Source organism: Mesorhizobium sp. WSM4850 (assembly GCF_055811735.1).
Window position 1 is genome coordinate 146295 of sequence record NZ_JBVVPV010000001.1, and the last position, 115343, is coordinate 261637.

Genomic DNA, 115343 nt, shown 5'->3' on the forward strand with positions numbered 1-115343 from the left:
CATGCGGCGGATCCAGAGGGCTTCATCGGCGCCTTTGTCGATGGCGAGATGGTGGCCGGTATTTCGGCCGTCGCCTATGGCGACGATTTCGGCTTCATCGGTCTCTACATCTGTCGGCCGGACAGGCGCGGTGAGGGCCATGGCAAGGCGGTCTGGGATGCCGGCATGGCGCGGCTCGGCGACCGTACGGTCGGCCTCGATGGTGTCGTCGAACAGCAGGCCAATTACCGCAGCATGGGTTTTGCGCCGGTCTACCGGACGATCCGCTTCGTCGGCACGCCGAACGCTCCGGCAGCTGCCGACAGCGACATTTGCGTCATAGGCGCGGAACTCATGGCTGACGTTCTGGACTACGACAGCCGGTTCTTTCCCGCTCCGCGGCGATCCTTCCTAAAACACTGGCTGCGCCCGCCGCACATCGCGCTTGCGATCGTCAGGGATGGGGCCATCGCGGGCTACGGCGTCGCGCGCCGCTGCCGGGACGGTTGCAAGATCGGCCCGCTCTTTGCCAATAGCCTGGACGCGGCAAGCCGCCTGTTCGCGGCCCTCGCGCTCATGTCGGGTCCCGAAAACGTCCATCTCGATGTTCCCGAGACCAGTGGCAGTTTTGCAGGTCTGTTGTCGTCCGCCGGTCTTCAACCAGGTTTCGAGACTGCCCGAATGTACAGGGGGCGCGCGCCGCAGCTCATGCAGTCCGGGGTCTTTGCGATAACGACCCTGGAGCTTGGCTGAGGGCAGGCATCAGATTTTTGTGCGCAGTGCCGGCTGCCCACGCAACGGTATTCAATGTTACCTGCGGCGGGGTCAGCTAGCCTGCCTCATCCAGTCGGTCGTGTAGTCATCTCCGAAAGGGATGAAGGCGCCGCCAAGTTTCCGCATGCGCTAAAACGTTCGCACGCCTCGATGTGCAGCGTTCCAGTCGCGCCAACGCATCAATTTGGGATAGAAGCCGGTCGACGGGAGAAATACTCTTCTGAGAGGCGGGAACAATACCGTCGAAGTGCTGTTAGGTCAGCTCCTCTAACGGAGATAGGCCATGTTCTTGCGCGTCGACAAGCTTCAGATCGAATTACCGGCACCGGCCCAACAGGATGTCAATGCCGCTTCAGCGCTCCAGGAGTTGCTTGGCGGAAAATACGGAGAAATGTCCACACTCGGTAACTACCTCTTCCAAAGCTTCAATTTCCGATCGAAGAGCAAGTTGAGGCCGTTCTACAGCCTGGTTGCGGCCATAACCGCCGAAGAGCTTGGCCATGTCGAATTGGTCAGCAACGGGGTGTCGATGCTTGCGAACGGCCCTGATGAACCCGGCGCTGACACGGTAGGTCCGACAGATATCACTGGCGCGCCGTTCGAAATGATGAAGGACGCGAGGCTGGCTGCCGGATTTTTGTCGCATGGTGGTGGCGCCGTGCCGATCGATTCAAACGGCCTGAGCTGGAACAAGGATTTCGTTACAACGACCGGCAACGTCATTTTCGACCTCCTCCACAATTTCCATCTCGAATGCGGAGCCCGCCTTCACAAACTGCGGGTCTACGAAACCTTGTCGGACCCAACCGGACGGGAGGTCTGCGGATATCTGCTGGTAAGGGGATCGGTGCACGCCCATGCCTATGCCCTCGCGCTCAAACAGATAACGGGTGTCGAAATCGAGAAGATGCTTCCGACGCCCAACATTCCGCTGGCCAACATCCCGGAGAGCCAGAAATATCTTGAGGAAGGCTCGCACCGACGCCTTTATACATTCAGCCCCGAAGATTACCGTGAAATAGCCGGCATCTGGGGCAATGGCGAAATGGCCCTCCCGGACGATCCTCCAGGTGAATTGGAGGTGGTCGAGGGAATGCCAGAGGGCGGAAAGATCCAGGAGTTGGTGGGAGAGCCGTCAGCTTTCACACCGGACTACGCGCCTGAGGAAATGTACGAGATTGCTACCAAGCTTTACAAGGCGTCTCGGTAGCGAACCTGGAGCGGTTAGCGAGCTTGTCGAAGCCCGCTAACCTCGCTCATCCAGCCGGTCGCGCGCTCCGGCTAATACAATGGCTTGGCCATGTGCCGGGGTGCCGGCCATTCGGTCGTGATCCCGGGCTGCACCGGCCGCTCGAGATAGGTCGACAGAACCACATAGCTTCGCGTCGAGGTCACGCCGGGCGTTTCGTAAAGACGCGACAGCAGGCCTTCTAGCGCCCTTGTGTCCTCGGTGCGGACCTTGATCAGCATGCATGTGTCGCCGGCCACCGAATGAATCTCCTCGACTTCGGGATGCTCGGAAATCGCCATCAGTTCGGGGGTCTTTCCCCAACCCTTGGTGTCGATGTGGACGAAAGCGAGCAACGGCTTGCCCACCGCCTTGGGATCGATGATTGCCGCGGTGTTGCGGATGGCGCCGCTGCGCCGAAGCCGCTTCACCCGTTCATGCGCGGCCGGCGGCGACAGGCCGACACGATCGCCGAGCTCGGCATAGCTGACCGTGGCGTCGTCGACCAGAACGCCTAATATCTTTCGGTCGGTTGCGTCGACATCGCGGGCAGCAGGCCTGTTCTGCAGAATGCCATCTGTTTCTTCATCCATGGTGAAATTCCTTATTGATACAGAATTTAATACGGCGATTATCGCCATATGTCGAACAGTGATCAAGTCGCAACATTGACGGCAAGGCCGCCTATCCCGGCGCTCGCCTATCTCCTGACCGGATGCATCGCGGTGATCGGCTCGAACTCGCTGGTTCTCGGTCCGATAGCGCCGGCGGTGGCCGCATCGTTTGCGACGAGCGTGCCGGCCGTCATGATCGCGTCCGCTGCGTTCGGGCTTGGAACGTCGGCAAGCGCCCTGTTCCTGGCCCGCCATATCGATCGGCTCGGCGCCCGCCGCATGCTGCAAGGGGCATTGCTGCTGCTGGCGGTCGCGCTTCTCGCCAGCGCCGCCGCGCCGACGGTAACGACGCTGGTTGCAGCCCAGCTTCTCGCCGGCATCGCCGCCGGTATCGCCATGCCGGCAATCTACGCCAGCGCCGCTGCGATCGCGCCGCCTGGCCGCGAAAGTGGAACCATCGGTGTCGTGCTGACCGGATGGACCCTGAGCATGGTCGCCGGCGTCTCATTGTCGGCGGTGCTTGCCGATCTGGTGCATTGGCGCGCCGTTTTCGCAGCGGTTGCGGTGCTTGCGGCGCTCGCGTTGACCGGCCTTACGCTGACGTCGTTGAGCGACGTCAGGAAAAGCGGCCCGGCGCCGACGCCGCTCGGCGCCTTGGCCGTGCCCGGCATCGTGCCGCTCCTGGTCGCCTGCGGCGCCTTCATGACCGCCTTCTACGGCGTCTATGGTTATCTTGGCGATCACCTTCACAATGGCTTGGGACGGCCGGTCAGCGCCAACGGCTTTGCGGCGCTCGCCTATGGCGCCGGCTTCGGCATGGCGGCACTGCTTGACGGCGTGATCGATCGACTTGGCGCGCGACGTGTCATGCCGTTCGCCTATCTCCTCGTCGCGGCCGTCTATGTCGCGCTCGCCGCGGCAGGCAGTAGTTTCCATCTGACCATCGCGATGGTCGCGCTCTGGGGCCTTGCCAATCATTTCGGGCTGAACGTCCTGGTGATGCGCCTCTCGGCGCTCGATCCGGCGCGGAGCGGCACGATCATGGGCTTGAACAGCGCAGTGACCTATCTCGCGGTGTTTGTCGGCACCACCGCCTTCGGTCCGCTTTATTCCAGCTTCGGCTTTGCGGCATCGGCAATGGTCGCCGCGCTGCTCATGCTGGTTGCCGCTGCGGCGGCGGCGTGGCATTCGCCGCGGCCCGTGTAGTCGCGGAGCCACGCGGCGGCAGAGCTTGCGCTCCCGTCCTTTCCTTCGATAAATGCAAATGAAAGTGCCACGCGTCCGGAAGCGCTGCATACCGGTATCCGGCTGTGAGCCTGTCTGGACAAGCGATGAACATTACGCTTGAAACCACCGCCGACCCTTCGCCGAAAGAACTCGCTTTTCTCGGGGAGCGGCTCAGCGCGTTCAACGACAGCGAAGTCGGTCCGGCCAACAGGAAGGTGCTCGCCGTGTTCGTGCGCGACGAGCACCGTGCGGTTGTCGGCGGCATCTCGGGATACACCGCCTGGGGCTGGCTCTATGTGCAGTGGCTGTGGGTTGATGAGCGGCTGCGCGGCCAGCGCATGGCCGGCAGGATGCTGGACGCAGCCGAACAGGAGGCCGTCGCACGCGGCTGTCATGGCGCCTTGATCGACACCTTCAATCCCCGGGCGGCCAAGGCCTATGAGCGTCAGGGATATCGGCCGTTCGGCGTGCTTCCCGATTTTCCCGCCGGTCGCAGCCGCGTCTTCCTGCAGAAGAAACTGCTGGCTTGATCAGCCGGCAAGGCGTCCGCCGCGCATCGGCTGCGGCACACCGGTGGTGGTCGGAAAACTGATCGGCAGGCTCCTGAGCACGCGAACCGCAAGGAAGGCAAAGCACTCCGCCTCGACCGCGTCACCCTTCCAGCCGAGCGCCTCCGCCGGCACCGCTTCGACGCCGGCGCGGCTGGCGAGCATGGCCATGATCGTCGGGTTGTGGCGGCCGCCGCCGCTGACCACCAGACGCTTCGGCCGGTGTGGCAGGAGGTCGAGCGCCTTGCCGACGGCCGCAGCGGTGAAGGCCGTCAGCAGTGCGGCACCATCCTCAGCGTTCATCCCATCCGCCATGGCTGCGCCGAAATCGAACCGGTCAAGCGACTTTGGATAGGGCTTGGCCAGGTAGGGATGCTGCAGGAGCTTGGCCAGCTTGGCTTCGTCGACGGTGCCGGTCCGCGCCAGCGTGCCGTCGCGATCCATGTCGCCAAGCCCCTTCGACTTGATGAAATCGTTCAACGGCGCGTTGGCCGGTCCGGTGTCGAAGGCGACGACATTGTCCTTGCCGTCCCACCAGGTGATGTTGGCGACGCCGCCGAGATTGAGCACCGCCGTGTCGCCGCTGATATCGGCATCGCGCAGCAGCGCGGCGTGATAGGCGGCCGACAGCGGCGCCCCCTGCCCGCCGGCGCGCATGTCGGCCGAACGGAAATCATAGGCGACCTTGGTCCCCAGTATGGCATGCATCAAAGCCCCATCGCCGAGCTGGCGGGTCTGGCCGAGCCGGCGGGTTTGCGGGGCGCGATGCAGCACGGTCTGGCCATGGAAGCCGACGACGCCGATATTGGCCATCGTCAGCCCGTAGCTTTCGACCAGGTCCCTGACGGCTGCTGACTGGGCGCGCGTTAGCGCTTCTTCGGCTTCGCGAAAGATCGCCGGTTCTGGCCCGGAAAAATTCCACGCCCTGGCCTGATCCAGCGTCTCCTCCAGCAGCGTCCGGATCGATCCGGGGTAGGGCGCCAGCGTGTAGGTGCCGAAATCCTCGATCCGCTCGCCGTCGGTTTTGATCAGCGCAACATCGATATTGCCGTCCAGCACCGTGCCGGTCATCAGCCCGACGGCCCAGATTGGTTCGCCACTTTTCGCAATCATCATTTGTTAGGCTCCGTTGGCGCGATCGCCGACCGATGGGCGAATCTCGATAATCCCGCTGTCGAAATGATGTGTCGGATGGATCCGTTTGGTGAGCAAGGTCTCCAATGCCCTGCCTTTGTCGAAGTCGATCCATCCTGGATACTGGTATACTGGTATCCAGACAGCTCACGCCGTCTTTTCGCCGATCGCCTTTCGCAAAAACCCGCCCGCATTGTCGAGCGCCTTGCGCGCCTCTTCGATGCCCATCCCGGTGATTGTCACCAGTATCGCCAGCTTGACGTCTTTGCCGGTCTGGTCGAGCGCCCGTCGCGCCTGCTGCGCTGTGCAGCCGGTGGTCTGCATCACGATCCCGACCGCCCTGGCGACAAGCTTCTTGTTGCTGGGATTGAGGTCGACCATCAGGTTCTGATAGCTCTTGCCGATCCGGATCATGCTGGCTGTCGTAAGCATGTTGAGAACCAGCTTTTGCGCGGTTCCCGACTTCAGCCGGGTCGAGCCGGCGAGAACCTCGGGGCCGACAAGCGGAGAGATGGCGATATCGGCAATGCCGGCAATGACTGACCTGGGATTGCAGGAAAGCGCCACGGTCGTTGCTCCCACCTGCCTTGCATAGGTCAAGCCGCCGATGACGTAGGGTGTGCGGCCGCTGACCGCGATACCGACCACCACATCGTCGGCGGTCAACTTGATGTCCTGCAGTGCCTTGATGCCTTGTTGCGGATCGTCCTCGGCGCCTTCCACAGCCCGCACCAGCGCTTTGGGGCCGCCGGCGATCAGGCCGAGCACCATGCCCTCGGGCACGCCGAATGTTGGCGGACACTCCGAGGCGTCGAGAACCCCCAGCCGGCCGCTCGTGCCGGCGCCCATATAGACAAGCCGCGCGCCTTTTTGAAACGCACCAACGATCCGGTCTACCGCGGCAGCAATTTCCGGAATGACCTTCTCGACGGCGGCCGGAACGCCGCTGTCCTCGTCATGGATCAGGCGCAGAATCTCGATGGTCGGCAGCAGGTCGATATCCATCGTCCTCGGGTTCCGATCCTCGGAAACCAGCCGCTCCAGCTCCGCCATCAACTCCTGTTCGTTCATCCTGCTTTCAAACTTCTTGCCATCGGCAACAAGTAATGTGATGCGGCGCCGGGCGTTGACCAGTACCAGCGACTGGCATTGATAAGCTCGCCAGCCAAACAAATGTTGACAACATCATCTGTTGTTGATCAATGTTCAACATGAATTGCGCGGGCCGGGGTGAGGTGATGGACGACCTTGGAGCACAGCAACAGGCAGTTCTGGATCTCATTGCGGCGAACCCGTTCGCCGGCCAGCAGGATATAGCGACCGCGCTCGGCATTGCCCGCTCGACCGTCGCGGCCCACATCGTGCAGCTCGTCAACAAGGGCTACATTCTTGGCCGCGGCTATGTCTTGCCGGCGTCCAAGCGCATGATCTGCATCGGCGGCGCCGTCCTCGACCGCAAGTACCACGCCAGGAAGGATCTGATCTTCGGGACGTCGAACCCGGTCGACGGCTATCGCAGCTTCGGCGGCGTCGCCCGCAACGTCGCCGAGAACCTTGTCCGCCTCGGCGTCGACGTGAGCTTCGTTTCGATTGTCAGCGACGACGAGACCGGCCGCTCGCTGGTGCGGCACCTGCGCGACCTAGGCGCCGACGTCAGCCAGGTCATCACCACCACGGAGCGGCCGACGGCGGAATATGCGGCGATCCTCGATCTCAACAACGATCTCGTGCTCGGCATCGCCGACATGGAGATCTTCGATCTGTTTTCGCCCTCCTGTCTCGACCGTTTCTGGCCGCATCTGGCTTCAGCGAATTGGGTGTTCATCGACTGCAACCTGCCGGCCGCGACGATCGCGGCGCTGATGTCACGCAAGCAGGGCGCGCGCTTCAAGCTCGCCGTCGACACGGTGTCGTCGCCGAAATCGGCGCGCCTGCCGAAGGACCTGACCGGCATCGACCTTTTATTCACCAACCATGACGAGGCCAATACGATGCTTGGCATCACCGATGCCGACAAGCGGCTGAAGCCGAAAGAGGCAGCGGCGGCGCTGCGCGCGGTCGGCGCCAGCGAGGTGATCGTGACCATGGGCGCGCATGGATTTGCGGTCGCGACCGAAAGCGGCGTGGCAACGATGCGTTCCGTCCCGGCCCGCGCCGTCGACATCACCGGCGCCGGCGACGCGATGATTGCCGGCACCATGTACAAGGTGCTTTCGGGCGATCCCGTGCTCGATGCAGTGCGCACCGGCGCGCTGCTCGCCACGCTGACCACCGAGAGCGAATCCAGCGTCCATCCCGACCTGTCGCCGCGCTTCCTCACCGCCGGCATGTACCGCATTCCCGCCTGAAGCCAGACGACCTGAACGCGAGCCGAACCCTGAAAGCGAAATAACGATGAAACCTTCCCTTCTCCATCTGAACGACGAAGTCGCGGCAGCACTTCGTGAAGGCCGCGCGGTGGTGGCGCTGGAATCGACGATCATCACCCACGGCATGCCGTATCCAGCCAATCTGGAGACTGCCCGCGGCGTCGAGACCGTGGTGCGCGAGAATGGCGCCGTGCCCGCCACCATCGCGGTGGTCGCCGGCAAGATCAAGGTCGGGCTCGACGACCGCGAGCTGGAGCAGCTGGCAGCGGCAAAGGACGTGGTCAAGGCGTCCGGGCGCGACCTCGCCGCCATTATGGTGGGCGGCGGCTCGGCCGGAACCACGGTTTCGGCGACGATGCGGATCGCTGCATTGGCGGGCATCGGTATTTTCGCGACCGGCGGCGTCGGCGGCGTGCATCGCGGCGCCGAAGCCAGTTTCGATATCTCGGCCGACCTGACCGAACTCGGCCAGACCGGCACGACCGTCGTCTGCGCCGGCGTGAAATCGATCCTCGATATTGCAAAAACGCTGGAATATCTGGAGACCCAGCGCGTGCCGGTGATTGCCTACCAGAGCGACGACTTTCCGGCTTTTTATACGCGCTCCAGCGGACTTAAAGCCGATCACCGCCTCGATACGCCGCAGGACATTGCGCAGGCCATGCTGCTGCACGAGCAGATCGGCTCGGGCACAGGCATCCTCGTCGCCAATCCAATTCCGCAACTGGATGCGCTCGATCCAGCCTTCATCGATGGCACGATCGCCGCGGCGGTGGCGGAAGCCGAAGAACGCGGCATCGGTCGCAAGGAACTGACGCCGTTCCTGCTCGCCCGCATCAACGAGCTTTCGCAGGGCCGCAGCCTGAAGGCCAACATCGCGCTGGTCCGCAACAACGCGGCGCTCGCTGCCCGCATTGCCGTGGCGCATGCGATTGAAGGACATTAAATAGCGGAACTGCCGGCCACAATCGCTGACCTGTCCAGCCGCTTTCCAGCCGCGACAGGAGTTCGGCAACCCTCTGGAACATGGGGCTCAGTCGTCCGCCCTGGGCGCCTCGGTCTCGGCGCGAACCAGCTTGATGTCGGCTCCCGCCGCCCAGGCGCCGATATCCTCGCGGCGCAATGCCGCCGCCATCATGTCCGGAAACAGATCCGGCGTGCAGGCGAAGACCGGAATGCCAAGTGCGGCAACCGAACCTGCCATTGCCGGATCATAGCCGGGCCGGCCTTGGTCGGTCAGTGTCAGAAGCACGACGACATTGACGCCGGATCGAACCAGCGCCGCCAGCCGCCGCAGCAATTCCTGGCCATTGCCGCCCTCGTAGAGGTCGGTGACCAGCACCAGATGCGACTTGGTTGGCCGCTCGATACGGTCGGCGCAATAGGCGACGGCCTGGTTGATATCGGTGCCGCCGCCAAGCTGCACGCCGAACAGCACTTCGACGGGATCGCTGAGTTCTTCGGTAAGGTCGACGATGGCCGTATCGAAACAGACGAGCTTGGTGCGCACGACCGGCAGCGAGGCCATCACTGCCGCGAAGATCGAGGCGTAGACGACCGAGCTTGCCATCGAGCCGGACTGGTCGACGCAGAGAACGACTTCGTCAAGGTCGACTAGCCGACGCTGCTTGCGCATGAAACCAACCAGCTTCTCCGGCACGATAGTTTTGTGCTCGGGCTGGTAGTGGCGAAGGCTCGCCGAGATGGTGCGCTGCCAGTCGATATCGCGCGCACGCGGACGTTTGGTGCGCTTCGATCGGTCGAGCGCGCCGCGTATCGCCTCGGCGGTCTTCTGCTCCAGCTTCTGCATCAGCTTGGCGACGATGTCGGCGATGATCGTGCGGGCGATGTCCTTGGTCTTGGCCGGCATGACTGAACGCAGTGAAATCAGGTCGGCGACCAGGTTGACGTCCGCCTCGATCGCCTTGAGGAACTCCGGCTCCATCAGCATCTGCTTCAGGTCCAGCCGTTCGAAAGCGTCCTTCTGGACGATCTGAACGACCTGCGCGGGAAAGAAGGAGCGAATGTCCACCATCCATTGCGCAACGCGCGGTGCCGAGCGGCCAAGCCCGCCACGCCGCTTGCGCGGGTCACTGGCCGCCGCGCTGGCACCATCGCCGTAGAGAGCATCGAGTGCCGCCGAAAGTCGTTTGTCGTCGCTGGAAAGTGCCGCCGACGCCTCGTCATCGGCGCCGATCGCCAGGCGCCAGCGGCGCTCCCCTCCGGCATCTGCAGTGAGTCGGCCGGGCCCGTTCATTTCGCCCTCGTCATCCATTGCCGCTTCCTCCCCTCAGCAATGGTCCAAGCCGTTCCAGGTGTCGGCGCCATGCCTCGCCGCCATCCGGCGTCGGCGTCAGGCCAGCCGGCAAGCGCGCGGCACGGCCGAGAACCGCTTCGATCAGTCGCCGGCGCTCCATGCTGTCCAGATTGGAAAAGACGCGGCGCAGCAACGGCAGGTGCGCGATGAAAGCATCTTCGTCGAGAGATTTGAGCCAGGAATCGACCGCGCTGCGGAGACCTTCGTCATAGATCAGCCGTTGACCCGCTGTGCTGAAGAAGCCCTCGAAGAACCCCGCCGCCTCGGCGACTGGCGTGCCCGGCGACAGGCGTCGCCCGAGCAGCTCGGCTGCGGCTTCGGCGGACAGGCGGCCGGCCTCGTAGAGCAGGTGCGCGGCGCATCCGGCCAATAGCGCCGTCGCCCGCGACCCCTCGAGAACGGCAGCCAGCCCGTTGCGCCATCCGTTCAGCACGTCTTCCCCCGGCTCCACCAGCCTGATCGCCTCATCGGCCTTGCGCATCGCTCTTACCAGCGTCGCGGCGGCCTGCTCATCCAGGTCGCGTGCCGCATAGGGAAGCGCGATCGCACCTTCGACGATCAGCCGCTCCATGAGGCCGGAAAGCCGGTTCGTCTCGGTTTTGCGCGCCTCGCCGTAGCGGATGATGTCGGCGAGCGGCGGCACCGAGGCCAGAATCTCCAGGCATTCGCTGCTGCGCGCCGCGCGCGCCTCCAGGGCCGTGAGACCGGCGGTCGATGCTTCCGACAGGCCTGCCGTGATGGCGCCCTGGACCAGTGCCGCAAGCGTATCGAGGGTTGCTGCGGCTTCGATCATCTGTATCAGGCGGCCGTTGGCAGCCTTTTCGATGGTCGGCCCGTAGATCAGGTTCTCCACCAGGCGAACGGCATATTCCGGCTCCCAGGCCAGGGTCCACCGCTCGCGGAACGTGCCACGGCTGCGACCGGCGTCCGTCAACTTGCCCCAATGCACACCAAGCACGTTCAGCCGATGCAGCAATGTCGAACGAAACAGCCCGCTGTCGCTTCGCAGGTCGACGGATAGTTCCCGCTCCAGCGCTTCAGGTTTCAGCCGCGCCGCCTTCTGGTTGCGCTGCAGATCCTCGATCAACGGCGCCAACGGCGTGTCGGGTGGAATTTGGCCGACGTCCGCACCTAGAAGCAGCTCGGCCTCGACCACGGCCCACAGCAACGCTTCGCCGTTGAACAGAGCCGCAATTGCGGCGTCGCGCAATTCCTCAAACCCGGGTTTCGGCCGCTCGCGAATCGCGGCGAGCGTGCGGGCGAGCCGCTCCGCTTCGATCAGCGAAGCGGTCGAGACCAGGTGACCCTTCACCCGCAGCACCGCTGCAATCATTGCAAGCCACAAGGTTGCTGCATCGCGCCGGCCGCGCGTGCGCCAGAGATGCTTGCACCAGCCGGGTGCGACGACGCCCGCGCCATAGCCGTAGCCCAGCGCCAGACGCGGTCCCGTCCACGGCGCCCATGTCATCGTGCTCTTGCGCCTTGCAATCCCCTTAAGCAGGGCTTGATCGTTTTTCTGCATGTGTGTCGCCTGCAGTGCCGGCACATGCCACGCCCCGCAGACGACGGCGATAGGTCCGTCGAATTCCTTGCGCGCCGCAGCGATTTCGAGCCGCATATGCGCTTCGCGCTGGGCCTCGAACTGCGCGATCGAGCCTTCACCATCCCTCAGCGTTATCATCGCGTCGGAGATGGCGGCGAATATGGGGCCTGGTTCCGGATTCTGCTCGATGATGTCCGACCACCAGCTTTCGCCATCCTCATAGCCGGCGGCGCGGGCCAGCGTGCCTATCGGATCACGCCGATGCGGAGCCACATCATCACGCTTGCTTGACTCCTTCGCATCGTCAGCATCAACTTTTTCCGCGCCGTCGACCGCCGCTTCCGAGAAGCGCGCCGACGACGGCAGGTCGATGAAGCGCAAGGCCGCCTTGTTGTCCACGGCCCAAAGGACCGCCTGATATTCCGGCGAGAACTCGGCGAATGGCCAGAAGCTTGTCGAAGCCGGATCCTCCTCCGGATAACAAAGCAGTGCTACCGGCGGCTGCATCTCCGGGCGGGCCAGCAACGGCAGCAGCGCGGAGGCATCGATAGGCCCCTCGATCAGCACGGCGACCGGCTGCAAATCCTGCAATGCCTGCACAAGGCTGTCGGCGGAACCCGGCCCGTGATGGCGTATGCCGAAATAGGCGACCTCGCTGTGCCCCATGGCGCGTCAGATCGCTGCGTTCAAGGCCGCATAGTAGCCGGCGTAGTCAGGCCGCTTCTTGAGCACTGTTTCCAGATATTCTTCCAGCACTGCCTTGTCCTGGACCGGGTCTTTCACGATCGCCCCGACAAGGCTGGCGGCGAGACCTTCGGCGCCGAGCTTGCCGCTGTCGAACCACGCCGCCTGGCTCAGACCGCCAACCATCGTCGCGATCGCCTCGGCGGTCGACAGCGAGCCCGAGGGCGTCTTCAGCGTCACCTTGCCGTCGGCGGTCGCACCGGACCGCAATTCACGGAAGATGGTCAATACCCGGGCTATCTCCTCGCCGACATTTTTCGGCACCGGCAGGTCGAGCCCGCCGGCCATCTCGTCGACCCGCTTGGAGACGATCGCCACCTCTTCAGCCATGTCTTCCGGCAATGGCAGCACCACGACATTGAAGCGACGCTTGAGTGCCGAGGAGAGTTCATTCACACCCTTGTCCCGATTGTTTGCCGTGGCAATGATGTTGAAGCCGCGCTGGGCATAGATCGATGTGTTCAATTCCGGGATCGGCATCATCTTTTCGGAAAGTACGGTGATCAGCGTGTCCTGCACATCCGAGCCCATGCGCGTCAGTTCCTCGAGCCGGCAGAGCTTGCCGGTCTGCATGGCGCGGTACAGCGGCGTCGGCACCAATGCTTCCTGGCTCGGGCCCTTTGCCAGAAGTTGCGCATAGTTCCAGCCATAGCGGATCTGGTTCTCGTCGGTACCGGCCGTGCACTGCACGATAAGCGTCGAGTCGCCCATGATGGCGGCGGCCAGATGTTCCGACACCCAGGACTTGGCCGTTCCGGGAACGCCGAGCAGCAGCAGTGCGCGGTCGGTGGCGAGCGTTGCCACCGCGGTCTCCATCAGTCGGCGGCGACCGACATATTTTGGCGTTACCGGCGTGCCGTCACCGGCCTTCCCGCCCAGCAGATAAGTCAGCACAGCTTGTGGCGAGAGGCTCCAGCCGGCAGGCTTTTGCCTGTCGTCACCGCGCGCCAGCGCCTGCAATTCAGAGGCATAGGCCTGCTCGACCGGGAGACGGATGGCAGCGTTCATATGAATTCTCCGGATTGATCATGTGTCGGTTCTAGACTGATGTTCGGCCAGCGCCGCGTTGAGACGCAGGACACTGAGTGATGGGGCTGCGGGCGGCATGCCGGCTGCGACGACCTCGTCGATCAATTTTGCTGCCGTGGTCGCCGTGGCAAGGAAGCAGATCGTTTCCAGTATATCGTCGGCGCCTCGGCGCATGGCGTCGTCGGTTCCCGCAACGGCGGAACGCAGCGCCGCAACAGCCGACCCATTCGAAAGATCGTCCCATTCCAGCCAGCCAGCATCAATGCCTTCCGCCAGATTGATCGCGTTGAGGTAATTCGCTTGCTTGAGGATCAGCCGGACGAGGGCTCGTTTTCTGCGACTGTCCAGGCGCGGCGTGAGGTGCAGTACGAACAGCGCTGGCTTGCCGCCATCGGCGACAAGTGCGTCGGCCATATGCGTCACCGCGGCGTCGCTCCCCGAAGCGGCGACCATTCGTGCGATCAGGATGTCGGCATTGTTGTCGGCGCCGAATTGCCAGGCGCCTATGAACTCAGGTTCGGTAGCACTGAACCGCGCGGCCAGGTCGACGAGATTGCAGGTCTCGAACAATTCGGCGCGACGCGTTTCCTGCGCCGGCGATTTCAACTTCGCCGGCGTGTAGATGCTGCGGCGGCGGATGAAGCCGGATTTGCCTTCGCTGATGAAAGCGGCGAGTTCAGCTGCGGGATCACCCGGTCCGCCATCGTCTGAACGGCCGTGCTCTCCCAACCTTGCCAGCAGCCGGCCAGCCAGTTCGCGCACCTTGCCGGACCTGTCGGCGGAGAGGCTTTTAAGGAACGGCGCGTCCTCAGGATTCAGGCCGAAGCGCATGAGTTCGACGAGCGCAAGCCTGACCTCGGCGGGCTCGCCCGACGCCTTGGTCTCGATCAGCAGTCGAGCCGAAGCCGGTTCACTGCGGCGCATGTCTGCCAGCGCGATGCGTCGCGCGGCGGGATAGAACTCATCCCAATTTTCCGACGTCAGTTTCTCTTGCGGGGCATGTCTCTCCCCGTCCACGCTTGCTTGCCAGTCGATCCAGGGGGCGTAGACGTCCGGACTGTTCTGATCCGACGCGACGGGCATCCAGTCCATCGGATGGAGCACAAAGCCGCGGCTGGCGACAAGCGTCACCACGCGCGTCTTGCGTCGCGCGTCGACGGCATGTTTCAGAGCGGCTCTCAACAGCGGCCGCAACCGCTCCGGCAGCATCGGGAGCGCAAGCCTGGGCAGCGGCGGCCGGCGCTTGAGCGTCTTCGGCGCCGCCGGCCGCAGGGCGACGTCGAGCGCTTGTGCTGCGATTGCTAGGAGCCGGCGCTCCTGCTCGTCGGGACTTGCACCGCCGGCGATCGTCTTCCAGGCGGTCGGAGCCAGATCGAAGGTGGCTCCGCCGGTGATCCAGCAATCGCGCATTGTCGCCAGGCCTGTTTGCTCGCCCTCGTTCACGACAGGTCAAGCCTCCCGAATCCGCTTTGAGCCGCCAGAAGGTCAAGCCGGGCGCCATCCCAGAGCGCTGCCGTGGCCGCAAGGTCGAGGCCGAGCAATGTTTGATTGACAGCGCCTGCGATCGGCAAGGCGATCCCTTGCGGATCATCCGCGGCCTGCCACCAGCCTGTGCCGCGGTCATCGACCAGGATCGCACCAGGCGGCAGTATGAGAGGACAATCGGTAATCCAAGGCGCAGCATCCTGATAGGAAGCATGCGTGGCGAGTGGGTCCTTTGCAGCGCCAAAGCTGAAATCAGGCCACGCGCCGGACGTCACTTCACCCATGCGTTCTGCCACCAGTGCGCGCAGCGGCTTGCGTGATGGATAGAAGACCAGCCGGGCATCGAAACGATCGCCCGGCGCAAAAGCGTTGGACCGGCGTCCGGCAGAAGCCGGAAAATAATCAAGCAGCACGGCAAATTGCGGGGTAGCGCACTTCAGATCGAGCAGCCAGGTCGAATGGCTGACGAGACCGTCACGGCGGCTCTCGATCTTCTCGCCCAGAACCTCCCAGAAGCTTTCGACCTGTCTTGCATCCGGATTGGCCAGAACCTGTTCGCGGGTTTCAGAGGTCGATACGAGGCGCTTCAGCTCTGGGTCGTCGGGCGACGCCCGCCATGCCTTGGCCAGCAGCACAAGCTTGCCAAGCTCACGGATCGCCGCATCCGGTTTTTCTTCGCTGCGCAGCGCCATCAGCCGCGAAGGGATCTCGTCGATGCGACCGGCAAGCGCGGTTGCCTTCATGTCGACCAGCCGCGCGGCAATCCGGCGGCAACGGTCGCTGCTGCCGTCGACAAACCCGGAAAGACCAAGCCGCAACTGGTCGGCGATCCATTGATCGAGTTCATCGAGCGCCGCCGACACTGCTTGTCGTGTGTCTTCCGCCCGCTTGCGCTGCGCAGCCTCACGACGCTCCACCGCCGCACCGTCTTCGACGGCGGCGCTGTCGTCCGTCCGTGCAGCCTCATCAATGCTTTTGGCTGCCACACCTTCTATCGGTTGCGCTGGCGGTGGCGTCGTCTTCCTGCGCCGGCCAAGCCAGTCATTCACCCATTCAGGCGAGGATTCAGCGGCTGCAAAACTGGCTGGCGCGGTGGCGGCAATCCACATCAGCGCCAGCGTGTGCTTGCACGGGAATTTTCGCGACGGGCAGGTGCATTTGTAGCCGTGATCGCCGGTGTCGACCACCACCCGATATGGATTGGAGCCGGAGCCCTGGCATTCACCCCAGATGAGCGCCTGGGGCTCATGCTTTTCGAGCCGCGGCCAGTTCGATCGTTTGGTCAGCTTGGAGGCGGCGCTCAGCGACGCCTGATCGGGAGCAAGCGCCTCAATGGTCTTCAAATCGAATTCCAAGCCGCGCCCCTCGTGACTCGAACCAAACACCTGTCGGAAGGATAGATAGCCGTTCGTGAAGAATTATTGTAGCTCTCGCAATGTGAAGATCGATACTTCTCGGCCCCTGTCCTCCTTGCCCGAATTCGCCTGATCCGCAAGCGAGCTCCACCGCCATTCGGCGGGCAGAGCATTTTCAGCAAATCGGCGGTTGGCGTCGGTCAGCCCAGTTATGCGCTCATTGAACGGGAGCAGGCCTTTGCGGCCATGCAACTGGTTCGCTTGGAGCGAGCCGTTCAGCCCTTCAGGTCGACAGGCATGGCATTTCAGACTGGCACCGCCCTGCACGATGGCTGCTTCAGCAGGCCTTTTTTGCCCTCTCAAGGTGATTTGAACGCTGCGACGCTTGACTCCTGCGACACCTTGTGAAAAATTTTGCATCACCTGATAAAAATATCTTAGGGCGGAAATGGTTGGTTTTGGAAACGGCCTCCTGCGCGACGATGAAACCAGTATGGCGACGCGCGCCGCCTGGCTCCATTATGCTGGCGGGCTGACCCAGTCGGAGGTTGCCAAGCGGCTTGGCCTGACCAGCCTCAAGGCGCATCGCCTTATCACCAAGGCCAATCAGGAAGGGCTGGTCAAAGTCTATATCGACGGCGAAGTGTCGGAATGCGTCGCGCTTGAAGACGATTTGTCCAGCCGCTACGGCCTCGATTATTGCGAGGTCGTTCCCGACTTCGATGGCGAGGACTTGCCGCTCAAGGCGCTCGGCATCGCCGGCGCGCAGTTCCTCAAGCGTGAGATCGAACGCGGCGAGGATACGCTGATCGGCGTCGGCCATGGCCGCACGCTCGCCGCCTGCGTCGAATATCTGCCGCGCATATCGGCCGAAAAGACCCGATTCGTCTCATTGCTCGGCGGCCTGACGCGCAAGTTCTCGGCCAATCCGCACGACGTCATTCACCGCCTGGCCGAACGGACCGGCGCCGAAGCCTATGTGATGCCGGTGCCGATGTTCGCCAACACGGTCGAGGATCGAACCGTGCTGCTTGGGCAGAAGGGCATCAGCGAGGTTTTTGATCTCGGCAAGGCCGCCGACCTGCTCATCGCCGGCATCGGCACTGCCGAGCGCGAGGCGTCGCTGGTCGCTACCGGAATGATCGAGAAGGGCGAAATGGAGGAGATCCGACGCAACGGCGGTGTCGGCGAACTGCTCGGCCATTTCTTCGACGATGCTGGAAAGGCGGTCGAGACGACGCTTTCCAACCGCGCGCTGGCGCTGGCGCGCGAAGACATCAGCAATCGCAGGATTGTCGCCGTTGCCGGCGGCAAGGTGAAGGTTCGTGCCATCAAATCGGTGTTGGAGGGCCGCTATCTCAAGGGCCTGGTCACCGATGAGCGGACGGCGCGAAAACTCGTGGAGCAGACGCCGGTCGGGTAGCCGGCAGCCATTCGATTGAAACTACCCTGTGGAGGAGAAGACAAATGCATGAGAAAGAAAAAGACCTGATCGACGCGTTCCTGCGCGGACAAGTCGATCGTCGTGGGCTGATCAAGGGCCTTGGCGCGATGGGCCTTGCCGCCGGCACCGCCGGAACGCTGCTCAACCTGGGGCAGACCCGTGCGCTGGCGGCGGATTTCGACTGGCAGGCGCACAAGGGCAAGACCATCAAGCTCTTGCTCAACAAGCATCCTTACGCGGATGCGATGATCGCCAACCTTGAAAACTTCAAGAAGTTGACCGGCATGGAAGTCGTCTACGACGTCTTCCCGGAGGATGTCTATTTCGACAAGGTCACCGCTGCGCTGTCGGCCAGCTCGCCTGAATACGATGCCTTCATGACCGGCGCCTACATGACCTGGACCTATGGCCCGGCCGGCTGGATCACCGACCTTAACGAGTGGATCAAGGATCCGACCAAGACCAACGTGAACTATGCCTGGGACGACTTCCTGCCCGGTGTCAGGAAGTCCTGTGCCTGGAACGGTCAGCCCGGCGGCGTGCTCGGTTCCGACGACGCCAAGCAGTGGTGCATTCCGTGGGGCTTCGAACAGAACAACATCACCTACAACAAGGGCATGTTCGACAAGGTCGGGGTCAGCGTTCCCGGCAATATGGACGAGATGGTCGCTACGGCGGCCAAGCTCACCAAGGATGTCGGCGGCGGCGTCTACGGCATCGGCGTGCGCGGCTCGCGCTCCTGGGCGACGATCCATCCCGGCTTCCTGTCGGCCTATGCCAACTTTGACCAGAAGGACCTGAACGTCTCGGCTGACGGCAAATTGTCGGCCGCGATGAACACCGCCGAATCCAAGGCCTTCCACAAGCAGTGGGTCCAGATGATCCAGGAGAGCGGCCCCAAGGACTGGTCGACCTACACCTGGTATCAGGTCGGCACCGACCTTGGCGCCGGCGCCTCGGCGATGATCTTCGACGCCGACATCCTCGGCTACTTCATGAACGGCGGCGACAACAAGATGGCCGGCAAGCTCGCCTTCTCTGCCTTCAAGGCCAATCCCGCCGCCAAGGCTCCGACGCCCAACATCTGGATCTGGTCGCTGTCGATGTCCAATTTCTCGAAGGACAAGGACGCCACTTGGTACTTCATGCAATGGGCATCAGGGCCCGAGCATGCACTGTTCGGTGCGACTGAGATGGACTTCGTCAATCCGGTGCGTCAGTCGGTCTGGAACGACCAGATGTTCCGCGAGAAGCTGAACAAGAGCTATCCGGGTTATGTCGAGATGTTCGACGTTTCGGCGCCCGGCGCCAGCATCAAGTTCACCCCGCAGCCGCTGTTCTTCGATCTGACCACCGAATGGGCGGCGACGCTGCAGAAGATGGTGGCCAAGGAAGTGCCGGTCGACGAAGGCCTCGACATGCTGGCCAGCAGCGTCGACGGCCAGCTCAAGGAAGCCGGGCTCGGCTGAGTCCTGGCGGCCGGCCGGCCCGCTGCTGCGGGCCAGCCGGCCATTCCACTGCGAAGCGGCGCCTGGAGCATCGGACCCAAATTCCGATGTTCAAACAACGGCGGTGCCGCCACTCGCCCAACCGGCCGCCTAGCTCCCTGGGCGGCCGGCAGGGCGAAGCAACAGAGATGACGGGTGAGCCACGATGACTACGGCGACAATGCAAAGAAACAGGCCTTCCGGCTTCAGGATCAGCAAGAAAGTGCTGCCCTATGTGCTCAGCCTGCCGGCCTTGCTCGTCTGCATCGGCATCCTGATCCCGTTCTTCACGTCGGTCGTCTACTCGTTCCAGCGCTACCGGCTGAGCCAGCCCTGGGCGCGGCAGTTCAACTGGGGCGACAACTACATCTCGTTTTTCACCGACCCGAGATTCTGGAACACGCTGGAGATATCGCTGCTCTATGCCGGCATCACCGTGCTGCTTGAACTGCTTCTCGGTCTCGGCATCGCCATGCTGCTGCAGAAGCGCTCGACGCTGAACAACTTCATCTCGATCATGCTGTTGATGCCGCTGATGACGGCGCCGGCGCTTGCCGCGCTGATGTGGAAGCTGATGACCAATCCCGGCTTTGGCGTGCTGAGCTACCTCGCCAGCCTGATCGGATTGCAGGATTTCCGCTGGGCTTCGTCGCCGTCGACCGCGCTTTTCACGGTGGTGCTTGTCGATATCTGGGTCTACACGCCCTTCATCATGATCCTGCTGCTTGCCGGCCTGCGCAGCCTGCCGACGCAGCCCTTCGAGGCGGCGGCACTTGACGGCGTGCCGCGGAGTTTTGTGTTCTTCCGCATCACCTTGCCGATGCTGACGCCCTACATCCTGACGGCGACGCTGTTTCGCCTGCTGGATTCCATCCAGCAGTTCGACATCATCTATGCCATGACCCAGGGCGGTCCGGGCGACACGCTGACCGTCTTCCAGGTCGAGGCCTATCTCAATTTCTTCCAGTCGACCAATGTCGGCCGCTCGGCGGCGCTGATGATCATCCTGTGGGCGATCACCTATTTCCTCTCCAACATCTTCATCAAGAACTGGCTGCGGCTGCGCGAACGCGCCCGCGGCCTGGCATAGGAGGCCGGGATGGAACACACCTCGCTTCTCGAACGCATCCTGCGTGGCATAGCCCTGACGTTGGTCGTGATCTTCTTCATGTTCCCGATCGTCTGGATCCTCATGATGTCCTTCCAGACCAACGAGACCATCCTGCGGATTCCGCCGCAGCTTGTCTTCAAGCCGACTCTGGCCAACTACACCGCGCTGATCACCGGCAAGCTGACCACGGCGGCCGGCACACTCGACATCGCCTTCATGCGCAACCTGTGGAATTCGGTATTCCTGTCGGTCACCTCGGTCGCCGTCGCGCTGCTGCTCGGCGTCCCCGCCGCTTACGCCTTTGCCCGGCACAAATTCCGCGGCTCGGAGGACATCGCCTTCACGCTGCTGTCGTTCCGGTTCGCGCCGGCGCTGCTGGTGCTGCTGCCGCTCACCCTCTATTTCCAGAAGCTTGGACTGGCCAACACCTATATCGGGCTGATCTGGGTCTATCAGCTGATCTGCCTGCCGCTGATCCTGTGGATCGTGCGCGGCTATTTCGAGGACATCCCGGCCGATATCGAATACGCCTATCGCATTGCCGGCCATTCCTGGTTCGCCACCTTCCGCAAGATCGCGCTGCCGCTCGCCGGCCCCGGCATCGCGGCTGCCGGCCTGCTCGCCTTCATCTTCGCCTGGAACAATTTCATCTTCGCGCTCGTGCTCGCTTCGGCCGACAAGCAGCCGGTGACGGTCGGCGCGCTCGCCTTCATCACCTCCTCCGGCATCCAGTACGGCCAGATCTCGGCAGCGATCGTGCTGTCGATCACCCCGACGCTGGCGCTCGCCCTTTACGCGCAGCGCTATCTCGTCGAAGGCCTGTCGCTCGGTGCGGTGAAAGGATAGCTCCCGATGGCCAGCCTCGAATTGCGAAATGTCGTCAAGCGCTACAAGAGCCAGACTGTGCTCGACAATCTGTCGTTGAGCGTCGCCGACGGCGAAACCCTGGTCCTGTTCGGACCGTCCGGCGCCGGCAAGACGGTGCTGCTGCGGCTCGTCGCCGGCGTCATCGACCCTGATGAGGGAAAAATCTTCATCGGCGGCGAGGACATGACCGATCTTGACGCCGAGTTCCGCGGCGTCGGCATGGCATTCCAGAATTTCGCGCTGTTTCCGCACATGACCGCCTTCGACAACATCGCCACGCCGCTTCAGGCCAAGCGATCGTCGCAAAGCGCGATGAAGGCGGGTGTCGAGAGCGTCGCCAAGCTGCTGAAGATCGGCCACGTGCTCAGCCACAAGCCACGGGCGCTGTCCAACGGCCAGAAGCAGCGCACCGCGCTCGCCCGCGCTCTGGTCGGCTCGCCGCCGGTGCTGCTGCTCGACGATCCGCTGCGCAACGTCGATGCCAAACTGCGCTTCGAGATGCGGCTCGAACTGCCGAGGCTGCTGGCAGATCGCGGTGCGACCGTCGTCTACGTCACCCAGGACTACAAGGAGGCCATGGCGCTCGGCGATCGCATCGCGGTGATGTCGCAAGGCGTCATCAAGCAGCTCGGCACGCCCGAGCAGATCTATCGCGAGCCGGCCAACATCGAGATCGCGCGGCTGTTCGGCGATCCGACAATCAACCTGCTCGACGTCAAGCCGTCGCGCGATGCCAAGGGCATCTATGTCGGTCTGTCGAATGTCCAGGTCCATTTGACCGGCGCCTATGACGCCACGGTCGGCCGCGATTGCGTGATCGGCTTGCGGCCCGAAGCGCTGCGCTTCGTCGACGAAGGAACACCCGCGGCCATTCCGGTGACCGTCGAGGCGGAGACGCCGCTCAACGAAAAGGTCGTCACGCTGGTGCGCACCGCGCGCGGTCGCGAAATCCTGGTCTCCCGGCCGGCCGGAACAGCGGGTCAAACCGAGGGCAGGGCCCATATCGCCGTCGACGGCAAAAGCGCCCTGCTGTTCGATCGTGCCAGTGGCGACCGTATCGGCTCGAAAAACGTCGTCAATTTGCGCAGCGGAGAAGCGGCATGAGCCAGAGCGCACTCACCATTTCCGGCGTCGACAAATTCTACGGCCCGATCGACCGAGGTGTGCACGCCGTTCAGAATCTGACGATGGAAATCGACAAGGGCGAGATCGTCGCACTGCTCGGCTCGTCCGGCTGCGGCAAAACTTCGACATTGCGCATGATCGCCGGCTTCGAAGAGGTCTCGCGCGGTAGCATTTCGGTTGCCGGCCGCAAGGTGCACACGCTGCCGCCGGTCAAGCGCAATGTGGCGATGGCGTTCGAGGGCTATTCGCTGTATCCGCCGCTGACCGTGCGCGAGAACATGGCGTTCGCGCTGAAGGCGGCCAGGCTGCCGAAAAGTCAGGTCGACGCGAAAGTTGCCAGCATCGCCAAGCTGCTCGAGATCGAGGACATTCTTGAGCGCTATCCGAGTTCCATCTCCGGCGGCCAGCAGCAGCGCGCCAGCCTCGGCCGGGCGCTGATCCGCGAGGCCGACCTGCATCTGCTGGACGAACCGATGGGCCAGCTCGAGCCGCAGCTTCGCGCGGTGCTGCGCGGCCGCATCAAGCACTTCATCAAGGAGCGCGGCTTGACCGCGATCCTGGTCACCCACGACCAGACCGAGGCCAACGCGTTGGCCGACCGGATCGCGGTGATGGAAGGCGGCGTGCTGCAGCAGTTCGATACGCCCGATATGCTCAAGCAGCGGCCGGCCAACCTGTTCACCGGCACGTTCGTCGGCGAGCCCCCGATGAATGTCTTCGAGGCCTATGTCGGCACGGCCGCCGACAAGATCAATCTGCGGCTGCCCGACGGGCTTTCACTCGACTATGACAAGGACGCGTTCAGCGGCTCGGTTCGCGACGAATTGCTCAAACGGCAGCGGGTCGTCATCGGTGTCAGGCCCTATGCGGTTCGCCGTTCGAAGGACGGCGTGCCGGCGACGGTTTCGGCCAACCAATGGCTCGGCGACCAGACCCATATCGCCGCGGATTTCGCCGGCAGCTCGCTGGTCCTGGTCGAACACGACCGGACCCGGCTGGAGCTTGGCGCGCCGATCAACATCAGCATCGATCCGAAAAATCTGCACGTCTTCGATCAGTCCAGCGGCATGGCCATTTCGCACGGCATGGAGCTTGCCTGATGCGGGATGTGCTGATCGGCATCGACGCCGGCACGTCTGTCATCAAATCCGTCGCCTTCGACACGGCGGGCCGGCAGCTCGCGGCCGCGGCAGTGCCGAACCGGTACGAGACCTTGCCGGGCGGCGGCGCCGAGCAGGATCTGGCACGCACCTGGACCGATACCGCGACCACATTGCGCCAGCTTGCCGACAAGGTGCCGGACCTCGCCAGCCGCATCATTGCGATCGCCGTGACCGGGCAGGGCGACGGCACCTGGCTGATCGACAAGGACGGTGAGCCGGTCGCCAAGGGCTGGCTGTGGCTCGACGCGCGCGCTGCCGCCATCGTCGAGGAGATCCGCGCGCGCCCCGATGACCGGCTTCGTTTCGAAAAGACCGGCAGCGGGCTCGCCGCCTGCCAGCAGGGGCCGCAGCTTGCCTTCATGAAGCGCAACGCGCCTGACAGGCTTGCCGGCGCCGCGACAGCGTTCCATTGCAAGGACTGGCTCTATTTCAACCTGACCGGCGAACGCGCCACCGATCCTTCCGAGGGCACCTTCACCTTTGGCGACTTTCGCACCCGCGGCTATTGCGACGAGGTGCTTGAGGTGCTCGGCGTCGCCGACCTCAGGCATCTGCTGCCGCCGATCGTCGACGGCACCAGGCATAGCGCCGGCCTGTCGGCGGCGGCTGCCAAAGCGACCGGGCTGCTTTCCGGTACGCCGGCGGTACTGGCCTATGTCGACGTGGCCTGCACCGCGCTCGGCGCCGGCCTGCTCGACCGCGAGCGCAAGCCTGGCTGCTCGATCATCGGCTCCACCGGCATGCATATGCGGCTTGCTCAGACGCCGGACGAGGTGCTGCTCAACGAGGCCAGGACCGGCTACACGATGACGATGCCGGCGCCCGGCGTCTTTGCGCAGATGCAGTCGAACATGGCAGCGACGCTCAACATCGATTGGATCCTTAGCCTCGCCTCCGGCATACTCGCCTCGCAAGGCATCACCCGCAGCAATGGCGAGATGATCGCGCTGGTCGACGAATGGATATCGTCATCGGAGCCGGCCTCGCTGCTCTATCAGCCCTATGTGTCGGAGGCCGGCGAGCGCGGGCCGTTCGTCGATGCCAATGCCAGGGCCGGTTTCGTCGGCATTTCGTCGCGGCACGGTTATGCCGATATGGTTCGCGCTGTTTTTGAGGGGCTGGCATTCGCGTCGCGCGATTGCTACGCCGCCATGGGGCCGCTGCCGAGCGAAATCCGGCTGACCGGCGGCGCCGCCAGAAGCCCGGCTCTGCGCAAGATCCTCGGCGCTGTCGTCGGCGCCGACATTCGCGCCAGCCAACGCGAGGAAGCCGGTGCGGCGGGCGCCGCGATGATCGCTGCGGTCTGCGTCGGCCAATACAATTCGATGGACGAATGCGTCGGCGAATGGGTCACGCCGCTGCTGGGCGCGGCGGAACCGAGCGACCGAAAACTTGCCGCGATCTATGAGCGGGCGGTTCCGTCCTACACATTGGCGCATGAGGCGCTGCGGCCGGTCTGGCGGTCGATGGCCGCATCCAGGGCAAACTGAGAAGTCGAGCATGCGTAAGAAGATTGCAATCATTGGCGACCGCTTCATGCTTCCCGAGGTCTTTCGCGAGAAAATCGAGAAGGCCTGCGGCGACAATCTCGACATCCGCACCCTTGAGGCGGCCTGGCCCGACGAGCCGATGGAATTCGGCAATGCGGCGCTCGGCCTCGACAAGGTGAAGGAGTATTTTGGCGATCCGGACGAGGTGGTCGATTTCATTGGCGACGCCGAGATCTTCGTCACCCAGCTTGCGCCGCTGTCCGAGACCATGATGCAGCGTCTGCCTGCGCTGAAGCTGGTTGCGGTCTCGCGCGGCGGCCCGATCAACATCGACATGGTTGCCGCCAGGGCCCACGGCATCACCGTCGTCAATGTGCCCGGCCGCAATGCAAGTGCTGTGGCCGAGTTCACCATCGGCGCGATCCTTGCCGAGACGCGGCTGATCCGGGTCGGGCACGAGGCCTTGCGCAAAGGGGAATGGCGCGGCGATCTCTACCGGGCCGACCGTACCGGCCGCGAGCTCAACGAAATGACCGTCGGCGTCATCGGCTACGGCAATATCGGCACCAAGGTTGTCCGCCTGCTGCGCGCCTTCGGCTGCCGCATCCTGGTCACCGATCCCTATGTGCAATTGAGCGCCGAAGACCGCAATGCCGGCGCCGAACTGGTCGCACTCGACGATCTCCTGTCCCGCTCCGACGTGGTGACGCTTCATCCCCGGGTGACCGAAGAGACCCGCAGCCTGATCAACAAGGACACCATCGCCCGGATGAAGCCGGGGGTGATTTTCGTCAACACCGCGCGCGGGCCGCTGGTCGACTACGACGCGCTCTACGATGCGCTGGTCTCTGGCCATATCGGCAGCGCCATGCTGGAGACGTTTGCGGTCGAGCCGGTGCCTGCCGACTGGCCGCTGCTGCAGCTTCCGAATGTCACCTTGACGCCGCATATCGCCGGCGCGTCCGTGCGCACGGTGACCTATGCGGCCGAGCAAGCGGCCGAAGAGGTGCGCCGCTTCATCGTCGGGCTCCCGCCGGTCAACCCGTGCTGAAGGTCGCGGCAGCCATGAAACGCAATCCAGGCATAGAGGATCCGGCGAGATGAGTGGCGCCACTGAAATCGTCGATCTGTTCGTCATCGGCGGTGGCGTCAATGGCGCCGGCATCGCGCGCGACGCAGTCGGCCGCGGGCTTTCCGTCATCCTGTGCGAAAAAGACGATCTTGCCGAAGGCACCAGTTCGCGATCGGGAAAGCTCGTCCATGGCGGCCTGCGCTATCTCGAATACTACGAATTCCGGCTGGTGCGCGAGGCGCTGATCGAACGCGAAGTGCTGCTTGAATCGGCGCCGCATATCATCTGGCCGATGCGCTTCGTGCTGCCGCACAGCCCGGACGACCGGCCGGCCTGGCTGGTCCGGCTCGGCCTGTTCCTCTACGATCATCTTGGCGGCCGCAAGCGGCTGCCGGGCACCCGCACGCTCAACCTGCGCACCGCGCCCGAAGGCGCGCCGATCAAGGATGCGTTCAAGCGCGGTTTCGAATATTCCGATTGCTGGGTCGACGACGCCCGTCTCGTCGTCATCAATGCGCTCGACGCTGCGGAACGGGGAGCCAGGATCTTTACCCGGACCGCCTGCACCGCCGCCCGCCGTGAAAACGGCCTGTGGTCGGTCGAGATGCGCGACAGCCGAACCGGCGTCAGGACCATGGTTCGGGCGCGTGCGCTGATCAACGCCGCCGGTCCCTGGGTCAACGACATCATCAACCGCGTGGCTGGCCAGAACTCCAAGCGGAATGTCCGGCTGGTCAAGGGCAGCCACATCGTCGTGCCGAAATTCTGGGAAGGGCGGCAGGCCTATCTGGTCCAGAACAGCGACAAGCGCGTGATCTTCATCAATCCCTACCAGAACGATCTGGCCCTGATCGGCACCACCGATATTCCCTACGAGGGGCGGCCGGAAGACGTGGCGGCGGATGCCAGCGAGGTCGACTACCTGATCAAGGTGGTCAACCGCTACTTCAAGCGCGAACTTGCCCGCGACGATGTCATCTACTCGTTCTCGGGCGTCAGGCCGCTCTATGACGACAACGCCGACAATCCGAGCGCGGTGACGCGCGACTATATTTTCGAACTCGACGCGTCATCCGGGCAGGCGCCGCTGCTCTCCGTCTTCGGCGGTAAGATCACCACCTTCCGCAAGCTGGCCGAGCATGCGCTGGACCGGATCGCGCCGTTCTTTCCGAAAATGGGCAAGCCGTGGACGTCGAAAGGACATCTGCCGGGCGGCGATATCGCCAACGCCGACTTCGAGCAGTTTCTCGGCGACCTCGGCCGCGAATATCCCTGGATGCCGGCATCGCTGGTCAAGCAGTATGGCCGGCTCTACGGCACCAGGACGCGCGTTCTGGTCGGTGCGTCCAGGTCGCTCACCGAACTGGGCCGGTGCTTCGGCAAGGATTTTTTCGAACGCGAAGCCAGTTATTTGTTCGAGCATGAATGGGCGCTGACCGCTGCCGATATTCTCGAACGGCGCACCAAGCACGGCCTGCATCTGTCCGCCGCGGAAAGAGCCGCCTTCGAGGACTGGTGCGTTGGCCGACTGGTGAGGGCCGGCTGATGACTTTTACGCTTTCCCTCAACACCAATCCGCTGGTCAACCGTTTTGCCGAACCGGACGATCTGATCGACGCGATCGCCTACGACATCGGCATCCGCGACGTGCAGCTCACGCATGAATTCGTCAATCCCGGCTGGCCGGCGGCGACGATCTCGAAATTCGTCCGCCTGTTCCGCACGGCGCTCGACCGCACCGGCGTGCGCGTGACGTCCGGGATGACCGGCCCTTACGGGCGGCTCAACCATTTCGGCCATCCCGACGCCGACGTGCGCCGCTACTACGTCGATTGGTTCAAGACCTTTGCCGACATTTCGGCCGAGCTCGGCGCCAGCGGCATGGGCACGCAGTTCGCGATCTTCACGCACCGGGATTTTGACGATCCCGAGCGTCGCGCGCGGCTTTTCGAGATCGCGCTGGAATGCTGGCGCGACGTCGCCGAGCATGCCAGGGCGGCGGGTTTGACCTACCTTTTCTGGGAGCCGATGTCGGTCGGCCGCGAATTCGGCCATACGATCGAGTGCTGCCGGGCCCTGCACAACGAGATCAAAGCGGCCAGCATGGCCATTCCGTTGAAGATGATGGTCGATATCGACCATGGCGACGTCACCTCGAGCAACCCGGCCGACATCGATCCCTATGCCTGGGCCGAAGCCTTTCCCACGGTATCGCCGATCATCCACATCAAACAGTCGTCGATGAACAAGGGCGGCCATTGGCCGTTCATCGTCGCCTACAACAAGGACGGCCGCATCACGCCGGAAAAGCTTCTGGAGACGGTTCGGCGCGGCGGCGGCGTCGACAACGAGATCTGCCTCGAACTGTCGTTTCGCGAACGCGAGCCGGTCGACCACCAGGTCGTCGCCATGATCCGCGAGTCGGTCGACTACTGGGCGCCGTTTATCGAGACCGGCAGGGCGGCGATTTTGCCGCGAACAGGATAGATGAACAGGAGCCGATGCGGCTCCTGTTCCGAACCAGAATACGTCAGCCGAATTTCGGGTCGAGACTGCCCGACTTGTAGCGCTTGGCCATTTCCGAGACCGGCAGCGGCTTGATCTTGGGGGCGTTGCCGGCGGTGCCGAACTGCTCGAAGCGCTCTTTGCACAGCCTCCTCATGGCGGCCATTGCCGGCGTCAGATATTTGCGCGGGTCGAACTCGCTCGGGTTCTCGGTCAGCACCTTGCGGATCGCGCCGGTCAGCGCCATGCGGTTGTCGGTGTCGATGTTGATCTTGCGCACGCCGTGCTTGATGCCGCGCTGGATCTCCTCGACCGGCACGCCCCATGTCGGCTTCATCTGGCCGCCATACTTGTTGATGATCTCCTGCAGCTCTTCCGGCACCGAGGATGAGCCGTGCATGACCAGGTGCATGTTCGGCAGGCGGCGGTGGATCTCCTCGATCACGTTCATGGCGAGCACCGCGCCGTCCGGCTTGCGCGAGAACTTGTAGGCGCCGTGGCTGGTGCCCATTGCGACGGCCAGCGCATCGACATGCGTGTCCTTGACGAACTGCACCGCCTGCTCCGGATCGGTCAGCAGTTGGTCGTGGCTGACGGTGCCCTCGACGCCGTGGCCGTCTTCCTGTTCGCCGCCCCCCATCTCCAGGGATCCGAGAACGCCGATCTCGCCTTCCACCGACACGCCGCCCCAATGCGCCATGTCGACGACGCGCCGCGTGATGCCGGAATTATAGTCGTAATCGGCCGGCGACTTGCCGTCCTCCTTCAGCGATCCGTCCATCATCACCGAGGTGAAGCCGTGCTGGATCGCGGTCACGCAGGTGGCTTCGTTGTTGCCATGGTCGAGATGCATGCAGACCGGGATATCGGGATGGATCTCGACCAGCGCGTCGATCAGCTTGGCCAGCACGACGTCGTTGGCATAGGCGCGGGCGCCGCGGCTCGCCTGCAGGATGACAGGCGATTTGGTCTCCTCGGCCGCCTCCATGATGGCAAGGCCCTGTTCCATATTGTTCATGTTGAAGGCAGGCACGCCATAGCCGTGTTCGGCGGCATGGTCGAGCAATTGTCTCAATGTGATGCGAGCCACCCAATGGTCTCCCGTATTTGGTTTCAAGCTATGGTTTGCGAGCTGTCCGTTCGTCGTTCAGCCCATTGATGCTTCTGGCCGGATTTCCGGAGAACCGCAACCTTTGGCCATGCCGCCGAGAGCAATTCTTGTTACAAGGCAGCGATCAGAAGCAAGGAATATCCCAAGGAAACATAACACCATCACAAAAAATTTGGCATGCATGCGATTTTATCTGTTATAATGGTTCTAACGCGCCGTTCTGCCACGGCGGACGCGGCGATGCGAATTAAAGGAAACAGGCTGGACGATGAAGAGCGACGGCCGGCGGCAAGGCATCATGGATTTTCTGATGGACACCGGCACGGCCAGTGTCGATGACCTTGCCTCGCGCTTCGGCGTGTCGAAGATGACCGTCCATCGCGACCTCGACGAGCTCGAGGAAAGCGGCTTCCTGCGCAAGATACGCGGCGGCGCCTCGATTCAGCCGAGCGGCCTGTTCGAAAGTGATTTCCGCTACCGTCAGAATCAGGCCGCAGAGGAGAAGCAGCGCCTGGCGGTTGCCGCCGTGGCTGTCATCGAACCGGGCCAGACGGTGATCATCGACGACGGCTCGACGGCGGGCGGCATTGCGCGCCACCTTGCGGATCTGCGCCCGCTGACCGTGATCTCCAACAATCTGGCCGTGATACAGGATCTGGCCGGCGTTGCCGGTATCACCCTGATCGCGCTCGGCGGCCAGTACAGCAAGAAATTCCACGGTTTCTTCGGCCTGCTTGCCGAGGACACGCTGAGATCGTTGCGCGCCGATGTCGCCTTCCTGTCGTCGTCCGCCATCCACGGCGTTTCCGCCTTCCACCAGGACCAGGAAGTGGTCCATACCAAGCGGTTGATGATGGCCGCGGCCGCCCGCAAATATCTGCTGGTCGATCACGGCAAGTTCGGCCGCACCGCCCTGCATTTCCTGACCGATCTCAAGGCGTTCGACGCCGTCTTCACCGGTCGAGAACTGGGACCGCAGATGCGCGAGGCGCTGGATGGCGCCGGCGTTTCGCTGACACTGGTCGAGAAGGACTAGACCATGATCCCGAAAAGTGGGAACCGGTTTTCGGAAAAGATCATGGTCAAAGAAGATAGAGCCCCATCCCGCCTCGCGGGATGGAACAGGCTCTAGAAGGAGGACGCGTGGCTTACTGGGTCGGCACAAGCTGGAAAATGAACAAGACGCTTGCAGAAGCGACTGACTTTGCCAGGGCGCTGGCGGGGTTCGTCCCCGGTTTCGACGACCGTATCCAGCCCTTCGTCATCCCGCCCTTCACGGCGGTCCGCGAGGTCAAGAAAGCGCTGGCATCGACGCGGATCAAGGTCGGTGCCCAGAACATGCACTGGGCCCACGCCGGCGCCTGGACCGGCGAGATCTCGCCGGTGATGCTGACGGACTGCGGGCTCGATCTCGTCGAGCTCGGCCATAGCGAACGGCGCGAGCATTTCGGCGAGACCGACAATACGGTTGGTCTCAAGACCGCAGCGGCGGTGAAGCACGGGTTGGTGCCGCTCATTTGCGTCGGCGAGACATTGGCGCAACGCAACAGCGGCCAGGCCGATGCGGTGCTGGCCTTGCAGGTGCACGGCGCGCTGCAATACCTCGAAGGCCAGGCCAAGGCGGCGACGATCCTGTTTGCTTACGAACCGGTCTGGGCGATCGGCGACAAGGGCATTCCGGCAAGTGCCGACTACGCCGACAGGCAGCAGGCGCTGATCAAGAAGATCGCCGGCGATCTTCTGCCGGCCATGCCGGCGGTGCTTTATGGCGGCAGCGTCAATCCGCAAAATGCCGCCGAGCTGATCGGCCAGCCTCATATCGACGGGCTGTTCATCGGCCGCTCCGCCTGGCAGGCGGAAGGCTATATCGACATCCTCGAACGCGCCTCGGCGGCGATCTAGAGCATGATCCCGAAAAGTGGAATCCGGTTTTTCGGAAAAGATCATGCTCAAACAAAAAGATAGCATGATCCCGAAAAGTGGAATCCGGTTTTTCGGAAAAGATCATGCCCAACAAAAGTTAGAGCCCCATCCCGATGCCATCGGGATGGAACAGGCTCCAGAGCAATCGAACAGGAAAGGACAGAAAAAATGAAAATAGCCATTGGGGCCGACAGCGCCGGCAAGCCGCTGCTCGACGTCATTGCCGCTCACCTGGCCACCAAGCCCGGCCTCTCCGTCAGCGACGTCAGCCAGGCCGGCTACTATGCCGACCTGTCGCAGAAGCTCGCCCAGACCATCCTCGACGGCGAAAACGATCGCGGCATCTTGTTTTGCGGCACCGGCATCGGCGTTTCCATCTCGGCCAACAAGGTGCCCGGCATTCGCGCCGCACTCACCCATGACACCTATTCGGCGGAGCGCGCGGCGAAATCCAACAATGCCCAGATCATCACCATGGGCGCCCGCGTCATCGGCCCGGAACTGGCCAAGTCGATCGTCGATGCCTGGCTCGCATCGGAGTTCGACGAAAACGGGCCATCGGCCGGCAATGTCCAGGCGATCGACAGGCTCGACGCGGCGAAGCTGGGCTAATGCATGTCGCCCAAAAGCATGCCCTCGGGCGTGAACCGAGGGTGCGCAGCGGTTTTGAGATAACGACATGTATAAAACAGGAGCTTAAGCGCGTCGCATTGATGCGATGCGCTTAAGCCAGGCTTTTTCGCATCGCGCCGATAACGGTGACCGCCGACGCCGCGCCGGGGTCGACGTGTCCGAGCGACCGCTCGCCGAGCCGCGACGAGCGGCCCTTCGCGGCGATCATATCCTTGGTCGCCTCGGCGCCCCGTTCGGCTGCTTCGAGGGCGGCTGCCAGGCTTTCGGACAGGGTCTTGCCGGCGGCATGGGCAGCGGCCGCGGCTTGCGCCGCCGGCAGCCAGGCGTCGACCATCGTCTTCTCGCCGATCTCCGCCTTGCCGCGATCCTGGATGCCTTGCGCCATCGCCTGGAACAGGGCGACGACATCGGCGCCCGCCAAGGTCGCCTTGCCCTTGACGGCAGCCGCACCACGCATGAAGGCCGTCGCGTAGAGCGGCCCCGACGAGGCGCCGACGGCGTTGAGGAACGACTTCGCCGCAGTGTTGAGGAGAACAGTCGGCTCGGTTGCCGTGAGCTCCAGCGGCGCCAGCGCATCGCGCACCGCCCCAAAGCCGAGCGCCATGGCGATGCCATGATCGGCGTCGCCGATGACCCCGTCGAGCTGACAGAGCCTGTCCTTGTCGGCTTCGATCGCCACCGCGATCGCATCGAACATTCTTTTCAGATCGGCTGCATCGATGGATGTCATGGATGCACCCTTTCAGCCGGCGCGGAACATGGCGCAGTCGCAAGGATGGTCGAGCATCGTCTGCAATTCGGCGTCGAGATGCATCAGCGTCACCGAGGCGCCGGCCATTTCGAGTGAGGTGCAATAATTGCCGACCCAGGTCGCGTGAACTGACACGCCGATGTCATCGAGCCGCTGCTTGACGCGCCGGTTCATGATGTAGAGCTCCATCAGCGGCGTCGAGCCGAGCGAATTGATGAGCACGGCGACCTTGTCGCCGCGTGCCGGCGCCATCTCGTCGACGATCTTGTCCAGCATCTCGTCGGTGATCTCGTCGGCGGTTTTCAATTTTCCGCGGGCGATGCCCGGCTCGCCATGGATGCCCATGCCGATCTCCATCTCATCCGGTCCGATCTCAAAATTCGGCCGGCGGGTCTGCGGCAGCGAACAGGGCGACAGCGCCACGCCCATGGTGAAGGTGTGATCATTGGCCTTCCTGGCGATACGCTCGCATTCGTCGAATGACAGCATCCGCTCGCAGGCGGCACCAGCGGCCTTGAAGATGAAGAAATTGCCGGCGACACCACGGCGCTTTTGCCTCTGGTCGCGCGGCGCCGATGCCACGTCGTCGGTGGTCAACACGGTGCGCACTTCGATGTCATCCATCGCCGCCATCTCTGCGGCCATGTCGAAGTTCATCACGTCGCCGGCATAGTTGCCATACATGAACAGCACGCCGGCGCCGCCGCTGGCCGCCTTGGCGCATTCAAGGATCGGGTCCGGCGGCGGCGAGGCAAAGACATTGCCGATCGCCGCCGCGTCGGCCAGCCCCTTGCCGACGAAACCGAGGAAGGTCGGCTCGTGGCCGGAGCCGCCGCCGATGACGAGGCCGACCTTGCCCTGGCGAGGTCCATCGCGGGCGATGATCGAGCGTGGGCTGCCCTCCATGCTTTTGAGATGGCGGGGATGCGCGGCCAGAATGCCTTCCAGCATCTCGTCGACAGTGCGGTTGCCGTCGTTGATGATCTTCTTGGTCTGCACCGGCAGCCTCCCGATTTCGGTAATTTCGCAGATAGTACAGCGTGTTACCGGAATTTCCACCCGGGGAGGGAGATTTCACGCGGCAATATGTTCCGGCGCGGCCAGTATCTGCACGCAGGGATTGGCAGCCGCTTTGTCCTTGAGCTTGAAATGCCCGAAGAAGACTTGCCGCGTCAAATGGCGATCACCGGCAAGGCAGGCAGCAGCTTGTCCAGGGTGATGGGAAAGTCACGCACCCGCACGCCGGTCGCGTTGTAGATGGCGTTGGCAACAGCTGCCCCCGCACCGCAGACGCCGAGTTCGCCGATCCCCTTCGCGCCGAATGGATTGGCCTTGTCATCATGTTCCTCGAGGAAGACGACCTCCATCTCCGGGACGTCGCCGTTGATCGGGACGTGATACTCGGCAAGATCGTGATTGACGAAGTGGCCGTAGCGCCGGTCGAGCACCGTCTGTTCCATCAGCGCCGCACCGATTCCCCAGGTCATGCCGCCGATGATTTGCGAGCGCGCGGTCTTGGGGTTGAGGATACGGCCGGCGCCCATCACCGCCAGCATCCGGCGCATGCGGATCTCACCGGTGTCGCAATCGACGGCGACCTCGGCGAAATGCGCGCCATAGGAATGCTGCGAGTAAGCCTTGTATGACGGGGTGGCAGCGCCGGCGGCCACGGAACCCTCGGCCTCGAACCCGTCGGGAGCGATCCGTCGGACGAGGTCGGCCAGGCTTGCCGAACGCTGGCCGAGCCTGACCTCGCCGTCGGCAAAGCTCGCTTCGGTGGCGCCAGCGCCGCGCAACGGCGAGGCTTCGCTCGACCGCGCCGCCTGCAATATCCGTTCCCTAAGGGCGTTGCAGGCGTCGTGCAGCGCCGACCCTGCACTTGCCGCGCCCCAGGACCCGCCGGAGCCGGCAGTACGCGGGAAGCGGCTGTCGCCAAGCTCCACTTTGACGGACGAGATCGGCACGCCGAGGCTGTCCGCGGCGATCTGGGTCAGGATCGTATAGGTGCCGGTCCCGATATCGGTCATGTCGAGCCGCGCCGTCACCCGACCGTCGCCGTCGATCGCAACCCGCGCCGTCGCCGCGCCGATGTAGTTCGGACGGATCGCCGCCGCCATGCCGTAGCCGATGAGCTTGCGGCCCTCTCGGGCGCGGCCCGGCGTCGGGTTTCTTCGCTGCCAACCGAAACGGCGGGCGCCTTCCTCCATGCAGGCGACGAGGTTGCGGGTGGAGAACGGCACGCCGCGCTCGGGATCCTGGGCCGGTTCATTGCGGATTCTGAGTTCGATCGGGTCCAGTCGAGCTGCTCGGCGAGTTCATCCATGGCGCATTCGAAGGCCAGCATGCCGGGGGCTTCGCCGGGCGAGCGCATCCATTCGCCGCGGTTGATATCCAGCGGGACCAGGCGATGGCGGGTGACACGGTTCGGCGCCGCATAGAGCGAGCGGGCAAAAACTGCCGTTTGCTCGCAGTACTCCTCGAAGCCGGACGTTGCCGACCAGACGTCGTGCGCGATCCCGGTGAGCCGCCCGTCGGTGCCCGTGCTGAGACGTACCTGTTGGATCATCTCTGCGCGATGACCGGCATTGGCGAACATCTGTTGTCGCGTCAGCGCGATCTTGACGGGACGCTGCAGGACCTTTGCAGCAAGCGCGGCCAGGATCGTATCGGCATGGGCAATCAGCTTGGAGCCGAAGCCGCCGCCGATGAACGGGCTGATGATGCGCACACGCTCGGGCGGGATGCGAAGCGTGCTGGCGACCCCTGCCCGGAAATTCGCCAAGGTCTGCGCCGATGTATGGATCGTCAGCTCGTTGCCTGACCAGGCGGCGAGCGTCGCATGGGGCTCCATCGGATTGTGATGTTCGAAGGGCGTCCGGTAAGTGGCATCGACCTTGACCGGAGCCGCGGCAAAGGCGCTCTCGAAGTCGCCGATCACGCTGTCGGTCTCGAAGCCGGCATTGGTCCGCTTTGGTGCGTAGGCGTCGGCCACATGTCCCGACAGATTGTAGAGGCCCGCCTCCTCGTCGTAGCGCACTTTGATGAGGCCGGCGGCAGCACGTGCCGCCTCGAACGTCTCCGCAACGACCAGCGCGACGGGCTCGTCGTAATAGCGCACCCGCTCGCTGTTGAGCGCGGGCCGGGCGCGCGTGAAGACCTCCGGCACCGTCGGCGTGACCGCCGGGCCGAAATCCGGCTGGGCCGGCGCATTCCGGTGCGTCATGACGAGCAGCACTGCCGGCGCCCGTTCGGCTTCGGCCGTGTCGATCTCGGCAATGCGCCCCTTGGCGACGGCAGCGCCGAGAATATAGCCAAAGGATGTACCCTCCAGCGTATTCTCGTAGGCGTAGGTGGCATCGCCTCTCACCTTGAGCGGACCATCGATGCGATCGAATGGACGCCCGATGATGCCGCTGCGTGTTTCGCGAGGACGGTTTGAGATCTTCGTCTCTGTCATCATGTCACCTCATGCACTCTCGGCGGCAGCAGCGAGCGTGTGGCGCATCGTCCGTTTCGCCAGCGGGATCTTGAAATCATTGCCGCCATATCCGACGGCTCCGGCGAGCGTGGCTTCGGCCGCGTCGGTAAAGGCGCCGTCGGACGCCGCCGCTCCAGCGAGCATGCGCTCTGCCTCCGTCGCGCGCCAGGGTTTGGCGGCCACGCCGCCCATGGCGATCCGAGCGCTTTGGATACGATCGCCGCTTTTCTCGACGACTGCCGCCACCGATACCAGCGCGAAGGCGTAGGAGGCACGGTCGCGCACCTTGCGGTAAACCTGCCGGCCGGGCGGTGGCGGCGGCAGGGTGACCGCGGCGATCATCTCGCCGTGGTCGAGCACGGTCTCCACATGCGGCGTCGCCTCGGGCAATCGATGGAGATCGCCGATCGGGATCGTGCGGGTCCCGCCGCCGGGCGATATGGTCTCGATCCTGGCGTCGAGCCCCGCCATGGCGACCGCCATGTCGGAGGGATGGACCGCGATGCAGGCCTGGCTGGCGCCGAGCACGGCGTGCATGCGATTGAAGCCCTGCAGCGCCGCGCAGCCCGAACCCGGCTCGCGCTTGTTGCAAGGCATGCTGCGGTCGTAGAAATAGGGGCAGCGCGTGCGCTGCAGGAGATTGCCGCTGGTCGAGGCCTTGTTGCGTATCTGGCCGGATGCTCCCGCCAGCAGCGCTTGCGTGAGCATCGGATAGCGCGATCTCACCCGCGGATCGGCGGCAAGATCGCTGTTGCGGACCTGGGCGCCGACCCGAAGCCCGCCCGCCGCCGTCTCCTCGATCCGATCGAGCGGCAGCCGGCTGATGTCGACGAGATGGGCTGGGCGCTCGATCTCGAGCTTCATCAGGTCGAGCAGGTTGGTGCCGCCGCTGATGAACTTGGCGTCCGGCCGCGCCGCGACCGCGGCGGCTGCCTGCTCGGCACTTGCCGCACGTTCATAAGTGAAGGACTGCATTGCTCACGCCCCCTCTGCCGCGTCGCGGATTGCTGCGACGATGTTCGAATAAGCGGCACAACGGCAGATGTTGCCGCTCATCCGCTCGCGGATCTCGGCATCGGTGAGAGCGACGGAAACCGCAGCCACGTCGGCGCTCGCATGGCTCGGCCAGCCGGCCTTGGCCTCGCCAAGCATAGCGACCGCCGAGCAGATCTGGCCCGGCGTGCAGTAGCCGCACTGGAAGCCGTCGCGGGCGACGAAGGCGGCCTGCACCGGATGCAGCCGGTCGCCCTCGGCCAGACCCTCGACCGTGGTGATCTCGTCGCCTTCATGCATTGCCGCAAGCGTCAGGCAGGAATTGATCCGGCGCCCATCGACCAGCACCGTGCATGCGCCGCACTGGCCGTGGTCGCAGCCTTTCTTCGAGCCGGTGAGGCCGAGATGATTGCGCAGCGCGTCGAGCAGCGTCGTCCGCGGATCGAGTTCGACGGCAAAATCCTTCGCGTTGATCCGCAGGGATATCGGCATCGTCGGCGCAGGCGATGCGGCCGCCGCAACGGCGCCGGCCGGCTCCACGTATACCGGTATACCGGTAGCCAGGAGCACGCCGGTCGCCACGCCGCCCTCCAGAACCGTTCGACGAGTCGGCCCGCTCCTTGTGTCTGTTTTGGCCATGCATGATCTCCCTGTCGCAGTTCTGTCACCCATCGACCTTGGAGGTGGGGAGGCGCGCGGTGGTTTTCTTTCAAGAAACCGGCAGCAATATCAGGATTCCGGAGAAGAATTCACCCGATAGGCCCGAGGCGTCATGCCCCTGAGACGCCGGAATGTCGTGGTGAAGTGGCTCTGGCTTGAAAAGCCGAGCCGAAAGGCAATGCTGCCGATCGACAAGCCCGTTTCGCGCAGCAGTACCTCGGCTCGCCCCACGCGTTCCTCGATCACATAGGCATAGGGTGCAAGCCCGGTCGTCGCCTTGAATCGGCGCGCAAAACTGTCGACGGCCATATCAGCGACGGCTGCCAACTCGCTTAGCGAAATGTCTGCATTCATATGGGCGTCGATGTAAGCCCGAACTCGACCAAGCGCGCGACGGCTGAGACAGCCGTGGCGCACCGACGGGTGTTGCTCCCGGTTCAGGGCGGCCACGCGGAGGCTGACCAGGGCGACCAGATGCTCGATATAGGCAGTGTCCGGCTGGTGGCCGAGTGCCATCTCGTCGCGAAGCGAACTCAGCAGCGTGGCGATCACCACGTCTTTCCTGTTCACCAGGATCGGCAGCTCTCTCAGGCGTTCGCAGCCAGGAAGCCTGATATCGGGATCGATCCACAGGGCTGAGTAGGAGAGGTCTACATCGCGATAGAAGCCGTGCCGCTCGGCGCCTGCGGGGACGAAGGTGAGGGCTCCGGGACGGTCCATTCCGTCGTACAGCGATTTTGCCTCGTGCCGGATAGATGTATGGGAAGTTCCGCCTTCTTCGGTCAGCACGATCAGATGATGAGGGGCTGTCCAGCGCAGTTCCGCCTCGCGGCACGCCCACCGCCGGTTGTCGAAAACGATCGAAGAGCTGGCCCATGACGCGGTTTGCAGGGGCTCCGACTTCTCCTCCTGGCTCCGAACCCGTCCGTCACCAAGCAATGGTCTGAATGACATCGCGGCATCCCGCTGGTTCATTCGCGGAGCCGTGATCCAGCTCCGCTTGAGCGTTTACGCCGCCCCGCCGCTGCGCGTACGGCGCCTTATGTGGGGCAGCTATCGTGTGTTGGTAACCGCGCCGTCGTGAGATCAGGCAAATCCAGCGCGCCTGCTGTCAGCCGCCGAGCCCATCGCGGATGGCGCAGAAATAGCGATCGGTACCGACTTGCCCGCCCTTGAGCGCAATCTCCAGTCCGTCGATCGCCTTGACGCGCGAGTGGGCGACGCAAAGCGGCGAGCCCGGCGAGGCGGGCAGCGGCATCCTGACCGTCAGCGCATCGACGCCCATCTGGCCGAGCGCATGGCTTGACGTATCGCCGCCGGCAATGACCACGCGCTGCAATTTCTGTTCGATCGTCAGCTCGCGAAGAAGTTCGCCGAGGCCGCGGCCAAGCTTGTGGCGGGCGCCTTCCTGCCGATCGATTTCGGCGCCCCGGTCGGCTGCGGGACCGAGGGCGGTGTAGAGGACGACGCTGCGACCGGCTTCGAGGCTGGCACGTCCGCTTGCTGCCGCGCGCGCAATCGCATCGCTGGAGGCCTCGGAAACCAGTTCGACAGGGTCCACCGCGACGCCGTCGAAACCGTCCGTCAAAGCATGCCGGATCTGTCGTTCCGTCGTCGGCGAGCAGCTGCCCGAGACCACTGCGATCCGGTCAGCCGCACCCGGCGGCGAAAAACTGGGCTCGGCACGGACGGTCCGGTTGGCGGCCCATTCGGCCAGCAGCGCATATTCGATGCCCGAAGAGCCGACGACGAATGCGCCCGGCCGGCGAACGCGCCATATCTCCTTGCCGGCAAGCGCCTGACTTTCCAGGCTGGCGACATCCAAAAGCACGATGTTGGTGCCATCGGCGAGCAAGCGATCGAACGCTTCCGAGCGCGATGCCGACTGCAGCGTCGCCAAGTCGACCAGCCCCGAGGTGAGGTCGGTCTGGCGCGACAGATGGATCAGCAGGTCGGATTCATCCATTGGCGTGGTCGGGTGTCGGCTCATCACCGGGTGGCGGTCGATACGGAAATATTTGTCGCGGTAAGCAGCAAACAGATGGCCGAAGGCGGTGTAGCGCTTGAGCTGCGGCGCGCCGACCACCAGCGGCACGTTGTCCTGGCTAAAAACCGAGCGGCCGATCTCGATAGCCCGGCCGATGCTGCCGATCGCCGGGCTGGAATCGAAGGTCGAGCAGACCTTGTAGTGGCAGATCTCGGCGTTCAGGGTCTTCAGCCAGGCGAAGGCGCGGTTGAGGTGCATGTCCATCCACTGCGGCGTCTCGCTTCGGCTGGTGCCGGCCAGGCCGATGGCACGGCAATGCCCGAACTGCGAAAGCATGGCCTCGTCCGGCTGACGCATGAACAGCACGGTCGGCACGCCGCCGAGCTCGAGCGCCTCCATGACGTCGGTCGAGCCGGTGAGATCATCGCCATAATAGCTCAGAAGCAGGCTTTGCATGGCGTCAGGCCGCTTTGCCGTCGCCGAATTTCTCGATCGACCGCGCCAGTTCCGGGTGGCTCAGGGCGAAGTCCGCCAACGGTATGCCATCGACGGCCGCTTGCCAAGCTTGCTGCACGGCGCGTACGCCGGCGCCCGGTCCGTCAGGATGGCTGACGATGCCGCCGCCGCAGAGATAGAGAAGATCGACCGTTCGGCCGGTTCGCCGGTAGGTTTCGGGGGCTTGTCCACCCCATTGGCCGGAGCCGGCGACCGGCAGCGCGCAATCCTCCGGCGAAAAGATCGGCGTGGTCACCGCCTCGAAGGAACTGATGAAGGACCAGTCCGGCTCCCAGTATTTCGAGGCGATGCCGTTGATCTGGAACTGGTCGACGCCGAGCAGCCGCCAGAACTGCTGCCAGACCTTGAAGTCCATGCCCAGACCGGGGTGGCGGGTGAGGATATCCCAGCCGTTGCGGTGGGCATGGAGCACCAGGCTGGAGCGCATTCTCAGGTAAGCCATGCCGCCGAAGCCGACGGAATTGATGTTGACCACGGCGCAATTGCCGCCGGCCTTCGCCACCAGATCATGGTTGCGCATCATCTCGTCCGGGTCGGCGTGCGAGATGCCAAAGGCATACATCACCTTTTTGCCGGTCTTCTGCTCATGGTCGAGGACGAGCGGCATGATCGCCTTCACCCGTTCCGACAGCGGCGAATAGGCCGGGCTCATCAGCTTCTCGTCGTCCTTGATGAAATCGACGCCGGCGTCGATCAGCTCACCGACCATTTCGGCCGTCTCGTGCGGGCGCAGCCCAAGCGCCGGCTTGACGATCGTTCCGATGATCGGGCGATCCCTGACGCCGGTCAGCCTGCGACTGCCGGCGACACCGAATTGCGGACCCGGATGCGCACCCCGGTATTCCTCCGGCAGCTTCATATCGACGACGCGAATGCCGGACAGGCCCTTGATCGAAAAGGCGCCGCCAATGGCGATGGTCATCAATGCCGAAAGATCGGTGCCGATGGCATCAAGCGGAAATGCGATGTCGACATCCGCCCGCTTGAAGGGCCCGTCGCCGGCTTCGGGAAGGGACGGGCGATCGGAGTCCGGCAGAGGCCGTATCGCCAATACGCGCGCCGCCACCCGGGCCTTGAGCTCCTCGGTCTCGCCGGCCAGCGCGACGAAGGTTCCGGTCGACTGGTCGCTGGCGATCTTGGCCGCCAGCGCCTCGATGCTGCCTGGGGTTTCGATGCGATAGGTGAGGGTGATCATAGTCCGAAAAAAGTTCCCTGATCTTCGAAATCTGGTATAATGAGTACATAAGTATTGCAAGCGATATCCTGCTCGGCCGAGCATTCCGAGATTCGTGATGACGATGCTAAACAGAACCGGTCAAGGGAGTGATTCGCGACGATGAACCGTTCGGAGCCGATCGTCCGGCGCAAACTTTCCGACGAAGTGTTTTTGCGACTGAAGCGCTTGATCACCAGCGGCGAATTGCAGCCGGGCGACGACATGCCGTCGGAGCGCGAGCTGATGGAGCGCTTCGCGGTCGGCAGGCCGGCGATCCGCGAGGCGATGCAGGCGTTGAGCAATATGGGCCTTGTCGCGATCTCGCATGGCGAGCGGGCGAAGGTGCTTCAGCTGACCGCCAAGTCGATCATCAAGCAGGTCGACGGCGCCGCCAAGATCATCCTGTCGTCGTCGAAGGACACGCTGGAGCACCTCAAGAATGCGCGCATCTTCTTCGAACGCGGCATGGTCAGGGAAGCCGCCGAAAAGGCCACCGCCGAGGACGTGCAGCGGTTGCGGGCAACCGTTGCCGAACAGCGGAGCTTTCGCGGCGATTCCGAAGCCTTCATATCCGCCGATATGAAGTTTCATACCCAGATCGCGGCGATATCCGGCAACCCGATCTATGTCGCAGTCAGCGAAGCGATGCTTGGCTGGCTGAAGGAGTATCACACCGAGATGCTGATCTGGACCGGCAAGGAAAATTTTACGCTGACCGAGCACGAAGAGATCATCGGCCGCATCGAGCAGAAGGATGCGGACGGCGCCGAGAAGGCGATGATCAAGCACCTCGAGCGCTCGCGCGCGCTCTATGTGATGAATTCCGGCAGCTGATTCACCCGATCCGGGTGATCGCGTAAGGCGTCATCACAAGGCGGCCTCGTTCGAACCCGAAAATATCAACCGTCACTTCGCTCGCCGTCAGGTTCGCCAGCCACATGATGGTCTGGCCCGCGGCAGAACGGCCGGCCAGCGTGAGCACCCGCGTCTCATCGCTCGTCCTCGCCGCCACTTGTCTGAAGCCGGCCAGTTCGCAAAGCCCCTGCACGGCCTGGAAGATCGGCCGGGGTTCACCTTCGCCGACAGGTTCCCCGGATGCCGCCAGCACGCCGAACGGTCCGCTGAAGCTGGACAGCGTGAGCATCTCCAGCCCGGCCGGCGCGACCCGCGCGCCATAGCCGATCGTCCATGCTGCCGCGAACAGCCCGGCATTGCGCGGATCCCGGTCGGCCATGGCGATGCGCTGATTGTGCGGATTGGCCTTGGTTGCGCCGCCATAGGGGTTCTGCCGCATGGCGATGGTCGATGGGCCGATCCGGTAGGGTTTTGCTCCGAAGATCGCCCGCGCCGATTGGGTGATGAAAGGCAGTGCCTCCAGCGATTGCATGACGCTGAGATCGTCGGCGGCGTGCACGATCGGGCAGGTGCAGTGGCTGACGAAATCGAGCAGATCGGCGGGAACGCGCTTGCGGTTGAGTTCGGTGAAATAGCTGAACATGCCGCCGCCGAGGCGGATGTCGGGAAAGGCGCGGCGCGCCGCGGCATAGACATCTTCAAGCGGCGGACATTCAGGCCATGCGCTGCCCGGCGGCGTCGACTGCCGGTCGACCGAAGGCGAGACGGCAATAGCCGAGAGTTTCAGCCCGGCCTGACGCACCATGCCGGCGACGCCTGAGAGCTCGGCATCGAGATCGCCAACGCAGGAAACGACGCATTCGAGCGTCGTCTCGACCGGGTAGTCTGCGGCGAGCCGGGCAAAGGACTGCAAGGCGTCGAGGCCATGGCCCCGCGTTGGATCGTAATGGAACATCAGCTGCTGCGGGCCGAGCGCGGACAGTGTCGGCAGGTTTGCCAGCGCCGTCTCGACCTCGTCCGGATAGATGATCACGCCGATATCCGGCAGCAGCGGTCCGGTTTCGCCGAGTTCGACTCGGACCGGCTCGGCGGTTGCTGCGGCAGCCGGCACCCTGCCGCCGCCGGTCACACGCAGCCTTCGTCTGGCGCACAGTCTGGCCGGCGGGCAGCATGTAGGGCCAAGGCAGCGCCAGCGGCCGGACATAGGTCTTGTAGGACGCGTCCGACCAATTGCGCTGGTCCTCCATCTCGAACGCATCGCCTTCCATCCGGCATTCCGCGGTGACGCCGGGCCGGACCTCATGCGTGATCGCCCGCAGATCCTTGAAAGGCTGCCAGGGGTCGATCAGCTCAGGAAGTTTCGTTGCGACGACGCTGCCGTCGGTGTGCTCGACAGTGACCGGGCTGCCGGCCAGGCCGGCGATCGGATGCAGGATGCAGAAGCCGCAGCGATTGGTCTCGAAAGCGTTTTCGGGAAGCGCGCTCACGTCGAAAATCAGCTGGCCGTCGGCGGAACCTTTGATCGTCGCGCGAAAGTCGAGCCGGCTTCCTCCCGGCCCGACACAGCTTGCCGAATAGCTGACGAAGAAAGTGTCGGCATCTTGGTCGATAGTCAGGTCCGCAAGCGTCGGCTCGTAAGTGCCCCAGTCGCGATCCCTGACGATATAGGCTATGGCGCGCAGCACTTCGATGCCGCCATGGCGGATGGTGCGCAGATTGCCGTTGACGAAGTCGGCGCTGAGTGCGCCGGCGCGCAGCCTGACCGGCTCGGCCTCGACCGCGCGCGTGCCATAGAGGAGGAAGGCGTCGGCGGTCATCTCAGCAGCGTGTCGATCTGCACCGGCTCACGGCTCGCAGCACTCGCATAGGCGGCCTCGACAAGCGCCAAGGTCTTGAGATTGTCGGCGCCCGAGGTTGCCGGCTCGGTTTTGCTCGCCAAGCAAGCGACCCAGTGCTTTTGGATGGCGACGACGCTTTCCTGGATGTTGTGCCACGGCCGCGATGCCCAGGGCAGCAGCGGCGGCGAGACGTCGCTGACCGCCGTTCCGTTCCTGCCGGTGACGGTGAGCCGGTAATCCTGCTCGAGCCGGATCGTGCCGTCGCTGCCGTCGATCTCGACCAGCGTCTGCGGAAACGGCTCGATGGCGAGCTTGGTCGCATAGCTGCAGTCGACCACGGACGTTGCACCGCTCTTGTGGTCCATCAGCATGGTAGCGACGTCCTCGCCGGCAATGTTGGGGTTGATGCGAGCGGTTCGGGTCGTGATCGTCGAAACGTCGCCCAGCAGGAAGCGGGCTATGTCGAGACTGTGGATGCCGAGGTCTTCGATGATGAAGCGCTTTCCCGTTGCCAGATAGGGCTGCCCGGAAAACACATCATAGGCCGAGCGGAACGAGATCCGGCCGAAGAAGGGCGTGCCGATGTCGCCGCTGTCGAGCACGGCGCGCACCGCCTGGATAGGCGACTGCCAGCGAAAATTCTCATGCACCATCAACGCCACGCCGGCATCGCTGCATGCCTTCACCATGGCCTTGGCGTCGGCAAGCGACGGCGCGAATGGTTTTTGGCAGATCGCCGGAACGCGGTTCTGTGCAGCCATCTCGACAAGCGAACGATGGCTCGGCGCGGTGGTGGCGATATCGACGAAATCCAGGCTTTCGCCGGCAAACAGTGCCGCCGCGTCTGTGTAGCGTCGCTCAATGCCGAACTGGTCGCCGACCACCTTGAGCCGTTCCGGGTCGCGGTCGCAGATGGCGACGATCGAGGCGCTGTCGATGTCGCGCCAGGCATGCATCTGGTTGACGGCAAAGAAGCCGCAGCCGATCAGCGCTCCTCGCAGTTCCGCCACGGGTCAGCCCGCCTTTGCCATCTGCATCAGCGTCACCCGGCTCTGCAGCCGGCGCTGCGCCTGGTCGACGACGACGGCGACGATGATGACCAAGCCCTTGATCACCATCTGCCAGAACGAGCTCACCCCCATCATCACCAGCCCGTCGGAAAGGATGCCGATGACGAAGGCGCCGACGATGGTGCCGCCGATCGTGCCGCGGCCACCCGACATCGAGGTGCCGCCGAGCACCGCCGCGGCGATGGCGTTGAGCTCGAAGCTTTCGCCGGTCGCCGGATGCGAGGCCATCAGTTCGGACGAGATGATCAGCCCGACGACCGCCGCGCAGAAGCCGGAGAACATGTAGACGAACATCTTCACCATATTGACCCTGACGCCCGAAATCCGCGCCGCCCGTTCGTTGCCGCCGACGGCGAAGATGTGGCGGCCGAGCGGGGTGTATTTGGCCAGATAGGCCGCCCCAACTGCTACGACGACAAGAATCCATATCGAGACCGGCAGGCCGAGCAGCCGGCCGGCGCCGAGGAAGCCGAACCCCGTCGTGCCCAGATCGGGCTTGCCGACGAGGTTCGGAAAGGTGCGGCCATCCGACGACAGCAGCGCCAGGCCGCGTGCGACATAGAGCACGCCGAGCGTGGCGATGAACGGCGCGACATTCAGCCTGGTGATCAGCAATCCGTTGACGGCGCCGATCAATATACCGACCGCCAGCGTGATCAGTGCGATCTCGAAGACGTTGAAATAGATCGTGTAGCCGACCTGCAGGTCGATGCCGTTGAGCACGAGATAGCCGGCGACCATGCCGCACAGGCCGACAATCGAGCCGACCGAGAGGTCGATGCCGCCGGTGATGATGACGAAGGTCATGCCCATGGCGAGGAAGGCGTTCAGCGCGACGTGCTTCGACATCAGGATCAGGTTGGCGGCCGACAGGAAATTCGGCGCCGCGATCGAGAAGAAGATCAGGACGGCGATCAACGCAATGAACGTCCTCGCCTTCATCAGCGTCAGCAGCACGGAGCCGCTCGAGGCGGAGGCAACCGAAGCCTTGGCCGGGATGTCAGTCATGGGCGTGGCTCTCCAAGTGCGGGACCGGCCCGTGGCCAAGCGCCGATGCGGCGACAAGTGCCGCCTCCGTCGCCTCGGCGCGATCGAACATGCCGGTCAGTTTTCCATTGCTCATCACCGCGATGCGGTCGGACAGCGCCATCACCTCGTCGAGATCGGAGGTGGCGAACAGAATGCCCAGCCCGTCGCGGGACAGTTTGCGCATGGTGCGAAAGACGTCGGCCTTGGCGCCGACATCGATGCCGCGGCTTGGTTCGTCCATCAACAGCACCTTCGGTCCGGTGAGCAGCGCCTTACCGATCACCACCTTCTGCTGGTTGCCGCCCGACAGCGACGAGACCTCCTGCGCCGGATCGGCGACCTTGATCGCCAGTTCCCGCACCATCTGCGTCACCGCCTGGTTTTCCTTGGCGCCGCTGATATGGAACAGGCGCACAAACCGCGACAGGCTGGCCAGCGTCAGATTGCTGGCGACCGAGAGGATCGACACCAGACCTTCGCGCTGGCGGTCCTCGGGGATCAGCGCCAGCCCGCGTCGGATGCGCCGCGTGGTGTCGCGTTCTCTGACCTTCTTGCCGGCTATGAAAATCGTTCCGGTGGCATGGCCGTGGCGCCCCATGATGCAGTCGAACAGCTCGCTGCGACCGGCGCCCATCAGGCCGTATATGCCGAGGATCTCGCCGGCACGCAGCGACAGCGAGACATGATCGACCGCAAGCCCGCCGGTCACGCGCGGCAGGCAGATGTCCTCGGCGCGGAAGATCTCATCGCCCGGAACATGGCCGTCGGCCTTGGCGAAGTCCTTGGCGTCGGAGCCGATCATCTGCCGCACGATCCATTGCGTGTCGACGTTTTTCATCTTCTCCTGGCCGGTGATGCGGCCGTCGCGCAGCACGGTGATGTAGTCGCCGATGCGGATCAGTTCCTCGAGTCGGTGCGAGATGTAGACGATCGCCACGCCGCGCGCCTTGAGGTCGGCGATCACCTTGAACAGAATCTCGACTTCCGCCGCACTCAGCGCCGAGGTCGGTTCGTCCATGATCAGGATGCGCGCATCGAGCGAAACCGCCTTGGCGATCTCGACCAGTTGCTGCTGGCCGATGCGCAAATCCTCGACCAGCATGTCCGGCCGGATGCCGGCTTGCAGGCGCTCGAGAAATTCCGCCGCGCGGCGCTCCTGTTCCCGGCTGTCGATCTTGCGGAACCGGTTGGTGATCTCGCGGGTGGCGAAAATATTCTCGGCCACCGTCAGGTTGCCGAACAGGTTCAACTCCTGGAACACCATGCCGATGCCGCGGTTCACCGCGTCGCCGGATGAGGAGAAGGAGACCTCTTCGCCCTCCAGGAGGATGCGGCCGAGCGTCGGCTGTTCGACGCCGGCGATGATCTTCATCAGCGTCGATTTGCCGGCGCCGTTTTCGCCGACCAGCACGTTGACCGCGCCCTTGCGCACTTCGAAATTCGCGCGCTTGACCGCGACTGTCCCCGAATAGACCTTGGAGACGTCTTCCAGCTTCAGGATGACATCATGATCGCCGGCGGCAGTCATGGCTTCGGCCCCACCTCTGCCTCCGCCGGGGTCACCAGCGGCAAGTCCTGGCCGCTGCCCATGACATAAGCGCCGACAACCCTGGCGCTGCGGCCCTCCAGCGCTTCGCGCGGCAGCTTCGAGAGCACCGTCTTGTCGGCATGGATGTTGAACGCCTTGCCGAACTGGGCGAAGTCGATCTGATTGGTGAAATCGTTGAACTGGATGAAGTCGAGGCTGTCGCGCAGCGCGGTGCCACGCATCGCGGGTCCGATCTGCACCCGTGCATCCGCCTTGCCGTCACCGTCGGCATCGACATCCATGGTTGCCGCGCGTGACTGTGTGTTCGCCGCAACAATCTTGCCTTGGAGGCGAACCGCGAAGGTCCACGGCGAATTCGCCTGCTTCTTCGGATTGCCATACTTGGCGCCGGCAGCCGCAGGATCGGCTTTCGCCAGGGCGTGAACCTCGGGAAACGATCCGGCCTTCTGCTGGAGATAGGGCAGCATTTTGGCAGCCCAGATATCGCCGACCATCTTGTCCGCATTGAAGGCCGGTGCATTGCCGCCATCTTCCGCGGACGGTGTCGGCAGGATCTTGCAGGCAGTCAGGCTGATGCCAAATATCGCGGCAACGGTCGCCCAAGTCAGCTTGTTCAACATGTCGGCTTGTTCGGCATGGCGGTCAGGGCACCCGGGAAATGGAAGCAAGGGACGAGCCGGAAGCTCGTCCCTTGCGATTGATGTCACACCGGCTCAGTTGGTCAGCGCGAAGGTTTCCAGCTTGGCGGCATTGTCGCCATTGATCAGGACGCAGTCCATCAGCTGCTTTTCCTCGGCCGGAGACTTCTTGTTCTTGATGAAGTCGTTGGCCTGCTCGACCGCCATCTGCGCCTGCGCATAGGCCGGTTGCAGGACCGTGGCCTTGATGCCGCCAGAGGCGATCGAGTCGCGCACGTCATTCGATCCGTCGAAGCCGACGACGATGACGTCCTTGCGGCCGGCGGCGGCAAGGGCGGCATGGGCGCCCATCGCCATCGTATCGTTGCCGGAGATCACGCCCTTGATGTCCGGGTTGGCCTGGAGGATCGATTCCATCTTGGCATAGGCCTCGGTCTGGCTCCAGTTGGCCGATTGCTGCGCCACCATCTTCAGGTCCGGATAGTCGTCGATGACGTCGTGATAGCCCTTGGAGCGGATGCCGGCATTGGTGTCGGATTCCTTGCCGACCAGCTCGACGTAATTGCCTTTCTCGCCCATCAGCTTGACGAACTCCTGCGCGCCAAGCTGGGCGCCCTGGTAGTTGTTGGAGACGATCTGCGCGACGGCGACGCCGGTGGCGTTGATCTCGCGATCGATCAGGAACGACGGAACGCCCGCGTCCTTGGCCTTCTGCACGGCGGCGACCGAGGCGTCGGCGCCGGCATTGTCGAGGATGATCGCCTTGGCGCCGCGGCCGATCGCCGTGTCGATCAGCTCGGACTGCTTGTTGGCGTCGTCGTCATGGACTAGCACCAGCGTTTCATAGCCGAGTTCCTTGGCCTTGGCTTCCGCGCCGACGGCTTCTGCCTTGAAGAATGGGTTGTCGTGCGAGGGCGTGATGATGGCAATGAGATCCGCCGCATAGGCGGGTGCCGCAGTGCCCAGCGCCAGCATGCCGGCAAAAGCCGCAAATGTCATTCTGCGAGTGAGTTTCATGATTTCCTCCCATTTGAAAAAGCCTGTGCTTCCGCGGCCCAGGCTGAAATGCATTCCAGTTTGTCAGGCGGATCGCGTCCGGTGTCGCGGATCGGGTCATTTGCCGGCTCACCCGGGCGGATCATCCGGCTCGGTTCCGTCTTCAGCCTGCCCCTCCACCTGCCGCCTGCCGAATATTCAGCCCGGCCTCGGCTGGCCAAAGCCAATCCAACAGCTAAGCCAACTGGTATAATGAGTCAACCACAAATTCAGATGATATGTATCTGATGAGCAGCAAGCGCCACCGGAGAGTCATCCCACCAAGAGCGATACTTCGTTCCCTACGATGCGCCTGCATCTGGCCAGGTCGGAGAACCACCACCTTAAGGAGTATGATACGCGGGTGAGGGCGCAATAATTTAAGTAAGGAGTAGACACTCCTAAGCCTTATTCGGTGCTCAGCGGGTACGAGCAGGCTTTGCTAGTGTCGCGTCGTGGTTGTGGAATTTCTCCCTACCCCAGCCTGCGCACTGTTTTTCTAATGAAATCCGTTCGCGGCAAGGGTCGCGTTGCCGGTGAGGTTCAGCTATGTCTTTTGTGCAGCGTTTCAGGCCGCCATCCTGCAGCCCCGCGCCAAGCTTTGCTGACCGACGGCATTCAGCTTCATTGCGTGGCATGCGCGGCAGGAGCTGCAGCGCCATGCTGTGCCTCATTTCGTTGTGTATCATCCTGCTGCTGGGATCTGCGGCACACGGTCGGCCGAAGGCTGACGACAGACTTGCTCCGCGAGACACGATCGAACTGCACGTTTGGCAGTGGACTGCCTTGCGCGACGGCGTTCTGGAAGCGTTGCAGCTCAACCATAGTTTCATCATCGACTCGACTGGCACGCTTGACCTTCCCTTGATCGGCAGCATTGCCGCCGCAGGTCTGCGTGAGGAGGAGCTGGCAAAGCTGATTTCCGATCGCTTGCAAGCCAGGAGCGGCCGTCAGGAACGGGCTGACATAACCGTCAAACTGATACAAAGATCGCCTTCGGACCTCACAGCTTCGGTGGAGGTCAAACAAGAAGCGCCCGAACCGCCGGCTGACGCAGCCAGCGACGGCTCTTCGGCCGTGGCTTCGCAACGCGCCAGTGTCGAGAACGGCCAGGCCGAGGCGCAACCGGGCGTGCACGGTTCCCACACATCTCGGCAGCCTGCTGCGGAGCAGCAGCAAACTCTGCAAGGGGCATTGCTGAATGAGCTAGCCGCCGCTCGCATGGAAATTGCGGCAGCGCGCGCGGAAGCACTTGCGGCTCGCCAGACTGGTCGCAACGATGCCGCGCGACACAATCAGAACCTTGCGACGGCGCGTCAACGGGCTGACGCCTTGGTGCGGGAACTCGATGCGATGCGGACTGACCGCGGTACGCTGGAACAAAAGCTCTTTGCGGCGCTAAGGGAAGTCGACGCGCTCAGGAAGAGCGTGCAGCCGGCTCGCGGTGACCCGGCTCGCGCTGACCATGACGGCCGCGATTTGGCGGCGGCGCGAGCCGAACTGGCCGTGATGCAGCGCGGCGCCCGCGATGCCAGTGCGCAGGCGCGTGCGGTAGCCGACATGATGGCTGAACAAGCACAGGCGCTAAAACAGCAGCGGCGATGGGCCGAAGAGCTGGCGCTCGATCTGGAAGTGGCGCAAAGCCAAGTGAAAGGCTTGAAGGCCAAAGCCACTCTCGCCGATCACGAGAAGGCCGCTATGCTTGAAGCGCGTCACTCCATGGCGGCCTCTGTGGCAGAGGCGCAGCGAGCGCTGGATGAGGAGCGGCACAAGGCTGAGCGCTTCGAACGCGAACTCACCGCGGCGCGCCAGACCATCGACGCGCTTAAGACAAGCGCGGATCTGGCTGCGGCTGCGCGCACCGACGCCATCAGGGAACGACAGGTGGCCGAGGCGGCTTTGAAGCGAGCTGGCGACGCACTCGAAGTGGAGCGCGAACGGGCAGATTCAGCTGCTCGTGATCGCGACAGCGCCCGGCGGGAACGCGACGCGGCAAGGCAGGAAGCGAGCCGCGTCTCGATGGAGCTGAGCGTGGCGTTGGAGCAGGAGCGCAACAAGGCCATCGGCCTGGCCCGCGAGCTCAGCGCCGCTCGAAAGGCGGTTGACGTTGAAAAGGCCCGGGAAGAGCGTCGCAGCGAGCGTATCAACCGCGTTCCGAAAGCGCGTGCCGTCGCAACTTCGCGTGCAGATGTGTCCGTGCGCTCGCGACCAGCCCGTCAATCGGGGTTGCGGGAAAACCACAAAGTGAAGGCCAAAAAACCATCGCGACCTATTCTGGTGGCGACCATCGCGCTTCCCGACGCGTTGCTCCCGACGCGACCGCCGAAGCTCGGCGCTCCCTAGCGAGGGGTGATCGTGAAGGGCATTTCCGTGGGCCGAATACATGCCGCAGGAGGAATATGGTGATGAACAAATACGTCGCAGCCGCATTGACCGTCGCGATCGCAATTTGCCCTGCCTCGGCTCTTGAGGCGGGGCTTGGCGGCAAACTTGGCGGTGTCGGGGTCGGTGCTGGCCTTAGCGCCGGCCCGAAAGGCGCCTCGGTGGCGGGCGGCTCGAGCGTCGATGGAGTAGGGGGAGCAAGCCTTGGCGGATCGCTCGGCGCGGGCAAGGGATCGTTCGGTGCCGGACTTGGCGTCAGCGGCAACCTCGGCGGCGCAAGCGGCGGCCTGTCAACAGGTGTCGGGGTGGGCGACCGTTCGTCCGCATCGGGCACCGCCCCAGGAGGTAAGCCAGGCAACCCGGCGCTGGGCGCTGGGCAAGCCGCGAGCAGCAATGCCGGCATCACGCCAGCCACCACCAAGGCCAAGGCTGCGAGTCAATTCGCCATCCTGCCCCGCAAGCTCAGGCCTTCCGGAACTGGTCGCAACGCGTCGGCGCGGATCACCTATGGCTATCCGTTTATGGCGCCACTGAAAGCCAAACCCGGTATCCCACCAGCTGTGGTGCGCGCCTGCCGCACGGCGATCGCGTCGGCCGCGACGCCGCTTGGCGCCGTGCTTGTTCACGCGGTAAGCGCGGGCCCGTTGCAGCAACGTCGGGGCGCGCTCACGGCGCCGATCGAGGTGCGCATACACTATGCAAGACAAGGCGGCGTCGAGGTTCGGCAGGCGCGAGTCGGCTGTCGCCTCGATGAGGCGGGCAGGGTCACCGCGGTGACATAGGACGCGCCTGTACCTTCTTCTACGAGAGGAGAAGGAAAGGCGGCTTCCGCCTTCAGGTGATGCGCTGGATGCTCGCTGCAATCTCTTCCGGCTCGAAGACCCGCTTCCAGTCGTCGCGCATCAGCACCGGCTTGCCGAACTCGATTGCCTTGTTGCAGGCGTCGGAGAACACGCCCTTGGTCTCGCCGAAGATGACGGCGCCGAGCACATTCATGTGGCCAAGCAGGAAGTCGAGCGCGGCCTGCTGGTCGACTCCGCGCGCGACGACCTCGTCGACCGCTTCCTTCATCACGACCAGCAGCGAAGCGCAGACGGTCTCCGAAAGGCCCGGCTCGAGCAGCGCCATCTGGTCGACCGTGACTCGATGCGACCGCATCACCGGTGCCCAGATGATCTTGGCGATCGCTTCGCCCTTGGCGAAATCCTCCTCCGGTCCCTGCATCAGCGCGCTGACCATATGCTGCTTGGCCTTGACGCCGCCGAAATAGTCCTTCTTGGCCGCCATGTCGGTCTCGTCGTTGAAGATAGGCGGATGGCAGGGATGGGTGACGAAATAGGTCAGGTCCGGCCGCTTCGGCAAATGACCGGCGAAAGGCGCTGCGGCGTCGAGCACGACCACCATGGTGCCGGACGCAAGCTTGCCCTCGATGCTGGCCGCGACCTTGCCGATATGGGTGTCGGGAACCGCCAGGATAACCACCTCGGCGCCGTTCAGGGCTTCATCGGCGCTGACCGCGTCGATGCCCAGCCCGGTCTTTAGCCGCTCGCGGCCGGCGTCGCTGACCTCGACATGGCGTAGGATGTAAGGAGAGCCGCGAAAATTGGTCGACAGGCGGTAACCCATTTTGCCGCCGGCACCAAACAGCGCAATCGTTGTCATCCAGCCGTGCTCCTGATCTCCAACGATGGCCCTGCCGATCGTCACCTTAGTAACTGGTATAATCACACTACCATGGCTTGGCAACCCGTTTGGGACGAACGCGTTCACGAGAGCCAATTCCGTAGTCCCGCGCCGTCGGCTGCGCTAGCTGGTGGCGGCCCGGCGAGCCGTCAGTCTTGATGTTTAGGGTCCGCTGCCAACCGTTTCAGCAGTATTCGGGAGCAGGATTATCCCCGTCCGGGAAACATCGCCTTCAAGCCCTCCCGCGAAGCCCTGGCGACGCCGCGTTCGGTGATCAATCCGGTGACCAGTCGCGCCGGCGTCACGTCGAAGGCCGGGTTTGCCGCGGGCGTCGTCTCCGGCGAGATGCGGACCTGCGCAATCTCGCCACTCGCGGTCTTGCCCCAGACCAGTGAGACCTCGTCGCTGGAACGCTGTTCGATCGGGATTTCGGCCAGCCCGTCACCCACCGTCCAGTCGATGGTTGGCGACGGCAGCGCGACATAGAACGGCACGTCGTTGTCGGCGGCGGCCAGCGCCTTCAGATAGGTGCCGATCTTGTTGCAGACATCGCCGTCGGCGGTGGTGCGGTCGGTGCCGACGATGACCATGTCGATCTGGCCGCGCTGCATCAGATGGCCGCCGGCATTGTCGACGATCAGCGTATGCGGCACGCCGTGGCCGGCCATCTCCCATGCGGTCAACTGGGCGCCCTGGTTGCGCGGGCGGGTTTCATCGACATAGACATGAACGGGAATGCCGGCTTCCGTTGCCAGATAGATCGGCGCCGTGGCGGTGCCGTAGTCGACGGTGGCCAGCCAGCCGGCATTGCAGTGGGTCAGGATGTTGACCGGCTCGCCCGGTTTTTTTCGCGCTGCGATTTCCCTGATGATTTCAAGCCCGTTGACGCCGATGGCGCGGTTGAGGCCGACATCCTCGTCGGCGATTTCGCCTGCGCGCCGGTAAGCCGCCTCGGCGCGCTGTCCAGATGGAAGCGGCCGCAAGAAATTGCGCATCTCATCGAGCGCCCAGCGCAGATTGATCGCGGTCGGGCGGGTTTCGTGCAAGACCTCCCAGACGCCGTCGAGTGCCGCATCGGATGGGTCGTCGGCCATCTGCATGGCGACGCCATAGGCCGCGGTGACGCCGATCAGCGGCGCGCCGCGCACCCACATGTCGCGGATCGCCGTGGCAATGCCGGCAACGGTGCCGACTTTTTCGACGCGGAAATCATGCGGCAGCCAGCGCTGGTCGATGATCTCCACCGAACGGCCGTCGCCGCTCAGCCAGATGGTGCGATAGTGGCGGTCGCCGACGTTCAAATCCTGTTCTCCCGTTCGATCAGTGCGGCCAATTTGTTGACCTCGTCGATGCTGTGGATCTGGCGCCGGTTGACGGCGATGTGACGGCCGAATTTCAGCGCCTTTGCCTCACATGTGGCGCGCAGATCGGCGTCGGCAATGGTCTCGAAATCGGCGTTGTGCGCGAGGCCCAGAATGCGCCTGTGCACCTCGACGCCGGCAAAGCCCAGCATGTCGGTCCACACCTGGTGCAGCATGTGGTCGAGCGCCTGTTCGGCGCCAAGCCTGTCGCCTTGATCCTCGAAGAGGCTCTTCTGGTAGAGCATGCCGGTGCGCTCGGTTCGCCACAGATGCGAGAACTCGCTGCGGAACACCGACCATGTGTCGACCGTGACGTCGAGCAGATAGGCGCGCATGGTGTCGCGCTTCCCGTTCTGCTCGTGGCCACGCTGCGAGAAGAACGCCATCCAGAAATTGGCGAGCAGCATGCCGACGTCGAAGGCGATCGGGCCGTAGAAGGCGAATTCGGGATCGATCATCCGCGTTTCTGTCTCGGTGACCATGATCGAGCCGGAATGCAGGTCGCCGTGCAGCAGCGTCTCTGCATTTGCCGCAAAAATGTGCTTCAGCCGCTGCGCCTCGACCTTGAGGTCGCGGTCGGCGCGCAATTCTGCAACGATGCTGTCGAGCTGCGGGCTCGTATGCCGGTTCATCTTGGCATCGAAATACGGGTCCGAGAACACCAGGTTCTCGGTGATGTCGCAAAGCTCGACATTGTCGGCGAACAGCGCCAGATCGGCCTTGCGATCCCTGGTCGCCATATGCAGGTCGGAGCCGCGAAACAGGGTGCGGGCCATGAACAGGCCGATGTCCCTGGCGATGTTGGGCAGTTGCCGGCCCTCGATCAGCGCCCGCCGCAGGATGATGTGCGGCGACAGGTACTCCATGATGATCAGCGCCTGGCCTTCGTCGAAGTGATGGATCGCCGGCACCGAACCGGGCGCTCTCGCCTGCTGCCGGGTCAGCGCGTGATATTCAAAGAAGGAGCGTTTTAGCGGCAGCGGCCAGCTGTCGCCGACCAGGCGGACATAGGGCAGGGCCTGCTTGACGACGGCCGCACCCTGCGCACCCTCGACGATGAACACCAGGTTCAGATTGCCGTCGCCGACCTCGCGAACCTTCCAGCGGCTCGTGTCCTTGCCGATATGCGAGCACAGCGCCGCGTTGGCGCCGAGGCGTGCCGCCAGTGTTTCGACCGACAGTGCTTCGAACGGCAATTTCCCAGTCATCCTCACCTCCCGTTTACGTGCTCTCATCTTAGTGGAGCCATCACGGTTGGTCCAAGCTAGGAAGCCCTCTGGCAATTGTCAATCGTGTTGACAATTGCCGGAACAGCCCATAGCGTCGTCGCCAGGGAGGAACGAATGGGCAATGATGCCGTGTTCCGCGTGCACGGCCTGAGGAAATCCTTCGGCCCTATCGAGGTGCTTGGCGGCGTCTCGCTCGATTTGCATGCCGGTGAAGTGACCGTGCTGATGGGCGCCAACGGCGCCGGCAAGTCCACCCTGGTCAAGATCATCAGCGGCGTCTACCCGCGCGACGGCGGCACGATGAGCCTTGCCGGCCAAAACTTCGCGCCGCACGACTTCGCGCCAAACACGCCGGCGGCGGCGATCCGCGCCGGCGTCGTCACCGTCCATCAGAACATCAATGACGGTGTCGTCACCGATCTCGACGTCGCCACCAATTTGACGCTCGACAGGCTGAGCGGCAGCGGCGCGCCGACCCTGTTCAATCCGGGCCGGGTGCGCCGCGAGGCAAAGGCGGTTGCCGACCGCATGGGGCTGATGATCGACCTGAAGGCCCGGATCAGCGATCTCTCGCTGGCCGATCGCCAGATGGTGGCGATTGCCCGCGCCATGGCGCATCAGCCGAAGGTGCTGATCCTCGACGAGCCGACCTCGTCCTTGTCCAGCGCCGAGGCCGACCGGCTTTTCGCGCTGCTCGACAGGCTGCGCGAGCAGGGCGTCGCCATCCTCTACATCTCGCACCGCATGTCCGACATCAGGCGGCTTGCCGACCGGATCGTCTCGATGCGCGACGGCGTCGTCTCAGGCGTCTTCGACGGCAAGCCGCTCGATTATGAAGGCGCGGTCAACGCCATGCTCGGCCGCAAGATCCACCTCGAGCGGATCGTCGCCAGGAATTCGGCCAGGCCAGTCCTGACGATCGACGGGTTGCGCATTGCCGAAGGTTCCAGGCCGATCTCGTTGACGCTCGGCGACGGCGAGGTCGTTGCCATCACCGGCCTCGTCGGCGTCGGCAAGACAGCGCTCGCCGAGACGCTGTTTGGCGTCCGCAAGCCGCTGTCCGGCACCATGGTGCTGAACGGCAAAGCCTATGCACCGGGGTCGACAGGCGAGGCGATCGCCGCCGGCGTCTTTCTCGTCGCCAAGGACCGGAGCGAAAACGGGATCGTCGGCGACTTCAACATCCAGGGAAATATCAGCCTGCCGTTCCACAGGCGGATGTCGCGTTTGGGCGTCCTCAAGCGCCGCGTCGAGCGCGCCATCGCCCGCCGGCAAATCCAGGAATTGGGCATCGTCTGCCGCTCGGAGAAGGACGAAATGTCGGCGCTTTCGGGCGGCAACCAGCAGAAGGTGATGGTCGCCCGCTGGATGTCGCAGGCGGCAAGACTGTTCATCCTGGACGAGCCGTTTCAGGGCGTCGACATTTCAGCCAGGCGCGATATCGCGGCCAAGCTGCGGGCGAGCGCCAACGGCCGTGCGACGCTGCTGTTCGTCACCGAGCTCGATGAGGCGCTGGAGACCGCCGACCGCATCCTGGTGATGTCGGAGCAGACAATCGTCGGCGAACATCGCAATGCCGACATCGACCTCGAGCGGCTGCTGGCCGAAGTGGCGGGCGGGCCGCTGCACAGTGCAGCGTGAGGCGGGCAGTAATGGGACGTGGAATGGAGAGGGCATGAGTTCGGGTTGGGTAAGGATGGCAGCCGCGCGCGACCATGCCATCCGCTATGGCTTCATCGTTCTGCTGTTCGGGTTGATCGCCTATTTCGCCATCGCCGCCGATGGCTTCGTCTCGCCGCAGAGCGCCGTCTTCATCTTCCAGTCGGTCGCCATCACCGGCGTGCTGGCGCTCGGCGTCACCGCCACCCTGGTCGTCGGCGGCTTCGACCTGTCGATCGGCTCGGTCGCTACCAGCGCCATGATGGCAGCCGCCTATGTCATGGTGGTGCTGGAGCAGAACGCCATCGTTGCGGTCGTCGCCTGTCTCCTGATCGGCGTCGTCGTCGGCCTCATCAATGGCTGGCTGATCGTCTATATGCGCGTGCCGGATCTGCTGGCGACGCTCGGCATGATGTTCCTGCTCGTCGGCTTGCAGCGCATCCCGACCGAGGGCCGCTCGATCGCCACCGGCATGACGATGCCCGACGGCTCGGTCGCCAACGGCACGTTCGGCCGCGCCTTCCTGGCGCTCGGCCGCCACCGCTTCGATTTCTTCATCCCCAACCTCATCCCGGTTTCGGTCGTCGTCCTGCTCGTGCTTGCGGTGCTGATCTGGTTCTTTCTCGAATACACCCGTTTCGGCCGCATGATGTATGCGGTCGGCAGCAACCAACGGGCTGCCGAGCTCGCCGGCGCGCCTGTCAAGGCATACAAGATCTGGGCCTACGTTATTTCGGGGGTTTTTGCCTCGATCGGCGGCATTTTGCTCGCTGCCCGGCTTGGACGTGGCGATATCGCCTCGGGTAATAATCTCCTGCTCGACGCAGTGGCTGCGGCGCTCATCGGCTACGCGGTTCTTGGCGCCGCCAAGCCGAACGCCTTCGGCACGGCTGTCGGCGCGGTGTTTGTCGGCGTGCTGCTGCAGGGCCTGACGATGATGAACGCGCCCTATTACACGCAGGATTTCATCAAGGGCGTGGTTCTCGTGGTTGCCCTGGTCTTCACCTTCGCCCTTTCCGGCAGGGGCAACAGGTAGGATTTCGACGGATAGGATTTTCGACCGGCTGAAATTTGAATTCAACAAGAGGAGGAGACACCATGAAGATCACAAGAAGACTTTTGACGAAGGCAGCACTCGGGCTTGCCGGTGCTGCGCTGCTGATGCAGGTCCCGGCAATGGCGCAGGACAGGCCGGCGCCGTTCGACAAGCCCGGCGCGGTCAAGATCGCGCTGGTCCGCTATCTCTCGACCGGCGACTTCTTCCAGGCCTATCTGTCCGGCGTCGAAGCGCAGGCCAAGGCGCTTGGCGTTGATCTGCGCGTCCTCGACAGCCGCCAGGACGCCGCCCTTCAGGCGGACATGGTCGACCAGGCCATCGCGCTTGGCGTCCAGGGCATCATCATCCAGCATGGCTTGACGGAATCGATGAAGGACGCCGCCCAGCGCGCGGTCGACGCCGGCATCAAGGTCGTCGCCTTCGACGTCAATGTCGAAAACCCCAAGATACCGCAGATCGAGCAGTCCGACCGCGACCTTGCACGCCTCGCGCTCGAGCAGGCAATCAAGGACAATGGCGAGAGCTGGAAGGCCGGCTACGTCTATGTCGCCGGCATTGCGCCGCTCGACCGCCGCAACGAGACCTGGGTCGAGTTCAAGAAGAAATATCCGGGCATCAACGAGGCGGCGATGTTCGGCACGCTCGACAATCCGATCGCCAATTCCGTCGCCAACCAGGCCCGTTCGGTGCTGTCGGCCAATCCCGACATCAAGGTGATGTTCGCGCCCTATGACGAATTCGCCAAGGGCGTGAAGATCGCCGTCGACGAGGCCGGCCTGTCGCAGGACATCAAGATCTATTCGGCCGACATCTCGACCTCCGACATCGCCGCGATGCGCGAGCCCGACAGCGCCTGGGCGGCAACCGCTGCCACCAACCCGGCCGTCGTCGGCCAGGTTTCGGTGCGCGCGCTGGCTCAGCTTTTGGCCGGCGAAGACCCCGGCCAAAACGTCATCGTGCCGCCGACGCTGATCACCCAGAAGGACCTGATCGACAAGGACATCAAGAACATGGAAGACCTCTCGGCCAAGCTGCCGCAGTTCGCCCATGCCGATGTCGCGATGCCGGCCTGGATGCCGAACCCCAACGCGAAATAGCGTTCCGCAGGCGTAAGGGACGAGCGGCTTTCGGGCCGCTCTTTTCCAGGTCTGAATGCCTGCTTCGTCGGCGTGAGCCGATATCTAGCCACGGGCGCGGCATTCTGCCTTCAGACCGCGTATGAACTCGGCGGGTTCGACGTTCACCGGCTTGCCGCTGGTCATGCCGTCGGCATAGGCTCCGTTTCAAATGTTCCAACTCCAATGCGCGCAATTCCTCGCGCTGTTCCCACAGGCGCAGGGCGTCGCGGACAATCTCGCTGTTAGAGGCATATCCCCCGCCTTCGACAGCGCTTTGCAGGCGGGCAGCCTGCTGCGGGGTGAGGGATATGGTAAGGGTGCGCATGGGTTGGGTTTTCATGCTTAGCCTGCAGTCCAATAGTCCCGCGGTGAGGATGGCAAGTTTCCAGCCCGCAGCGCAAAAAATCCTAAGTTGCGTGCCCGCCTCGGCTACTCATTGAACAGATCGGAATGGGACCCGGTGCGAGCAAGCTGTAGCTCATCGCCGGCGACACGATAGATCAAGAGCCAGTCCGGTTCGATGTGAGCGTCACGATAGCCTTTCCAGTCGCCCTTCAGTGGATGATCCTTATAACTCGCTGGGAGTTCATCGCCGGCGAGCAGGAGGCCCAACAGCTCGCGCAGCTTGCCAAGATCTTTGCCACGCTTCTCGGCACGTTTCACATCACGGCGGAATTGTCCGGATCGAACAGGCGCCAGCACATCAGATTTCCAAGTCCTTGAACAACTCGTCGGCCGAGGCGAAACGCTTGCCCTTGCCCTGCTCCAATTCGAACATGGCCTTTCGAGTGGTTGCGTTCGGCACCTTCACCGGAAAGGGGAACTCCTTGTCGGCGGCGACGCGGACCAGCAGCAGGCGAATGGCGTCGGAAACGGACAATCCCATTGCCGCCAAGGCTTCCGTCGCCTGTGCCTTTGTCGCCGCATCGATCCGAGCGCGGACCACAGTTTCCGTTGCCATATTACTGCTCCTTGAAGAGAGCTACAATGTAGCTACGAAAGACCGAATTCGCAAGCCGTCCGGTCCAGTTCGTACCGTTCGAAAATGTGCGGCTTTTGAGCGACATGCATTACCGCAGCGCCGCCGCGATGTTGCCGCCGTCCACCGTCGTCACATTGGCGGTGGTGCGCTCTGCCAGCGCCTGATGCAGGAAGGCCTGGGCGACGTCTTCGGCCGTCACTTCCTGCCCGAGCAGATTGCCCGCCATATATTCCTTTTCCGAGACCCCGCGGGCGCTCGAACGGCTGGCGATCATCGCGTCGGTCAACAGCCCGGAACGGATGCGGTCGGCGTTGACGGCATTGGAGCGGATGCCGTGGGCGCCGTAGTCGACAGCATATTGCCTGGACAGGAAAAGCGTCGCCGCCTTTGGCATGCCATAGGCGCCGAACTTCGGACCCGGATTGATCGCCTGCTTGGAGGTGTTGAACAAAAGCACGCCGCCGGTGCCCTGCTCGAGCATGATGCGCACTGCGTTCTGCGCCGCCGACTGGTGGGCGAAGAAATTGAGTTCGAAGCTCTTGCGTAAAGTGGCGTCGTCGAGTTCGCCGATCCTGCCTTCCCAAGCCGCACCGGCATTCGAGACGAGGATGTCGAGGCCACCGTAGACGGCAATGGCCTTGTCGAAGGCAGCGCGCATCTGCGCCGGGTCGGTGATGTCGGCGCCGACGCCGATCGCACCGTTGCCAGCTTTTTTTGCCGCCTCCGTCGCCCTCGCCGCGTCGAGATCGACGACGACCGCATGAGCGCCATTGTCGGCGAACAGCTTTGCCGTGGCGGCACCGATCGCGCCGGCACCGCCGGTGACCAGCACAATTTGGCCGGTCAGCGGCTTCGACTTGTTGGCGGCGAGCTTGGCCTGTTCCAGCGACCAGTATTCGAGCGGAAAAAGGTCGGCCTTGGACAGTGGATGGAAATCGCCGATTGCTTCGGCGCCGCGCACCGCCTCGATCCACATTTCACCGACGTCGGATGCAATCTTCGCATCCTTCAGCGTGCGGCCATGGCCGAACATGCCGAGCCCCGGCACCAGCGTCAGGCGCGGCATCTGGTCGAGCATAGTGCGCTTCACATCGTCGAGCGCGTCGTTGGTCTCGAAGTAGGCGCGATAGTCCCTGGCGAATTTTTCGACATGCTGGCGAATGACGGATTTGTAGTCGCCGATCTTGTCCGCGTCGGGCGCCGGCAACGCCATCGGTCCGGTCTTGATGCGAATCGACAGGTCGGGCGTCGACACACCGCGCCCGGCATAGTCGGCAATGTCATCCGAATTGATGAAATCGACGATCGCGTCCGAGGTGCGGAAATCGCTGATCATACGGTCGAAGCGGCCTTCGCCGCGCGTCACCGCCACCGCGCCGCGCAGCATCGGCGCAATCTCCGCAGGCTTCGCCAGCCTGGCCGGCAAGGCGGTTTTTTCGCTGCGCGGCTTGCCGTGACTGGCGATGAAATCCTCGGCGAGGTTCACATGATGGATCATCCGGTCGTAAGCCTGCTTGGCATCGTCGCCGAAGGCGAAAATGCCATGCTTGTCGAGGATCAGGCCTTCGACCGTCGGGTCGGCGTCAAAGACATCGGCAGCCGCCTTCGCCAGGTCGAAGCCCGGCATGATGTAGGGCACGAACCCCATCTTGTTGCCGAAGACCTTCTTGCTCAGCGCCTCGCTATCGTCCTGGTCGACAATGGCGAGGATGGCGGTCGAGTGCGTATGGTCGACGAATTTATGCGGCAGGAAGGCGTGCAGCAGTGTCTCGACTGAAGGGTTGGGCGAAGACGGATCGATCAGGTTCACCCGCTGCAGCGCCACCATGTCTTCGTCGGAGAGTTTTTTGAGCGACCGCGCCTTGAGCAGCGCGCCGAGCTTGACCGCCGGCAGGCCCTGCGGCTCGATGACGCCCATGTCCCAGCCGCTGCCCTTGACGCAGAGCACGTCCCATTCGTCGCCGACGAGATCGATGGCCTTTGTCTTGCACGATGTGTTGCCGCCGCCATGCAGGACAAGCCGCGGTTCGCCGCCCAGAAGCCTGGTCGTGTAGACGCGCAGCGCCAGGTCGCGGGCCACACCCTTTGTTGCATAGTCGGCAACCAGCTTCTCCGCGTCGCCGTCATTCCACAGGTTCTTCATGTTCGCTTCGTCCGGTTGTTTTGTTGTGAAACAGGAATGCCGCGGACGCCTTGATGACAATGCGTCCGCGGCTTGTGTTCTCTAGGCGACCTTTTCTGCTGCCGGTCCGACATCGTCGAGCAGCCGTCGCGCCATCCGGGCGCCGACCACCAGATGCGTGCATAGCCCACCCGCGATCGCCGCCACCAGCGGTCCGAACTTGCTGTCCTCCTGCACCACAACGAGACGCTTCTCGATCTTGCGCAGCGATGACAGCTCCGCCGAAATGATCCGCCTGTTGTAGCTGCAGTCGAGCGCCTTGCCTTGCGCGTCGATGATCTGACCGGCGATGACGCCGGCAGCCCCGGCACGACGCAGCACCTCCATTTCGCTGGCAGTCAGCGCGCCGCATTTGACGACATGGCTATCGGCGTCGACGGTGCCGACTGAGTAAAGCGCCAGATTGCACGCACTGATGCCCGACAACTGCTCGCGGATCACCGGCTCGTCGCGCAGGCCGCGCGCCAGTTCCTCTGTCGTCAGCACCAGCGGCGCATAGAAATTGAGTCCCTTGGCATTGAGCCGGCGGGCGATTTCCATGGTGCATTGGTCGGGGCGGTAGGAATAGGGGGCTCCCAGATTGCCGCAGAGCTGCACCACCGTGACATCCTGCAGATCGGCATAGGACATGATGTCGGCGATCGTATAGATGGTCCTTCCCCAGGCGACGCCGATGCGATCGCCCTTCTTGATCAGTTCGAGAAAGACGCTGGCCGCCAGCACCGCGATGTCGGTCGACGGATCGGCGACATGGCCGTTTTCCGGCGCTATCCAGACGGCATCGAGCTTCAATGCGTCTTCGAGTTTGCGCGCCATGACGTCGTCGGTGAAAAGCTGGGTCGAGGTCGAGATGTTGACGATGCCGGTCTCGCGCGCCTTGCGCAGATACATGGCGACCGAGGCTCGGGAAATCTTGAGCTGGCTGGCGACCTGGTCCTGGCGCAAGCCGTGGGCATAGTAGAGCCAGGCGGCCTTATGGATAAGCTGTTCTGCCGGTCGGATCGCCATGCCATCTCCTTGCTGACATTATTCACGGCTGTCGACAAAAGTCAAACTGGGCAAAGGCAAACGATGCCTTTCGCCCGCTGAATCTACCTCATACCTTGTGCCAAATGCGCTCTATCGTGGCATGGTGACGGGCCGGAAGCCTGTGGGGTAGAAGGTCTCGATCAGACATTACAGCGCCGCGCGTCCTTTCGGACGCGCAAAGGACGCTGTAACACTTTAGATCTTGCGCATGCCCCGAAAATCGATTCCGATTTTGGGGACATGCGCCATGGGAGGACGGGATGGGCAATCCCTACGAACAGGATCTCGGCAGGAATCCAGCCAACCACCAGCCGCTGACGCCGCTCAGCTATCTGGAGCGGGCGGCAAGGACCTTTCCCGCCCATGTCGCGATCATCCATGGTCGCCAGCGCACGACCTATCGCGATTTCTGGCGGCGGTCGCTGAAGCTTGCTTCGGCGCTCTCCAGGCGCGGCATCGGCAAGGGCGACACCGTAACCGTCATGCTGTCCAACACCCCGCCGATGCTGGAAGCGCATTTCGGCGTGCCGATGACCAAGGCGGTGCTGCATTCGCTCAACACCCGTCTCGATGCCGCCGTCATCGCTTTCCAACTCGACCATGCCGAAACCAAGGTGCTGGTCGTCGATCGCGAATTTGCAAATGTCGTCAGCGAGGCGCTGGCGCTGGCCAGGGTAAAACCGCTGGTCATCGACTATGACGATCCCGAATACGCCACTGACGCCCCCTATCCCAAGGGCGAGCGGATCGGCTCGCTCGATTACGAGACCTTCGTCGCGGGCGGCGACGAGGATTTCGCCTGGTCGATGCCGGACGACGAATGGGACGCGATCTCGCTCAACTACACCTCCGGCACGACAGGCAATCCCAAGGGCGTCGTCTATCACCATCGCGGTGCAGCGCTGATGGCCTATGCCAACACCATCCATGCCGGCATGGGCAAGCATGCTGTCTATCTGTGGACGCTGCCGATGTTCCACTGCAACGGCTGGTGCTTTCCGTGGACGCTGGCCGTGCAGGCCGGCACCCATGTCTGCCTGCGCTGGGTGCGGCCGAAGCCGGTCTACGACGCCATCGCCGACCACGGCGTCACCCATCTGTGCGGTGCGCCGGTGGTGATGTCAGTGCTGATCAACGCCAGCGACGAGGACAAGCGGCAATTTCCGCAGACGGTCACCTTGAACACCGCCGCGGCACCGCCGCCGGAAGCGGTGCTGTCGGGCATGGCCGATGCGGGTTTTGCCGTCACCCACCTCTATGGCCTGACCGAGACCTATGGCCCGGCGGTCGTCAACGAATGGCAGGGCGAGTGGGATGGGCTGGAGAAGGGACAGAAGGCGGCGAGGAAGGCCAGGCAAGGTGTGCGCTATGCCGCGCTCGAGGATCTGACGGTGATGGACCCCGAGACGATGGAGGAGACGCCGGCCGACGGCGAGACGATCGGCGAGGTCATGTTCCGCGGCAACATCGTCATGAAGGGCTATCTGAAGAACCGCAAGGCGAGCGACGAGGCCTTCGCCGGCGGCTGGTTCCACTCGGGCGACCTCGGCGTCATGCATCCCGACGGCTACATCCAGCTCAAGGACCGCTCCAAGGACATCATCATTTCCGGCGGCGAGAACATCTCCTCGATCGAAGTCGAGGAGGCGCTCTACAAGCATACCGCCGTCGCCTCCTGCGGCGTCGTCGCGAGGCCCGACGACAAATGGGGCGAGGTGCCGATCGCCTATGTCGAGCTGAAGCCGGGCAGGACGGCGACCGAGGCCGAGATCATCGATCACTGCCGCGCGCTGCTCGCCCGCTTCAAAATGCCGAAAGCGGTGATCTTCGCCGAAATCCCGAAGACCTCGACCGGCAAGATCCAGAAGTTCCGGCTGAGGGAGATGGCCAAGGGGTAGGTGGCAGATCACTATTGCCCCAGCTAAGCCCAACTTGAACGGAGCAAAGAGATCGCATCGGATCGAAGGCCCTTCCGATCGTCCTCGCTACAGAGCCAACTCGGTAGAAGATCCAGCAGGGCCCCCCCTTCAGCGGCAAATCGCAAACCTCTAGGATTAGCTGAGACACCCCTTCACTTCGTCATTCTAGGGCGGAGCAAGGAGCGAAGCGACGCGGCGCAGACCCTGGGATCCATGCCGTTACCCAAGCCGAAGAATGCAGCGGCCCAGAGCCGAACGCTGCTACCCCGTTCCGCGAAAACTCGAACCATTCTGGATTGGTCTTCTCGGTCAGTTCAATCTTCCACGGCCAGCGCTTCAGCGACTTCTCGCGCTGGATGGCGTCGCAAATGTCGAAATGTTCGCCACACTTCTGGCTCGCGGTCATGGTGGCATAGCCGGTCATGGTGGAAGGTAACCAGCGCCGTTGCCGATGCAAGCGCCGTTCTGAGCCGCTGCATTCTTCGGCGGATGTCACGGCATGGATCCTCTGCGCCGCGCCTTACTTGCCCTAGGATGACGAAGGTGTAGTAGCCTATGCAATCGCCAACTTTGGAGATTTGGCTGCCGACCGGCCGGCATCGACCGTCCACAGGGCTCGGAACCAAATCCTCCGTGCGGGGAAACTAGATCGAAAACGCCCCGCTCGCCACCACGATGCCACGTCCACACACGCTCACCGAGCCGGCATCGACAGCGACCTCGATGATGCTGGTACGTCCGAGCGCCGTGCCTTGTTCGACCTTGATTACGCCGGGCTGCGCAACACCGTGTGCAACAAGATGTGCGGCGAGCGGACCAGCCGCCGTACCGGTCGCCGGATCCTCGGCAATGCCGACGGTCGGGTTGAAAAAACGTGCATACCCTGTGGTTCCCCGCTGTAGCGGATCAAGTGAGAAGACGTAGCAGCCTTCCCCGCCGACCTCGTTGAGCAGGTCGAAAAGCTGTTTGGCGTCAGGCGAAATCCGGTCGACGGCTTGGCGATCGCGGATTGGCACCAGGAGATGGGCAGCGCCGGTCGAGACCACCTGGCAAGGCACGACGTCCGTTATTTCTTCAGTATTTAGGCCAAGCGCCGCGGCAAGAGCCCCAAGATTTGAGATCTGCCCGCCGGCCACTGGGGCTTCCTGTTGCATAATGATCTTTTCGAGTTTTCCCTGGCTTTGCCAGATGGCCAATGGATATACCAAGTCGCCGATCTGTTGGTGAAACCATGTCGGGCCATCGCCCAACTCGAGCCGCCCCGCTGCAGCGAGCCACCACCAGGCCCCTAGCGTGTTGTGGCCGCCTGCGCCGAAAACCTCCACGCCTTTCGGCGTGAATGAGCGCAATTTCCAATCGGCGTCCGCCCGGGTCGCCGGTAGGACAAAAGTGGTCTCGGACTGGTTGAACTCACGGGCAATGTTCTGCATCAGCTCGAGCGCCAACTCGGCATCGCAATCGACCACCGCAAGGGAATTGCCGGCCAGCGGCTCTACCGCGAAGACATCGACGAAATGAAATGGAATTGTTCTGCTCATGGTTTTTCCTCCGAGAACCGCAATTGGGCCCGTTCAGTTTGCAGAACAATCTCTACCGAAGATGCGAGAGCACGTTGACCAGCTTGCCGGTCGGGTCGGCAATGAAGAAGCGTCTTACGCCCCACGGTTCGTCGGTCAAATCATAGACCACTCTGCAACCGATCTCGTTTGCGCGAAGATAAACCGCATCGACATTGTCGACCTCGATCGACAGATCAGGCACCGGGGTGCCTGAGCCGCCCTCGCTGGCGATGCTGATCTGGGGGACGGTGGTTTCGCTGGACGCCAGCGTGACGAGCCACCCGTGATCCATCACGGCATCGAGCCCGAACAGATCGGTATAGAACTCCCGAACATCCGGAATGCTGTCTGTTGCGATATTCGAGACGATGCGCAGCACGGTCATTCCATATCTCCTCCACAGCTTGCCATATTCTCCACAGCTTGCATGGTAACGCATGGCTGCGCGCTGCGGAGCACGTCTCGAATAAAATACGCTGATCACCTGAGCCGCAGAGTGCCGCCGGAGGACCTTGAAGGACCGGCGGGATGCCCAGCAGGCTTCGTTAACGCTGTTCACGCCTAGGTTGTATAAGCAGGTGTCACCGGTCGCCCAGACGAGTAACATTCACCTGTTGACTTGCGGGCGATTTCGAATTACGAGTGACGAAATTCAAAATTCGTCACTCGTAATGAGCTAATGATAAATGATGCATGACACCCTCGACACGACGGCTGACCTGGTCCGGCAGGAGAATGTTGCGCGCATCCTCGATTGCGCAGAGCGACTGTTCCGCCACTACGGCTACGGCAAGACCAATGTCGCCGACATAGCCCGTGAACTCGGCATGTCGACGGCCAACATCTACCGTTTCTTCGCCTCCAAGGTCGAAATCCACCAGGCCGTTTGCGGCCGCATGCTCGCTACCTGCTATCAACTGACCTACGACGCCTGCCATAGTTCCGGAACGGCCAGCGAAAGGCTGCGCCGCTACGTGCAAACGCATTATCAGTGGACCCGCGACACCATGCTCGACCAGGAGAAGGTGCACGAAATGGTCGTCGTCGCCATCGAGCGCGATTGGCATGTCATCGAGAAGCATATCGACAGGATCCGCGGCTTGGTCGAGGAGGTGATCCGCGAGGGAATTGCCGCCGGCGAGTTTGCCGACCAGGACGCGGAAGTCGCTTCGCGGTGTTTCGGCGCCGCTATCATCACCCTTTGTCACCCTCAGATGGTCGCCCAGTGCCTTGCCAAGAACAACCGGGCGATGCCGGACGAGCTTATCGAGTTTGCCCTCAGGGCTTTGAAGAAATGACCGGCGGCGTCCGCCGGGCGTCGACAATCCATCTCCATTTCGGGAGTACGCAAGTGTCTTTGTCCAAATCCATCATGAACAGGCTGCCGGCCATTGGTCCGGCTCTGGTCGTCGTCGCTGCACTTGGGCTCGCCGGTTGCTCGCAAGAAAAAGTGGAAGTCAAGGACATCGTCCGGCCGGTCAAGGTCATCGAGATCGCCAAGGCGAACGATACTCGTGAGCTCTCCTACTCCGGATCGGTGCGCGCCCGCACCGAGATGAATCTCGGGTTCCGCATCAACGGCAAGATCACCGAGCGCCTGGTCGACATCGGCCAGCGCGTCAAGCCGGGCGACGTTCTGGCCCGCATCGATCCCGCCGACTACGACCTTTCGGTCAAGAGCGCCGAGGCCAGCCTCGAGGCCGCCGAGCGGCAGGTCGAGACGACGGGCCTTGCCCGCCGTCGTGCCGAACAGCTGTTTGCCAAGAAGTTCGCCTCGAAATCGCAGCTCGAACAGGCGACGCTCAGCCATGATCAGGCGGTCGCCACCCGCAATTCCGCCCGCTCAGCGCTTGACCAGGCGAAGAACCAGGTCCGCTACACCGACCTCAAGGCGGACAGGAGCGGCATCGTCACCTCAGTCACCGCCGATGTCGGTCAGGTGGTCGGCTCAGGCACGCCGGTTGTGACCGTTGCCGTCGACGGCGAAAAGGAAGTGCTGATCGCCGTGCCCGAAACCGATATCGCCCAGTTCAAGCCGGGCAAGGACGTCAAGGCAAGCTTCTGGGCCGACGAAGCGCTGACGCTCGACGGCAAGGTCCGTGAAGTCGCCGGCAGCGCCGATCAGCAGTCGCGTACCTTTGCCGTTCGCGTCAGCCTGCCCAACGATCCGCGCGTGCTTCTCGGCATGACCGCGAATATCGAGGCTTCGGCCGCCAACAACAGCCTGCAAAGCGTATCGATCCCGTTGAGCGCGCTGGCGCAAAAGGACGGCCAGCAGATCGTCTGGACCGTGGACCGCAGCGGCGAGACCGTCCATGCGCGTCCGATCAAGGTCGCCGAGTTCACCGCCGACGGCGTGCATGTTGCCGAAGGGTTAAAACCCGGCGATGTCGTCGTTGCGGCGGGCACGCAATTCATGACCGAAAATCTGAAAGTCAAGCTGGCCGGCGATGCGGTGCAGCAGTCCGCATCGGCGGACGATGATGGCGGGGCCATGAAGCGCGTGCGCTGACGGCCAGGCATAAAACGGCTTTTCCTCGCATCGGCGCAAGCCGCGAGGTCAAGCGGTTCACGGTTTCCGGGCGGCAGGTGCCCGATTGTCGAGACGTCAGGTGGATGTACCCCCCCGACATCGGTCCTGGCGCCCCACCGCGATGAGTGTCTCTCCGCTCGGAAAGCCTCGCCGCCCGGAAGCCACCATAAGAAGCTCCGTGGGCATGCCATGTGCGTGCGCTGACGATCAGACAGATGGACTGGCGCTATGACCACCGACACCACCGACACCCATGAAAAAAGGCCCTTCAATCTTTCGCGCTGGGCGATCGGGCACCCGAGCATTGCGCGGTTCCTGTTCGGCCTGATCATTGTTGCCGGCGCGCTCGGCCTGATGCGCATGGGCCAGAAGGAAGACCCGGATTTCACCTTCCGCGTCATGGTTGTCCAGGCGGTCTGGCCCGGTGCCTCGATCCAGGAGATGGAGGACCAGGTCGTCAATAAGATCGAGCGCAAGCTGCAGGAAACGCCGCATCTCGATTTCGTCCGCTCCTACACGCGCGCCGGCAGCGCCATCATCACCCTGCAGGTGGAAGGCGACACCAATCCGACTGAGGTCGCGGATGCCTTTTACCAGGTGCGCAAGAAGGTCGGCGATATCGCCAATGAGCTGCCCCAGGGGCTGCTTGGGCCTTACTTCAACGACGAATTCGGCGACACTTTCATCACTCTGCATTCGATCAGCGGCGATGGCTACAGCTATCCCGAACTGAAGAAACTGGCCATCCAGGCGCGTGACATGCTGCTGACGACGCCCGGCGTCGAGAAGGCGGTGATCATCGGCGACCAGCCGGAAAAGCTCTATATCGACGTTTCGTCCAAGGTGCTTGCCGAGCGCGGCCTGACACTCACCGATCTGCAGAACGCGATCAAGGGCCAGAACAATGTCGATCCGGCAGGCTCGGTCGATACCGGCCAGCGCTCGGTGCGCATCTCGGTCGAGGGCAGCGTGACCGAGGCGGCCGACATCCGCGAGCTTCGCCTGCGCGCCGGCAATCAGGTGACGCGCCTCGGCGACATCGCAACCGTGAGCCAAGGTCTCGAGGATCCCTATCAGCGCAAATACCGCTTCAACGGCCACGACAGCGTCCAGGTCGGCGTCGTCATGGCCAAGGGTTTTAACGTCACCGATGTCGGCAAGGAGGTCGAGGCTACCTATCACCGCTTCGAAGAGGCCTTGCCTTACGGGGTTTCGGTCGATCAGATCGCCGACCAGCCAGAAGTCGTGCGGGACGCGGTGGGCGAGTTCATGACGGCGCTCGGCGAGGCGCTGCTGATCGTGCTTGTCGTTTCGTTCCTGACGATCGGCTGGCGTTCGGGCCTGGTGATCGCGATCACCATTCCGCTCGTTCTGGCCGCGACCTTCGCCATCATGTACGAGATCGGCATCGATCTGCAGCGCATTTCGCTTGGCGCGCTGATCATCGCGCTCGGCCTGCTTGTCGACGATGCGATGATCGTCGTCGAAATGATGGAACGCAAGCTCGAGGAAGGGATGGTCAAGATCGAGGCGGCGAGCTTCGCTTACACCTCGACGGCCTTCCCGATGCTGACCGGCACGCTGATCACCACCGCCGGCTTCATCCCGGTCGGCTTCGCGGCCTCGACAGCCGGTGAATATGTGCGCACGCTGTTCTACGTCGTCGGCATCGCGCTGGTCGTCTCCTGGTTCGTGGCGGTCTACTTCACGCCGTGGCTTGGTCATATGATTCTCAAGCAGCGAAAACACGCCGGCAGCCATCACGATGTCTTCGACACCCGCTTTTATCGCCGGCTTCGCGCCACCGTCAGCTGGTCCGTGCGCCACCGCATCATCGTGCTGGTCATGACGCTGGTGACCTTCGTCACCTCGCTGTGGGCGTTCCAGTTCATCCCGCAGAACTTCTTCCCGCAGTCGTCGCGTCCGGAAATCCTTGTCGACCTCTGGCTGCCGGAAGGCACCAGCATCAATGAAGTCGAGACCCAGGCCAAGGCGCTCGAAACCAGGATGATGGACGACAAGGACAAGCGCTTCATCGCCACCTATATCGGCGAGGGCGCGCCGCGCTTCTTCCTGCCGCTCGACCAGCAGCTTCGCAATCCGAACTTTGCCCAGCTTCTGGTGATGGCCAATGACGAACCGGCCCGCGAGCGGCTGATCGCCAAGCTGCGCACCATTCTGGCCGAGGATTTCCCATCGGTGCGCGCCAAGGTCGACCGCCTGTTCCTTGGGCCGCCCACCGGCTGGCCGGTGCAGATGCGCGTCATGGGCCCGGATCGCCAGGAGGTGCGCCGCATCGCCGACGAGGTCAAGGCGGGGTTCCAGGCAAATCCGCTGCTCGGCGCCGTCCACGACGATTGGCTGGAGCCGGTGCCGGAGATGAAGCTGGTGATCGACCAGGATCGCGCCCGTGCGCTTGGCGTCACCTCGCAGCGCATCCGCCAGATGCTGCAGGCGACCATGTCGGGCGCGCCGCTCGATGATTTCCGCGACGGCGAGGAGACGGTCTCGATCGTCGCCCGCGAGCCGGCGGCAAGCCGTCACCTGCTGTCGGCGGTCGACTCGATCTCTGTCCCGACGGATTTTGGTGGCTTTGTGCCGCTGTCGCAGGTCGCCAAGGTCGTCCCGGTGCTGGAGCAAGGCGTCGAATGGCGGCGCGACCGCCTGCCGACCATCAGCGTGCGCGCCACGCTGCCGGACGGCGTGCAGTCGAACGACGTCGTCATGAAGATGTACAGCGAGATGCAGGGCCTGCGCGACGGCCTCGCGCCCGGCTACGCCGTCGAGATCCAGGGCGGCGCCGAGGATTCGGCCGAAAGCCAGGCCTCGATTGCTGCGAAAGCGCCAATCATGCTGGCCGTCATCGTCGTGCTGCTGATGATCCAGCTGCAGCATTTCGGCAAGGCGATGCTGGTGCTGGCGACCGGTCCGCTCGGCATTATCGGTGCTGCGGCGGCACTTTTGATCAGTGGCGCGCCGTTCGGCTTCGTCGCCATTCTCGGCGTCATCGCGCTGCTTGGCATCATCATGCGCAACTCGATCATCTTGGTCGACCAGATCGACCAGGACATCGCAGCCGGCATGGAACGCTCGGAGGCCATCATCGGCTCGGCAGTCCGCCGTTTCCGGCCGATCATGCTGACGGCGCTGACGGCGGTCCTGGCACTGATCCCGATCTCGCGCGGCGTCTTCTGGGGTCCGCTCGCCTATGCCATGATGGGCGGCATCCTCGTTGCCACGGTGCTGACCATCCTCGTCCTTCCGGCAGGCTATGCCTTGTTCTTCGGCCGGGAGCGCAAGAAGGTCGAGGACGCGGCGCCGGCCGCCGAGCCGGCCGCCGAGCCGAAACTGGCGGAAAACGATGACCAGCCGCAACTGCCCCTGGCGGCCGAATAGGGTCGAGGCAATCGCGCAGGTTGGCGCCGCCCCTCATCTGGCTGCCGCCATCTTCTCCCCGTATAGTGACGGGGAGAAGGACGCCTTCGCAAAGGATTTCGCCAATATCCAGCGCTGCAAAAAAAGCGCCGAGCGTGCGGCCAGCCCCTTCTCCCCGTCACTATACGGGGAGAAGTGCCCGGCAGGCTGATGAGGAGCGGCGCCGAGATCGATAATTAATCTCAAGTGAGGCTACTGCGCGCCGGAGGAGGACGTCATGACCATAGCTCAGGCACCGGTGGCGCTGCGCCGGCCGATCGACGGACGCCACCGCAAAATGTTCGTCGATGGGGCCTGGGTCGACGCCCGCTCGGGCAGGACCATGGAGACCCGCAATCCGGCCACCGGCGCGGTCATTGCCACGGTGCCGCGCGGCGACCGCCAGGATGTCGAGCTGGCGGTGGCCGCAGCGCGCAGGGCCTTCGACGGGCCGTGGAGCCGGTGCAAGCCCTATGAGCGGCAGGTGCTGCTGCTCAGGATCGCCGATCTCTTCGAAAAGCACTGGGAGGAGATCAGCCGCTCGGACACCACCGACATGGGCATGCCGATCGTGCGCACCCTGGCCAACCGCAACCGCGTCATCGGCATGCTGCGCTATTACGCCGGCATGGCGACGTCCCTGCACGGCGAGACGATCGAGAACTCGCTGCCGGGCGAAATCGTCTCCTTCACGCGAAAGGAGCCGGTCGGCGTCGTCGGCGCCATCATCCCGTGGAACGCACCGACGGCGGCTTCGATCTGGAAGATCGGACCGGCGCTGGCGACCGGCTGCACGGTGGTGCTGAAACCATCGGAAGAGGCGCCGCTGACGCCGCTTCTGATCGCCGACATCATGAACGAGGCCGGCGTTCCCCCAGGCGTCGTCAACATCGTGACCGGCACCGGCGCCGAGGCAGGCGCCGCCCTTGCCGAGCATATGGGCGTCGACAAGATCGTCTTCACCGGCTCGACGGCAACCGGCCAGTCGATCGTCCGCGCCTCGGCCGGCAACCTCAAGCGCGTCTCGCTGGAGCTTGGCGGCAAGTCGCCGGTCATCGTCTGCGCCGACGCCGATCTCGACAAGGCGGTGCCGGTGGCGGCGATGTCGGTGTTCGCCAATTCCGGCCAGATCTGCATCGCCGGCTCGCGCCTGTTCGTCGAACGCTCCATCCATGATGAATTCGTCGAGCGGCTGGCGACCTATGCCAAGGGTCTCAGGATCGGCGACGGCATCGATCCGGCGACCGAGATCGGCCCACTCGTCTCCGAAAAGCAGCTGCAACGGGTCGCCTCGTATCTTGAGGCCGGCACGGCGGAGGGGGCGACCCTCGTCACCGGCGGTGAACGCCTCATGGAAGGTGCGCTGGCCGCCGGCAATTTCGTCGCGCCGACCGTCTTTGCCGGCGTTTCGGACGACATGAGGATCGCGCGCGAGGAGATCTTCGGGCCGGTGATTTCGGCGCTGCCGTTCGATACGCTCGATGAGGCGGTCGAGCGCGCCAACAACACGCCCTACGGTCTTGCTGCCGGGGTCTTCACCCGCAACATCGCCACCGCCCATCAGCTATCGCGAAAAATCCGTGCCGGCTCAGTCTGGGTGAACACCTATCACGCCATCGATCCGGCCGTGCCCTTCGGCGGCTACAAGATGAGCGGCTACGGCCGCGAGGGCGGTGCCGAGCACCTCGACGAGTATCTCAACACCAAGGGCGTGTTCATCAAGATCGATTGAGCGATCCGCCGAATAGGCCCTGAAACGAAAAACCCGCCTCGGCGGCGGGTAATCATCGGCACGAACATGCGGGGATCAAGCGCGCATCGCGCGCTTGATCCCTTCAGGCGGGGTCAGATGACGAACAGCCAGTTGGCGAGCAGCATCACCACGACGCCGGCGATCAGCGTCAGGTAGGGCAGGATTCCCGCCTTTCTGACGGCGAGATCGGACGAATTCATGCCGAGATCAGTCAGCATGTGGTTGGGGAATTTGCCCTTGTCCTGGATGTAATGCCGGAAGCAGAACACCGGGATGATGAGGGCAGCCGTGATCAGCCCTGCCCACAGCGCCATCGGATTCCAGACCTTGGCGCCGGCGCCCATGAAGATCATGTTGACGTAGGAAAAGATGGCGCCGATGCCGAGCAGCCAGCTCGGCGCGCGCCATGGCCGCGCGATATGGATCCAGCCGGCGTTGAGGTTTAGGAAGTTGAAGATGATGTAGCCGCAATTCGACACGGCGAGGATGAAGAAGAAACTCGTCGCGTCGGCCGAAGCGATGGCCAGCACGAACAGATTGAAGATCAGGTCGGTCCACATGGCGCGGGTCGGGGCGCCATGCTCGTTGACGTGGCTGAGAAAGCGCGGCAGCCAGCCGTCGACGGAACCTTGGTAAAGCGTGTGCGAGGACCCCGCCATCGCCGTCATGATGCACAGCACCAGGGCCAGGATCATCAGCATCACCAGGAGGCTATGGATCAGCTGGCCGCCACCGACCATGCCGGCCAGTGCGTCGGCAACGCCGGAGCCGTCGACGATCGGGGTCGCCAGCATGCCGTTCAAGCCGAGCACGCCCTGGAAGGTGAACGGCACCAGGATGAACAGCAGCATGCACAGCAGGCCGGGATAGAAGATCGCCTTGAAGGTGTCGGTGCCGGGAGTCTTGAACTCGGAGGTGTAACAGACGGCGGTCTCGAAACCGTAGGTCGACCAGGCGGCGATGAACATGCCGCCGAGAACTAGCGTCCAGCCGGCGATGTTCCACGCCCCGGGCTCGGGCGCATAGGCGGCCGCGAGCGGCACCAGCGGCGAGAAATTCGCCCAGTCGATCTGGCCGGTGATGATCGGCACGACGCCGACGATCAGCATCGGAATGAGGACGAACAGGCCGATATATTTCTGCACATTGGCGGTGCCAAGGATGCCGCGATGCTGGATGGAGAAGATGATCAGCATCAGCACCGCGCCGATGAAGAAGGTGGCGTTGAAGGTGAAAGAGACCGGCCCCAACGTGTGACTGTAGAGCGTCCAGTTGCGGATCGCCGGCGTCGCGGCCGCGCTCACCGCCGTGATGGCGTCGGCGGCACTCGTTCCGGCATTAGCCGCGATATAGGCAAGGACTTCCGGCGAGGTGTCGGTAAACAGCGGCACCGGCGCCAGCGCGTTGAGGATATAGGCGGCGGCGATAGAGCAGCCGAGCGACAGCACCGGCGACCAGTCGAACCAGTTGCACCACACTGAAAGCGGCGCGATGAACTTGGAATAACGCAGCCAGGCGGTGGCGCCATAGATCGAGGCGCCGCCGGACTTGTTCGGGAACAGGCCAGCGATTTCCGCATAGGTGAAGGATTGCAGGAAGCCCATGATCATGGACACGGTCCAGATCAGGAAGGCCAGCTTCCCGGTCGTGCCGGCAATGCCGCCGATCGAAAACAGCACAAGGGCGGGAACGCCGCTTGCCACCCAGAAGGCACCGCGCCAATCGATGTTCCGGTGCAGCTTCCCTTCGGCAGCCGGCACCAGGGCAGAGACTATCGTGCTCATTTGCGTGAATTCCCATTTTGATGTTCCCCATCGGCGACAGTCGACATTTCGCGATGCGTCACCGACGCACGCGTTGAACGACCTCAGGCGTTTTCCGCTCAGTAGTATTTTTTTCTTGGGAGTGAAGATCGACGCGTCACGCTTTGACGTCAAGCGTTTTTGTGAAGCTGTGCACATCGCAGATGTGGGACACGCTCTTGCCTTCTCCCCTTGTGGGAGAAGGTGGCCTCGCGAAGCGAGGTCGGATGAGGGGTGATCCAGCTTGGCACCGACAGCATTCCGTCCAACACCACTCTTCCGTCTCGGCGCTGCGCGCCGATCCACCCTCTTCCACAGGGGGGAGAAGGCAAGGGATGCTGCCGTCAGGAGCGCGGTCTGGTCTTTTGCGGGTCGTAGTGCGCGAAGGCGACGACGCGCGCCGGCAGCCGCTTGCTGTGGCCGTCGAGCTTGCCGATCTCGACCGCGGTGCCGATCGCGGCATGGCTGACGTCGAGCCTGGCCAGCGCGATGGTCTTGTTGAGCAGCGGCGAGCGCGTGGCGGAAGTGACCTCGCCGATCTGGGCGCGGCCGACATGGACGCAATCGCCATGCCCGACCGCGACATTGGCGTCGATGTCGAGGCCGACCAGTTTCCTCTGCGGGTTTTCCTTGCGCCGGATCAGCGCCTCGCGGCCGATGAAATCGTCGGTCTTGCTCTTCAGCGGCACGGTGAAGCCGATGCCGGCCTCGAACGGATCGGTCTGGTCGGAAAATTCATAGCCGGCAAAGATCAGCCCGGCCTCGATGCGCACCATGTCGAGCGCCTGCAGCCCCATCGGCTTCAAGCCATGCGGCTGGCCGGCCGCCCAGATGGCGTCGAACACCTTTTCGGCGTCGCGCGGGTGGCACCAGATCTCGTAGCCGAGTTCGCCGGTGTAGCCGGTGCGCGAGACGACGATTGGAATGCCGTTGCCGCCGCCGATGCGGGCGACGGCGAAACGGAACCATTCGAGCTCCTCGATCGACGGCTGCAGCGGCGAAGTCCAGATGATCTCCTTCAGGATGTCGCGGCTCTTCGGTCCCTGCACGGCGACATTGTGCATCTGGTCGGTCGACGAGCGCACCAGCACGTTGAGGCCGAGGCTCGTCGCGGTGTCGCGCAGCCATTCGCCGGACAGATCGTCGCCGCCGACCCAGCGGAAATTGTCCTTGCCGAGCCTGAGCAGCGTGCCGTCGTCGATCATGCCGCCATGCTCGTAGCACATGGCGGAATAGACGACCTGGCCGACGCCGAGTTTTTTCACGTCGCGGGTCAGCGTGTATTGCAGCAGCGCTTCCGAATCCGGGCCGGTGACCTCGAACTTGCGCAGCGGCGACAGGTCCATGATGACGGCGGCCTGCCGGCAGGCCCAGTATTCGTCGATAGGGCCCTCTTTTGCGAAGGAATTGGCCAGCCAATAACCCCTGTACTCGACGAAGTTGCGGGTGTGCTTGGCAAAGCTCGAATGAAATGATGTCTCGCGGGTCATTTTCGGTTCCGAATCGGGCGTCATGCGTCTGGCGATCGCTCGCGAGAATTTGTGCTGGCCGGAATAGGTCCGCACATGGATGTCGGTCAGGTTCCAGCCATTGGCCGGCGTCGTGTCGTCGGGACAGGCGGACGACACGCAAACGATGTCGGTAAGCGCCCGCAGCAGCACATAGTCGCCCGGCCGCGACCATGGCTCGTCCGACACCATGACGCCATGCGCGTCGATCGCCGTGTTGAAGAAGAAATTGATCGCCATCCAGCCCGCGCGCGGGCCAACACCCCTGTCGGCGAGCGCGCGGTTGAAATTCTCCGAGCAGTTGGGATGACCGGGATAGCCGATGTCGTCGTAATATTTGGCGGCGCAAGCGAGCGCGAACGCATCGTGCCGGCCGCAGGTGTCCTGCACCACCTCGACCAGCGGCTCCATGTCCTGGTCGTAATATTTCGAATGCAGGCCGGGCATCGGATAGCTCGAACCCATCAGCGTGCGGGTCGTCGTCACGTCGAGCGGATGGTCGCGTCCCTTGTCGAGCTTGCGCGCCGAAAAGCACTGGAAGTCGGTGCATTGGCGCCCGTCGACATCGATGATCTGCAGATAGTCACCCGCCTTGACGAAGTAGGCTTCCGCGGTCGCCGAATGGACGCGCAAATCGAGCACCGGGTCGGCCAGCGGGTCGCCAAGCCTGGCCTTCGCCGCCGGATGGATTGTGGCACGGCGCACGATGACGCTGAGCGGCGTTGCCGTGTCGTGGCCGTCGACCGGCATCGGTCCGCCCGGGGCGGCGATCAGCATCGAGCCGGCGCGGGCGACGGCAAAACCCTGTTCGGTGCCGGCAGGGGTGGCGCCGCCGAAGATGCGAACCGCCTTTGCCTGATCGAGCTGCACCTGGCGTCGCTCGAACCCCCGGCGCAACGAAGCGAGAGTGTCGTCGCCATCGGCCAGCAGCGCCTTGATGCCGGCGGCATTGCTGTTCGAGTTCTCGCCGAAAATGCCGGCATCAGTCACGCCGCTTTTATCCCATGCCAGCAGTTCGCAGGCTTGGCCGCCTTCGACGTTGCACACGGTGACGATGTCGCCGGCCTCGACGTCGATGAGCACCGCACCATTGCCGTGGACGGAATAGCGCTCCATGCCGGCGGGTAGCGCCATCTGGCCGGGCCGCAGGATCAGGCTCGGTCGTGGCGGTCCGGCGGCGATGGCGGGGTAGGGCGACTGGCTCATCTCGACCCGGGTCTCAAGAAACAAGTTTGCCTGTACGTAAAATTATTTTCGCGGCAAGAATAGCAGTGCTTGTCGGCTTGGCAAGGCGAAGGTGGTGGGGCTCCCCCTTCTCCCCTTGTGGGAGAAGGTGGCCGAGCGAAGCTCGGTCGGATGAGGGGTGCTCCAGCTTGGCATCGGCCGCACTCCGTCCAACACCCCTCAACCGTCTTGGCGCTGCGCGCCAATCCACCTTCTCCCACAAGGGGAGAAGGGAAGAGGCAACCGCTACCCCAACTCCTCGGAATACCCGATGTCGACGCCATACTCGGCGGCTGCGTCGAGCATCGTGTGCCACAGGCTTTCGGCGAAACTTGCAAACACCAGAAGATTGAACACCGGCTGCCCGTCCGGCCGATCATTGCCACGCCAGAGATTGACGCCGGTGTGGTCGATCGATGTGGTGGCAGCGGCGTCGATCGGAAATGCCGTCGGGTGCAGATCGATCGATGACAATTTCGCCAGCATGGCGCGCGCCTTGGCTCCCGAGACGCTGATCAGGGCGCGCGCATGCGATTGGTCCGACAGCGAGGCGGATTGCGAGAACGCCTGTCTCAAAATGTCCATCACGTGCTTGCCGCCTTTGGACAGGACGAGGAACTGGTCCGGTCCCGACCAGATGAGCGCAGCGTCCGCAGCTTGCACCGCCTTGGGCGCGTCCGGAGCCGCCATGCCGAAGCGGGCTTTGGCGGCGTTTGCCAGTTCCGCCCCTTTGCCGCGCCGCGCCATCACCTGGATCAGGTCGAAATTGCGAACTTCACCGAGGGAAATGCCCGACGCGACGTCGCGCGCGCCATGGGCGCCCACGACAAGTGCGTGCTCCAGCGGACTGCGAGAAAGCCACGAAAACTCAGCCACGCTGGCGCCCTCCATCCGGATCGTAGAAGACGGGATTGCACAGCTCGACATCATAGTCTTCACCGCGCAGCGGGTCATGCGCATGGACGATCTCGCCGATGCGCTCGCGGCCGCGCTCGACAAGCGCCAGCCCGATCCACTGGTCAAGCGTCGGCGAGAAACAGACCGAGGTGACATAGCCCTGGTCGTTGGCGGAACCCGGTACCTCGGCTTTCGGAATGATATGCGCGCCGGAGCGCAGGCGGCGCGCTCTGTCCGTCGGCTTGATGCCGACCACGACCTGCCGGTCCGGTGCGACCAGCGCCTCGCGTCCGGCCATGACGCGGCCGATAAAATCCTTTTTGGTCGACATCATCTTGCCCAAGCCGAGATCGGCCGCGGTCGTCGTGCCGTTCAGCTCGGGCCCGGCGACATGGCCCTTTTCGATGCGCATGACGCCAAGCGCCTCGGTGCCATAGGGTGTGGCGCCGAATTGTTTGCCGGCTATCATCAGGTTGCGCACCAGCGCGTCGCCGTAGCGGGTCGGAACGGAGATCTCGAACGCCATATCGCCGGAGAACGAAATGCGGAACAGCCGCGCCCCGATGCCGCCGCGAAGGGATACCTCCCGCGCGCCCATGAATGGAAAGCCCTCGTTCGAAAGGTCCTCTGAATCATCAACGATCTGTTTCAGCAACTCCCGTGCGCTCGGCCCGGCGATCGAGAATTGCGCCCACTGGTCGGAGACTGACGTAAGTTGCACGTCGAATTGAGGAAACAGCACCTGCCGGCAGAATTCGAGATGCTGCATCACCGGCCCGGCCTTGGCGGTCGTGGTGGTCAGGAAATAGTGGTCCTCGGCCAACCGCGACGTGGTGCCGTCGTCGTAGACCATGCCGTCCTCGCGCAGCATCAGCCCGTAGCGGGCTTTTCCCACAGCAAGGTTGGAGAAAGTGTTGATGTAGACGCGGTCGAGGAAGGCGCCGGCATCCGGTCCGTGCACGTCGATTTTGCCGAGCGTCGAGACGTCGCAAAAACCGACACCGCCGCGCACCGCCTTGACCTCGCGGGTGACCGTTTCCAGCCAGTCCTTCTCGCCGGCGCGCGGATACCATTGCGCGCGCTTCCACAAGCCGGTGTCGACGAACACCGCGCCCTGTTCGGCTGCCCAGTGATGCGACGGCGTCAGCCTTGTCGCATGGAAGTTTTCGTCGCGATGATGGCCGGCAAACGCGCCGATGGCGACCGGCACATAGGGCGGACGGTAGATCGTCGTGCCGGTCTCGGGAAGGGATTTTCCTGACAGCGCCGCCATTATCGCGAGGCCGGCGACATTCGAGGTCTTGCCCTGGTCGGTCGCCATGCCGAGCGTCGTATAGCGCTTGAGGTGCTCGACCGACTCAAAGCCTTCGCGCTGCGCCAGTTCGATGTCCGCAGCGGTGACGTCATGCTGGTAGTCGACAAAGGCTTTGCCTTTGCCGGCAACATGCCAGAGCGGGGTCAGCGAAAAAGCTTCGTCTTCGGCGACTGGCGGAGCGCCGGCATTGCCGCTGTGTCCGGCACTCTGCGCTGCCGCCGCACCGGCGGCGAATCCCTGGCGCAGGCAGGCGCCGAGCCCAAAAGCGCCGTTGGCGGCACCGGCGGCCACCATGCCGGGAGGCGCGCCGTCCGGCACGAAGGCGGATATGTCGTCCTGCCATTTCGGCCGGCCGCGATGGTAGGAAGTCAGCCCGACCGCCGGGTTCCAGCCGCCGGAAACGGCAAGCCCGTCGGCTTCGACCTCGGCGCGTGCGCCGCCGGCGAGCGCCACCGAGATTTTCCTGACACCGTCCTTGCCGCCGTCCACCCCGCTGACGAAACCGTTCAAAACGGCAAAGCCGGCCTTGGCGGCAAGCGCGCGATGCGCGGCCGATACGTCCGGACGCGCATCGACAACGGCAGCGATCTGCAATCCGGCGTCGAGTGCCGCCTCGACCGTGCGCCAGCCATCCTCATTGTTGGTGAACAGCGCAATCCTCTTCGCCGGGGTTGCCGCATAGCGCGCGATATAGGTCCGCATCGCCGAAGCCATCATCACGCCGGGCGTGTCGTTGCCGGCAAAAACGATCGGCCGTTCGATGGCGCCGGCGGCAACAATCGAGCGCTTTGCCACGATCCGCCACAGCCGCTGGCGCACCTGATGCTCTGGCGGGGAGGGCAGGTGGTCGTTGACCCGCTCGATCGCGCCATAGGTGCCGCCATCATAGACGCCGAACAGCGTCGTGCGGGTCATGATGCGGACGTCCGGCAGCGAGGCGAGCTCGGCCAGCGTGCGCGAAATCCATTCGGCTGCGGGCACCCCGTCGATCGTGCCGCCGTCGGCAAGCAGGCGGCCGCCAAGCGCAAAATCTTCCTCGCACAGGATGACGCGGGCACCAGATCGGCCGGCGGCAAGTGCTGCCGCCAGCCCGGCTGGGCCGGAACCGGCGATCAGCACGTCGCAATGCGCCCACGTCTTGTCGTAATGATCAGGATCGGCAACGCCCGCGGCGCGGCCGAGACCCGCGGCGCGGCGGATCGCCGGCTCGTAGACCGCTTCCCAGAATTTTGCCGGCCACATGAAGGTCTTGTAGTAGAAGCCGGCGACGAAGATCGGTGAGAACAGCTGGTTGATCGCCATCAGATCGTGGCGCAGCGACGGCCAGCGGTTCTGGCTGGCGGCTTCCAGACCGTCATAAAGCTCGGCGGTGGTCGCCTTGGTGTTGGGCTCGCGCCGGGCTCCGGTGCGCAGCTCGACCAGTGCGTTGGGTTCTTCCGAGCCCGCGGTCAGGATGCCGCGCGGCCGGTGGTATTTGAACGAGCGGCCGACCAGCTTGACGCCATTGGCGATCAGCGCCGAGGCAAGCGTGTCGCCCTGGAAGCCGGCAAAGGTTTTGCTGTCGAAGCGAAAGTTCAGCGGCGCCGAGCGGTCGATGAGACCGCCCGATGTGAGACGATGGGGCTGGCTGGTGATCACGGTTGCCGGCCTTCATGCAGGAGCGTCGCGCTGCCCCTAACCCTCCCCCTTGTGGGGAGGGTCGCTGCGAAGCAGCGGGGTGGGGGTTTGGCGCCGCGGCCCCCCCCCCCCCCCGGGGGGGGGGGGGCGCCCCCCCCCCGGGGGGGGGGGGGGCCTTGGCGCCGACCCCCACCCGGACCTGCGGTCCGACCTCCCCACAAGGGGGAGGTAGGAGCCTCGCGTTCTTCGCGGCAGCGCTGAGCTGGCTAAGAATACTCATTTTGCCACCTGCCTTGCACCCACGCCCGCCGCCGGCTCGACCGAGGAGATCTCGTGCGTCAGCGTGTTGCGGGTGATCTTCAGCCAGGCCCGGCAGCCGCCGCCATGGTACCAATGTTCGCTGGTCTCGCCGGCAATGTTGTCGCGTAAATAGACATAGTCGAAGACCTCGTCTTCCGAGGCGCCGGCAGCCGGCCGCAGCGGCTTGGCGTCGCCGAGACAGGTGAACTCGCCGAGTTCGCGTTCGCCGCAGAAGGGACAGACAATACGCATGCTTTTCGGACCGTCCTCAGTGCAGGTTCGGTTGGGCGCCGACGCCCTTTTCATCGATCATCGCGCCCCGCCGGAACCGGTCGAGGCGGAAGCGCGCCGCCTCCTTGTGCAGTTCGTCGCGGGCCAGAAGATGGGCAAAGACAAGGCCGGAGCCGGGCGTCGCCTTGAAGCCGCCATAGCACCAGCCGGCATTGAGATAGAGCCCGTCCACCGGCGTCTTGTCGATGATCGGCGAGCCGTCCATCGACATGTCCATGATGCCGCCCCATTGGCGCAACAGGCGCACGCGACCGATCATCGGCATCAGCGCCATGCCGCCCTCGCAGACGTCTTCCATCACAGGCATGTTGCCGCGCTGGGCATAGGAATTGTAGCCGTCTATATCGCCGCCGAAGACCAGCCCGCCCTTGTCCGACTGGCTGACATAGAAATGGCCGGCGCCGAAGGTCATGACATTGGGGATCAGCGGCTTGATCGCCTCGGAAACGAAGGCCTGCAGCACATGGCTCTCGATCGGCAGCCGCAGGCCAGCCAACGCCGCGACGCGCGACGAACTGCCGGCGACGGCCATGCCGACCTTGCCGGCGCCGATTGCGCCGCGCGATGTCTCGACGCCGGTCACCTTGCCGTTGGCGTCGCGCCCAAAGCCGGTCACCTCGCAGTTCTGGATGATGTCGACGCCGATCGCGCTCGCCGCATGGGCGTAGCCCCAGACCACGGCGTCGTGGCGTGCCGTGCCGCCGCGCCGCTGCAGCAGGCCGCCTTGCACGGGAAAGCGGGCATTGTCGAAGTTCAGGAACGGCATCATCTTCTTGACCGCGGCAAGGTCGAGCAGTTCGGCATCGATGCCGTTGATGCGCATCGTGTTGCCGCGCCGCGCATAGGCGTCGCGCTGCGCATCGGAATGGTAAAGGTTGATGACGCCGCGCTGGCTGACCATCGTGTTGTAGTTGAGGTCCTGCTCCATCCGCTCCCAGAGCTTCATCGACAGCTCGTAGAAGCCGGTATTGCCGGGCAGCCCGTAATTGGAGCGGATGATGGTGGTGTTGCGGCCGGCATTGCCGGAGCCGATCCAGCCCTTTTCGAGCACGGCGACATTCCTGATGCCGTATTCGCTGGCGAGGAACCATGCCGTCGCCAGGCCGTGGCCGCCGCCGCCGATGATCACCACGTCGTAGCGGTCCTTCGGGCTGGCGTCGCGCCAGGTGCGCTGCCAATTCTTGTGACCGGAAAATGCCGCACGGGCGAGGGAGAAGATCGAGTATTTCATGACTCTATTCCGAGGTCGCTCGCGCCGCGCAGGACCATTCTTGACGCATCGGAATCGTCCGAAAACCGCTTCACACTTTTCGGTCCGATGCTCTAGATATCCAGCGTGTGGTCGCGCTCCCACTGGGTGAAGTGGGAAGCATAGGAATTCCATTCCTGATGCTTCAGCTTTAGATAAGCCGACGAGAATTCCTCACCCAGCGCCGCCTTGAGCGATTTGTCGTTGTCGAACTCGCGCAATGCATCGAGCAGGTTGAGCGGCAGCTTCGGCGCGCCCTCCACCGTATGCCCGAACTGGTACATGTCGATGTCGTAGCGCTTGCCGGGATCGGCCTTCGAGCGGATGCCGTCGAGGCCGGCGGCGATGATGACCGCCTGCAGCAGATAAGGGTTTGCCGCGCCGTCGGGCAGGCGCAGCTCGAAGCGTCCGGGGCCGGGCACGCGCACCATATGGGTGCGGTTGTTGCCGGTCCAGGTCACCGAGTTCGGCGCCCAGGTGGCGCCCGAAATGGTGCGCGGCGCATTGATGCGCTTGTAGGAATTGACGGTCGGGTTGGTGATCGCGGCAAGCGCCGAGGCATGCTTCATGATGCCGCCGAGAAAATTCCTGCCCTTCGCCGACAGGCCGAGCTCCATGGCGTTGTCGGCAAAGACATTGGTCTTGCCGTCCTTGTCCCACACCGAGATATGGGCGTGGCAGCCATTGCCGGTCAGGCCCGGGAATGGTTTTGGCATGAAGGTGGCGCGCAGGCCGTGCTTTTCCGCAACGGACCTCACCATGAACTTGAAGAAGGAATGCTTGTCGGCGGTCGCCAGCGCATCGTCGAAGGCCCAGTTCATCTCGAACTGGCCGTTGGCGTCCTCATGGTCGTTCTGGTAGGCGCCCCAGCCGAGCGCCAGCATGTGGTCGCAGATCTCGGCGATGACATCATAGCGCCGCATCACCGCCTGCTGGTCGTAGCAGGGCTTTGACGCCGTGTCGTATTCGTCGGAAATCGTGTTGCCGTCCGGCGAGATCAGGAAGAATTCGGCCTCGACGCCGGTCTTGACATGCATGCCGTCGCCCGCCGCCTCGTCAATCAGCCGCTTCAGCGTGTTGCGCGGCGCCTGGGCGACCGTTTTTTCGTCCATCATGCAATTGGCGGCAATCCAGGCGACTTCCGGCTTCCACGGCAGCTGGATGACCGAATCCGGATCCGGCACGGCCAGCATGTCTGGATGCGCCGGCGTCAGGTCGAGCCAGGTGGCAAAGCCGGCAAAGCCGGCGCCGTCCTTCTGCATGTCGGCGATGGCCTGCGCCGGCACCAGCTTGGCGCGCTGTCCACCGAACAGGTCGGTGTAGGAAATCATGAAATATTTGACGCCGTTCCCTTTGGCGAAGGCGGCGAGATCGTTCCCCATTATAGTTCCTCGCTTATTGGTATTTGGTAGTTTGGTATCAGAAGCCGTTCTTCCCCGGTATCCAGTTGGTGCCGGCCAGCGGCACGCCGGCCATGGCGGCGGCTTCGATCGTCAGCGCGACGAGATCCTCGGGCTCGAGATTGTGCAGGCTGTTCTTGCCGCAGGCGCGGGCGATCGTCTGCGCCTCCAGCGTCATCACCTTGAGGTAATTCGCCAGCCGTCTTCCTGCCGCTATCGGATCGAGCCGTTTCATCAGCTCGGGGTCCTGCGTGGTGATGCCGGCCGGATCGCGGCCCTCGTGCCAATCGTCATAGGCGCCGGCGGTGGTGCCGAGCTCGTTGTAATCCGCTTCCCAGCGCGGATCGTTGTCGCCGAGCGCGACAAGTGCGGCGGTGCCGATCGACACCGCGTCGACGCCGAGCGCCAGCGCCTTGGCGACATCGGCGCCGTTGCGGATACCGCCCGAAATGATCAGCTGCACCTTGCGGTGCATGCCGAGATCCTGCAGTGCCTGCACCGCCGGCCGGATGCAGGCAAGCGTCGGCTGGCCGACATTCTCGATGAACACTTCCTGGGTTGCGGCGGTGCCGCCCTGCATGCCGTCGATGACGACGACATCGGCGCCTGATTTCACCGCAAGGGCTGTGTCGTAATAGGGCCGCGCGCCGCCGACCTTGACGTAGATCGGCTTTTCCCAGTCGGTGATTTCACGCAGTTCCAGGATCTTGATTTCGAGATCGTCAGGCCCGGTCCAGTCGGGATGGCGCGAGGCTGAGCGCTGGTCGATACCCTTGGGCAGCGTGCGCATGTCGGCGACACGGTCGGAGATCTTCTGGCCAAGCAGCATGCCGCCGCCGCCAGGCTTGGCGCCCTGGCCGACGACGATCTCGATCGCATCCGCCCGGCGCAAGTCGCGCGGGTTCATGCCGTAGCGCGACGGCAGGTACTGGTAGACCAGCGTCTTGGAATGGCCGCGCTCTTCCTCGGTCATGCCGCCGTCGCCGGTGGTCGTCGAGGTGCCAGACAGCGTCGCGCCGCGGCCGAGCGCTTCCTTCGCCGGGCCGGACAGCGAGCCAAAACTCATGCCGGCGATGGTGATCGGGATTTTCAGCTCGATCGGCTTTTTCGCATGGCGCGAGCCCAGCACGACGCTGGTGTCGCAGCGCTCGCGATAGCCTTCGAGCGGATAGCGCGAGATCGAGGCGCCGAGGACAAGCAGGTCGTCGAAATGCGGCAGCTTGCGCTTGGCGCCGGCGCCGCGGATATCATAGATGCCGGTCGCAGCGGCGCGGCGGATCTCGGAAAGCGTGTAGTCGTCGAAGGTCGCGGATTTGCGCGGCGTCGTCGGCGGGTTGCGATAGGTCATTGAGCCTCAATACGCGTCGGCGTTGTCGATGTTGAAATTGTAGAGAGTGCGCGCCGAGCCGTAACGCGTGAACTCCGCCGCCTTGACGCCGGTCACCCCGGCGCGGTCGAGCAGGTCCTGCAGCAATGCCAGATGCTCGGGCCGCATCTCCTTGGCGATGCAGTCGGCGCCGAGGCTGCCGACCTTGCCGCGCACGAACAGCCGCGCCTCGTAGATGGAATCGCCGAGCGCATCGCCGCCATCGCCCAGCACCACCAGATTGCCGGACTGCGCCATGAAGGCCGACATATGGCCGATATTGCCGTGGACGACGATGTCGATGCCCTTCATCGAGATGCCGCAGCGCGACGACGCATTGCCTTCGATGACCAGCAGCCCGCCCCGGCCGGTGGCGCCGGCATATTGGCTGGCGTCGCCTTTGACCGCTATCGAGCCCGACATCATGTTTTCGCCGACGCCGGGTCCGGCCGAGCCATGCACTGTGATGGCGCTGCCGTCGTTCATGCCGCCGCAATAGTAGCCGACGCTGCCGCGGACATCGATGGTGACCGGCTGATCGACGCCGACGGCGACCGAATGGCTGCCTTTCGGATTGAGCACTTCCCAGGCGGTCTGGTTCGAACCGGGAGTCAAATCGTGAAGCGCCTGGTTGAGTTCGCGCAGCGGCATCTCGGCCAGGTCGAAGACCCTGGATGCATGGCTCTGGTCGAGTGACTTGGACACGTTGATTGCCGGCATGAGCTCAATGCTCCCAGAAATAGACGGTTGCAGGCTCGGGTTCCCAGACCCTCGCATTGTCGATGCCGGGCAGTTTGGTCAGCGCACGATATTCCGAGCCGAAGGCGACATACTGGTCGGTCTCGGCCATGACGGCAGGCTTGCAGGCGATCGGATCGCGCACCACGCCGAAGCCGTTTTTGGTGCCGACGACGAAGGTGAAGAAGCCGTCGAGGTCGCTCAGTGTGCCCTCCAGCGCTTCGCCGAGATTCTTGCCATGCGCCATCTGCGAGGAGAGATAGGCGGCCGCGACTTCGGTGTCGTTCTCGGTCTCGAATTTCATGCCTTCGCGAATCAGCTCGCGGCGGACATTGTTGTGATTGGACAGCGAGCCATTATGCACCAGACACTGGTCGGCGCCGGTCGAGAACGGATGCGCGCCCATCGTCGTCACCGCCGATTCCGTCGCCATGCGCGTGTGGCCGATGCCGTGCGTACCGGTCATGCTGCGCACGTCGAAGCGATCGACGACCGCTTCGGGCAAGCCGACCTCCTTGTAGATTTCGACGACGTCGCCGGCGCCCATGATGCGGATGTCGGGGCGCAGCGCCTGGATCGCCTCGCGCACTTCATCGATCTTGTCGGACGTCGTCCTGACGACCGCATGCGTCGATTTCACCGCGATGTTCACCGGCGTTCCGATCGCCTTGGCGAGTTCGGCGTCGAGGTTGCGGAAATCGTGCTCCGGCTTTGCCGATTGGATGGTGATCTTGGCCTCATTGCCGGATGGCGCTCCATAGATGGCGATGCCGGCGCTGTCGGGACCGCGATCGCTGAGCGAGATCAGCATCTCCGAAAGCATCGAGCCAAGCTGGGGCTCGAGCGACTTGTCCTTCAAAAACAGTCCGACGATTCCGCACATGTCAGGCTCCCGAGCTGAGGTATGATTTAGGTGCTACCAGCTTCATCAAGCGAATTCAACTCGTATGAAAGTTTTTTTCATCTTGGACAAGTCGCCAGGCGCAAAATACGCGCCAGGCGACCGGCGGCGACTTAATGGCGATCGATCGCCTTTCTGGTTTCCTCTCCGGTGCGATCCGCAGCCATATCGGCTTCGATTTCAGCGTTCTCGTGGCGCGTCTGGAGGACGTGCCACCCGATCCAGAAGACGAGACCGATGATGACCATCACGACTTCAGAACCCTGAAACGGGTAGATCGCGCCGATGTCCTTGAGGTCCACGGCCCAGCTTTCCATTCCATTGGTAGACATTGCGGTTTCTCCTTGCCCGTTGACTATTTGATCATGGCCTTTTCGGCGGTTCCCACTTCGCGGACAGACGCGTCGAACGCATGGTTGAGGGCAAAATCGACGCCCTCGAGTTCCACCTTCGCCGGTACGCGCAGGAGGTTCATGCTGTTGAGGATCGTGCAGACCACGAAGGTGGGGACGAAACCGAGCACGAACATCAGCACCGCACCCGCGAAATTGCCGAGCGGGTTGATGTGCGCGAAGCCTTCATAGGGCGAGGACGGCTGTCCCCACAGCATGAAGCCGGCCACCACGACCCCGAGGAAGCCGCCGTAACCGTGCACGGCAACGGCGCCCACCGCATCATCGATCTTGAAGCGGCGTTCGACGAAATAGTGCAGCTTGTAGCAGATGGTCGGGACGATCGCGCCGATCAGCAGTGCCTGGATCGGGTGATAGAGGTCATTGCCGGCCGAGGCCGAGATAATGCCGCAAAGCCCCATCGAGAACGTCCAGAAAGGGTCGCCTTTCGAGACGATGTAGCCGGCGAGCATACCGCCCGACAGCGACATCAGGAAGTTGAAGGTGATCGCCGAAAGCGTGGTCGGCGCGAGATAGATGTTGGTCGCCGTCCAGGTTTCGCCGGTGATCTGGCCGGCAATCGTGGCCGGGCTGATCAGCGGAATGTTGCACGCGGCATAGAAGCCCCAGAAGCCGGTGAAGATCAGGAACAGGCCGATCGTGACCAGCCAAACATTGTGGGGCGGGATATCGCGCGCCGTGCCGTCGGGCCTGAACTTGCCGATGCGCGGACCAAGCACGATGAGAAAGGCGAGCGCCGCTCCGCCCGCGATTGCGTGCACCACGCCCGACGCATAGGCATCATGATAGCCCCAGAGTTTCACCATCCAGCCTTGCGGATGCCAGCCCCAGGACGCGTCGAGGATCCACAGGACCGAGCCGATCAGCACCGCGACGATCCAGAACGCGCCAGAGCGCGCGCGCTCTATGATCGAGCCCGAGATGATCGACGCCGTCGTGATGGAAAACAGCAGAAAGGCGCCCCAGAACACGCCGTTGAGGCGATGCCACAGCGCGGCGTCGGTCGGCGTGACCCCCGTCTCGCCCGGATTGACACCGGAGAGGTGGGTGCCCATCAGCGGATTCCATGGTTCGGCAAACGGTGCGGTGACAAGTCCGCCAGCGATGCCCGGCCCGTTGGGGAAGCCGAAATAGATCCACCAGCCGAAAAAATAGAAGGTGATCGTGACGAGCGGAATCGCCATCGCGTTCTTCATCAGCGTTTTCAGATGATTGCGCCGACGCGACACGCCGACCTCGTACATGCAGAACCCGACATGGATCAGGAACATCATGACGATGGTCACCCAGTAGTAGAACTCCGTGAAAATGGTCGTTAGAGCGTTGAGATTCCCTTCCATCGCATGTCCCCTCCGTTCAGTTGCGTTCTTTGCCTCTCAGTAAAACTTTTTGCATCTTAGTATTGCGCGCTTTTGGAGTTTTGAGTCAATATGGCGCGGACCGTCGCATGGCCTCCGTGCCCTTGAGCGGCGAACGCCGGCAATCTTGTGAGGAGAAGCAAGTCCATGACCGCATCCTGGAGATTTTCGAACTTGGCGGATCGCCATCGTGCGCTCGGTTCGAAGCTCGAAGACTGGAGCGGGATGGGCACCGCCTGGACCTACGACAAGGACGCCGACGAGGAGTACATCGCCATCCGCACCAAGGCCGGGCTGATGGACGTGTCGGGCCTGAAGAAGGTCCACATCACCGGGCCGCATGCCTCGCACCTGATCGACCTCGCCACGACGCGCGACGTCGAGAAAATATATCCCGGCAAGTCGGCTTATGCCTGCATGCTCAACGAGGCCGGGAAGTTCACCGACGACTGCATCCTCTACCGCACCGGCCCGAATGCCTGGATGGTCGTGCACGGTTCTGGCACCGGCCACGAGGAGTTGCAGCGGGCCGCCATGGGCCGCGATGTATCGCTGCGTTTCGATGACAATCTGCATGACCTCTCGCTGCAGGGGCCGATAGCCGTCGACTATCTGGCAAAGCATGTGCCCGGCATTCGCGACCTCGCCTATTTCCATCACATGCAGACGCGGCTGTTCGGTTTTCCGGTGATGATCTCGCGCACCGGCTACACCGGCGAACGCGGCTACGAGATCTTCTGCCGTGGCCAGGATGCTGGCACGATCTGGGACACCATCCTCGACGAGGGCAAGAGCGCCGGCATCATCCCGTGCCGGTTCACCACGCTCGATATGCTGCGCGTCGAGAGCTACCTCTTGTTCTACCCCTACGACAATTCGCAGAAATATCCGTTCGAGAACGAAGGCCCCGGCGACACGCTGTGGGAACTCGGCCTCGACTTCACCGTCAGCCCCGGCAAGACAGGCTTTCGCGGTGCCGAGGAGCACTACCGCCTCAAGGGCAAGGAGCGGTTCAAGATCTTCGGCGTGCTGCTCGAAGGCAAGGAGCCGGCCGACGAGGGCGCGCCGGTCTATCGCGACGGCAAAAAGGTCGGCGTGGTGACCTGCGCCATGTATTCGCCGCTGGTCCAGAAATCGATGGGCATTGCCCGGCTCGATGTCGACTGCGCCATCCAGGACACCAGGCTCGAGATCCGCAACCAGAGCGGCGCCATCAGCGCGACGGCGGAGCCGCTTCCGTTCGATGATCCGAAGAAGACCAAGCGCACGGCGAAAGGCTGAGGCATACTGGGAGGATGGCAGCGAAAAGCATCATCAGCCGGCCGGTCTACGGAACCCTGTCGCCGCAGCCTGGCAAGCACCATCTTTTCGTGGCGGATGCAGAAGGTGCGCTGGCGATATCGGAACTGGCCGCCAAGGCGCCCGCCGGCTTCTTTGCCGATGCCCACATCATCTTCATCGCCGGTCAGGATGGCAGACATGTCGCCGCGCTCGAAGCGCTGAACCCGGCGCAGCTCTACCAGGGCCCTTCTTTCGCCAGCGCCTTGCCGCGGCTGAAGCAGACCTTGGCCAACGCGCATATGGGCCTGCGCCTCTATCTCGCCGGTACCGAGGGGCTGATCGGCCAGGCCATGCAGGCGGCGCTCGAAGCCGGCATCGACCACACCTCGATCCAGACCGAGCATCGCGGCTCGCTGGCGCGCCGCATCCAGTGCGTCCATTGCAAGGGCATCACCGAGAACGTGACGACGCAGCCGGCGACCTGTTCGCATTGCGGCCTGCTTCTCCTGGTACGCGATCACTATTCCAGGCGCCTCGCGGCGTTCCAGGGCGTCTGCATCAATGCGGAAGACCGCAGCGAAATTCCTCCGACGGAGGAGATCTTTCGATGAGCACCGGCACCACCAAGCTCGACGTCGTGGTGAGCGATGTCGTCCCGGTCAACGAATTGGTCACGCGCTTCCATTTCCGCCGGCGCGACGGGCAGCTTTTGCCGACATTTTCCGGCGGCGCTCATGTCGTCGTCGAAATGCGCGACGGCGAGCGGACCAGGCTCAACCCCTATTCGCTGATGGGCTCGCCGCTCGACACGCGCGAGTACACGATCTCTGTGCGCCGCGACGATGTCGGCCGCGGCGGCTCGCTGTTCATGCACAGGCATGTCAGGCCCGGCATGGAGATGGTGATCAGCTACCCGGTCAATTTGTTCTCGCTCGACCTGCGCGCCAGGAAGCATCTGATGCTGGCCGGCGGCATCGGCATCACGCCGTTCATGGCGCAGACCGCGCAGCTGGCGGCGGATGGCGGCAATTTCGAGCTGCATTACACCTGCCGCACCGCCTCGCTCGGCACCTATGCCGATGTGCTCAGGGAGCGCTACGACCGCCGGGTCAGGCTCTATCACGACGATCGCGAGGAGCGCATCGAGCTCGACCGGTTGCTGTCGTCGCAGCCGCTCGGCACGCATCTCTACGTCTGCGGCCCGTCGGGCATGATCGGCTGGGTGCGCGATCGCGCCGCTGCGCTGGGCTGGCCGGCGGAAACCGTGCATTTCGAGCATTTTGCCGCCCCGCAGCCCGGCGCCCCGTTCGAGGTGACGCTGGCGGTCAGTGGCAAGACCATCCGCGTCGGCGAGCAGCAGAGCCTGCTCGAGGCGATCGAGGCGGCCGGCGTAGATCCGCCCTATCTCTGCCGCGGCGGCGTCTGCGGTCAGTGCGAAACCAATGTCATCGCGCATGACGGCAACTTCATCCACAACGACCACTGGCTGAGCGAGGAAGAGCACCGTTGCGGCAAGAAGATCATGCCTTGCGTCTCGCGCTTCGACGGCAGATCGCTGGTTCTGGAAAGATAGGAGGCGAGCCTGGGCATCACCTTTCGTAACGAAACGTTCCGTAACGACTTCACCTTCAGGAACAGCCCGGAGCACATCAGGCGGTTTCCGTTCCCGTTCCACGAAGACAGCTACATGTATGCGGTCAATATCGAGCCGCATGTTCTGGGGCCGAAGGGCAGCGTGCTCGAAAACCTGATCGACGTCGACGAGCACTATGTCGCCGAGATGCAGGACCGTGCGCTGGTGTTGGCGGAAGACCCGCTGCGCTGCCAGTCGCTGCCGCATATGACGCTGGCCGGCTGGGACGTACTCGAACTCCTGATGGAACAGCAGACGCTGGGCTATCCCGAGCATTTCACGCTGACGCGCGACGGCGACAGATGGCGCTGGATCAATCGGCCGCTCGGCATCGACGACAGCTTCACCTTCGGCGACGTGTCGACACTGCCCTATGGGCCGATGGAATACATCACGCGGCAATCGCAAGGCGATTTCTGCATCCTCGACCAGCGTGACGGCAATCTGTGGATGGATGCCGGCATGGTCACCACCCAGGCCGATTGGTCGCTCGATTTCGACATCGGCATGAACTTCTTCGAGTGGCACGCGCCGGTGCCGCTGGCGCATGAGAAGGGCATATTCGTCCGGGCGCTGAAATTCCTCACCAACATCCAGCAAGGCAAGCCGGCGCGGCGGCTGAACTGGACGATGACGATCAATCCGCGCCTCGACACCAGCCCGGAAAATTACCACAAATGGGGTCCGGACCGGGCGACGGTGACGCCCGAAAACGTCGGCGACAAGGTCCATCTGCGTGTCGAATTGCAGAGCTTCTGGCGGCTGCCGCGCTCGAACGGCATCGTCTTCCCGATCCGCTGTTATCTCATCAAAATGGACGAGTTGGTGACCCAGCCGAAATGGGCGCGGCGCCTGCACCGCGTCATCCGCGACCTTCCCGAAGAGCTCGCCAATTACAAAGGCCTGACACGCTACCGCGCGACGCTGGTCGAATGGCTGTCGAAGCTGGACGACGGCAGCCCGACATCGCCCGGCTTCGGGCCGGATTAAGGAGGCTTGCACCGGCGCTTCCGATCACCTGAGAAGATTTTTAACCCGCACCGATGATTTCAGACCGCCTGCGCTGTCCTTATCAATGGGCGTGCCTGGATGGTCCAGCTGCCCGGATAGCAGGGTGGGTCCATGAGATTGTTACAAGGTCAGAATGTCGTCGTCGTTGGAGGAAGCCGTGGTGTCGGCCGCTCGATCGTAGAAGCCGCTGTCAGCGAGGGAGCGACCGTCCTCGCAGTCGCCCGCAGCGAACAGACCCTGGCGGAAATTGCCCGGGAGACTTCGGGCGTGAAGACGTTCGCGGTCGATGCAACTGTGGACATCGCTCCCGATCAGGTCTTCGCCGCGCTGGAACCGGACGTCCTAGTGATATGCGCAGGTGCTCTTGCCCCCTCCGCGCCCCTACATGAACAGAACTGGGAGGCGTTCTCCGCAAACTGGGAAACGGACGTCAAGGCGTCGTTTCTGTTTTGCAAGGCCGCGCTTCGGCGTCCGCTCAAACCGGGCGCCCGGGTTGTTCTGATCTCCAGCGGCGCGGCTCTGACCGGGGGGCCACCGAATTCCGGCGGCTATGCCGGCGCAAAACGCATGCAGATGTTCCTGGCCGGTCATAGCCAGAAGGAATCGGATCGGCGCGGCCTCGACCTGCGCTTCATGGCGCTTGCGCCTATGCGCATCATGCCAGGGACCGGCGTGGGCGACGCCGGCATCGAGAGCATTTCGGCCTATAGGGGCATCCGGCCCATGGAGTTCATCGCGGGCATCTTCGACATGCAGACGCCGGCCGACGTCGGACGGGCGGTGGTGGCACTCGCCACCCAACAATCGCAAGGATGTTCCTTCGCAGTGAGCGCGAGCGGACTTGCGCCGGCCGCCTGAGACGCGCGTAATGCAAACTCAAAATTGCCGGATCCGCATGACAGACTCGCAGGCACCTCTCAAGCCGGTACGTGAGCCGGGCCAGCCGATCCTCGATCGGCTGGCCTTCGAACAGTTCACGGCTGCCCATCGCCGGGAGCTCAAGCTCCATTGCTATCGCATGATGGGCTCGCTGCACGAGGCGGACGACCTTGTCCAGGACACGCTTCTGCGCGCCTGGCGCGCAAGATCGGAGTTCGATGGGCGGGGTTCGGTTCGCGGTTGGCTCTACACGATCGCGACCAACTCTTGCCTCAGCGCGCTCAAGGCCAGGTCGAGGGCGAATCGCATTCTCCAGCAGCCCGAACGGCCGGCTTCCCACGGGATGGCCACAGGCGGCCCTGCAGCCGAGGTCACCTGGTTGGAGCCTTACCCGGACGCAGAGCTACCGGGCCGCGCTGATGGTGAGCCGGGTCCGGAAGCGCGCTACGAGACCCGCGAAGCCGTCCAACTCGCTTTCGTCGCCGCGATCCAGGATCTGCCGCCCAGGCAGCGCGCCGCTCTACTGCTTTCCGACGTGCTGGGCTGGTCGGCTGTCGAAACGGCGGGATTGCTGGGCGGGTCGACGGTTTCGATCAACAGCGCATTGCAGCGGGCCCGCATAACCCTTGCGGCGCGATATCCCCAAGGACGTCCCATCCATCGATCGAAGCCCAACCCCGACGAAGGCCTGCTGCTCGAACGTTACATGCGAGCCTGGGAGGCCGCCAATCTCGACAGCCTGATCGAACTCCTGCGGGAGGACGCCACCTATCGCATGCCGCCCTGGCAGGAATGGTATCGTGGACGCGCGGCGATCCGCAGTTTCCTCGAGACCATCTGGGGCAATTTTTCGAGCTTCCGCACCGTAGCCACTGGAGCCAATGCCCAGCCGGCAGTCGGGGTCTATTCCCGCAGCCAGAATGACCCTGCGTGGCGAGCCCATTCGCTGCACGTGATCGAGCCCGCCGAGGGCGGTATCGCCGCTCTGACGATCTATGTGCCGCCGCTCGGCCCCAGCTTGTTTGCGGCCTTCGGCCTGCCGCCATCCTAAAGCGCGTCGCATTTGACCGGCCCCATGCGACGCGCTTTAGGTTGTTGTTTCATGCATGTCGATATCGCAAAACCGCTGCACACTTTTGCGCGACATGCATTAGAGCAATTCCAGGAAAAGCGTGAAACGGCTTTCCCGGGAAAGCGCATAGCGCTTTCCCGAGGGAATTGCGCATAAACAAAGAGATAGAGCGGTTCTAGCCTGGACCTGTAACATTCCATCCGGCCGCTTCGCGGCCACGGCGCTCAATGAGGGGACTTCGCTTGCGTCCGAACCCGCTCAAACCGCGCTACTCTGCGGATAGCAGATGATCGAGAGATAGCGCATCGGCAGTTGCGTCAGCTGTTCCGGGCCGTGCGGCGCGTCGGCGTCGAAGAACAGGCTGTCGCCGGGTTTCATCGGATAGAGATTGCTGCCGTGCCGGTAAACCACCTCGCCTTCGAGCATGTAGAGGAACTCCATGCCCTCGTGCTGGAAGGTCGGAAACACGTCGGAATCCTCGGTCAGCGTGATCAGATAGGGCTCGACGACGACCCCGCTGGTGTTCGACCCGATATGCCCGAGCAGGTTGTACTGATGGCCGGCGCGCGTACCCCGCCGCTCGACATCGAGGCCTTGGCCGGCCTTGACGAAGACAGCGCTGCGTTCTTCCTCGAAACGGCGGAAGAAAGCGGTGACCGGAACGCCGAGCGCCCGCGACAACGCCTGCAAAGTGGTCAGCGACGGCGAGGTGATGCCGTTTTCGATCTTCGACAGCATACCAAGCGAAATATCGGTGGCAGCTGCAAGATCGGCGACGGTGATGCCGAGTTTTTTGCGAAACGCCCGCACCTCGCGACCGATCGCGACCTCGAGGACTTTTTCGCGTGTGTCGCGAACGGCGTGCGGGTCCTGGCTTAGTGGCGTCCGGATCGTTGCCACGCCCTTCGGCGATGGCTTGGCGTTGGAAGGGGCTGCCCCATTCCTGGAATTGAAAGCTTTTTTCGCCATGTCGCCACCCCGGGTTCTGCGGATTTATTTCACTCGGGGTGAACATATTCGGTGCGGGTACCTGAGCGCAACTGCGAAGGCACTTTGTCGAACAGCGTGCTCTCCGATTCTTCCGCCGTCAGCGGTTTTGCCCAGAACCCGATCTGGTGAACGTGGTTTCAGCAGAAGGCCTGTTGACAGCATCGAAGGGGCAATTACTGTCCTGTCAGTGAAATTTGTTTCGTTAGGGAAATGAGACCGGGAGGCCCGCAATGAAAAGTCGTGTTGCCGTCATTGGAGCCGGACCCTCCGGCATGGCCCAGCTTCGAGCCTTCAAGTCGGCTGCCGACAAGGGTGCGGACATTCCGGAAATCGTCTGCTTCGAAAAGCAGTCCGACTGGGGCGGCCTGTGGAATTACACCTGGCGCACCGGCCTCGACGAGCATGGCGACCCGGTGCATGGCTCGATGTACCGCTATCTCTGGTCGAACGGGCCGAAGGAATGCCTCGAATTCGCCGACTATACGTTCGAGGAGCATTTCGGACGGCCGATCGGCTCCTATCCGCCGCGCGCCGTGCTGTGGGACTACATCAAGGGCCGCGTCGAAAAATCGGGTGTGCGCCAATGGGTGCGCTTCAACAGTCCGGTGCGCATGGTGACCTTCTCCGACGCGACGAAAAAGTTCACCGTCACCGCGCATGACCGCAGCAAGGACGTCACCTATTCGGAGGAGTTCGACAACGTCGTCGTCGCCTCGGGGCACTTCTCCGTGCCCAACGTTCCCTACTTCGAAGGTTTTTCGACCTTCAACGGCCGCATCCTGCACAGCCATGATTTCCGCGACGCCATGGAATTCAAGGACAAGGACATCCTGATCATCGGCCGCTCCTATTCGGCCGAGGACATCGGCTCGCAATGCTACAAATACGGCGCCAAATCGATCACCTCCAGCTACCGCTCGAAGCCGATGGGCTTCAAATGGCCCGACAACTGGAAGGAAGTGCCGCTGCTGCAGAAGGTCGTCGGCAAGACCGCGCATTTCAAGGACGGCAGCACCAGCGATGTCGACGCCATCATCCTGTGCACCGGCTATCTCCACTCGTTCCCATTCCTGACCGAAGATCTGAAGCTCAAGACCGCCAACCGCATGTGGCCGGACGGGCTCTATGAGGGCGTCGTCTGGGAGAGGAACCCGCAGCTGTTCTATATCGGCATGCAGGACCAGTTCTACACGTTCAACATGTTCGACGCGCAGGCCTGGTTCGCGCGCGACGTCATCATGGGCCGCATAAAACTGCCTTCGGCCGAGGCGATGGCCGAACACGGCAGGAACTGGCGGGCGCGTGAGGAAACGCTGGAAGACGCCGAGCAGATGATCTGGTTCCAGGGCGACTACACCAGGGAGTTGATGGAGCAGACCGATTATCCGGGCTTCGACGTCGAGGCCGTCAATCAGACCTTCATGGAATGGGAGCACCACAAGGCGCAAGACATCATGGGTTTCCGCGACCACGCCTACCGCTCGCTGATGACCGGCACGATGGCGCCGCTGCACCATACGCCCTGGCTGCAGGCGATGGACGATTCAATGGAATCCTATCTCGAGGTGAAAGGCGTCGCGGCGGAGTAGCGGCTTCTTCACCACACAGCTTTGCGCGACATGCGTCAGTTGCTGCGCGCCTCGCGCATCTCTTTCGTCGCTTCAATGATCCGGCCGAGCAGGGCATGGAGATCGTCGCGGTGGCCGCTGCGGCCGGCGGGGCCGTTTTCGTCCGAAGTCATGACCACGGTCAACGCGCGCCCGGGCACAACATAGACCATCTGCCCGCCATACCCCCACCCGTAGAAGACCGCTTCGCCCGCGATCTGGCGGATGAACCAACCATAGCCGTAACCGTCACCGGTGAAACGCGAGGCGGTGCGTGGCTGCCAGGAGAGCTTGATCCAATCGGCCGGCACGAGTTGCCGTCCGCCGCGGCTCATCCCGCCGCTGCGGTAGAGCTCGCCAAAGGCCAGCAGCGAGCGCGGGCTCATGGCCATCTGGTTGCCGCCGAGATAGATGCCCTGTGGGTCGCGGTCCCAGGCGGTGATGGAAAAGCCCTGCTGCCGCCCGAGCCATTCGCGCGCCAGTTCCAGGGTCGAGCGGCCGGTCCGCCGCGTCAGGATCGCCGAAAGGAGATGGGTCGAGCCGGTGGAATATAGCATGGTGCCGCCCGGATCGTCGTCGAAGGGCATGGCGAGCGCTGCCCGCACCCAGTTGTCGCTTGCCACCCAGCGCCCGTAGTTTGGGCCGGAGGTCCGTCCGAGCCCTGCCTGCATGGAAAGCAGATGACCGATCGTCACCTGCTGGAGCCGCGGATCGGCGTTCGCCGGCAGGTCGGCCTGAAGAAGCGGAGCGATCTTCTGGTCAGTGCCTTTGAGCACGCGCTTGTCGATGGCGATGCCGACAAGCGCCGAGATGATCGACTTGGAGGCGGATTTTATGTTGGCAGGACGTGCCGGAGAGTGGCCGCGATAGCCGCGCTCCGCCACGACCGCGCCCTCATGCGCGATGGCAACCGTGCGCAGCGGCGTCAGGCGCTCGGCCTCGTCGAGGAGCTTTCCAAGCCGCTGCTCCAGGCCATCCGCAGCGTGAGCGGCGACGGAAAGGATGAGCAGAAAGGCGAGAATCACGGTGGGGCGCTTCAGCATGAAGCCAGCTTGGGATGCATTTTGGGCAAGACGAAGGTCGGACGCGCGGCCCCTCTATTTCCGGCTATCCCAGCCTTGCCCGCGCCTTGGCCGTCCAGGCGTTGAACAGCCGGTCGGCGACGATGCCGATGAAGGCGATGGCCAGTCCGGCGACGATGCCGCGGCCGGAATCGGCCTTGGACAGCGCGATGAACACCTCCTGGCCGAGATCGCGGGTGCCGACCATGGCGCAGATGATGATCATCGCCAGCGCCATCAGGATCGTCTGGTTGACGCCGAGCATGATCTCGGGGAGCGCCAGCGGCAGCTGCACGCGCAGGAACGTCTGGCGCTTGGTGCAGCCCGACACCTTTGCCGCCTCGATCAGCGCCGGAGGCACCTGCCGAAGGCCGTGATTGGTGTAGCGGATGGCCGGCACCACGGCGAAGGCGACGGTCGCGATCATCGCCGTCACGTCGCCGACTCTGAATAGCATCACCACCGGGATGATGAAACAGAACGACGGCAGCACCTGCAGCGTGTCGATGATCGGGGTGACGATCTTCTCGACACGGTCGCTGCGCGATGCCATCAGTCCGATCGGAATGCCGATCAGGCAGGCGATGAAGGCGGAGATGCCGCACAGGTAGACCGTCGCCATGGTCTTTTCCCAGAGGCCGGTCACCGCGCAGAAGACGGTCAGCGCCGCGACCAGGGCGGCGAGGCGCAGGCCGCCGAGCTGGTAGCCGGCAAGGCCGAGCAGGAACACCGCGCCGAGCCACGGAAAACCCTCGCAGAAGGCGCGCACCGGGTTGAGCACATTGAGGATCAGCGCCACGCGGAACGCTTCGATCGTGTCGAAGAAGTTGATCGTGATCCAGCTCACCGCTGTCTTCCACAGCGGTGCAGTGGTGAAGGTGATCGCCTTCGGCACCGCGGCGAAGGCCGGCACGAACAGGCCAAGCAGCGTCGTGGCGGCAAGGATGGCGACGGCCAGCGTCAGATTGGGGTAGCGCCGCCAGAAGCTCGGGCTGACCACCTGATAGACATGGCCCTTCGCATGATTGCGCGCGATCGCCTGGCTCAGCCGGTCGAGGGCGATGGCCAGCGCCACGATGGCAAGGCCGGCTTCCATCGCCTCGCCGACCTTCAGCGCCCTGAGCGCCAGAAGCACGTCGTAGCCGAGGCCGCCGGCGCCGATCATCGAAGCGATGATCACCATGTTGAGCGCCAGCATGATGACCTGGTTGACACCGACCATCAATGTCGGACGCGCCGAAGGCAGCAGCACGCGCCACAGTTTCTGGCGCGCCGTGCAGCCGGCCATCTCGCTGAAATCGTCGATCTCGGACGGCACCCGCGACAGCCCCAGCATCGTCGCGCGCACCATCGGCGGCGTCGCGAAAATGGCCGTCGCGATCATCGCCGAAACCGGACTGTTGCCGAACAAAAGAAGCATCGGGATCAGATAGGCGAAGGTCGGGATGGTCTGCATCAGGTCGAGGGCAGGGGAGATCAGCAGCCTCTCCGCCCATGGCTTGCGCCAGGCCCAGATGCCGACGAACAATCCGGTGACGATGCAGAACGGCACGGCGATGGAGATCAGTCCCAGCGTCAGCATGGCGCTGGTCCACTGGCCGAACAGCGCGATGTAGAGGAAACAGCCGCCGACCAGCGCGCCGAGCTTCCAGCCACCGGCGGCACGTCCGGCCAGGAATGCGGCGATGCAGACACCGACCCAGGACAGGCGCGGCAAGACGAGCATGTCGGCACCATGGCCGATCTTGAAATTCTTGGCGAGCAGACCGAGCGCAAAATCCAGCGGCACGCCGAGCGCCGCGGTGATCGAGCGCGTCAGCCAGGAGAAGTTCGACTTTATCAGGCTCATCAGCGCGCCGACCCAGTCGGCGACCGGAATGATTGCGCTGGCCGGATAATTGACCGCCCAGGGCAGTCTGTCCTGCAGCAGGAACACGGCAAGCACGGCGGCAAGGGCGCCGGCCCAGACCACCAGCCAGCGCTGAACCGGCCGCGATCTCGCCTCGCTGGCGCTTGCCGTCACCGTCATGCGTTGGCCCCGGAACGCTCGATGCCGGCCAGAAGATCGATCACCGCTTGCGGCGTGACTTCGCCGATCGGCTTGCCGGTGCCGTTGACGACGGCGAACGGCTTGCCGGCCGAAACGATATCAGCCGAAAAACTCGATATCTTGGCATCCGGCGCGACCACGCCGCCATGCTCTGCGCCGGCGCAGGCGCGCATCAGGCTTCGCGCCGAGATCACCTTAGCGCGGTCGACGTCGCGGGTGAACTCGGCGACATAGTCGGTCGCCGGATTGACCACCAGCTGTTCCGGGGTGCCGATCTGGATGACCTCGCCGTCCTTCATGATGGCGATGCGGTCGGCCAGCCGGATGGCCTCGTCGAAATCATGGGTGATGAAGACGATGGTCTTGTGCAGCATCGTCTGCAGCCGCATCAATTCGTCCTGCATCTCGCGGCGGATCAGCGGATCGAGCGCCGAGAACGGCTCGTCGAGAAACCAGATTTCCGGCTTGGTGGCGAGGCTGCGGGCGATGCCGACACGCTGCTGCTGGCCGCCGGAAAGCTCACGCGGATAGAAATGCTCGCGGCCGCGCAGGCCGACAAGCTCGATCACTTCGCGCGCGCGCTTCTCGCGCGTCGGCCGGTCCTGCCCTTGGATGCCGAGTGGAAAGGCGATGTTCTCCAGCACATTCAGATGCGGCAGCAGGGCGAAATTCTGGAACACCATGCCCATGCGGTGGCGCCGCAGCTCGATCAGCGCGGCGTCGGAGATTTTGAGGAGATCCTTGCCCTCGAACTCGACCTTGCCATGCGTCGGCTCGACCAGCCGCGACATGCAGCGCACCAGCGTCGACTTGCCCGACCCCGAAAGCCCCATGATGATGAAGATCTCGCCCTGGCGGATTTCGAGGTCGACGGCGCGCACCGCGCCGACCAGCCCGGCCGCGGCGACCTCCGCCATGCTGGCCTTGCCGTCGCGCTGGCGGATGAAATTGGCCGCGTTCGCGCCGAACAGCTTCCAGACGTTGCGGCAGGCAAGTTTTATCGGGCGGGCATCCTTCGGCGTGCCTGCCGGTTGCGGCACTTGTTCAGTCGTATCGGCCATGCAGTCGTCCTTCTGGAATATGGGATAGAGACCCGGCCATGAATGACCGGGTCTCGCAGTTTCCAGTTGGAACGATCACTCGGCCCAGGCTTTCCAGTCGGCTTCGTGGGCGGCGATCCAGGCGGCGGCGACGTCTTCCGGCGTCTTGCCTTCAAGATCGATCTGGCCGCTCATCTTGTTGAGCTCGTCGGTGTCGATCGTGTAGTTCTTCGCGACCTTGTAGGCGACCGGCCATTTGTCCTTCATGCCGGCCCAGGAATATTTCCAGATCTCGCCATGCGGCTTGCCGCAGTCATACTTTGCCTCGGGGTTCACACCCCATTTCGGATCGGTGTAGCATTCCGGCGTATAGTCGGGGAATTCGACCCATTCGCCCTTGTACTTGGCCGGCGCCCAATGCGGCGAATAGACCCACAGCATGATCGGCGCCTTGCGCTGATAGGCCGAATCCAGCTCGGCGAACATCGCCGCGTCGGTGCCGGCATGGATGACGGTGAAGGGCAGCTTCAGCGCCGCGGCACGCTCGTCGTCAAAACCTTCCCATGTCACCGGGCCGCCGAGATAGCGGCCGTTCGGCGCCGTTTCGGCGGTCGAGAAGGCTTCGGCGCATTTCGGGTCCTTCAGCGCCTCCCAGTTCGGCAGGCCCGGGCATTTTTCCTTCATGTATTCGGGATACCACCATTCTTCCTTGGCCTTGGGCCCGAGCGGGCCGAGGCGTTCGGTCTGCCCGGTCGCATCCGAGGCCTTCATGGCTTCGCCGGCCGTCGTGTCCCAGAATTCCATGGCGACAGCGAGATCGCCATTGGTTAGGCCGGTGGTCAGGCTGGAGAGATAGTCGGCGGTCGGGTACTCGACCGTGTATCCCAGCTTTTCAAGAATGCCGCCGAGGATCTTTGCGTTCAGATTGACGCTGGTCCAGTCGAACAGCGCGATCTTGATAGGGTCGTTCGATTCTGGCGCCGCCGCTTGGGCCGAAGGCGTCAGTGCACTTGCCGCGGCAAGTGTTAAGGCTCCCATTGATAATCTCGAAATCAAACTCCGAAGTGACATGCCTGTGCTCCTGTCAAGCTCTGGTGGAAGTTATCGTTCGTTCCCTTCTTGCGTCTTTTTGATTGTGTTGGAAAAGCTGGTCGTTGCGCAAGTCCATTGGCAGCAAATTGCTGTCGGCACTGAAGTCGGCGCAGACGGAAATGATGCCCAATTCGATGAAGAGGTCGTGCGACCGCGTCATGGCTGCCGTGCTGCCGAAGCAGTGATCCGCAGATCGATCGCCGCTCTTGCGGCGCCCTCAAGCTTGCGAGCCATCAAGGTCCCATGCTGTCGGCTCTCGGCAGTCGCCGAAGCCATTTTCATGAGATGAAATTATATATACCAACATTCATGTCGCGCAACGACTAATGCGCCTCTTCCTTCTCCCCTTGTGGGAGAAGGTGGCCTCGCCCACGGGTCTTGCCTCCGGCAAGCCCGAGGACAGTCTCCGCGAGGTCGGATGAGGGGTTCTCCAGCTTGGCACTAACAGCACTCCGGCCAACACCCCTCATCCGTCTCGGCGCTGCGCGCCGATCCACCTTGTCCCACAAAGGGAGAAGGCAAGAAGCGGTGGCGCCTCACGACATGATCAGGCCGCCATCGACATTGATCGTCTGGCCGGTGATGTAGGCGGCGTCGCTGCTGGCCAGGAAGCTGACCAGACCCGAAACATCCTCGCCGCTGCCGGCGCGGCCCATCGGGATGTTCTTCACCCATTCTGCCATCAACTCGCCGGGCTTGTAGTCGCCCATCAGTCTGCCCCATGCGGCGTCGTTGTAGGCCCACATGTCGGTGTCGATGATGCCGGGGCAGATCGCGTTGACGGTGATCTTCTCCTTGGCCACTTCCTTGGCGAGGCTCTGGGTGATGCCGACGACGCCGAATTTCGAGGCGGCATAGTGCGGTGTGTAGATGAAGCCCTGGCGCGCCTGGCCGGATGCGGTGTTGATCAGCCGGCCGCCTTCGCCATGCTTGCGGATGCGCGCGATCGCCTCCTGGCAGCACAGGAACACGCCCTTGGTGTTGACCGCCATCACCTTGTCCCATTCGGCCTCGGTCATCGCCTCGATCCTGGCGATGGTGATGACGCCGGCATTCTGCACGGAGATGTCGACGCGGCCGAACTGCTGTTCGGCCAGATCGTAGAGGGCGGCGACCTCGTCCTTCCTGGTCACGTCCATACGCAGCGATGCGACCTTGGCGCCCTCCGCCTCTAGTCCGGCGGCGATCTCGTCGACGCGCGCGTCGATGGCGCTGACGACGACCGCAGCACCCTCAGCCGCGAAGCGCCTGGCTATGGCCGCGCCAATGCCACCGCTGGCGCCGGTGATGACCGCCGTCTTTCCCTCGAACCGCTTCTGCACGTTCCTGTTCTCCTACCAGCAGACGAAGCCGCCATCGACGATCAGGTCGATGCCGGTGACGAAACTCGAGGCGCGGCTGGCCAGGAACACGGTCGGGCCGACCATCTCTTCCGGCGCCGCCATCCGCCCCATCGGCGTGTCGCGCTCGAAGATCCTGACCTGGTCGGCGACCTCCGGCCGCTTGTTCATCGGCGTCAGCGTGTAGCCGGGGCTGACGACGTTGACGCGCAGGCCGCGATCAGCCCATTCCATGGCGAGACTCCTGGACATGTGGATGACGGCGGCCTTCGACGAATTATAGTGCGCCTGGGTCAGGCCGCGGTTGACGATCGAGCCCGACATCGAGGCGATGTTGATGATCGAGCCCCTGCGCCGCGTCAGCATTACGCGCGCTTCGGCCTGGCAGGACAGGAACACGCCGCTGACATTGACGTCGTAGAGCTTCTGCCATTTCTCCAGCGACAGCGTCTCGGCCGGCTCGGCCGCGACGACGCCGGCATTGTTGACGGCGATGGTCAGCGCGCCGAGTTCCTTCTCCGTGCGTTCGATCGCCGCTGCCAAATCGGCCTCTGACGTCACCGTGCCGGTCAGCACCAGTGCCTTGCGGCCGAGCGCCGAGATCCTGTGCGCGGTCTCGTCTAGCCCGCCCTTCGAGGCATGGCCGAAACAGGCGATATCGGCGCCGGCCTCGGCCAGGCCGATGGCGATTGCTTGCCCGATGCCGCTGCCGGCGCCGGTGACGAGAGCAACGTCGCCATGAAGATCGAATAGTTTCATCGAAATGTTTTCCTGTTGAGCCGCCGGTGCTGCCCTGGGAAGGAAGGGGCGCCAGTCCTGGCTGGCGCCCCGCGCGGTCCGGTGCCTGGGAGGATACCACCTGCTGCGCTCTATTCCGATCCTTTATGCCGCCCTCAGCTTGTGGCGAGCTCCATGACGGCGACGTTGCTCGCTTCGCTGCGGTCTAGAATGCCACGCTGGCGGCCACGGCTCAGCACCAGCACGCGATGCGACAGGCCGAGCACTTCCTCGAGGTCGGAGCTCACCACCACCACCGCCATGCCGGAGCGGGCGAGTTCGGCGATGACATCGTAGATCGCGGCGCGCGCGCCGACGTCGATGCCGCGTGTCGGCTCGTCCAGGATGAACACCTTGGGCGGCCGTGAGATCCATTTGGCGATAATCACCTTCTGCTGATTGCCGCCGGAAAGCTTGCTGATCGCCTGGTTAGGCCGGCCCTTGACGCCGAGCCGGCCAATGCCGGCCTCGGCGAATTTCTGCACCGCCTTGGGAAATACCCAGCCATTCGGCGCGACATGGTCGAAATTGCCGATCGCCAGATTCTCGCCGATGGTCTGGTCGAGCACCACGCCTTGCGCCTTGCGGTCTTCCGGCACCAGCACGACGCCGGCCTTGATCGCCGCCGCCGGGCCAGTGAGGTGCACCGGTTTGCCGGCAACGCGCACCGACCCCGATGAAATCGGATCGGCGCCGGCGATTGCCCGCACCAGTTCGGTGCGGCCGGCGCCGATCAGCCCGGCGATGCCAAGGATTTCGCCGGCCTTTACCGAGAAGCTGACATTCTGAAAACTGCGTTCCGGCGAGGACAGGTTGTCGACCTCGAGCAATGCCTCGCTGCCCGGCTCCGACAGCGGCGGGAACATCCGCTCGACGCTGCGGCCGACCATCTGCTCGACTATCGCGCGTACCGGAACGTCGGCGCGCTCGTGGCGGGCGACAATGCGCCCGTCGCGCATCACCACGACGCGGTCGGCGATCTCAGCGATCTCGTCCAGCCGGTGGCTGATATAGATGAAGGACATGCCTTCCGCCTTGAGCTTGCGGATCTGCTTGAACAACAGCTCCGTTTCCTCGCTGCCAAGTGCCGCTGTCGGTTCGTCGAAGATCAGAAGCTCGGCATTGAGCGTCAGCGCCTTGGCGATCTCGACCTGCTGCTGGGCGGCGATGCGCAGCGTGCCCACCTTGCGTTCCGGCGAGACATCGAGGCCGAGCCGCTTCAACTGCGCCGATGCCCGCGCATTCATGGCCGCGCGGTCGATGCGGCCGCCGCGCATCAGCAGGCGTCCGACATAGACGTTCTCGGCGACCGACAGGTCCGGCAGCAGCTTCAGTTCCTGGTGGATCATGCCGACGCCGGCGTCGATGGCCGCGGCGGGAGAGGCGGGGGAATACGGCTTCCCCCGCCATGTGATGCTGCCGGCATCGGGTTTGGTCGACCCGGCGATGATGTTCGAAACGGTGGACTTGCCGGCGCCATTTTCTCCAAGCAGCGCCACGACCTCTCCCGGCCGCACCTCGAAGCTCGCATCGGCCAGGACCTGCACCGGTCCGTAGCTCTTGCAGAGGCCGCTGACGAAGAGCCCCAGATGCGGGGTCTGCGTATGGCTGGGATCCAGGGACATCGTTCCGCTCATCAACTGCCGAACTCTTTTGGGATCAGGGATGCCTGATATTAAGGATGTTTGGCGATGAACTGATCGACATTGTCCTTGGTGGTCAGCGTCGCATCCTGCAGCTGTTCTGCGGGAACGGTTTCGCCGGCCACCAGCTTGATCGCCGCATCGACGGCAAGCCGACCCATGCCTTGCGTCTGCTGCGTCGCAGTCACGTCGAAGACGCCGCCTTTCAGTGCCTTGAGCGCTGCCACGTCGCCGTCGAAACCGGCGATCCAGACCTTGTGGCCGGGATTGGCGACCTTGACCGCCTGCGCCGCACCGAGGGCCAGCGCGTCGGCCTGGCCGATGACGATCGACACGTCGGGATGCGACTGCAACAGGTCCTGCGTCAGCTTGAAGCCCTCGTCCTGGTGCCAGCCTTCGCTCCACAGCTCGCCGACCACCTTGATGTCGGGATAGGCGCTCAGCGCTTCGCCGCAGCCCTTCGACCGGTCGACCTCGGGTGTCGTGCCTTTCTGGCCATGGATTATGATCAGCTCGCCCTTGCCGCCGGCCTGCTTGGCGATGTAGTCGCAAACCGCCTTGGCCGATGCCACGCTGTTGGTGGCGATGAAGGTGTCGCCGGGTGCGCCCTCGGCGTTGCGGTCGACATTGATGACCGGGATGCCGGCGGCCTTAGCCGTCTTGGTCGGCACGGTGGCGGCGGTGGCGCCGGCCGGGATGTAGATCAGCGCATCGATGTTCTGCGTGATCAGGTCCTGCACCTGGCTGACCTGGGTCGCCGAATCGCCCTTGGCGTCGACGGTGACGATCTCGATGCCCTTTTCCTTGCCATATGCCTCGACGGACTGCTTGATCTGGTTGAAGAAATCGGCCTGCAGGTTGGCGACTGCGAGACCAAGCTTCTTGGCCTCCTTGGCCGAGGCCATCTCGGACAGTCCGAGCAGCGGAATGACGGCCGCGGCAGTTAGCAGCAATGAACGTTTGGTCAGCATGTGTTTCCTCCGTTGATGTTCAAATCTGTTCTGCCGGCGCATCACCGCGCCCTTGGCCGAACACTCCCGGTTCGGATCACCGATCCGTTTTCGCCCGGACATCCGGGCGAATTCCTCATTGCGCCCCACTCTTCATTGGGCTCTGCGCCGCCACGTATCCGTGGCCACCGCCAGCGCGATCACCACGCCGATCACCACCTGCTGGATGAAGGGCGACACGCCAAGCAGGTTCAGCCCGTTGCGCAGCACGCCGATGATGAGCACGCCGATGGCGGTGCCGCCGATCGAGCCGACGCCGCCCGACAGGCTGGCGCCGCCGATCACCACCGCTGCGATCGTGTCCAGCTCGTAGCCGAAGCCGGAACTCGGCTGGACGGAATCAAGCCGTGCCGCAAGCACGATGCCGGCGAGCCCCGCCAGAACGCCGCAGACGGCGTAGACCCAGTTGGTCAGCGACTTGACCGGTATGCCGGACAGCCTGGCGACCTCGGCGCTGCCGCCGATCGCGTAGAGGCTGCGGCCGGTCGCGCGATAGTTCAGGAAGATCGCGAAGATGATGGCCAGAACGATCATCAAGCCGACGGTGACCGACAGGAAGCCGAAATGGCGGATGATCGACAGGCTGGTGAACCAGTCGGGGAAGCCGATGATCTGCGAGCCGTCGGTGATCATGTTGGCAAGACCGCGCGCCACCGACATCATCGCCAGCGTGGCGATGAAGGGTGGCAGCTTGGTGACGGTCACGAGCAGGCCGGAAACCAGCCCGCAAAGCCCAGCAACGACAAGCGCTGTGACGATGCCGGCAGGCATGCCGAGATTGAGGTGGTCGGGATGGGCGACGAAGCCCATCACCATGGCGGCGAGCGCCAGCACGGAACCGACGGACAGGTCGATGCCACCGATCAGGATGACCAGCGTCATGCCGATCGCCATGATGCCGAGCACGGTGACCTGGTCGAGCACGTTGAGGATGTTGCGGACAGTCAGAAACGTGTCGGTGGTCAGCGACAGCGCAAGGCACAGCAGCACCAGCCCGATTAGCGGTCCCATGGTTCCGGCGAACAGGGCCGAAAGCTTCGCGCCCGCCGCGGCCTGTGCATTTGGGCCGGCCTTCAACTCGCTTGCACCGTTGCTCACAGCCATTTTTTCTCCTCCATCAGCGCTCCGGCGATGCGTCGTCGGCTCACTCTTGTTCACTAGGCACCTCTCTGTGAACAATTTATCTTTGATATGCAATTTTGTTCAGCTAAACTGTTCGTCGGAAAATTGTCAAGGCCCGCCGCATCATTCCACGCCGGTTTGCGCCGCCAGCCGGTTTGCCGTACGAAAGGGCATGAAATGCCGCGTTTTCAGGTCCGGTCTCATCCTGCGGATTCATGTCGGCTGCTTGAGCAGGGCAGGACGGCCAAGACGAAGTAAATGTTGACCATTTTGGCTTTCACTCACGTTGTAGAGGTATCCTGTCGATGTCCTGAATCTCGAATCCCGGGCACGCAGAAAATTTCGCGTCGCTTGGTCGGATAACGCCATTTGAATGGCATTTAAGGATTCGGACGACCGCGGGAGGGCAAAAAGATGGCGATGACAGACAATGACAAGGCCTCGCGCTTCCCGGATGCCGAGCTGAAGGCGCGTGCCGCGTGGCACTATTATGTCGAGGGTCTGACGCAGGAGAGGATTTCGGAGATCCTCGGCATCGGCCGCATCAAGGTGCATCGCATCCTGTCCGCCGCGCGTGAGGAGGGCATCGTCCAGTTCCGCATCCGTGACAGCGTCGTCGAATGCCTGGTGCTGGAAGAGGCTCTAAAACAGCGTTTTGGGCTCAGCCAGGCCGTTGTGGTGCCGTCGGCCGCCGACCGAAGCAACGCGCCGCTGATGATCGGCTATGCCGCGGGCGCCTATCTGGCCGACAATGTGAATGCCGGCGATGTCATCGCGCTGGGCTGGGGGCGCACGCTGAAGTTCGCCATCAATGAATTGCCGCGGCGGCCGATCGCCAGGACGACGGTGGTTTCCATGCTGGGCGGCCTCACCCATGCCCAGCCGCTCAACCCGACCGAAAGCGCCTGGGAATTCGCCGAAAAGATCGGCGCCGAGTGCTTTCTGCTGCCGGTGCCGGTCTATGCCGACAGGCCGGAGCAGCGCGAAGCCTTCATGAGCCAGCGCAGCGTTCAGGACGTCGTCTTCCGTGCACGCCGGGCAAACATCGCCGTGCTCAGCGTCGGATCGTTTTCCAATGACAGCCCGATCGCCAATTACGGCTTCATCAAGCCCAGCGAACTCGAAGAGCTTCAGGCGGCCGGCGCAGTTGGCGATATTTTATGCCATTTCATCGACGCCGACGGCCGGCTCGTCGACCATGAGGTCAACCGCCGGGTCTGCGCCTATCCGCTGCAGGACCTGTCGGACATCCCGGCCATCATCCTGGTCTCGGGAGGGCAGGAAAAAATCGCCATCATGCGGGCGGCGCTTGCCAACACCAGGATATCGGTTCTGATCACCGACGAGGACGCCGCCAAGGGCCTGCTCAACCGCTAAACCTGCCCGACTTCACCGAGCCGCACATGGGTCTCGCGCGTCGCCTGATAGAGGTCGCGGTAGATTGCCTTGCGCGCGCGGTAACCGGAGACCAGCCCGCCGACGGGGTCGACATGCCTGGTCGGCGGCGCGGCCATCGCCTCAGCCGCCGTTTCAGGCGAGGCAAACCATCCGATAGCGGAAGCCGCCAGCATGGCGGCGCCGAGCGCTGCGGCTTCGTTGACTGGCGAGACGGAGAGCGGCCGCTCGAGCACGCTTGCCATGATCCGCATCAGCAGGGCGCAGTTGGTGCCGCCGCCGGCGGCGATCATCGCCGCCGGTTTGCCGCCGGCCAGAGTTTCCGCCGCCTGCGTTTGCGCCGCTTGGGTTTCCGCCGCTTGAGTTTCCATTGCCTCGCTGGCGATCGCCTGCTCGAAGGCGATGCCTTCCAGAACCGCTCGAAAAAGGTGCTTCGGCTCATGGTCGAGCGACAGGCCGACAATGGCGCCGCGCGCCGCGCCGTCCCAATAGGGGCTCATCACACCGGCCCAATACGGCATGACAAGCAGGCCCTCGCTGCCGGCGGCAACGTCGACCGCTGCTTTCTCCAGGGCTGCAGCCGACGGCGAGCCGGTGGTGCGAACGATCCAGTCGACCAGTTGCATGCCCGAGCGCAGCACGGTCTCCAGCATGAAGCCCGAGCCGGTCGGCGAGACCAGCGTTCGAAACGCGTCCGAAGTCGTGATCCCATGGGAGTAACAGCCGCTGACGATGCCCGAGCCGAGCGAAAGATAGTTTTTGCCGTCCCCATAGACGCCCATGCCAAGACCCATCGCCTGGCCGTCGCCGGCGCCGGCGACAACAGGCGTGCCGGCCTTCAACCCGATCAGCCGGGCCACGCTTTCGCCAAGCCCGCCGCAGATCGCGCCGGGCGCGACCAGTCGCGGCAACTGGTCCGGGCGCAGCCCCGCGGCCTCGACGAGCTGAGGGTGCCAAGTGCCATTCTTGACGTCGAGCAGCCCGAGCGGATCCGCACTTGCCGTGCTGGTGACCAGACGTCCGGTCAGCCGGTGGACGAAGAAGCCATGCACGTCGACGAGTGCGGCTGCGTCATCAAGCGTTTGCGGCTGGTGCTCGGCAAGCCAGGCGATCGCATAGAGCGCGGGCGTCGGGTCCGGCGGTTTGCCGCTCCAGTCGCGGATCGTCTCGCGGCCGAGCTCCGCCGAAAGCCTGATGACTTGCGGGCGCGCCCGCTCGTCCAGCCACAGGATCGCCGGAATAAGCGGCTTGCCGGCATGATCGATCAGCGTAAATGTCTCGCGCTGGTGGGCGATGGCGATCGCCGCCACCCGGGCAGCGCCAACCGCCTCGGTGACTTGCGTCAAGGCGCCGAGCAGCGCGGTCCACCAATGTTCGGCATCCTGCTCGAAATGGCCAGGCCTGGGATTTGAAAGCGGATAGGCTTCGCGCGCCTGGAACAGCTCCTTGCCGTCGCGCGTGAAGGCAATCGCTTTCACGGCCGTGGTCGAGGCGTCGATCCCGATTACGACATCGTCCATCAGGCGTGAATCCAGCGGATCAGGCAGCGTTAGTAACGAACCGTCCGTCCGACTGGTCGAGACGACGGCGGATCTGGGTTATCACCATCGAATCGTCGGGTACACAATTTTCATAGGTGAGGAAATCGCCTGTCTTGACCGGCTTGACCACCTTGGCGCGTTCGGCGAGGCCGAGCGGCAGGGCGCCTCGGGCGCGCGCGTCCTCCCAGGTCATGGCGAAGCCGCGATAGTCGTTCTCGCCGATCATGCCGAGCGACTGGCCAGGGGCAAGCTCGCTCTTGGCAACCGCCACCGCCTCGGCGACCGGATGGTCGAGCGGCTCCATGTCGGCGCGCTTGTAGACCACGGCGCGCGCCGCCGACAGCGGCACTTCCAGGCTGGTCAAATGATAGGGGCGGAAGATCGTGAAATACGGGCCCTTGCCGACCTTGAGGTCGATCATGCGCTCCAGCACGCGCGGATGCCTGGTCTCGATGATACAGAACACGCCGGGCGCCACGCCCTTGCCGATCGAATAGTCGACCACGCCCTTGCGGTGCAGCACGCCGCCATCCTCGCGCGGGCAAAGCACGCCGGCGAGTTCCTCCAGCGTCGCGGTCGGGCCGTGCATGCCCGGCACGTCGGGCACCAGGCCGGTGGCGTTGGCGATCGCCACCATCTCGATCGCCGTCTTCGAGCCGTCGACGAAC

Annotated in this window: 97 protein-coding genes and 5 pseudogenes (2 of these 102 cut by a window edge); 41 read left to right on the plus strand and 61 right to left on the minus strand. The window is 63.6% G+C overall.

Annotated elements, in window-relative coordinates; translation table 11 throughout:
• Together AC0L2Z_RS00685 and AC0L2Z_RS00690 are read left to right on the plus strand one after the other, a co-directional pair.
• Positions 1-732 carry the 3' portion of a GNAT family N-acetyltransferase gene (locus AC0L2Z_RS00685; RefSeq protein WP_473626264.1) on the plus strand. Its footprint begins 105 nt before the window's first position, so only the last 732 of its 837 coding nucleotides appear in the window; the start codon falls outside the window, past its left edge; its stop codon occupies positions 730-732.
• A gap of 304 nt (positions 733-1036) precedes the next feature.
• Positions 1037-1963 (plus strand): manganese catalase family protein, encoded by a 927-nt coding sequence (locus tag AC0L2Z_RS00690; RefSeq protein WP_023800167.1) that lies wholly within the window; start codon positions 1037-1039, stop codon positions 1961-1963.
• A gap of 71 nt (positions 1964-2034) precedes the next feature.
• Here AC0L2Z_RS00690 and AC0L2Z_RS00695 read toward each other — a convergent pair whose 3' ends face one another.
• Complete coding sequence (locus AC0L2Z_RS00695) at positions 2035-2574, minus strand: Lrp/AsnC family transcriptional regulator (RefSeq protein WP_023800168.1); 540 nt, start codon at positions 2572-2574, stop codon at positions 2035-2037.
• Positions 2575-2622: 48 nt separating this feature from the next.
• On the opposite strand from AC0L2Z_RS00695, the gene AC0L2Z_RS00700 reads away from it, so the two are divergent.
• Together AC0L2Z_RS00700 and AC0L2Z_RS00705 are read left to right on the plus strand one after the other, a co-directional pair.
• On the plus strand, positions 2623-3801 hold the full coding sequence (locus AC0L2Z_RS00700; protein ID WP_473626265.1) for an MFS transporter: 1179 nt from the start codon (positions 2623-2625) through the stop codon (positions 3799-3801).
• A 125-nt stretch (positions 3802-3926) separates the two neighbouring features.
• A complete protein-coding gene (locus AC0L2Z_RS00705) occupies positions 3927-4352 on the plus strand; it encodes a GNAT family N-acetyltransferase (RefSeq protein ID WP_128167504.1) in 426 nt (141 codons plus the stop codon).
• On the opposite strand, the gene AC0L2Z_RS00710 is transcribed toward AC0L2Z_RS00705, so the two are convergent.
• The 3 genes and pseudogenes from AC0L2Z_RS00710 to murQ form a co-directional block, all read right to left on the minus strand.
• A complete protein-coding gene (locus AC0L2Z_RS00710) occupies positions 4353-5483 on the minus strand; it encodes an anhydro-N-acetylmuramic acid kinase (protein ID WP_128167601.1) in 1131 nt (376 codons plus the stop codon).
• A gap of 6 nt (positions 5484-5489) precedes the next feature.
• Positions 5490-5618 (minus strand): annotated as a pseudogene (locus AC0L2Z_RS00715) (esterase); the annotation flags it as partial.
• Positions 5619-5651: 33 nt separating this feature from the next.
• Entirely contained in the window at positions 5652-6575 is a 924-nt protein-coding gene (gene murQ, locus AC0L2Z_RS00720) for an N-acetylmuramic acid 6-phosphate etherase (RefSeq protein ID WP_128167503.1), read from the minus strand.
• Positions 6576-6742: 167 nt separating this feature from the next.
• Here murQ and AC0L2Z_RS00725 point away from each other — a divergent pair, with 167 nt between their 5' ends.
• Complete coding sequence (locus tag AC0L2Z_RS00725; protein WP_473626266.1) at positions 6743-7852, plus strand: carbohydrate kinase; 1110 nt, start codon at positions 6743-6745, stop codon at positions 7850-7852.
• Positions 7853-7898: 46 nt separating this feature from the next.
• Entirely contained in the window at positions 7899-8819 is a 921-nt protein-coding gene (locus tag AC0L2Z_RS00730) for a pseudouridine-5'-phosphate glycosidase (RefSeq protein WP_473626267.1), read from the plus strand.
• A gap of 87 nt (positions 8820-8906) precedes the next feature.
• Here AC0L2Z_RS00730 and AC0L2Z_RS00735 read toward each other — a convergent pair whose 3' ends face one another.
• The 6 genes from AC0L2Z_RS00735 to AC0L2Z_RS00760 form a co-directional block, all read right to left on the minus strand.
• A complete protein-coding gene (locus AC0L2Z_RS00735; RefSeq protein ID WP_473626269.1) occupies positions 8907-10148 on the minus strand; it encodes a VWA domain-containing protein in 1242 nt (413 codons plus the stop codon).
• On the minus strand, positions 10141-12399 hold the full coding sequence (locus tag AC0L2Z_RS00740) for a DUF5682 family protein (RefSeq protein WP_473626270.1): 2259 nt from the start codon (positions 12397-12399) through the stop codon (positions 10141-10143). The genes AC0L2Z_RS00735 and AC0L2Z_RS00740 overlap by 8 nt, the downstream gene beginning before the upstream one ends.
• 6 nt (positions 12400-12405) lie before the next feature.
• Positions 12406-13485: an ATP-binding protein gene (locus tag AC0L2Z_RS00745; RefSeq protein ID WP_077381511.1), complete on the minus strand. Its 1080-nt coding sequence runs from the start codon at positions 13483-13485 to the stop codon at positions 12406-12408.
• A gap of 18 nt (positions 13486-13503) precedes the next feature.
• Positions 13504-14949, minus strand: a complete 1446-nt coding sequence (locus AC0L2Z_RS00750) for a DUF5691 domain-containing protein (protein WP_473626271.1) — start codon at positions 14947-14949, stop codon at positions 13504-13506.
• On the minus strand, positions 14946-16346 hold the full coding sequence (locus AC0L2Z_RS00755; protein WP_128171921.1) for an SWIM zinc finger family protein: 1401 nt from the start codon (positions 16344-16346) through the stop codon (positions 14946-14948). The genes AC0L2Z_RS00750 and AC0L2Z_RS00755 overlap by 4 nt, the downstream gene beginning before the upstream one ends.
• A 63-nt stretch (positions 16347-16409) precedes the next feature.
• Entirely contained in the window at positions 16410-16769 is a 360-nt protein-coding gene (locus tag AC0L2Z_RS00760; protein WP_473626272.1) for a hypothetical protein, read from the minus strand.
• A 25-nt stretch (positions 16770-16794) separates the two neighbouring features.
• Between AC0L2Z_RS00760 and AC0L2Z_RS00765 the strand changes: the two genes are divergently transcribed.
• The 10 genes from AC0L2Z_RS00765 (at position 16795) to AC0L2Z_RS00810 (ending at position 28592) form a co-directional block, all read left to right on the plus strand.
• Entirely contained in the window at positions 16795-17769 is a 975-nt protein-coding gene (locus AC0L2Z_RS00765; protein WP_027152561.1) for a sugar-binding transcriptional regulator, read from the plus strand.
• A 44-nt stretch (positions 17770-17813) separates the two neighbouring features.
• Entirely contained in the window at positions 17814-19259 is a 1446-nt protein-coding gene (locus tag AC0L2Z_RS00770) for an ABC transporter substrate-binding protein (protein ID WP_128167495.1), read from the plus strand.
• Positions 19260-19443: 184 nt separating this feature from the next.
• Entirely contained in the window at positions 19444-20367 is a 924-nt protein-coding gene (locus AC0L2Z_RS00775) for a carbohydrate ABC transporter permease (protein ID WP_091599904.1), read from the plus strand.
• Between the two features lie 9 nt (positions 20368-20376).
• On the plus strand, positions 20377-21234 hold the full coding sequence (locus AC0L2Z_RS00780) for a carbohydrate ABC transporter permease (protein WP_023800184.1): 858 nt from the start codon (positions 20377-20379) through the stop codon (positions 21232-21234).
• A gap of 6 nt (positions 21235-21240) precedes the next feature.
• Positions 21241-22359, plus strand: coding sequence for an ABC transporter ATP-binding protein (locus AC0L2Z_RS00785; protein ID WP_473626274.1), 1119 nt, complete (start codon positions 21241-21243; stop codon positions 22357-22359).
• Complete coding sequence (locus AC0L2Z_RS00790) at positions 22356-23480, plus strand: ABC transporter ATP-binding protein (protein ID WP_473626275.1); 1125 nt, start codon at positions 22356-22358, stop codon at positions 23478-23480. The genes AC0L2Z_RS00785 and AC0L2Z_RS00790 overlap by 4 nt, the downstream gene beginning before the upstream one ends.
• Positions 23480-25033: an FGGY family carbohydrate kinase gene (locus AC0L2Z_RS00795; protein WP_473626277.1), complete on the plus strand. Its 1554-nt coding sequence runs from the start codon at positions 23480-23482 to the stop codon at positions 25031-25033. The genes AC0L2Z_RS00790 and AC0L2Z_RS00795 overlap by 1 nt, the downstream gene beginning before the upstream one ends.
• Positions 25034-25043: 10 nt before the next feature.
• On the plus strand, positions 25044-26084 hold the full coding sequence (locus tag AC0L2Z_RS00800; RefSeq protein ID WP_473626278.1) for a 2-hydroxyacid dehydrogenase: 1041 nt from the start codon (positions 25044-25046) through the stop codon (positions 26082-26084).
• Positions 26085-26133: 49 nt separating this feature from the next.
• Entirely contained in the window at positions 26134-27651 is a 1518-nt protein-coding gene (locus AC0L2Z_RS00805) for a glycerol-3-phosphate dehydrogenase (RefSeq protein WP_473626279.1), read from the plus strand.
• A complete protein-coding gene (locus AC0L2Z_RS00810; protein WP_473626281.1) occupies positions 27651-28592 on the plus strand; it encodes a sugar phosphate isomerase/epimerase family protein in 942 nt (313 codons plus the stop codon). The genes AC0L2Z_RS00805 and AC0L2Z_RS00810 overlap by 1 nt, the downstream gene beginning before the upstream one ends.
• Before the next feature lie 43 nt (positions 28593-28635).
• Here the strand turns inward: AC0L2Z_RS00810 and fba are convergent, their stop codons facing one another.
• A complete protein-coding gene (fba, locus tag AC0L2Z_RS00815; RefSeq protein WP_473626282.1) occupies positions 28636-29700 on the minus strand; it encodes a class II fructose-bisphosphate aldolase in 1065 nt (354 codons plus the stop codon).
• A 289-nt stretch (positions 29701-29989) separates the two neighbouring features.
• On the opposite strand from fba, the gene AC0L2Z_RS00820 reads away from it, so the two are divergent.
• The 4 genes from AC0L2Z_RS00820 (at position 29990) to derI (ending at position 32256) form a co-directional block, all read left to right on the plus strand.
• Positions 29990-30757 carry a DeoR/GlpR family DNA-binding transcription regulator gene (locus AC0L2Z_RS00820; RefSeq protein ID WP_473626284.1) on the plus strand — a complete coding sequence of 256 codons (768 nt, stop codon included), beginning with the start codon at positions 29990-29992 and terminating at the stop codon, positions 30755-30757.
• A gap of 80 nt (positions 30758-30837) precedes the next feature.
• Positions 30838-31623 (plus strand): triose-phosphate isomerase, encoded by a 786-nt coding sequence (locus AC0L2Z_RS00825; protein ID WP_473626286.1) that lies wholly within the window; start codon positions 30838-30840, stop codon positions 31621-31623.
• A 43-nt stretch (positions 31624-31666) separates the two neighbouring features.
• Positions 31667-31816, plus strand: coding sequence for a hypothetical protein (locus tag AC0L2Z_RS00830; protein ID WP_473626288.1), 150 nt, complete (start codon positions 31667-31669; stop codon positions 31814-31816).
• Positions 31813-32256: a D-erythrulose-4-phosphate isomerase gene (derI, locus tag AC0L2Z_RS00835; RefSeq protein WP_027152577.1), complete on the plus strand. Its 444-nt coding sequence runs from the start codon at positions 31813-31815 to the stop codon at positions 32254-32256. The genes AC0L2Z_RS00830 and derI overlap by 4 nt, the downstream gene beginning before the upstream one ends.
• A 112-nt stretch (positions 32257-32368) precedes the next feature.
• Here the strand turns inward: derI and dhaL are convergent, their stop codons facing one another.
• The 8 genes and pseudogenes from dhaL to oiaX form a co-directional block, all read right to left on the minus strand.
• Complete coding sequence (gene dhaL, locus AC0L2Z_RS00840) at positions 32369-33007, minus strand: dihydroxyacetone kinase subunit DhaL (RefSeq protein ID WP_473626289.1); 639 nt, start codon at positions 33005-33007, stop codon at positions 32369-32371.
• A gap of 12 nt (positions 33008-33019) precedes the next feature.
• Entirely contained in the window at positions 33020-34027 is a 1008-nt protein-coding gene (locus tag AC0L2Z_RS00845; protein ID WP_091599882.1) for a dihydroxyacetone kinase subunit DhaK, read from the minus strand.
• Positions 34028-34200: 173 nt separating this feature from the next.
• Positions 34201-36485, minus strand: a pseudogene (locus tag AC0L2Z_RS00850) (xanthine dehydrogenase family protein molybdopterin-binding subunit).
• Positions 36486-36494: 9 nt separating this feature from the next.
• A complete protein-coding gene (locus tag AC0L2Z_RS00855) occupies positions 36495-37481 on the minus strand; it encodes an FAD binding domain-containing protein (protein ID WP_473626290.1) in 987 nt (328 codons plus the stop codon).
• A gap of 3 nt (positions 37482-37484) precedes the next feature.
• On the minus strand, positions 37485-38138 hold the full coding sequence (locus tag AC0L2Z_RS00860; protein WP_473626292.1) for a 2Fe-2S iron-sulfur cluster-binding protein: 654 nt from the start codon (positions 38136-38138) through the stop codon (positions 37485-37487).
• A gap of 90 nt (positions 38139-38228) precedes the next feature.
• Complete coding sequence (locus AC0L2Z_RS00865; protein WP_473626293.1) at positions 38229-39113, minus strand: helix-turn-helix domain-containing protein; 885 nt, start codon at positions 39111-39113, stop codon at positions 38229-38231.
• Positions 39114-39270: 157 nt separating this feature from the next.
• A complete protein-coding gene (locus tag AC0L2Z_RS00870; RefSeq protein ID WP_473626294.1) occupies positions 39271-40602 on the minus strand; it encodes a four-carbon acid sugar kinase family protein in 1332 nt (443 codons plus the stop codon).
• A 4-nt stretch (positions 40603-40606) separates the two neighbouring features.
• Positions 40607-41857, minus strand: coding sequence for a 3-oxo-isoapionate-4-phosphate decarboxylase OiaX (gene oiaX, locus AC0L2Z_RS00875; RefSeq protein WP_473626295.1), 1251 nt, complete (start codon positions 41855-41857; stop codon positions 40607-40609).
• Positions 41858-41998: 141 nt separating this feature from the next.
• Here oiaX and AC0L2Z_RS00880 point away from each other — a divergent pair, with 141 nt between their 5' ends.
• The gene (locus tag AC0L2Z_RS00880; RefSeq protein WP_419696137.1) at positions 41999-42712 is read left to right on the plus strand and encodes a transcriptional regulator NanR; all 714 of its coding nucleotides are present in this window, start codon (positions 41999-42001) and stop codon (positions 42710-42712) included.
• A 1-nt stretch (position 42713) separates the two neighbouring features.
• Here AC0L2Z_RS00880 and apnL read toward each other — a convergent pair.
• From apnL to AC0L2Z_RS00915, 7 genes and pseudogenes are all read right to left on the minus strand, one after another.
• Positions 42714-44550: pseudogene (gene apnL / locus AC0L2Z_RS00885) on the minus strand (D-apionate lactonase).
• Entirely contained in the window at positions 44547-45581 is a 1035-nt protein-coding gene (locus AC0L2Z_RS00890) for a Gfo/Idh/MocA family protein (protein WP_473626296.1), read from the minus strand. The pseudogene apnL and the gene AC0L2Z_RS00890 overlap by 4 nt, the downstream one beginning before the upstream one ends.
• A 3-nt stretch (positions 45582-45584) precedes the next feature.
• Positions 45585-46649 carry an ABC transporter permease gene (locus tag AC0L2Z_RS00895; protein ID WP_023800208.1) on the minus strand — a complete coding sequence of 355 codons (1065 nt, stop codon included), beginning with the start codon at positions 46647-46649 and terminating at the stop codon, positions 45585-45587.
• Entirely contained in the window at positions 46642-48198 is a 1557-nt protein-coding gene (locus AC0L2Z_RS00900) for a sugar ABC transporter ATP-binding protein (protein WP_473626297.1), read from the minus strand. The genes AC0L2Z_RS00895 and AC0L2Z_RS00900 overlap by 8 nt, the downstream gene beginning before the upstream one ends.
• On the minus strand, positions 48195-48839 hold the full coding sequence (locus tag AC0L2Z_RS00905; RefSeq protein WP_473626298.1) for a DUF2291 family protein: 645 nt from the start codon (positions 48837-48839) through the stop codon (positions 48195-48197). Before AC0L2Z_RS00905 ends, AC0L2Z_RS00900 begins: the two co-directional genes overlap by 4 nt.
• A gap of 93 nt (positions 48840-48932) precedes the next feature.
• A complete protein-coding gene (locus AC0L2Z_RS00910; protein ID WP_031255363.1) occupies positions 48933-49874 on the minus strand; it encodes a D-ribose ABC transporter substrate-binding protein in 942 nt (313 codons plus the stop codon).
• Between the two features lie 437 nt (positions 49875-50311).
• Complete coding sequence (locus tag AC0L2Z_RS00915) at positions 50312-50554, minus strand: hypothetical protein (RefSeq protein WP_473626299.1); 243 nt, start codon at positions 50552-50554, stop codon at positions 50312-50314.
• On the opposite strand from AC0L2Z_RS00915, the pseudogene AC0L2Z_RS00920 reads away from it, so the two are divergent.
• The 3 genes and pseudogenes from AC0L2Z_RS00920 to AC0L2Z_RS00930 form a co-directional block, all read left to right on the plus strand.
• Positions 50553-50807, plus strand: a pseudogene (locus tag AC0L2Z_RS00920) (polysaccharide biosynthesis/export family protein); the annotation flags it as partial. The gene AC0L2Z_RS00915 and the pseudogene AC0L2Z_RS00920 sit on opposite strands and share 2 nt — an antisense overlap.
• A gap of 591 nt (positions 50808-51398) precedes the next feature.
• The gene (locus tag AC0L2Z_RS00925) at positions 51399-52235 is read left to right on the plus strand and encodes a hypothetical protein (protein WP_473626638.1); all 837 of its coding nucleotides are present in this window, start codon (positions 51399-51401) and stop codon (positions 52233-52235) included.
• Positions 52236-52297: 62 nt separating this feature from the next.
• Positions 52298-53056 (plus strand): hypothetical protein, encoded by a 759-nt coding sequence (locus tag AC0L2Z_RS00930; protein WP_473626301.1) that lies wholly within the window; start codon positions 52298-52300, stop codon positions 53054-53056.
• A 52-nt stretch (positions 53057-53108) separates the two neighbouring features.
• Here the strand turns inward: AC0L2Z_RS00930 and AC0L2Z_RS00935 are convergent, their stop codons facing one another.
• From AC0L2Z_RS00935 to mtnK, 3 genes are all read right to left on the minus strand, one after another.
• Positions 53109-53936 carry a phosphogluconate dehydrogenase C-terminal domain-containing protein gene (locus AC0L2Z_RS00935; RefSeq protein WP_287119751.1) on the minus strand — a complete coding sequence of 276 codons (828 nt, stop codon included), beginning with the start codon at positions 53934-53936 and terminating at the stop codon, positions 53109-53111.
• Positions 53937-54163: 227 nt separating this feature from the next.
• Positions 54164-55258, minus strand: a complete 1095-nt coding sequence (mtnA, locus tag AC0L2Z_RS00940) for an S-methyl-5-thioribose-1-phosphate isomerase (protein WP_128171942.1) — start codon at positions 55256-55258, stop codon at positions 54164-54166.
• A complete protein-coding gene (gene mtnK, locus AC0L2Z_RS00945) occupies positions 55255-56526 on the minus strand; it encodes an S-methyl-5-thioribose kinase (RefSeq protein ID WP_473508876.1) in 1272 nt (423 codons plus the stop codon). The genes mtnA and mtnK overlap by 4 nt, the downstream gene beginning before the upstream one ends.
• 135 nt (positions 56527-56661) lie before the next feature.
• On the opposite strand from mtnK, the gene AC0L2Z_RS00950 reads away from it, so the two are divergent.
• The 3 genes from AC0L2Z_RS00950 to AC0L2Z_RS00960 all read left to right on the plus strand — a co-directional run bounded on the left by AC0L2Z_RS00950 (position 56662) and on the right by AC0L2Z_RS00960 (position 60360).
• Positions 56662-58188, plus strand: coding sequence for a sugar ABC transporter ATP-binding protein (locus tag AC0L2Z_RS00950; RefSeq protein WP_473626303.1), 1527 nt, complete (start codon positions 56662-56664; stop codon positions 58186-58188).
• A 34-nt stretch (positions 58189-58222) separates the two neighbouring features.
• The gene (locus tag AC0L2Z_RS00955) at positions 58223-59242 is read left to right on the plus strand and encodes an ABC transporter permease (protein ID WP_287171745.1); all 1020 of its coding nucleotides are present in this window, start codon (positions 58223-58225) and stop codon (positions 59240-59242) included.
• A gap of 62 nt (positions 59243-59304) precedes the next feature.
• On the plus strand, positions 59305-60360 hold the full coding sequence (locus AC0L2Z_RS00960) for a substrate-binding domain-containing protein (RefSeq protein WP_473626304.1): 1056 nt from the start codon (positions 59305-59307) through the stop codon (positions 60358-60360).
• 84 nt (positions 60361-60444) lie between these two features.
• On the opposite strand, the pseudogene AC0L2Z_RS00965 reads toward AC0L2Z_RS00960, so the two are convergent.
• From AC0L2Z_RS00965 to AC0L2Z_RS00985, 5 genes and pseudogenes are all read right to left on the minus strand, one after another.
• Positions 60445-60706: pseudogene (locus AC0L2Z_RS00965) on the minus strand (type II toxin-antitoxin system ParD family antitoxin).
• A 104-nt stretch (positions 60707-60810) separates the two neighbouring features.
• Positions 60811-61083 (minus strand): type II toxin-antitoxin system RelE/ParE family toxin, encoded by a 273-nt coding sequence (locus AC0L2Z_RS00970; RefSeq protein ID WP_023800221.1) that lies wholly within the window; start codon positions 61081-61083, stop codon positions 60811-60813.
• Between the two features lies 1 nt (position 61084).
• Positions 61085-61342 carry a type II toxin-antitoxin system RelB/DinJ family antitoxin gene (locus tag AC0L2Z_RS00975; protein WP_023800222.1) on the minus strand — a complete coding sequence of 86 codons (258 nt, stop codon included), beginning with the start codon at positions 61340-61342 and terminating at the stop codon, positions 61085-61087.
• A 109-nt stretch (positions 61343-61451) separates the two neighbouring features.
• Complete coding sequence (locus AC0L2Z_RS00980) at positions 61452-63506, minus strand: bifunctional aldolase/short-chain dehydrogenase (protein ID WP_473626305.1); 2055 nt, start codon at positions 63504-63506, stop codon at positions 61452-61454.
• A gap of 81 nt (positions 63507-63587) precedes the next feature.
• Positions 63588-64553: a sugar-binding transcriptional regulator gene (locus AC0L2Z_RS00985; RefSeq protein ID WP_473626307.1), complete on the minus strand. Its 966-nt coding sequence runs from the start codon at positions 64551-64553 to the stop codon at positions 63588-63590.
• Between the two features lie 281 nt (positions 64554-64834).
• Between AC0L2Z_RS00985 and AC0L2Z_RS00990 the strand changes: the two genes are divergently transcribed.
• Positions 64835-66472, plus strand: a complete 1638-nt coding sequence (locus tag AC0L2Z_RS00990; RefSeq protein ID WP_473626308.1) for an acyl-CoA synthetase — start codon at positions 64835-64837, stop codon at positions 66470-66472.
• Positions 66473-66653: 181 nt separating this feature from the next.
• On the opposite strand, the gene AC0L2Z_RS00995 is transcribed toward AC0L2Z_RS00990, so the two are convergent.
• The 3 genes from AC0L2Z_RS00995 to AC0L2Z_RS01005 form a co-directional block, all read right to left on the minus strand.
• Entirely contained in the window at positions 66654-66989 is a 336-nt protein-coding gene (locus tag AC0L2Z_RS00995) for a GIY-YIG nuclease family protein (RefSeq protein ID WP_473626309.1), read from the minus strand.
• 148 nt (positions 66990-67137) lie between these two features.
• Positions 67138-68031, minus strand: a complete 894-nt coding sequence (locus AC0L2Z_RS01000) for a PhzF family phenazine biosynthesis protein (RefSeq protein WP_473626311.1) — start codon at positions 68029-68031, stop codon at positions 67138-67140.
• A 52-nt stretch (positions 68032-68083) separates the two neighbouring features.
• Positions 68084-68437: a VOC family protein gene (locus AC0L2Z_RS01005; RefSeq protein WP_473626312.1), complete on the minus strand. Its 354-nt coding sequence runs from the start codon at positions 68435-68437 to the stop codon at positions 68084-68086.
• Between the two features lie 304 nt (positions 68438-68741).
• On the opposite strand from AC0L2Z_RS01005, the gene AC0L2Z_RS01010 reads away from it, so the two are divergent.
• The 4 genes from AC0L2Z_RS01010 to AC0L2Z_RS01025 all read left to right on the plus strand — a co-directional run bounded on the left by AC0L2Z_RS01010 (position 68742) and on the right by AC0L2Z_RS01025 (position 75731).
• Positions 68742-69350 carry a TetR/AcrR family transcriptional regulator gene (locus AC0L2Z_RS01010; protein WP_128245663.1) on the plus strand — a complete coding sequence of 203 codons (609 nt, stop codon included), beginning with the start codon at positions 68742-68744 and terminating at the stop codon, positions 69348-69350.
• Between the two features lie 74 nt (positions 69351-69424).
• Positions 69425-70564: an efflux RND transporter periplasmic adaptor subunit gene (locus AC0L2Z_RS01015; protein WP_473626608.1), complete on the plus strand. Its 1140-nt coding sequence runs from the start codon at positions 69425-69427 to the stop codon at positions 70562-70564.
• A 249-nt stretch (positions 70565-70813) separates the two neighbouring features.
• Entirely contained in the window at positions 70814-73981 is a 3168-nt protein-coding gene (locus AC0L2Z_RS01020; RefSeq protein ID WP_473626314.1) for an efflux RND transporter permease subunit, read from the plus strand.
• Between the two features lie 256 nt (positions 73982-74237).
• Positions 74238-75731 (plus strand): aldehyde dehydrogenase family protein, encoded by a 1494-nt coding sequence (locus AC0L2Z_RS01025; RefSeq protein WP_473626315.1) that lies wholly within the window; start codon positions 74238-74240, stop codon positions 75729-75731.
• Positions 75732-75844: 113 nt separating this feature from the next.
• On the opposite strand, the gene AC0L2Z_RS01030 is transcribed toward AC0L2Z_RS01025, so the two are convergent.
• The 12 genes from AC0L2Z_RS01030 to AC0L2Z_RS01085 all read right to left on the minus strand — a co-directional run bounded on the left by AC0L2Z_RS01030 (position 75845) and on the right by AC0L2Z_RS01085 (position 92113).
• On the minus strand, positions 75845-77536 hold the full coding sequence (locus tag AC0L2Z_RS01030) for an APC family permease (RefSeq protein WP_473626316.1): 1692 nt from the start codon (positions 77534-77536) through the stop codon (positions 75845-75847).
• Between the two features lie 362 nt (positions 77537-77898).
• A complete protein-coding gene (locus AC0L2Z_RS01035) occupies positions 77899-80268 on the minus strand; it encodes a DUF1989 domain-containing protein (RefSeq protein WP_473626317.1) in 2370 nt (789 codons plus the stop codon).
• 264 nt (positions 80269-80532) lie between these two features.
• Entirely contained in the window at positions 80533-81162 is a 630-nt protein-coding gene (locus AC0L2Z_RS01040; protein ID WP_473626318.1) for a sarcosine oxidase subunit gamma, read from the minus strand.
• Entirely contained in the window at positions 81155-84133 is a 2979-nt protein-coding gene (locus AC0L2Z_RS01045) for a sarcosine oxidase subunit alpha (RefSeq protein ID WP_473626609.1), read from the minus strand. The genes AC0L2Z_RS01040 and AC0L2Z_RS01045 overlap by 8 nt, the downstream gene beginning before the upstream one ends.
• A 258-nt stretch (positions 84134-84391) precedes the next feature.
• Positions 84392-84667, minus strand: coding sequence for a sarcosine oxidase subunit delta (locus tag AC0L2Z_RS01050; RefSeq protein ID WP_128167769.1), 276 nt, complete (start codon positions 84665-84667; stop codon positions 84392-84394).
• Positions 84668-84683: 16 nt separating this feature from the next.
• Positions 84684-85937 carry a sarcosine oxidase subunit beta family protein gene (locus AC0L2Z_RS01055; protein ID WP_473626320.1) on the minus strand — a complete coding sequence of 418 codons (1254 nt, stop codon included), beginning with the start codon at positions 85935-85937 and terminating at the stop codon, positions 84684-84686.
• Between the two features lie 92 nt (positions 85938-86029).
• Positions 86030-87337 carry a type III glutamate--ammonia ligase gene (glnT, locus tag AC0L2Z_RS01060; protein ID WP_128167767.1) on the minus strand — a complete coding sequence of 436 codons (1308 nt, stop codon included), beginning with the start codon at positions 87335-87337 and terminating at the stop codon, positions 86030-86032.
• A 37-nt stretch (positions 87338-87374) separates the two neighbouring features.
• Positions 87375-88703 (minus strand): FMN-binding glutamate synthase family protein, encoded by a 1329-nt coding sequence (locus tag AC0L2Z_RS01065; RefSeq protein ID WP_027152226.1) that lies wholly within the window; start codon positions 88701-88703, stop codon positions 87375-87377.
• Between the two features lie 6 nt (positions 88704-88709).
• Entirely contained in the window at positions 88710-89441 is a 732-nt protein-coding gene (locus tag AC0L2Z_RS01070; RefSeq protein WP_473626322.1) for a protein GlxC, read from the minus strand.
• 4 nt (positions 89442-89445) lie between these two features.
• Positions 89446-90342, minus strand: a complete 897-nt coding sequence (locus AC0L2Z_RS01075) for a class II glutamine amidotransferase (protein ID WP_473626324.1) — start codon at positions 90340-90342, stop codon at positions 89446-89448.
• A 131-nt stretch (positions 90343-90473) separates the two neighbouring features.
• Entirely contained in the window at positions 90474-90692 is a 219-nt protein-coding gene (locus tag AC0L2Z_RS01080; RefSeq protein ID WP_123146946.1) for a hypothetical protein, read from the minus strand.
• Between the two features lie 23 nt (positions 90693-90715).
• Positions 90716-92113, minus strand: a complete 1398-nt coding sequence (locus tag AC0L2Z_RS01085; RefSeq protein WP_473626326.1) for an ammonium transporter — start codon at positions 92111-92113, stop codon at positions 90716-90718.
• Between the two features lie 165 nt (positions 92114-92278).
• Between AC0L2Z_RS01085 and AC0L2Z_RS01090 the strand changes: the two genes are divergently transcribed.
• The 6 genes from AC0L2Z_RS01090 (at position 92279) to AC0L2Z_RS01115 (ending at position 97986) form a co-directional block, all read left to right on the plus strand.
• The gene (locus AC0L2Z_RS01090; RefSeq protein ID WP_473626328.1) at positions 92279-93412 is read left to right on the plus strand and encodes an aminomethyl transferase family protein; all 1134 of its coding nucleotides are present in this window, start codon (positions 92279-92281) and stop codon (positions 93410-93412) included.
• A 14-nt stretch (positions 93413-93426) separates the two neighbouring features.
• Positions 93427-94023: a dimethylamine monooxygenase subunit DmmA family protein gene (locus AC0L2Z_RS01095; RefSeq protein ID WP_473626329.1), complete on the plus strand. Its 597-nt coding sequence runs from the start codon at positions 93427-93429 to the stop codon at positions 94021-94023.
• Positions 94020-94985 (plus strand): PDR/VanB family oxidoreductase, encoded by a 966-nt coding sequence (locus tag AC0L2Z_RS01100; protein WP_473626331.1) that lies wholly within the window; start codon positions 94020-94022, stop codon positions 94983-94985. Before AC0L2Z_RS01095 ends, AC0L2Z_RS01100 begins: the two co-directional genes overlap by 4 nt.
• Before the next feature lie 9 nt (positions 94986-94994).
• Complete coding sequence (locus AC0L2Z_RS01105; RefSeq protein WP_473626611.1) at positions 94995-96035, plus strand: heme-dependent oxidative N-demethylase family protein; 1041 nt, start codon at positions 94995-94997, stop codon at positions 96033-96035.
• A gap of 132 nt (positions 96036-96167) precedes the next feature.
• Positions 96168-96914, plus strand: a complete 747-nt coding sequence (locus tag AC0L2Z_RS01110) for an SDR family NAD(P)-dependent oxidoreductase (RefSeq protein ID WP_473626332.1) — start codon at positions 96168-96170, stop codon at positions 96912-96914.
• A 37-nt stretch (positions 96915-96951) separates the two neighbouring features.
• Positions 96952-97986 carry an RNA polymerase subunit sigma-70 gene (locus AC0L2Z_RS01115; protein ID WP_473626333.1) on the plus strand — a complete coding sequence of 345 codons (1035 nt, stop codon included), beginning with the start codon at positions 96952-96954 and terminating at the stop codon, positions 97984-97986.
• A gap of 279 nt (positions 97987-98265) precedes the next feature.
• Here AC0L2Z_RS01115 and AC0L2Z_RS01120 read toward each other — a convergent pair whose 3' ends face one another.
• Positions 98266-98976: a helix-turn-helix domain-containing protein gene (locus tag AC0L2Z_RS01120; RefSeq protein WP_473626334.1), complete on the minus strand. Its 711-nt coding sequence runs from the start codon at positions 98974-98976 to the stop codon at positions 98266-98268.
• A 251-nt stretch (positions 98977-99227) separates the two neighbouring features.
• On the opposite strand from AC0L2Z_RS01120, the gene AC0L2Z_RS01125 reads away from it, so the two are divergent.
• On the plus strand, positions 99228-100586 hold the full coding sequence (locus AC0L2Z_RS01125; RefSeq protein WP_473626335.1) for an NAD(P)-binding domain-containing protein: 1359 nt from the start codon (positions 99228-99230) through the stop codon (positions 100584-100586).
• A gap of 35 nt (positions 100587-100621) precedes the next feature.
• Here the strand turns inward: AC0L2Z_RS01125 and AC0L2Z_RS01130 are convergent, their stop codons facing one another.
• From AC0L2Z_RS01130 to AC0L2Z_RS01145, 4 genes are all read right to left on the minus strand, one after another.
• A complete protein-coding gene (locus AC0L2Z_RS01130) occupies positions 100622-101647 on the minus strand; it encodes a serine hydrolase domain-containing protein (RefSeq protein WP_473626336.1) in 1026 nt (341 codons plus the stop codon).
• Between the two features lie 64 nt (positions 101648-101711).
• The gene (locus AC0L2Z_RS01135) at positions 101712-103694 is read right to left on the minus strand and encodes an ABC transporter permease (RefSeq protein WP_473626337.1); all 1983 of its coding nucleotides are present in this window, start codon (positions 103692-103694) and stop codon (positions 101712-101714) included.
• Positions 103691-104776 carry a quaternary amine ABC transporter ATP-binding protein gene (locus AC0L2Z_RS01140; RefSeq protein WP_473626339.1) on the minus strand — a complete coding sequence of 362 codons (1086 nt, stop codon included), beginning with the start codon at positions 104774-104776 and terminating at the stop codon, positions 103691-103693. Before AC0L2Z_RS01140 ends, AC0L2Z_RS01135 begins: the two co-directional genes overlap by 4 nt.
• Positions 104777-104851: 75 nt before the next feature.
• Positions 104852-105826, minus strand: a complete 975-nt coding sequence (locus AC0L2Z_RS01145) for an ABC transporter substrate-binding protein (RefSeq protein WP_128167754.1) — start codon at positions 105824-105826, stop codon at positions 104852-104854.
• Between the two features lie 83 nt (positions 105827-105909).
• On the opposite strand from AC0L2Z_RS01145, the gene AC0L2Z_RS01150 reads away from it, so the two are divergent.
• On the plus strand, positions 105910-106032 hold the full coding sequence (locus AC0L2Z_RS01150; RefSeq protein ID WP_473626340.1) for a hypothetical protein: 123 nt from the start codon (positions 105910-105912) through the stop codon (positions 106030-106032).
• A gap of 351 nt (positions 106033-106383) precedes the next feature.
• Here the strand turns inward: AC0L2Z_RS01150 and AC0L2Z_RS01155 are convergent, their stop codons facing one another.
• From AC0L2Z_RS01155 to AC0L2Z_RS01175, 5 genes are all read right to left on the minus strand, one after another.
• Positions 106384-107169 (minus strand): SDR family oxidoreductase, encoded by a 786-nt coding sequence (locus AC0L2Z_RS01155; RefSeq protein WP_473626341.1) that lies wholly within the window; start codon positions 107167-107169, stop codon positions 106384-106386.
• A 12-nt stretch (positions 107170-107181) separates the two neighbouring features.
• Positions 107182-107952: an SDR family oxidoreductase gene (locus AC0L2Z_RS01160; RefSeq protein WP_473626612.1), complete on the minus strand. Its 771-nt coding sequence runs from the start codon at positions 107950-107952 to the stop codon at positions 107182-107184.
• A 128-nt stretch (positions 107953-108080) separates the two neighbouring features.
• The gene (locus AC0L2Z_RS01165; RefSeq protein WP_473626343.1) at positions 108081-109589 is read right to left on the minus strand and encodes a sugar ABC transporter ATP-binding protein; all 1509 of its coding nucleotides are present in this window, start codon (positions 109587-109589) and stop codon (positions 108081-108083) included.
• Between the two features lie 50 nt (positions 109590-109639).
• Positions 109640-110578 (minus strand): substrate-binding domain-containing protein, encoded by a 939-nt coding sequence (locus AC0L2Z_RS01170; protein ID WP_473626344.1) that lies wholly within the window; start codon positions 110576-110578, stop codon positions 109640-109642.
• Positions 110579-110710: 132 nt separating this feature from the next.
• On the minus strand, positions 110711-111721 hold the full coding sequence (locus AC0L2Z_RS01175) for an ABC transporter permease (protein WP_236387908.1): 1011 nt from the start codon (positions 111719-111721) through the stop codon (positions 110711-110713).
• 432 nt (positions 111722-112153) lie between these two features.
• Here AC0L2Z_RS01175 and AC0L2Z_RS01180 point away from each other — a divergent pair, with 432 nt between their 5' ends.
• Positions 112154-113116, plus strand: coding sequence for a sugar-binding transcriptional regulator (locus tag AC0L2Z_RS01180; protein ID WP_473626345.1), 963 nt, complete (start codon positions 112154-112156; stop codon positions 113114-113116).
• On the opposite strand, the gene AC0L2Z_RS01185 is transcribed toward AC0L2Z_RS01180, so the two are convergent.
• Both AC0L2Z_RS01185 and AC0L2Z_RS01190 read right to left on the minus strand, forming a co-directional pair.
• Positions 113113-114654, minus strand: coding sequence for a xylulokinase (locus AC0L2Z_RS01185; protein WP_473626347.1), 1542 nt, complete (start codon positions 114652-114654; stop codon positions 113113-113115). The two genes, AC0L2Z_RS01180 and AC0L2Z_RS01185, sit on opposite strands and share 4 nt — an antisense overlap.
• Before the next feature lie 19 nt (positions 114655-114673).
• Positions 114674-115343 carry the 3' portion of an NAD(P)H-dependent oxidoreductase gene (locus tag AC0L2Z_RS01190; protein WP_287175611.1) on the minus strand. Its footprint extends 653 nt past the window's final position, so 670 of the gene's 1323 nt are visible here — the last part of the coding sequence; the start codon falls outside the window, past its right edge; it ends in the stop codon at positions 114674-114676.

Bases quoted from the DNA above. Each gene is read 5' to 3' on its own strand.
- AC0L2Z_RS01170 (WP_473626344.1), bottom strand. From the start codon at position 110,578: ATGCTGACCAAACGTTCATTGCTGCTAACTGCCGCGGCCGTCATTCCG.
- AC0L2Z_RS01010 (WP_128245663.1), top strand. From the start codon at position 68,742: ATGCATGACACCCTCGACACGACGGCTGACCTGGTCCGGCAGGAGAAT.
- AC0L2Z_RS01090 (WP_473626328.1), top strand. From the start codon at position 92,279: ATGACCGCATCCTGGAGATTTTCGAACTTGGCGGATCGCCATCGTGCG.
- AC0L2Z_RS00765 (WP_027152561.1), top strand. From the start codon at position 16,795: ATGGTTGGTTTTGGAAACGGCCTCCTGCGCGACGATGAAACCAGTATG.
- AC0L2Z_RS00825 (WP_473626286.1), top strand. From the start codon at position 30,838: ATGGAACAGGCTCTAGAAGGAGGACGCGTGGCTTACTGGGTCGGCACA.
- AC0L2Z_RS01095 (WP_473626329.1), top strand. From the start codon at position 93,427: ATGGCAGCGAAAAGCATCATCAGCCGGCCGGTCTACGGAACCCTGTCG.
- AC0L2Z_RS00905 (WP_473626298.1), bottom strand. From the start codon at position 48,839: ATGTTGAACAAGCTGACTTGGGCGACCGTTGCCGCGATATTTGGCATC.
- AC0L2Z_RS00830 (WP_473626288.1), top strand. From the start codon at position 31,667: ATGCTCAAACAAAAAGATAGCATGATCCCGAAAAGTGGAATCCGGTTT.
- AC0L2Z_RS00740 (WP_473626270.1), bottom strand. From the start codon at position 12,399: ATGGGGCACAGCGAGGTCGCCTATTTCGGCATACGCCATCACGGGCCG.
- AC0L2Z_RS00975 (WP_023800222.1), bottom strand. From the start codon at position 61,342: ATGGCAACGGAAACTGTGGTCCGCGCTCGGATCGATGCGGCGACAAAG.
- AC0L2Z_RS01175 (WP_236387908.1), bottom strand. From the start codon at position 111,721: ATGGCTGTGAGCAACGGTGCAAGCGAGTTGAAGGCCGGCCCAAATGCA.
- AC0L2Z_RS01085 (WP_473626326.1), bottom strand. From the start codon at position 92,113: ATGGAAGGGAATCTCAACGCTCTAACGACCATTTTCACGGAGTTCTAC.
- AC0L2Z_RS00790 (WP_473626275.1), top strand. From the start codon at position 22,356: ATGAGCCAGAGCGCACTCACCATTTCCGGCGTCGACAAATTCTACGGC.
- AC0L2Z_RS00985 (WP_473626307.1), bottom strand. From the start codon at position 64,553: ATGGCGATCCGACCGGCAGAACAGCTTATCCATAAGGCCGCCTGGCTC.
- AC0L2Z_RS00780 (WP_023800184.1), top strand. From the start codon at position 20,377: ATGGAACACACCTCGCTTCTCGAACGCATCCTGCGTGGCATAGCCCTG.
- AC0L2Z_RS00775 (WP_091599904.1), top strand. From the start codon at position 19,444: ATGACTACGGCGACAATGCAAAGAAACAGGCCTTCCGGCTTCAGGATC.
- AC0L2Z_RS00980 (WP_473626305.1), bottom strand. From the start codon at position 63,506: ATGAAGAACCTGTGGAATGACGGCGACGCGGAGAAGCTGGTTGCCGAC.
- AC0L2Z_RS00860 (WP_473626292.1), bottom strand. From the start codon at position 38,138: ATGGCCAAAACAGACACAAGGAGCGGGCCGACTCGTCGAACGGTTCTG.
- AC0L2Z_RS00785 (WP_473626274.1), top strand. From the start codon at position 21,241: ATGGCCAGCCTCGAATTGCGAAATGTCGTCAAGCGCTACAAGAGCCAG.
- AC0L2Z_RS01165 (WP_473626343.1), bottom strand. From the start codon at position 109,589: ATGTCCCTGGATCCCAGCCATACGCAGACCCCGCATCTGGGGCTCTTC.
- AC0L2Z_RS01080 (WP_123146946.1), bottom strand. From the start codon at position 90,692: ATGTCTACCAATGGAATGGAAAGCTGGGCCGTGGACCTCAAGGACATC.
- AC0L2Z_RS00795 (WP_473626277.1), top strand. From the start codon at position 23,480: ATGCGGGATGTGCTGATCGGCATCGACGCCGGCACGTCTGTCATCAAA.
- AC0L2Z_RS00690 (WP_023800167.1), top strand. From the start codon at position 1,037: ATGTTCTTGCGCGTCGACAAGCTTCAGATCGAATTACCGGCACCGGCC.
- AC0L2Z_RS01140 (WP_473626339.1), bottom strand. From the start codon at position 104,776: ATGGCCGATACGACTGAACAAGTGCCGCAACCGGCAGGCACGCCGAAG.
- AC0L2Z_RS01075 (WP_473626324.1), bottom strand. From the start codon at position 90,342: ATGTGCGGAATCGTCGGACTGTTTTTGAAGGACAAGTCGCTCGAGCCC.
- AC0L2Z_RS01185 (WP_473626347.1), bottom strand. From the start codon at position 114,654: ATGGACGATGTCGTAATCGGGATCGACGCCTCGACCACGGCCGTGAAA.
- AC0L2Z_RS01135 (WP_473626337.1), bottom strand. From the start codon at position 103,694: ATGACGGTGACGGCAAGCGCCAGCGAGGCGAGATCGCGGCCGGTTCAG.
- AC0L2Z_RS01025 (WP_473626315.1), top strand. From the start codon at position 74,238: ATGACCATAGCTCAGGCACCGGTGGCGCTGCGCCGGCCGATCGACGGA.
- AC0L2Z_RS01115 (WP_473626333.1), top strand. From the start codon at position 96,952: ATGACAGACTCGCAGGCACCTCTCAAGCCGGTACGTGAGCCGGGCCAG.
- AC0L2Z_RS00935 (WP_287119751.1), bottom strand. From the start codon at position 53,936: ATGACAACGATTGCGCTGTTTGGTGCCGGCGGCAAAATGGGTTACCGC.
- AC0L2Z_RS01065 (WP_027152226.1), bottom strand. From the start codon at position 88,703: ATGACCTATCGCAACCCGCCGACGACGCCGCGCAAATCCGCGACCTTC.
- AC0L2Z_RS01050 (WP_128167769.1), bottom strand. From the start codon at position 84,667: ATGCGTATTGTCTGTCCCTTCTGCGGCGAACGCGAACTCGGCGAGTTC.
- AC0L2Z_RS01180 (WP_473626345.1), top strand. From the start codon at position 112,154: ATGGCGATGACAGACAATGACAAGGCCTCGCGCTTCCCGGATGCCGAG.
- AC0L2Z_RS01005 (WP_473626312.1), bottom strand. From the start codon at position 68,437: ATGACCGTGCTGCGCATCGTCTCGAATATCGCAACAGACAGCATTCCG.
- AC0L2Z_RS00910 (WP_031255363.1), bottom strand. From the start codon at position 49,874: ATGAAACTCACTCGCAGAATGACATTTGCGGCTTTTGCCGGCATGCTG.
- glnT (WP_128167767.1), bottom strand. From the start codon at position 87,337: ATGGGGAACGATCTCGCCGCCTTCGCCAAAGGGAACGGCGTCAAATAT.
- AC0L2Z_RS01030 (WP_473626316.1), bottom strand. From the start codon at position 77,536: ATGAGCACGATAGTCTCTGCCCTGGTGCCGGCTGCCGAAGGGAAGCTG.
- AC0L2Z_RS01055 (WP_473626320.1), bottom strand. From the start codon at position 85,937: ATGAAATACTCGATCTTCTCCCTCGCCCGTGCGGCATTTTCCGGTCAC.
- AC0L2Z_RS00705 (WP_128167504.1), top strand. From the start codon at position 3,927: ATGAACATTACGCTTGAAACCACCGCCGACCCTTCGCCGAAAGAACTC.
- AC0L2Z_RS01110 (WP_473626332.1), top strand. From the start codon at position 96,168: ATGAGATTGTTACAAGGTCAGAATGTCGTCGTCGTTGGAGGAAGCCGT.
- AC0L2Z_RS01130 (WP_473626336.1), bottom strand. From the start codon at position 101,647: ATGCTGAAGCGCCCCACCGTGATTCTCGCCTTTCTGCTCATCCTTTCC.
- AC0L2Z_RS00810 (WP_473626281.1), top strand. From the start codon at position 27,651: ATGACTTTTACGCTTTCCCTCAACACCAATCCGCTGGTCAACCGTTTT.
- AC0L2Z_RS00710 (WP_128167601.1), bottom strand. From the start codon at position 5,483: ATGATTGCGAAAAGTGGCGAACCAATCTGGGCCGTCGGGCTGATGACC.
- AC0L2Z_RS00895 (WP_023800208.1), bottom strand. From the start codon at position 46,649: ATGACTGACATCCCGGCCAAGGCTTCGGTTGCCTCCGCCTCGAGCGGC.
- AC0L2Z_RS00990 (WP_473626308.1), top strand. From the start codon at position 64,835: ATGGGCAATCCCTACGAACAGGATCTCGGCAGGAATCCAGCCAACCAC.
- AC0L2Z_RS01020 (WP_473626314.1), top strand. From the start codon at position 70,814: ATGACCACCGACACCACCGACACCCATGAAAAAAGGCCCTTCAATCTT.
- AC0L2Z_RS00865 (WP_473626293.1), bottom strand. From the start codon at position 39,113: ATGTCATTCAGACCATTGCTTGGTGACGGACGGGTTCGGAGCCAGGAG.
- AC0L2Z_RS00855 (WP_473626290.1), bottom strand. From the start codon at position 37,481: ATGCAGTCCTTCACTTATGAACGTGCGGCAAGTGCCGAGCAGGCAGCC.
- oiaX (WP_473626295.1), bottom strand. From the start codon at position 41,857: ATGATCACCCTCACCTATCGCATCGAAACCCCAGGCAGCATCGAGGCG.
- AC0L2Z_RS00700 (WP_473626265.1), top strand. From the start codon at position 2,623: ATGTCGAACAGTGATCAAGTCGCAACATTGACGGCAAGGCCGCCTATC.
- AC0L2Z_RS00695 (WP_023800168.1), bottom strand. From the start codon at position 2,574: ATGGATGAAGAAACAGATGGCATTCTGCAGAACAGGCCTGCTGCCCGC.
- AC0L2Z_RS00725 (WP_473626266.1), top strand. From the start codon at position 6,743: ATGGACGACCTTGGAGCACAGCAACAGGCAGTTCTGGATCTCATTGCG.
- AC0L2Z_RS00930 (WP_473626301.1), top strand. From the start codon at position 52,298: ATGAACAAATACGTCGCAGCCGCATTGACCGTCGCGATCGCAATTTGC.
- AC0L2Z_RS00950 (WP_473626303.1), top strand. From the start codon at position 56,662: ATGGGCAATGATGCCGTGTTCCGCGTGCACGGCCTGAGGAAATCCTTC.
- AC0L2Z_RS00800 (WP_473626278.1), top strand. From the start codon at position 25,044: ATGCGTAAGAAGATTGCAATCATTGGCGACCGCTTCATGCTTCCCGAG.
- AC0L2Z_RS01015 (WP_473626608.1), top strand. From the start codon at position 69,425: ATGAACAGGCTGCCGGCCATTGGTCCGGCTCTGGTCGTCGTCGCTGCA.
- AC0L2Z_RS00900 (WP_473626297.1), bottom strand. From the start codon at position 48,198: ATGACTGCCGCCGGCGATCATGATGTCATCCTGAAGCTGGAAGACGTC.
- murQ (WP_128167503.1), bottom strand. From the start codon at position 6,575: ATGAACGAACAGGAGTTGATGGCGGAGCTGGAGCGGCTGGTTTCCGAG.
- AC0L2Z_RS01070 (WP_473626322.1), bottom strand. From the start codon at position 89,441: ATGCCGGCAATCAACGTGTCCAAGTCACTCGACCAGAGCCATGCATCC.
- AC0L2Z_RS00915 (WP_473626299.1), bottom strand. From the start codon at position 50,554: ATGGCGCTGCAGCTCCTGCCGCGCATGCCACGCAATGAAGCTGAATGC.
- AC0L2Z_RS01125 (WP_473626335.1), top strand. From the start codon at position 99,228: ATGAAAAGTCGTGTTGCCGTCATTGGAGCCGGACCCTCCGGCATGGCC.
- dhaL (WP_473626289.1), bottom strand. From the start codon at position 33,007: ATGACATCCATCGATGCAGCCGATCTGAAAAGAATGTTCGATGCGATC.
- AC0L2Z_RS00820 (WP_473626284.1), top strand. From the start codon at position 29,990: ATGAAGAGCGACGGCCGGCGGCAAGGCATCATGGATTTTCTGATGGAC.
- AC0L2Z_RS01100 (WP_473626331.1), top strand. From the start codon at position 94,020: ATGAGCACCGGCACCACCAAGCTCGACGTCGTGGTGAGCGATGTCGTC.
- AC0L2Z_RS00880 (WP_419696137.1), top strand. From the start codon at position 41,999: ATGAACCGTTCGGAGCCGATCGTCCGGCGCAAACTTTCCGACGAAGTG.
- AC0L2Z_RS01120 (WP_473626334.1), bottom strand. From the start codon at position 98,976: ATGGCGAAAAAAGCTTTCAATTCCAGGAATGGGGCAGCCCCTTCCAAC.
- AC0L2Z_RS00730 (WP_473626267.1), top strand. From the start codon at position 7,899: ATGAAACCTTCCCTTCTCCATCTGAACGACGAAGTCGCGGCAGCACTT.
- AC0L2Z_RS00960 (WP_473626304.1), top strand. From the start codon at position 59,305: ATGAAGATCACAAGAAGACTTTTGACGAAGGCAGCACTCGGGCTTGCC.
- mtnK (WP_473508876.1), bottom strand. From the start codon at position 56,526: ATGACTGGGAAATTGCCGTTCGAAGCACTGTCGGTCGAAACACTGGCG.
- AC0L2Z_RS01000 (WP_473626311.1), bottom strand. From the start codon at position 68,031: ATGAGCAGAACAATTCCATTTCATTTCGTCGATGTCTTCGCGGTAGAG.
- AC0L2Z_RS00770 (WP_128167495.1), top strand. From the start codon at position 17,814: ATGCATGAGAAAGAAAAAGACCTGATCGACGCGTTCCTGCGCGGACAA.
- AC0L2Z_RS00805 (WP_473626279.1), top strand. From the start codon at position 26,134: ATGAGTGGCGCCACTGAAATCGTCGATCTGTTCGTCATCGGCGGTGGC.
- AC0L2Z_RS00745 (WP_077381511.1), bottom strand. From the start codon at position 13,485: ATGAACGCTGCCATCCGTCTCCCGGTCGAGCAGGCCTATGCCTCTGAA.
- AC0L2Z_RS00870 (WP_473626294.1), bottom strand. From the start codon at position 40,602: ATGCAAAGCCTGCTTCTGAGCTATTATGGCGATGATCTCACCGGCTCG.
- AC0L2Z_RS00735 (WP_473626269.1), bottom strand. From the start codon at position 10,148: ATGGATGACGAGGGCGAAATGAACGGGCCCGGCCGACTCACTGCAGAT.
- AC0L2Z_RS01145 (WP_128167754.1), bottom strand. From the start codon at position 105,826: ATGTCACTTCGGAGTTTGATTTCGAGATTATCAATGGGAGCCTTAACA.
- AC0L2Z_RS00955 (WP_287171745.1), top strand. From the start codon at position 58,223: ATGAGTTCGGGTTGGGTAAGGATGGCAGCCGCGCGCGACCATGCCATC.
- AC0L2Z_RS01035 (WP_473626317.1), bottom strand. From the start codon at position 80,268: ATGAGCCAGTCGCCCTACCCCGCCATCGCCGCCGGACCGCCACGACCG.
- derI (WP_027152577.1), top strand. From the start codon at position 31,813: ATGAAAATAGCCATTGGGGCCGACAGCGCCGGCAAGCCGCTGCTCGAC.